Below are 111,554 nucleotides of genomic sequence, written 5' to 3' on the forward strand. Positions count from 1 at the left end.
CATTCATGCGCAGGTATCGATTGGGGTTGTGCCGCCAGGTACTGCACTTTTTCCATAAAGGAAGGCGCTGGAACTTTCGTCGCTGGTGCAATGAATTTGGGTATTTCCTGCTGCTGATTTTTTTCCCGCTGGTCAGTACCAATGACAACTGGTCAAAGACTTGTACAACTATCCAGGCCAACTGCGACGACGAACGAAAAATGATTTCCATCGCACGCTTCTGGGGTGAGCACTGCATCTGCGGAGCGTTCGGCGCCCGCCTCTTGCGCGCTCTGCTCGCGACCTGGGTGTTCATCGTGGTCACCAGCGTCTTGTTTGTGATCTGGCCAATGGAACAGGTTCCGGTGCGCGGGCAATCGATGATGTGGATGTTCGTCTGGCTGATCCCGACCCTGGCGTTCCAGGTGCTGGTGTTCTGGGTCGTGGATGCCAACCTGCTGCTGACACGATTCATACGGCACCTGAGCAATCACCACGCGATCTGGCCCGAAAAGCTGCAGCAGGAACACGGGAAAATCTTTGGCGTTCTCAGACACCCCTGCATCGATGAATGGGTGGACTTGCAACTGATCGCCAAGCGCACCTCAGCGGTCAGCCGCCTGATCTATGCCCCGACGGTGGTCATGTTGATTCTGTTGGCATCGCGCAGCAGCCAGTTCGACAACTGGCCGACGCCCCCCAGCGTGGTCATTTCATTCCTGCTGACCACGCTGATCCTGCTCGCGTCCGCACTGTCGCTCCGTCGGGCGGCCGAAAAGGCTCGTACGCTGGCACTGCAGCGTATCGATGCCTACCTGCTGGAGACCCCCAAAAAGCCGGGCTATTACGAAAAATTCCAGATGATCCGCGACCGCATCGCGACGCTCAATACCGGTTCGTTCTCCCGCTACTCCGAAGACCCGTTGATTCGTGCGTTGTTGCTGTCGCTGACCGGTATTGGCGGCTCCGCCATTGTCGATGCGTTGAACTACGCGAAGTTCTGACATCCCATCAGGGCGTTCCACCGAGCGCATGACGCCAATGGACTTCCCCTTGCTCCAGCGGTTTAATCGCAACGGACTTCAAGCACAACAAGGGACAACCATGCTCGATATTTCCATGCAGGACAGCGCCGCACCCGATGGCGTTTGCTACGGCTGCGGCAGCCGTAACCCTCACGGGCTGCACGTCAAAAGCCGCTGGGATGCCGATGGGGTACACGTGGTCGCCGAGCACCTGCCCGAGGCCAAATATTGTGGCTGGCCGGATCTGGTGTACGGCGGGCTCATTGCGATGTTGGTTGATTGCCACTCGAACTGGACCGCCATGGCTTACCACTATCGGGCCGAAAACCGCGAGCCTGGCTCACTGCCGCGTATCGACTGCGTCACCGGCAGCCTTGGCATCAAGTTCATCAAACCGACACCGATGGGCGTTGCGCTCACCTTGCGCGCCAGGGTCGAGGGTGACGTCGGGCGCAAGAGCCGGGTGATTTGCGAGGTGTACGCCGACGACGTGCTCACGGCAGTGGGCGACTCGGTGTTTGTCCGGGTCGATACCGGGCAACTGGCCGCGGTAGCGCATGGGCGTGAGGTTTAAAGCGCTGGAGCCTCAGGGTCGGCCGACTTACTTCGCCGACCCGTCATGCGGCTTGTAGAACGTAAACAACCCGATACTCGCGGTTTTGATGTACTCCTTGGCCCAGTCAGGTTTCACCGTCTTGTCATGGAAGTACATCGCTCCACCGGTGTGATCAGGCAGTTGCTTGTTCAGCGCCTTGCGCGCGATTTCCTTGGCCACCGCATATTGGCCTTCTTCCTGGACCGAGTCCGATTTCCCGTCGCACCACCAGGAGAACTGGCAGCGCTTGGTTTCGGAGCCTTGCTTGACCACTGCGCACACGGTGTCGGGAAAACCCTCGTGACCGAGGCGGTTCATGACAACGTTGGCCACCGCTTCCATGTCGGCCGAATCCTTGCCTTTGGCTTCCCAGTAAATAGAGCGGGCCATGCAGGTAATGGCATCGTCCAGCGGGGACTTGCCGGCCGGGTCGACCGCCTGGACTTCGGACGGGGTGATGGTCTCGGACTTGGGCACCGGCGCATCACTGCCCTTCTCCGCCGCCTTTTGTTCAAGTACCTGCGCCTTGCCTTCCGCCACCTGCTTTTTTTGTTGTTGCTCATCCGCGACGACGTAACCGGCGAAAAGAGCAGCAGTGAGAAGCACGGCTATCCATTTGCTGGACATGGTGAAAACACTCCGGGAGGTGTCGGATCAGTGTAGTAGCCAAATCATGTCAACTACTGAGCAACAAACTGCAAAAAGCCATTGCCTTGTACCGGGGGAGTTCGCGCATCATGGGCGCAGTCCGTCCAAGGGGGTTTCCATGCACGTCTTATCATCCGCATTGCGCTTTTCGGGGTTGTCGTTGGGTCTGATGCTTGCCGCAACGGCGATGGCGTCCGAAGAAACGCAACTGGCCGATTCGATCAACGCCTTTCGCAGCCTGTCGCAGCGTTGCGGCGGTCAGGTCTCGCCGGAGTTGCCTCCGCTGACCAGCGATCCGCGTCTGGTATTGCCGGCCAGCGGACTGGTCGACTTGCAGCAGGCCATGGTGCGTGCGTCGTATCCGATGTTCAACGTGCAAGCGATATCCCTGAAAGGCCCGCGTGATGCGCAAGCGGCGATGATGGCGGTACAGGAAAGCTTCTGCCAGGTGGTGCTGGACCCGAAATTCATCGACATCGGCGTCAGCCGCCAAGGCACCGACTGGCGCATCGTGCTCGCCCGCCCCCTGTTGACCGCGCGCCTGGGTGATGCCGCCGCCGAAGGCCAGAAGCTGTTGGTCGAGCTCAACGCCGCGCGCAGTACACCCCGTCAGTGCGGCGGCCAGCCATTTACCGCGACCACGCCGCTGGCCTGGAACGCCACCCTCGCGTCCGCCGCCGAAACCAACTCGCGGGCCATGGCCAACAACAACTATTTTGATCACAAGGACCGCGACGGTCGCACGCCGGGAGACCGGGCGGAACTGGCGGGCTATGTCTATCAGCAGATCGGCGAGAACATCGCCGCCGGGCAAGACTCCGTGCGCAAGGTCGTCGACGGTTGGCTGGCCAGCCCCGGTCATTGCGCCAACCTGATGAATCCGCAGTTCCGTGAATTGGGCGCGGCTTACGCGGTGGACCCGAAAAGCGATTCGGGGATTTACTGGACGGCCATGTTCGGTACGCAGTAGCCGAGTCGGTCAGAGCGGTGCTGCACCGCTCTTACAGCGTTTGCTGACTGTTACCGACGGTTTTGGCTTTTTCGATGGCCCAGTCCATCGCGTCCTCCATGTCCAACAGGTGCGGCGACGGATGGTGGTCCTCTTCAATGACCGAACCGTCCGGCCGGTACACACCGATCAACATTTTCAGGGAGCCGTCTTTCAGTATCTCGGCCTTGACCCTGATCGAGCATCCGTTGGAAAGCGTCTCCTTGTGTTCCTCGTGGCGTTCAGTCATCGCTGTCTCCCTCTCATTGTGAATGGATCGGGCCAGTCATTCTTTTTGAGCGTAGTAGAAGTTCATCGTCGGACGGCACCCGGTGGTCACGGCGATGAACCTGCCGAGACAGCGGCGTAATGCCACCTATACTCCTTCCCACCAACCCCGCCCGGGGCCTGCACGATCAACAATAAGAAGCAGAGGTGGAACATGGTTTGGCAACAAGTCTACGACCCCTTCAATAACCCGGTGCTTTCCACGCTCATGGCGGCAGTGCCGGTGGTGGTGATGCTGGCATCCCTGGCGTTTTTCCACATCAAAGCGCACATGGCCGCATTGTTCGCCTTGGCGTCCGCCTTGCTGATCGCAATTTTCGCTTTCGGTATGCCGGCGAACATGGCCGGTTCGGCCGCGCTGTTCGGTGCCGCCAACGGTTTGCTGCCGATTGGCTGGATCGTGCTCAACATCATCTTCCTGCACCGGCTGACCACCGAAAATGGCTCGTTCAAAGTGCTGCAGGACTCCATTGCACGCATCACCGACGATCGACGCCTGCAATTGCTGCTGATTGCCTTCTGTTTCGGTGCCTTCTTCGAAGGCGCGGCCGGTTTCGGTACGCCGGTGGCGGTGACCGGTGCGATCCTGATCGGGCTGGGCTTCTCGCCCCTCGCCGCGTCCGGCCTCGCGTTGATCGCCAACACGGCACCGGTGGCCTTCGGCGCGCTGGGCACGCCCATCATCACCCTGGCCAAAGTGACCGGGCTGGATGAAATGGAGCTGTCGATGATGGTCGGCCGGCAGTTGCCCTTCTTTTCGGTGCTTGTGCCGTTCTGGTTGATTTGGGCCTTCGCCGGTTGGCGCAAGATGCTGGAAATCTGGCCGGCGATCCTCGTGGCGGGGGTCAGCTTCGCGATACCGCAATTTCTCGTGTCCAACTACCACGGCCCGATGCTCGTGGACGTCATCGCCGCGCTGATTTCCATGGCCTGCCTGACGGCTTTTCTCAAAGTGTGGAAACCGGCCTCGGTGCACACTTCGGCCGCACTGACCGGGCGCGTCGACAACTCGAAAATCGATGCCGAGCATGAACAGAAAACCGCACCCAGCGCGACGTTTGCCAGTGATGCCAAGCCTGCCGTGATGCGCGCGTGGATGCCGTGGATCATCCTCACGGTGTTCGTCTTTATCTGGGGCACCCAAGGTTTCAAAAACACCTTTGATACCCGCCCGGCCATCGATCCGCAAACCAGCGCAGCCAAGCTCGACCCGCAAGGCAAACCGATGCGCGAGGCCAACCCGATTTTCGCCCCGATCGTGACGTTCACCACGCTGCACCTGCAAGTCGAGAAAGTGCCGCCCGTGGTGCCGGCACCGAAAACCGAGGAAGCGATCTATAAATTCACCTGGTTCACCGCCACCGGCAGCGGCATCTTGCTGGCGGCAATCCTCGGTGGCCTGCTGATGGGTTACTCCATCCCGCAGCTGATTCACCAGTATCTGCGAACACTGTGGGTGGTGCGTTTTTCGCTGATCACCATTGCGGCGATGCTCGCCCTGGGCTTCCTCACGCGTTACTCCGGACTGGACGCCACCATGGGCCTGGCCTTCGCCGCGACCGGCATTTTCTACCCGATGTTCGGCACCCTCCTGGGCTGGCTCGGCGTGGCGTTGACCGGCTCGGACACAGCGTCCAACGTGCTGTTCGGCGGCTTGCAACGGGTGACCTCCGAACAATTGGGGATCAGCCCGGTGCTGATGGCAGCGGCGAACAGCTCCGGCGGGGTCATGGGCAAAATGGTCGATGCGCAATCGATCGTGGTGGCGTCCACCGCAACGCGCTGGTACGGGCATGAAGGGGAAATTCTGCGTTATGTGTTCTTCCACTCCATCGTGCTGGCGATTCTGGTGGGTGGGTTGGTGACGTTGCAGGCGTATGTGGCGCCGTTCAGTCATATGGTGGTGGGTGGGCATTAGTCGGTAGGCCCTTTTGTTTGCCACGACCCGCAAAGAACGTCCGGGTTGTGGCGACAAAACCCACTGTCGGTCGAAGTTTAAGCTGGGGTGCTAAATCATGACTGACGTTGCATTCAAAGATGCGTTCGACATTTATCAGAAGCAAAGCGACAGCATCCATAAACTGTGGGCCTACTTTCAGGTCATCTCAATTGCTGTCTTGGGTTACACCATTGGAAGCGACAAGGGTAAATGGCCAGCTACCACCTACCTGCTGATTGCAGTCAGCTACTTTATTTTTGCAATGGCCAGTCAATGGGTAATTGTCCTGTCACAAAAAGAGCTTCGCAGATTCGGCGAAGCCGTCAGGCTGGCCTCGGATGAAACGGGCCCGGTCGGCAAAAGGCTTGTCGTTCAAGCAGTGAAACCACGGACTGTTCGAATATTCCATGTCCTGTCCACATTGATCGTCCTGGCTGCAATCGGGGTGACCTGGTACTACACGTGCCCAGAACCCACGCCCTGCAAAGCTCAGGCAACGACTGAAAATAAGTGCCCCTGAGACAATCACTGCTTTACTGATTCAAATCCTGACCAAACGGGAAGCGCCCCTATGGACCGCCTAACCGCCAAAGACTTCGCCCCCGAACTGCTCGAACTCTACGACTACTACGCCCATGGCAAGATCAATCGGCGAGAGTTTCTCGATCGTGCGGCACTGTTCACCCTGGGCGGTTTGACCGCCAGCGCACTGCTCGCTTCCCTGAGCCCCAACTATGCGCTCGCCGAGCAAGTGGAGTTTACCGACCCGGACATCCTCGCCGAGTACATCACCTACCCCTCGCCCAAGGGCCACGGCAATGTGCGCGGCTATCTCGTGCGCCCGACCAAAGTCACCGGCAAGGTGCCGGCGGTGTTGGTCGTGCATGAAAACCGCGGGCTCAATCCTTACATCGAAGACGTCGCCCGACGCGTCGCCAAAGCCGGGTTCATCGCACTCGCCCCGGATGGCCTGAGTTCGGTCGGTGGTTATCCCGGCAACGATGACAAAGGTCGGGAGCTACAAGCGAAGGTCGATCCGGAAAAGCTCATGAATGATTTTTTCGCCGGCATCGAATGGCTGACAAAAAACGACGCGACCACCGGAAAAGTCGGTATTACTGGCTTCTGCTATGGCGGCGGGGTCTCCAACGCCGCGGCCGTGGCGTATCCGGAACTGGCGGCAGCCGTGCCCTTTTATGGTCGCCAGCCCAAGGCGGAAGACGTGCCCCGGATCCATGCACCATTGCTGCTGCATTACGGCGAACTGGACGCGGGCATCAATGAAGGATGGCCGGCGTATGAACAAGCGCTGAAAGCCGCGGGCAAAACCTACGAGGCCTACATTTATCCGGGCTGCAATCATGGTTTCCATAACGACTCGACGCCCCGATACGATGAAGCCGCCGCGAAACTGGCGTGGGACCGTACCGTGGCGTGGTTTCGCAAGTATCTGGTTTAGGCGGTTGGCCAACGACTGCCGAGGCGCAACAAGCGGAGCGCCTGGTCAGGTATCAATTCCTTCGATCATTTAAATCACGAAGCCGAATTTTTTATTTTTCTTCGACGAATTCATGATGGCGTCCTTTCGGATCAGTCGGACGATACCCTCATGAATTTAAATTTTGCCTTTGCCTGCCTCATCGTCGTGTCGTTTGCGATTGCGTTGGGGCATGGCTGAACTCAGGCATCGACCTGAACCACTTCAATGCCCAACCGCTGATAATCCTCGACGCTGCCCGACGCTACGTGTTGCTCGGTAATCAGCGTATGGATGCGATTGCACGGCGCAACCACAAACGGCTCCACCGCCCCGAGTTTGTCCGCCGTAATCACCGCCACCACGTGTGAAGCGCTGGCAAGCATCGCTCGCTTCACGGGCGCCTCATCGAAATGCAGCGAGCTGATGCCGACGTCCGGGTGAATCGCGCAGACACCGGTGAACAACAGATCAGCCTTGATGCCTTCGATCAGCCGCAGGGTTTCATGCCCGCTGGCCGACATCGTCGCGGGGTTGAGCTGCCCACCGGCCAGGATCACCTTGATGCCTTTGTACTCGGCCAGGGTGATGGCGATCATCGGCGATGCGGTAATGGCCGTGATGGAGATGTCCGAGGGCAGCGACCGCGCAATTTGCAGCGTTGTACTGCCCGAATCGAACAGCACAATCTGCCCCTCCTGAACCCGGCGCGCCGCGAGTTGCGCCAACTGCGCTTTCACCTCATCGGTTTCGCTGACCCGAGTGAAAAAATCCTTGCCCGTGTCTTTCGGTCGCGGCAGCGCCCCGCCGTGCACCCGCTGCACCAGGCCGGCGGTGGCAAGCTCGGAGAGATCGCGACGAATGGTGTCTTCGGATACCGCAAAATGCTGACTCAACTCGCAGGCCATGACCTTGCCGTCGCGCTCGAGGATCAGGAGGATTTTTTGCCGGCGCACCGAAGGGAGCTCGGCGATGGAATGCTGATCTTGCATGTTTATGCCTGATTTTGCGGGTTTGTGCGAGGTTAGCCAAACAGGCGGGCAAACACAATCAGGAGGGACCGGTGCGGCCAATGGGCAGGTGACCCCTCGCTTATTGGCAACAGTCACGAAACAGACAACATGGGCTGGATCAAACGACCAGATTTGATCATTGAGTAAATGCGATTAGCGGTCGGGCAATACGCGGCGCAATGACGGTGATGGAACTAACGTTGTAATTCCACGCTGGTCAACCCGGCATTCCCGAAGCGGTGAACTTCCATGGAAAAGATCGCCCGTAAGTTAACTGAACCCTCGGCAGTCCGCATCGCTGGCGCCGGGTTGGCGCTGATTCTCGGCTTGAGCCAACCGATCATTTCGCTGGCAGATGAGGCGTACGCCAAAAATTTGCTAAAGAACATGTCCGACTATATGTCAGCGCAAAAAAACATATCGTTCAACTACGACACCAACTTTGAAGTCGTCACCAAAGAAAAACAGAAACTTGCCCTCGCCGCTTCCGGCACGACGGTAATCAGCCGGCCAGACAAAATACGCAACATCCGCACTGGCGGATTTGCAGATATCGAAATGCTGTATGACGGTAAGACGCTGACTGTGCTGGGCAAAAATGTGAATGCCTATACGCAAGTGCCCATCACCGGCACGCTGGATCATTTGATTGATGAGTTAAGGGTTAAGTACGGCAGGCCAATAGCCGGTGCCGACCTGTTTGGGTCCAACCCCCAGGAAGCGTTGATGGTGGGAGTGACCGACATAAAAGACTTGGGCAGCGGCGTCATCGGTGGCGTCGAATGCGATCACCTGGCCTTCAGAACCAAGGAAGTTGATTGGCAAATCTGGATCGCTCAAGGCGAGCGTCCTTACCCTTGCCGCTATGTCATCACCTCAAAACAAGTCGAGGGTGGTCCGCAGTACAGCATTCAGTTGAGTGACTGGAAAACGGGCACAGAGGTTGCCGCCGACGACTTCACGTTTGATAACTCGACGGATGCCAAGAAAGTCGACTTGAAAGACGTGCCCAACGGCGATGACTTACCGAAAAACTTTGTGCGAGGACATGCCAAATGAACGGCTTGATAAAAACCGGTGGCTTGGTGCTGGTGGGCTTTGTTCTGGTCGCAGCGCTCGAACTCGGCGAAACCCTATCGATCCCGGGCGTACACAGTGTCATTTCCTCGGCCGAAGCCGTCGTAGGACGCCCTCTTACTCCGGTCAGCGTTTCGGGTGTGGCGCGGCGTAGCAATCGGCGTGATTGAAGGGTCAGTGCTTATAACGATTGATTATAAATTGAAAACTTGCCGGACTTTGCGGCCCGGCAAGTAACAAAACAAATATAAAATACCGGTGCAAAATATTTAAATATTCTCATTTTTTTATCAAACTTTGTCACAACCAATTAACACTGACTCATAACTTTTACAACTTTCGTCATACATGAATTTCCTCGCATATTGACGCACTTGCAAAACACGCCTTTTATATATGTCCGAGCCCAACCTTCTCGGCTCACGCAGTTGGCAAAGTGCGCTTCCCCTGAAAGGAAACTTATCATGCTCATTATCGACACCCCCTACAACACCACGACAAAACTCCGTTGCCTGTCGAAAGAAAACGTAAAAACCGTTATCCGTTATTACAACTTCAGCAACTCAAAAACGTTTCCAGACAAGTGCTTGACGCTTATAGAGGCGCAGTCCATTTGCGCGCAAGGCATGAACATCGCCGTGGTGTTTCAACAACGACAGGACAATGCCGCCGATTTCTCGGAAATCAAAGGCTATGAGGCGGGACGCAGAGCCTACCGATACGCCCTCAACGACATCGGGCAACCCGAGGGATCGGGGATCTATTTCTCTGTCGACTTCGATGCCAGCACCAACGAAATCACCAGCGACATCATTCCTTATTTCCAAGGGGTGCAGCGGGCGTTCAACGAGATCTCCGGTGCTCAGCCAGCCTATCGGGTGGGTATCTATGGCTCCGGCGCCACGGCCAATGCGCTGACAAAAAACGGCTTGTGTTCACTGGTATGGCTGGCCATGTCGTCCGGATTTCGCGGGACCAAAGACGCAATAAAAAACGGTGCCTATCACATCGAGCAAAAAGCCCCATCGGCAAAATTGTGCGGCCTGGACCTCGACTACAACCTCATCAATCCCCAGCACGCCAACGATTTCGGGGCTTTCGTTCTACCGGTCGAAACCTCGGTGGTCGCGACATCCCATGCCGCCGCTACCCACGAAGTGATATCGCGCACCAGCCTCAGGCTGCGCGGTGGCCCTGGTACCGAGTACAGCGTGGTGAGCAGCTTGAAGCCCGGCCAGTTGGTTACCGCGAAACCGGTCAATACCGAATGGTCGAGTATTGATCTTCAGGGTGACGGGTTGATTGACGGGTTTGCGGCGTCAGCGTTTTTGAAAGAGTTGAATTGATTACCGGGCTGTTTCAATCGAGCAGGAGGCACCATGAACCGTCATTTCCTACCACTGGACGGCGTAGACAATGATCCCGTCCCCAGCCATGCATACGGTCGCTTTGACCATATCGAACTGGACGCCGGTGGCAATGCCTTGGTCGCCTTCGATCTGGTGAAAGCACACTGGATAAAGAGGATGGGCATCGAAAACGAGTTGTTCTCGCTTGAAGGCAGTCCGGGTCAGGCGCAACTCTGGCGTCTGTTCTATGAGCGTCAACAAAAAGAACGCCTGCCAAACCCTTTTGAGAGCATGAACGTGTATCGACTGGAGATTGAACTGCGTAATGATGAGGAATGGTTTGGAATGGCGGCTCCCGGGGACGGCGAGGGCCTGGATCATAGGCTGGCGGCAATGGAAGAGCATTGGGTAGATTTTCAGATTACAGAAGCCCGGATAGGCGATTCCGGTGAACAGGGTACGAGGGGCCACCTCTATCGCAGGATGTTCAATGAGCCCTCCTCTGTCATTGTGAACGGAGCGTTAGTGACAGCCCCGGTAGCGCGTAGTTTGTCGACAATCTTCTCACTCAGCCACCTGCCGCGGATCGATCAAAATGACTTCGAACAGCTCTTGAGCAGGGAGGTCCTGGCTGAATGGCTCGGGGTCTTCGATGTTGGCCAAGGCAATGCCTGCGCCCTTCTGGAAGAGTCCGTTCAGGGTGTCAGCGCACCGAGGCTTTACTTTGATCTCGGTGCCGGGGTTTACCGTAACCAGCACACGACACCTGCGGATCTGGAGTTTGGTTTCTACAGCAGTCCGCCCGTGGTGTTATCGCACTGGGATTCAGATCACTGGGCCGGCGCTTACATAGCTGACGTGTTCGGTGAATACCCGGCGCTGAAATTAAAATGGATTGCCCCCTTGCAGACGGTGGGGCCTACCCACATTGCCTTCGCCAACGATGTCCGCAAAGCGAGAGGAGAGTTTTTGATCTACAGCCCTCAGGGTTCACAAAGCGTCGGGAAGGCGCAACTAGGTGACGGGCGCATCCTCCGATTCATGCGCGGTTCTGGATATGATCGCAATAACTCAGGGTTAGTCATGACGATTGAAGATCAACATGCCCCGATTGCACGCAGCTGGATTCTCACCGGCGATTGCGATTACAAGCACTTCATGACCGGCCTGGCCCCTAAAGGCACCATTGCACTGATCGCCCCCCATCATGGAGCAACTCTCAGTTCCAACAACGAGATACCCAAACCCAACGGGCCGTATAGGCGCTTGATTTACTCCTTCGGTAAAGGCAACAAACACGGCAGCACGCATGTCACACACCCGACATCCGATGGTGTTTTGGCGCATAGCGCAAAGGACTGGGTCCACGATGCCTGGAAACTTTATGATCCTGGATTCCCTTTGGCCGAGGGCGATGTCCGATCCACTTGCGAACACTATCCGGGTACTCAACGCGGTGGCATTTTGGTCGGCTGGGTAGAACCTCAAGCACAGATCCTTGTAATGCGTACCTTTAAATCCGCGATCACATCAATGAACCAAACTTAAAAGTCAGTTACTCGCCACCTGCGCCACAGTGCCCGCAGTCACCAGCGCTTTAAGCGAAGCATCAAACTGCTTCAGCGCATTCACTTGCAGTTCAGTCTGCCGGTCAATCTGCGCTGCAATCTCCGGGGCCGCTTTGCCATGCACCCAGACCGAAGGCATTTGTTGAGCGCGTGAACCTTCGGCCTTGCCGATGTACTGCAGGTTCGCATCGTAGAACTTGGCCATGAACCGCGCTTCAACCTGATTGTTGCGCTTGGACACCAGGCGGCTGTAGGTGTCCAGCATCACCACCACGTCGGGGCGTGCCTGCACCAGCGCGTCGAGGTTGTCGTAGACCGTCACCGAGCCGAACTCTTTTTGCAGCGAGCCCATCAGCCAGTTGATCGCAAGCTGCGGGTCGGAACTGTTGACGAAGGCGTTGCTGATGCGCGAATCCAGTTGAGGGTTTTTCGCACCGTTCACCGCCACCGCATGGTACTGCTCAAGGTATTGGAGGGTGTTGAGGGTGTTTTCACTGTAGAGCACGCCAACGGTCTGGGCATGTTGCAGATGGGTTGTACTGTCGGCGACCGGCGGCAAATGGCACGACTTGTCAGCCGCGTAAGCCGGCACGGTGGTGGCGACGCTGCCGGTGAATACGGCGATAAAGGCCAGCAAGGTAGACATTTTCATCGCTCAGGTTCCTTCAAAGGCGAGTTCGGTATGCAGCTATCCTCCTCCCTTGGCGAAAAAACAGAACTTGCATTCCTTGATGGTGATTATTGATTAAACGAATGGTTGGGCAACGGGCCTGAATCGGACCTGGCGTGCGAAACCTCTCAATAGGAAAACGCTGCCCGTCGCAAAGCGCGGCTTTCGGTCTACGCTGTTCTGACGTCCCTTTTCTCTATCACTCATGGAGCCCAAACTTGAACTGGACTGCTTCTGCCGCTATCGCCTTGACCCTATTGTTCTCACTCTCAAGCCCCGCCTTCGCTGAAACACCGGCCCTGAATGAAGCACGCGCACTTGTCGCCAAGGCACACATGGGCAGTAACCTCCCGGCCATTGCCATGTCGACGGCGCAGGGAACGGTGTCCTACTCGATGATTGCCGAGAAGCTCGGCAGTGCCGACGCCGACCGTATCGTTTCCGAGGAAATCACCGCATTGCTGCCCGAGTACCAGCCAAAATGGGACGAGAACCTGGCACAGGCCTATGAAAAGTCATTCTCTGAAGAAGAACTGGCTTCGCTCGTCGCGGACGGTCCGACCTCACAATACGTCGAAAAAGTAAAAGCACAGCAAGCCACCGTCGGCAGCGAGATGCGCTCGACTTCAGAACCGATTGTGAGCGAACTGGTGACCGAAGCACTGAAAGAGACCATGGAAAAACGTGTCCAGTAACGGACAGCAAATCTGTCTTTGAAAAGCCGTCTACGCTGCTGCAATCGGTATCCCGCTCAGGCTGGGGGGGTACGCGACATTCCACGCGTACGTTGGGAGACACCGTTATGTTGCGTACCCTGCTGACCACTGCCTTACTGCTTGCGCTGAGCCTCCCGGCGCAGGCTGGGGTGACGCCGTTCCCTGCGGCGTTCCAGACAAAAGACATCAGCGTCGAAGGCGTCAAGATCCATGTGCGCGTCGGCGGCAAGGGGCCTGCCGTGGTGATGCTGCACGGCTTTGGCGACACCGGTGACATGTGGGCGCCACTGGCGGCGAATCTGGCCAAGGACCACACAGTCGTGGTGCCGGACCTTCGAGGCTTGGGGTTGTCGTCGATACCGGAAAGCGGCTACGACAAAAAGACCCAGGCCGGTGACATCCGCGGGGTATTGGCGGCACTGGGGATCGAGCATTCGGTGGTCATCGGCCACGACATCGGCACGATGGTCGCCTTCGCCTACGCCTCGCGTTATCCGCAATTGACTGATCGCCTGGTCGTCATGGACGCGCCGGTACCCGGCATTCCACCCTGGAACGATATCGTGCGTTCGCCGATGCTATGGCACTTCGACTTCGGCGGACCGGACGCCGAACGCCTGGTGGCAGGCCGGGAACGCATCTACCTGGACCGGTTCTGGAACGAGTTCGCAGGCGACCGCAGCAAAGTCGATGAAGCCACCCGCCAACATTACGCCAAGCTCTATGCCCGCCCCGGCGTCATGCACGCGGCCTTCGCTCAGTTCCGCAGCATTCGCCAGGACGCGGCGGACAACGAAGCGTCGATGAAGACGCGGTTGAGCATGCCGGTGCTGGCCATCGGTGGTGAAAAATCCTTCGCAGCCAATGAGGCGATCGTCATGCGCAATGCGGCGGACAACGTGACCGAAGTGGTGATACCGGGGGCCGGTCACTGGTTGATGGAAGAAGCGCCGGCAGCGACTATTCAGGCGATTCGCGATTTCATTGCACAGTGATGCCAATCGACAGGGACGAGTGATTGGCAATGCAGTTCCACGGCGAGGCGGTCAAATGATCGCCACGCTGTTTCATGGCTTGATACAACCCCGTTACGCCAGCTGTTACCTGCCGGTCCGAATCAGTGTTGATGACCACTGCGACTGTAACGCCAAGACACTTCGCCGCCCTGTTCTGCCCGCCTACAGTGAAGCCGTCAATGTGCTAACAGGGCCATTGATTGCCTAACACATCACTCCAAGGAATAGGGAAATCATGAGTAAATCCACTGCGGTAAGTGCCCATCAAAAACAGCTGCATGATGACGTGCAGGCGGCCGTCAAATCGATCATGGCCGCACCAACGGCCTTGAAAACCTCCGACTACAGCAAGGTCCTGACCTCAACCCTGGCGGCCACGCAAAAGTCGGTGAAGATCCAGATCGCGTCCGGCGACCTGACCACGCTGAAACAGTCCGGCTACAAACTGTGCTTTGCCAAGAAAGTCGGCACCGAAGCGTACAACGTGGTCTGGCAGTCCTATGTCGCCTACTTGAGTAACAGCACCTTCAGCTGGACCCCGCAATATCAGCTGTTCGGTTCCAACTCGTTCCAGGCCAACGTGCAAGTGGATGTCTCGACCAACATCGTCAACATCGGCCTGGGTCAACAGTCAGTGCTTGATACTTCCGGCCTGCTTGGCTCGGCGACGACCGGCGGCCCTGACACATCGATTACCCTGATCAATAACTACGGCGCGATCCACCCAGGCATCAGCCAATTGTCCACCGGCATCGATGGCAAGCAGGTCAGCACGCCAATCTACGTGGCGTCCAATCAGATCGTCACCGGCTCCACGGTGTTGACCCCGGTCGAAACCATATTGGTCTGGTTCGAACAGAACGTGCAGACCAGCACCATGTTCAGTACCTCGCGCTCTCAATCCGTCGAAATAGACCTGACCTTCGACAACAGTGCCACCCGCCTCTACTCCGGCGGCAGCTGGACCGTCGTGTAACACGGCATCCGGGGCGACCTTGCGGTTGCCCCGCTTTCTCAAGCGTCACCGTCGCCCCGGGCGAAATACCCGGTCAATGACTGGCAGATAGACTCCGCCAAATCTTCCTGAGTGGCGATGCCGTAAGGTCGATTGCGATCAAACTGCTCTGACCAGCGAATTCGCCCCTGCGCAATATCGATCAGGCGCACCGAAGCCCGGACCCGGGTCGATTCAACCCGCACGCTGCCCTCCAGTGAATAACTGCCGCGCCCGGCCCTCACCAGGTCCGGGGCTTTGACGCTGTTGCGCGCGACCTTCATCAATACGTGGTTGCCACGGCTTTGCGTCTGCTCGAATGACTCGAACAGCTTACAGCTCAACTCTTCGCACAAGCCCCGGGCGAAGTCATCGCCGTCGCGGGTGATGCAGGTGAATGGCTGAATCTGCAAGACCGGATGGCGAGTCGCGATCCCTTTGGGCCTGAGCCGCTGGTAAGCCAGTCGATAACACCCGGCCGGTATGCTCAGGCGTATCGCGTCTTGTTGGCCGGTGGTGGCGTAATGGGTGGTGAGCTTGCGTCGCAACCGCCCCACTTGCACGCGCACCACCGGATCATCGCCCGTACAGTAAATCGCCGGATCACGGCGAAACACCGCCAGGCCGATGGCGTGCTCGGTGAGCGCAATGTTCGGACATTGAAGGTCATGATCGACCAGAAAGCGCAGCAGACTGCCCATTCGCCGGGACTTGGAAAACACCGGGCTGGCCAATAGCTGCGCCAATACCCGCTCCATTTCTTCACGATCAAGTGGTCCGGGGACACCCTCGGCACTTGAATTGCCAACGTGCTTGATCACCATTGCCTGCCTCCGTGCAGGTTATCGACAATCACTCGTCGTACTCCATGGCCACGCGCAACGCCCGCCCTGAAGTGGCTCGGGCGCTGCAATGTCGAAGCTTAGCAGCCGTAGAATATTGTGCTGAGCGCAACGCTCACAGAGGCATTCAGCAGCAACGCGTCGTGCATTGCTTGCCGCCGTAGCGAGCCTCCTGACGCTCGCGAATAAACATCGAATGGCTCATGACCGGCTGATCTTGTAGCAGCTGCCGTAACACCGACTTTGTAGCAGCTGCCGAGCCCGCGAGGCTGCGTTCGGCTGCGCAGCAGTCGTAAACCCTGAGTGCGCGGTGAACCTGACACACCGCATTGTCTGATCTCACGACTGCTGCGCAGCCGAACGCAGCCTCGCGAGCTCGGCAGCTGCTACGGGATCGCGTTATGGCCACTGATCCGCATTTTTCTGCAGACTCTGCCGCTGTACTGGTACCAGCGCTGGTCCGACAATGAGCAACGCACCGCAACAGTTTGTTAATATCCACCCGCTTTTTTCGTCTGATTTATCAGCCGCCACAGATTTCACGTCGCTACACAGGATTTCCCCCATGAGTACGTTGTATACCCGTCGCACTGTCCTGCGCGGCATGAGCCTGCTGAGCCTCGGCCTGTTGGCCGGCTGCGATGACAGCAGCAAGCTGTCGTACAAGTACGGCAAGGACCTCAGCGACAAGATCATGGGCCGTACCTTCAAGCTCAAGGACGCCGACGGCGAAACGAAGATGCTGACCAGCTATCGCGGCATGATGCCGATGGTCTTCTTCGGCTTCACCCAATGCCCGGCGGTGTGCCCGACCACCCTGGCCCGCGCCGCCCAAGCGAAAAAACTGATGGGCCGCGATGGCGAAAAGCTGCAAGTGATCTTCATCACCCTGGACCCCGAGCGCGACACGCCACAGATGCTCGACAAATACGTCAAATCGTTCGACCCGACGTTCGAAGCGCTGCACGGCACGCTGGAAGAAACCGCCGCCACCGCCAAGGAATTCGGCGTGTTCTTCGAAAAAGTCCCGAACGGTGACAGCTACACTCTCTCCCACACCGCGACCAGTTACGTCTTCGACTCCCGGGGCAATCTGCGCCTGGGCCTGTCCGCATCCCTTACCGCCCAAGAGTGCGCAGAAGACCTGCTCACCGTCATGGAGGTCTGCTAATGACTTCAACCCCCTTCAAGCGCATCAAACAACTGGCCCTGGGCCTGTCCCTGATCGGCCTGGCCTTTCAGGTGTCGGCTCAAACCCAGGTCCAGAACGCCTGGGTTCGCGCGACCGTGGCCGACCAACCGTCGACCGGCGCCTTCATGACCCTGCAAGCCGACAGCGACAGCACCCTGCTGAGCGTTCAGTCCCCGGCGGCAAAAACGGTACAGATTCACCAAATGAGCATGGAAGACGATGTGATGAGCATGCGTCAGGTCGACTCCGTGCCGCTGCCGGCCGGCAAGCCCGTGAACTTCGACCCGCATGGCTACCACGTGATGTTGATTGACCTGGTGGCTCAGGTGAAGGAAGGCGACAAAGTGCCGCTGACCCTGACCGTGAAAAACGCCAAGGGCGAGCAGGAAACCGTCGAAGTACAAGCCGAAGCCCGGGCACTCGGCACGATGGATCACAGCAAGATGCATTAAGGCGTTGGGCGTGATGCCCTAACCGTGCAACACCCTCCCTCCAGACCCGCCACCCAGGCGGGTCTAAGCGTTCTGCCTCAGTTATTTATACTCAAATGCCAGCTTAATAATATTTTACCGATACAGGGGTGATCCCTAGTCTTGAGCCCAAGAGATGGCAGGCCATAAGCGACCTGAATCCCACTTCGAAGGGTAGAGAGATGACCACAGAAAAAACAAAAACAGACACGCTGATCGTTGGCGCCGGTCAGGCTGGCGTGGCCATGAGTGAACACCTGAGCAAACTTGGCGTGCCGCACCTGGTGCTGGAGCGCAACCGTATTGCCGAGCGCTGGCGCACCGGGCGTTGGGATTCGCTGGTGGCCAATGGTCCGGCCTGGCACGACCGTTTTCCCGGCCTGGAATTCGACGACCTCAGCCCGGACGGCTTTGCCCCCAAAGAGCGCGTGGCGGACTACTTCGAAGCCTATGCGAAAAAATTCAACGCACCGGTACGCACCGGCGTCGACGTGCTCAAAGTCGAGCGCAATGTCGGCCGTCCGGGCTTCACCATCGAAACCTCCGAAGGCGTGATCGAGGCCAACCGTGTGGTAGCCGCCACCGGGCCGTTCCAGACGCCAGTAATCCCGCCTATCGCGCCTAAAGATCAACCGTTCTTGCAGATCCACTCGGCCGACTATCGCAATCCCGGTCAACTGCCGGAAGGCGCTGTGCTCGTGGTTGGCGCCGGCTCGTCGGGGGTGCAGATCGCCGATGAATTGCAGCGCTCCGGCAAACAGGTTTACCTCTCGGTCGGCGCGCACGACCGCCCGCCTCGCGCCTACCGCAACCGTGATTTCTGCTGGTGGCTGGGTGTGCTGGGCGAATGGGATCAGGCCGCGATGAAACCCGGTCGCGAACACGTGACCATCGCGGTCAGCGGTGCGCAGGGCGGCAAGACGGTCGACTTCCGGGGGCTCGCCCATCGCGGCATGACCCTTGTCGGTCTGACCCAATCGTTCAACGGCAGCGTGGCGACGTTTCAACCGAACCTGGCCGAGAACCTGGCGCGCGGTGATGAAAACTACCTGGCGCTGCTCAATGCCGCCGACGCCTACATCGAAAGCAATGGTCTGGACCTGCCGGAAGAACCTGAAGCGCGCATGACCTTCCCGGATCCGGAATGCGTGAAGAATCCGATTCTTGAACTCGATCTGGCCAAGGCCGGCATCACCTCAATCATCTGGGCCACCGGTTTTGCCATCGATTACAGCTGGCTGAAGGTCAACGCCTTCGACGACAAGGGCAAGCCAGCGCACCAGCGCGGTGTGTCGAGTGAGCCGGGGGTGTATTTCCTCGGGCTGCCATGGCAGTCGCGTCGCGGTTCTTCGTTCATCTGGGGGGTGTGGCACGACGCCAAGTACGTGGCCGATCACATCGCCATCCAGCGTTCGTACCTCGACTACCACGATGCGGCGCAGCGTCAGGCTGAAAGCGTGCCGGTCGCTCACAAAACCACGGTCAGTGCTTGATTTTTTATTCAGGAGTTTCAGATGTCCACGCCAACCCACACCCGAATTCGCATGTTCAACACCAAGGAAACCTACCCGAACCAGAGCCTGGACAACGATTTGTGCCAGGCCGTGCGGGCCGGGAATACCGTTTATGTTCGCGGTCAGGTCGGGACTGACTTCGAAGGCAAACTGGTCGGTCTGGGCGACCCGCGCGCGCAGGCCGAGCAAGCGATGCGCAACGTCAAACAGTTGCTGGAAGAGGCCGGCAGCGATCTCAGCCACATCGTGAAAACCACGACGTACCTGATTGATCCGCGCTATCGCGAGCCGGTTTATCAGGAAGTCGGCAAGTGGCTCAAGGGCGTGTTCCCGATTTCCACCGGGTTGGTGGTGTCGGCGTTGGGGCAGCCGCAGTGGTTGATGGAGATCGATGTGATTGCGGTGATTCCTGAGTAGACCGAGTCGCGGCCTTCGCAGGCAAGCCAGCTCCCACAGGGATCTCCAGTGGTCATAGTTTTGTGTACGACCTCAATCAACTGTGGGAGCGGGCTTGCCCGCGATGGCGTCCGCCCAGACACCTTATTCGCCAGGCTAAACAAGGAGCACAACCATGACCTTCTCCATCGCCGCCCGTTGCCCTGAAACCGGTCAGTTCGGCATTGCGATCAGTTCCTCCAGCATCGCCGTCGGCGCCCGTTGCCCGTGGCTGCTTCCGGGTGTCGGCGCGGTCTCCACGCAAAACATCACCCTGCCCTCGCTCGGCCCGGAAACCCTCGCGCTCATGGAGCAAGGCCTCGCGCCTGCCGAGGCGCTGGACAAAGTCCTGACCCGCAACGGCTACAGCCAATACCGGCAAATCACCGCCATTGACCACCTGGGCCAGACCGCGCATTTCAGCGGTGCACAAACCCTGGGTAACCACAATGCCGTGTCCGGCGAACAATGCGTGGCGGCCGGCAACATGCTGGCGGATCGCTCAGTGATCGAAGCCATGGTCCACGCGTTCGAGCACGGCGAAGGTCAACTGGCCGACCGCTTGCTGGCCGCCATGAAAGCCGCCATCGCGGCTGGCGGCGAGGCCGGGCCGGTGCATTCGGCGGCATTGGTGGTGGTCGGTGAACTGACCTGGCCGATCATCAACCTGCGGGTGGATTGGGCGGACGAAAACCCGATCGGCCAGTTGGAAAAACTCTGGGACGCCTATCGCCCGCAAGTCCAGGACTACATCGACCGCGCCCTCGCCCCTGACAAATCCCCCGGTTACGGCGTCGCCGGAGACGACCGATGAGCCACAGCCGCGATTTGCTGAAAACGCTGGTGGCGTTCGACACCACCAGCCGCGAATCCAACCTGCACCTGATCGAGTTCGTTGGCGACTACCTCGAAAGCTTCGATGTGCAGTGCGAACTGATCTACAACGAGCAGCGCAGCAAGGCCAATCTGTTCGCCACCCTCGGCCCGGCGCATCTGCCGGGCATCGTGCTGTCGGGACACACCGACGTGGTGCCCGTCGACGGTCAGCCGTGGACCGTTGCGCCGTTCGAACTCACCGAGCGCGACGGCAAACTCTACGGTCGCGGCACGGCGGACATGAAAGGCTACATCGCCTGCGTGCTCGCCCTGGTGCCGTCGCTGGTGAAGGCCACGTTGCGCCGGCCGGTGCACATTGCGCTGTCCTACGATGAAGAGGTTGGCTGCCTCGGCGTGCGCTCGCTGCTGACGGAACTGCAACAGCGTCCGGTCAAACCAATGCTGTGCATTATCGGTGAACCGACCGAACTGAAACCGGTGCTCGGGCATAAAGGCAAACTGGCGATGCGCTGCGATGTTCACGGCCAAGCGTGCCATTCCGCCTACGCGCCGCAGGGGGTCAATGCGATTGAATACGCCGCTGAATTGATCGGTGAGCTGGGACGCATCGGTCACCGACTGAAGGCGCCGGAGCTTCACGATGCGCGGTTCGATCCGCCGTTCAGCACCGTGCAAACCGGCGTGATTTCTGGTGGCAAGGCATTGAACATCGTCCCCGCCGATTGCCGCTTCGACTTCGAAATCCGAGCCCTGCCTTCGTTTGATCCCGTTGATGTGGCGCAGGAACTGAAGGCCTATGCCGAGCAACACGTGTTGCCGCGCATGCGGGCCGTGAGTGAGCAGAGTGAGATTCGCTTCAGCGAGTTGTCGGCGTATCCCGGTTTGGTGACGGATGCGCACAGTGAAGCGGCGGAATTGATTGCTTTATTTTCGGGCTCAAGAGCGTTCGGCACCGTGGCATTCGGCACCGAGGGCGGCCTGTTCGACGCTGCCGGAATTCCCACCGTCGTCTGCGGCCCCGGCAGCATGGATCAGGGCCACAAACCCGACGAATTCGTCAGCCTCGAACAGCTCAACGCCTGCGATGCCATGCTGCAACGGATGCTGCTATCGATCAGCTGACAAAGAATCTGAACACACCAAAAATCCCTGTGGGAGCGGGCTTGCCCGCGATGAGGGCCTGACAGCCGATATAGAACTGGCTGACAGACCGCCATCGCGGGCAAGCCCGCTCCCACAGGTTTTTCACTGTCCCGGCGACATACATTTTTTAACGTCTATACCCACAATCTTACTAATTTATCTCTCGCCACCCACCGCACATCATCAACTCCAACAAGAAAAGCGTCGCCCTGTGCGGCGCTCACCGAAGTACGTCCACGTACTCAAAATTGCCTTGGAGTCCGTCATGGTTACCGCTGCAACCACCACCGCCCCGCTCATTGAAAAACACACCATTGGCTACGTGCCGCCCGAAGATCGCCACGGAAAAACCCGCGACCTGTTCACCCTCTGGTTCGGCGGCAACATCGCGCCGTTGCCCATCGTCACCGGCGCCCTCGGCGTGCAAATGTTTCACCTGAACCTGGTGTGGGGCATTGTCGCCATCCTCGTCGGCCACCTGGTCGGCGGCGTGCTGATGGCGCTGCACTCGGCGCAAGGCCCGCAGATGGGCATCCCGCAAATGATCCAGAGCCGCGCCCAGTTCGGCTCCCTCGGCGCACTGCTGGTGGTGCTGATCGCCGGCGTGATGTACATCGGCTTCTTCGCCTCCAACATCGTCCTCGCCGGCAAGTCCCTTCACGGCGTCGTCGACAGCGTTCCGGTGCCGGTAGGCATCGTCATCGGCGCCCTCGGTTCCGGCATCATCGGCATCATTGGCTACCGCTTCATCCACGTGCTCAACCGCATCGGCACCTGGGTGCTCGGCGCCGGCATCGTGCTCGGTTTCGGCTACATCTTCACCCACGTGCAGACTGCCGACTTCCTCACCCGTGGCAGCTTCAACCTGTCCGGCTGGCTCGCCACCGTGTCCCTCGCCGCGCTCTGGCAAATCGCCTTCGCGCCGTACGTCTCCGACTACTCGCGCTACCTGCCGGCCAACGTACCGGTCGCCGCCACGTTCTGGACCACGTACCTGGGCACCGTCCTCGGCTCCAGCCTCTCGTTCATCTTCGGCGCCGTCGCCGTCCTCGCCACGCCCGTCGGGATGGACACCATGGACGCCGTCAAACTCGCCACCGGCTCCGTCGGCCCGCTGATGCTCATGCTGTTCCTGCTCAGCGTCATCAGCCACAACGCCCTCAACCTCTACGGCGCCGTGCTGTCGCTGATCACCCTGGTGCAAACCTTCGCCTACCGCTGGATCCCCACCGCAAAAAGCCGCGCCGTCCTCTCGGTATTGGTCCTCGCCGCCTGCTGCTTCGCCGCCGTCGGCGCCTCCGCCAACTTCATCGGCCACTTCGTCGACATGGTGCTGGTGCTGCTCGTAGTGCTGGTGCCGTGGACCGCAATCAACCTGATCGACTTCTATGCGATTCACAAAGGTCATTACGACATTGATTCGATCTTCAAGGTCGATGGCGGGATTTACGGGCGGTACAACCCGCAGGCGTTGTTGGCGTATGCGATCGGGATTGTGGTGCAGATTCCGTTCATGAATACGCCGCTGTATGTCGGGCCGATTTCGGAGCACATCAATGGCGCTGATTTGTCCTGGTTGGTCGGCCTGCTGATCACCTCGCCGCTCTACTACTGGCTCGCCAACCGCGACACCGCTTACAAACGCCGCCTCGCCACCGGAAAACTGGCCACCTCGATCTAACTAACCCTGCAACTCCATGTGGGAGCGGGCTTGCCCGCGAATGCGGAAGGCCAGGTAAAATTGAATGACCTGACAGACCACCATCGCGAGCAACCCCGCTTATGCCTAACCCACAAAACCCAAAAATTAATGAACCCTGCCCACCATCACTCACCTAACTGAATGACCATCAGGAGGGTGACCCATGCAATTCGAAACAACCTGGATAGTACTTACGGCAGTTCTTCTACTGATCGAGCTATGGGCAATCAACAGAGTCCGCAAAGCCGACGGCAAATCGAGCAACAAACTCTTGTGGATCGTGGTGATCGTGTTCGTGCCGATGATTGGGGTCCTGGCATGGGCAGCGTTCGGCCCGAAAAACACCGAACACAACCCGCATTCGCCGCAGGACCGACAATGACGTCGAACGATCCGCAACATCGATTTTGGTAATTGCACAAAGCCCCAACGATTCGGGGCTTTGTCGTTTCGGGCCATCCGAAAAACATGTAGGAAACCGCCCCCTGTGACGAGGGAGCTTGCTCCCACTGAGCAGCGAAGCCGCCCCATCCCTCACCAAACTTTTAAACAACTCAAAACCCTGTAGCAGCTGGCGAAGCCTGCGTCCGGTTGCGCAGCAGCCGTAAACCCAGCGAGCAAGGTTCACCTGACACTAAACAACCTTTGATTTCACGCCCGCGACCCAACTGCATTCAACCGCAGCCACCCACCGAAATGCCCAGTTTGCGTCCTACAACCCCGTTTGCAGCCACCAAAATCGACGCCTATATTCGACTCGTTGCTGACCGCAGTCAGCGAAAGGGTTTCGCAGCCCTGAAGAAGATGACGCACCGCTAAATGACAACTGTGGCAAACTTTGCCGCCGTTACGTTTTATGGCGGCTGTGTGTGGGAGACCTTCGGGTCTGCCGGCTTTTGTCTCTTCTCCGGTCTGCGAACCCACACATAGCTGCCACCTATTTGTTTCGCAGCAGAAAGGTGGCTACATAATCCTTTGAAGAGCTCATCTTTATGTCTACGAACAATCCGCCCCGCCGCTTCACCCCGATGTCCCAATTCGCCACCGACTACCCTGTCCTGCTCATCGACAACGACGCCCCGCTACGCGAACTCCACAACTGCCTCAGCGAACGCCTCAACGCCGTCCTCAAATACCTAAACCTGATGGCCTGCACCAGCCTCCCCGACTACGCCGAAAACGACATCAACACCGTCACCAACATCGCCCGGATCATGGTCCAGGATGTGAGTGATGTGTTTCGGGTGATTGAGCAGCGTGGATTCGATACGCATAAGGATCAGTGACCGAATTACCACAATAAAAAACCCGCATTACTGCGGGTTTTTCATGATCTGTTTCATACATGGCAGAATCCCCCAATCGCAATCAAAGGTGACAGATCTATTTATTAAGTAAAAATTTCATCATTTCCACTAGAAAAGAGATTTGCTTTTACGCTCTTGCCTTTGCTTTTCTCTAGCTTCCCGTTCCTCCCTTGCAAGCTTTTTCATTTCTTCATAAAACTTAGTTGATGTTAATCTGAGATTCCACATATGACCGATTGCGACTGTTGTAGCAATGACTGTAGTGGCGCCAGCCCAGGCGGTTTTGTTCTGCGCAATTCTGCTTAAAATAGAATAGCAAGGCCACAGGCCGGGAATGCTCACGCCTAACTCTAACAGCAGCGTATACCCAAAAAGGAATGCACCCGCGAAAAGCAACCCGAGAATTGAGAACATACCCAAGTAATACATTATGGATGATGAAACCACCCAAGCATTTCGGACAAAAACAGGAACAGCAAGTATTACACCGAGCAATCTATAACCGATTATCTCAGCAAAATTGTTATACCAACAAGGAAGAAAAGGCCGGAAAATATATGAAACCATCCATATAACAAATATCACTTTTAACACTATAACAATAACGTCCCACCCCATATGCACCTCGCCAACAAACAGCCACAGAGATCAATTCAGCAATGCGACCTTTTTAAGTAGATCGTAGAGCCCATCAGGAACCAACGGCGCCTCATCACTAAAGCCCTCCCACTCCAGCCACTTCGCAGTGAACGTCGCACCATCGGTTTCCTGACCGCCCAAATACGGCAAATCATAAACGCTAACATCCACAAACTTCGCATCGTAAACCTGCACAATTTCGTGCCCTGGCCTGCCGGCGTAGGTAAAGATGTTTTCAAGCGTCCCGAGCAAGCGGACATCAGTAATAGCCAAACCAAGTTCTTCCTGAACTTCGCGGACAATGGCTTGGGCACTGGTTTCGCCAAACTCGATTCCACCGCCGATTGGGCGGAAAAATGGGCGGTTTTTGATGGGGTCGTGGGCTTCGCTGAGCAGGATCTTGCCATTGTGATGGAAGATGCAGAGTGCGAGGGGGCGGATGCGGGGTGTGGTCATGAGGTGAAGTCCATTTCTTTAGATAAACGCTGAAGCAGCTGCTTCCATTCAGCATGGGTGTTGAATGCGGACGCAGCCTTCGGCAGCTGCTACAAGGTTGCGTCCGTTTTGAGGTTAGAAGTTTGCCGGGGTGTTGGCGCTGATGATTTCCGCTTCATCCTGGCCAATATTGCGAAACTTGTGCGGCAGGGTTGTCGGGAAGTAGTAGCCGTCGCCCGCGTTGAGCACGCTGATCTGGCCATCCACGGTCAGTTCAACCGTGCCACGGGTTACGAGCCCACACTCCTCCCCTTCCGAATGCACAATCGGCTCCTCCCCCGAACTCGCGCCAGGCGCGTATTGCTCACGCAGCAAGCGCATTTGCCGACTCGGCACCGAGGCGCCGATCAGCAGCAACCGCAACCCATGGCGCCCAAGATCCGGCTGTTCATTGGCGCGGAACACGTATTGATGCTCACGCGGGGGCTGGTCGAAGGTGAAGAAGTCCGCCAAGGACATGGGGATGCCTTCGAGCAGTTTTTTCAGGGAGCTGACGGAGGGACTGACGCGATTCTGTTCGATCAGGGAGATGGTGGCATTGGTGACGCCGCTACGCCGGGCCAGCTCGCGCTGGGACATTTTGTAGCTTTCGCGTACTAATTTGAGTCTTGAGCCCGTGTCCATGACAGCCTTATGCGTGAATTACTTAAGGGGTAATGGGGGTGGATGGCGGGCGACTTTTGGCCGCGAAAAACACCGCTTCCCTGTCCCGGAAATTTGAAAGGCGGGTATTAAATCACGTTTGTTCGTGTTGCTCAGCAGGTTCGATAAATGGTTAGTTAAAAAGGCTGTTGGGGCCTGGTGCCAGCATGCGACGGGGGTGAGTCAGGGCCTATCGACGGTGGCTGATATGGCCTCTTCGCGAGCAGTGCGTGAATTACTTAAGGGGTAATGGGGGTGGATGGCGGGCGACTTTTGGCCGCGAAAAACACCGCTTCCCTGTCCCGGAAATTTGAAAGGCGGGTATTAAATCACGTTTGTTCGTGTTGCTCAGCAGGTTCGATAAATGGTTAGTTAAAAAGGCTGTTGGGGCCTGGTGCCAGCATGCGACGGGGGTGAGTCAGGGCCTATCGACGGTGGCTGATATGGCCTCTTCGCGAGCAGGCTCGCTCCTGTAGGAGCCAAGCTTGCTCGCGATGGCGGTGTGTCAGTCACATCGATGGAGGCTGATACACCGCCATCGCGAGCAAGCTCGGCTCCTACAGGGATTGCGGCGGATTTAGATGCCGAAACGGTCGCGCAGCGAGTAATACACGGCACCGAGGGCGGTCAATGGGGCCGAGAAGGTGCGGCCGCCGATCATTGGCATGTGTGGCAGCGAAGCGAACGCATCGAAGCGTTCGGCGTCGCCGCGGATCATTTCCGAGATCAGTTTGCCGGCCAGGTGCGAGCAGGTGACGCCGTGGCCGCTGTAACCTTGCATGTAGTAGGCGTTTTTCTCGATGCGGCCGAATTGCGGCATGCGCGACATGGTCAGCAGGAAGTTACCGGTCCAGCGGTAGTCGATCTTCACGTCCTTCAGTTGCGGGAAGGTCTTGAGGATTTTCGGCTTGATCAGCTGTTCGATGTCATCCGGTTCACGCGCGCCGTAGACCACGCCACCGCCGTACAGCAAGCGGTTGTCGGCGGTGAGGCGGTAGTAATCCAGCAGGTAGTTGCAGTCTTCGACGCAGTAGTTGTTTTTGATCAGGCTGCGCGCCTGCTGCTCCGACAACGGTTCGGTGACGACGATTTGCGAGCCGCACGGCATGCTTTTGCTGGTCACGCGGTTGTCGAGGCCTTGCGGCAGGTAGGCGTTACCGGCGATCAGCAGGTACTTGGCCTTCACCACGCCTTTGGCGGTGCGCACGGTGATCGGTTCGCCGTAGGTGATTTCCACCGCCGCCGATTGTTCGTAGATTTTGCCGCCCAGGCCGATGATGGCCGACGCTTCGCCGAGGGCCAGGTTCAGCGGGTGAATGTGGCCGCCCTGCATGTCCAGCAGGCCGCCGACGTAGGCGTCGGACCCGACTTCGCGCTTGATGTCGGCCTTGTCGAGCATTTTCAGGTTCTTGTTGCCGTAGCGCTCCCAGCTCTTCTTCTGCTCGGCCAGGCCATTGAGTTGCTTCTTGTTCATCGCGGCGAAGATGCCGCCCGGACGGTAGTCGCACCGGATGTCGTAGTGTTGTATGCGCTGACGAATGATGTCGGCGCCTTCGAAAATCATGCTGCCAAGGATTTCAGCCGTCTTGTCGCCGTAGCGTTCTTCGATGACATCGACGTCGCGGCTATAAGAGTTGACCAGTTGACCGCCGTTGCGACCGCTGGCGCCGAAACCGACTTTGGCGGCTTCCAGTACGGTGACGCTGTAGCCGGCTTCGGCGAGGAACAGCGCCGAGGACAAACCGGTGTAGCCTGCGCCGATGATGCAGACGTCGCAGTCCACCGCACCTTCCAATACCGGGAAGTCGCCCTTGAAGTTGCGAGTGGCGGCGTAGTAGCTGTTTACATGATTTTGTTTATCAGAGCTTTGTTTCATAAGTTTCTCCGATGACCGCCGGCAGCGTGCCGGCGACCGTCGCTTTTTTTATAGGTGTTAGAGCTTGATCCAGGTCGCTTTGAGTTCGGTGTACTTGTCGAACGCGTGCAGCGATTTGTCCCGACCGTTACCCGACTGCTTGTACCCGCCGAACGGCGCGGTCATGTCGCCGCCGTCGTATTGGTTGACCCAGACGCTGCCGGCACGCAAGCCGCGAGCGAAGGTGTGAGCCTTGCTCAGGTTGCTGGTCCAGACGCCGGCGGCCAGGCCGAAGATGCTGTCGTTGGCGATGCCCAGGGCTTCTTCAGCGGTGTCGAAGGTGATCAGCGACAGCACCGGGCCGAAAATTTCTTCACGGGCGATGGTCATGGCGTTGGTCACGCCGTCGAAAATCGCCGGTTCCACGTACAGGCCGCCGGTGCTTTCGAGGGTGCGGCTGCCACCCGCGATCAGTTGCGCGCCCTGGTCTTTGCCGACCTGGATGTAACGCAAGACGTTGTCCAATTGACGCTGATCGACGACCGCACCGACGGTGGTTTCAGGGTCCAGTGCATGGCCCGGTTTCCAGGCTTGCAAGGCTTCCACCAGCAGCGGAATGAACTGTTCGCGGATCGAACGCTCGACCAGCAAGCGCGAGCCGGCGGTGCAGACTTCGCCCTGGTTGAAGGCAATCGCACCGGCCGCCGCTTGGGCTGCCGCGCGCAGGTCCGGCGCGTCGGCGAACACCACGTTCGGGCTCTTGCCCCCGGCTTCGAGCCACACGCGTTTCATGTTGCTTTGCCCGGCGTAGATCATCAGTTGCTTGGCAATCGCGGTCGAGCCAGTGAAGGCCAGCACGTCGACGTCCATGTGCAACGCCAGTGCCTTGCCGACGGTGTGACCGAAGCCCGGCAGCACGTTGAACACGCCTTTCGGGATGCCGGCGTCCAGTGCCAGTTGCGCAATGCGAATGGCGGTCAGCGGAGACTTTTCCGAAGGCTTGAGGATGAACGAGTTGCCAGCCGCCAGGGCCGGGGCGAACTTCCAGCTGGCCATGATCAACGGGAAATTCCACGGCACGATGGCCGCGACTACACCCGCCGGTTCACGGGTGATGAGGCCCAGTTGATCGTGCGGGGTGGCGGCGACTTCGTCGTAGATCTTGTCGATGGCTTCGGCGCTCCAGCGGATCGCGTTGGCGGTCGCCGGGATGTCGATGTTCATCGAGTCGTTGATCGGCTTGCCCATATCGAGGGTTTCGAGCAGGGCGAGTTCTTCCTGGTTGGCCAGGATCAGGTCGGCGAAGCGGATCAGGATGCGCTTGCGCTCGGCCGGGGCGAGGTTGGCCCAGATGCCGGATTCGAACGTGCGGCGCGCGACGGCGACGGCCGCATTGGCGTCGGCTTCGTCGGTGCTGGCGACGTTGGCCAGGAAGCGACCGTCGACCGGGCTCGTGCATTCAAAGGTATCGCCGCTGAGTGCCGGGGCGTATTGGCCGTCGATGAACGCACGGCTTTCAATGGTTAGGGACTGGAAGCGTTGCTCCCAGTCGCTGCGAGTGTTTGTCATGGTTGTGACTCGACGTAGAGGAATAAGTGATCGTTGGATTGACTGCCAGTCAGTTAAAGATTTGAAATGCAATCCACTGTGGGAGCGGGCTTGCCCGCGATTGCGGTGTGTCAGGCGCCATCAATGTTGACTGTGATGACGCTATCGCGGGCAAGCCCGCTCCCACAGGGGTTGGCGGTGTACACGCGATCGGTGTACACCCGCCTTTTATCCTTGACTGACGGTTTTTAGCCAATCAAACCGTGTGCAAGTACCAGTTGTACTCAAGGTCGGAGATGGAGTTCTCGAACTCGGCCAGCTCGCTTTCCTTGCACGCCACGAACACGTCGATGTACAGCGGGTCGATGTATTTGGCCATGACTTCGCTGTCGTCCAGCTCGCGCAGGGCATCGCGCAGGTTGTTCGGCAGGCTCTGCTCGTTTTGCTCGTAGCTGTTGCCTTCCACCGGTGCGCCCGGTTCGATCTGGTTGGTCAGGCCGTGGTGAATACCCGCCAAAACCGAGGCCATCAACAGGTACGGGTTGGCGTCGGCACCCGCAACACGATGCTCGATGCGTACCGAGTCCGGCGAACCGGTTGGCACACGCACTGCTACGGTACGGTTGTCGATGCCCCAGCTCGGGGAGTTCGGCACGTAGAACTGCGCGCCGAAACGACGGTACGAGTTGACGTTCGGGCAGAGGAACGCCATCTGCGCCGGCAGGGTCTCGAGCACACCGCCGATCGCGTGTCGCAGCGCGGCGTTCTGCTCGGGATCCTCGCTGGCAAAGATGTTGTTGCCTTCTTTGTCGAGAATCGAAATGTGCACGTGCAGACCGTTGCCTGCCTGACCCGGATACGGCTTGGCCATAAACGTGGTGTCCATCTCGTGGTCGTAGGCGATGTTCTTCACCAGACGCTTGAGCAACACCGCGTAGTCGCAGGCTTTGATCGGGTCGTTGACGTGATGCAGGTTCACTTCGAACTGCGCCGGGGCGCTTTCCTTGACGATGGCGTCAGCAGGGATGCCCTGCTCTTTCGCGCCTTCGAGGATGTCTTGCAGGCAGTCGACGTATTCGTCGAGGTCGTCGATCAGGTACACCTGGGTCGACACCGGACGCTTGCCGGACACCGGTGAGCGCGGCGATTGCGGACGGCCGTTCACGTTGTCCTGGTCGATCAGATAGAACTCGAGTTCGAACGCAGCGCAGATGGTCAGGCCCATGTCGTCGAACTTGCGCACGATATTGGCCAACACTTCACGCGGGTCGGCGAAGAACGGCTCGCCTTCCAGTTCATGCATGGTCATCAACAGTTGCGCGGTCGGGCGCTTCTGCCAAGGCTCGATGCTGAGGGTGCCAGGAATGGGGAAACAGATTCGGTCAGAGTCGCCGATGTCCAGACCCAGGCCGGTGCTTTCCACCGTAGAACCATTGATGTCCAGAGCAAACAGGGACGCCGGCAGGTTAATGCCTTTTTCGTAGACCTTATGAAGACTGGTGCGCTCGATGCGCTTGCCGCGCACCACACCGTTCATATCCGCAATCAGAAGGTCGACGTACAAAACCTCAGGATATTTCTTAAGGAATGCGTTTGCTTCGTTGAGTTGAACGGCACGCAGAGGGACCGACATGATGCACCTATTTTTTAGCTGTTAATTATTATGTTCACTACCCTTTCACGAGCCCAGTCAACCCGAACGGCAAAGTGAAGTCAATAGCGAACACTTGGCCTTTCAACCTTTATTTTCGGGCCTTTTTTGGGCACGAGAGTCCTAAATGAGTCTTGCACACCGTGTAAACGCTGAGGTTCGGACGTACGGCGTTTAGAATTTTTTACATGAGAGTTGTTAATTAAAATCAACAAGGCTAAGCTCCGGAAAAGCTCGTTCAAGTGTGAAACTTCGAGGTGATAAAAATGGCATTCAAGCCATTGATCGGCGTTACTGCGTGCGTCAAACAGATTGGCCTGCACCCCTACCACATCAGCGGCGACAAGTACTTGCGTGCTGTCAGCGTCGCGGCTTTGGGGCTGCCTGTGGTCATTCCTTCCTTAGGCGAACTGACTGAAATCGAGGATATGCTCGCGCATCTCGACGGTCTGTTGCTGACCGGCTCGCCCTCGAATGTGGAGCCTTTCCACTATCAAGGCCCGGCCAGCGCTCCCGGCACGGATCACGATCCGGCGCGGGACGCCACAACCCTTCCTTTATTGCGTGCGGCCATTGCGGCTGGCGTGCCGGTGCTCGGCATCTGCCGGGGCTTCCAGGAAATGAACGTGGCGTTTGGTGGCAGCCTGCACCAGAAGGTCCACGAGGTGCCCGGCATGCTCGATCACCGCGAGGCGGACAGCCCGGAGCTGGCGGTGCAATACGCACCGGCGCATGCGGTCACCGTGCAACCGGGTGGCGTGTTCGAGGCGCTGGAGTTGCCGGCCGGGTTCATGGTCAATTCGATTCACAGCCAAGGCATCGACCGACTGGCGCCCGGCCTGCGTGCCGAAGCGATTGCGCCGGACGGTTTGATCGAGGCGATTTCGGTGGAGCACAGCCCGACCTTTGCCGTCGGCGTGCAGTGGCATCCGGAATGGCAGGTGCTGTCGAACCCGCCCTACCTGAGTATTTTCCAGGCGTTCGGCGATGCGTGCCGGCGACGGGCCGCGCTGCGTAAAAACCGCTGACTTAAAACACTGAACATAAATTTACTGCCCCCGCGAGCCAGTCGGGCGTGCCCTTGCGCGCCCGTCCCTCGCGACAGCAACACACTGCGATAACAACAAGTACTACCAGGCAGCCAGGACGGCGGCGCCGAATAAGCCCAGCCGGAACGGGTAACCCTGTAGGAGCCGAGCTTGCTCGCGATGGCGACCGAACATTCAACATTGATGTCGGCTGCCGGGGCCTCATCGCGAGCAAGCTCGGCTCCTACAAGGACCGTACCCGGCTCAGGCTAGCAATCCACTATTAAGTCAGGCCGCGTTGGCCCGACGACTGAAACCTGTTGGGAGTTTCACATGGCAAACGCCTCCAGCATTTACAGGAAGGCTCTTGAAGGTCACCAGGCACCGAAAAAGGTGTTGGTGAAAGTCGACCGCGTCACCAAGAAGTTCGACGAAACCATCGCAGTGGACGATGTTTCGCTGGAGATTCATCAAGGCGAAATCTTCGCCCTGCTCGGCGGCTCCGGCTCGGGCAAATCGACGCTGCTGCGCATGCTCGCCGGTTTCGAACGTCCCACCGAAGGCCGGATCATGCTTGACGGTGTCGACATCACCGACATGCCGCCGTACGAGCGGCCGATCAACATGATGTTCCAGTCCTACGCCTTGTTCCCGCACATGACCGTGGCCCAGAACATCGCCTTCGGCCTCAAGCAGGACCGTTTGCCCGCCAGCGAAATCGACGCCCGCGTTGAAGAAATGCTGCGACTGGTGCACATGACCCAGTACGCCAAACGCAAACCGCATCAACTGTCCGGCGGTCAACGTCAACGTGTGGCACTGGCCCGTTCCCTGGCCAAACGTCCGAAGCTGTTGCTGCTCGACGAACCGATGGGCGCCCTGGATAAAAAACTGCGTTCGCAGATGCAACTGGAGTTGGTCGAGATCATCGAGCGCGTCGGCGTGACGTGCGTGATGGTGACCCACGACCAGGAAGAGGCCATGACCATGGCCGAGCGCATCGCAATCATGCACCTGGGCTGGATTGCGCAAATCGGCAGCCCGGTCGACATCTATGAAGCACCGGTCAGCCGCATGGTCTGCGAGTTCATTGGCAACGTGAACGCCTTCGACGGCACAGTTGTGGAAGACCTTGAAGGTCACGCGATCATTCACAGCCCGGACCTTGAAAACAAGATTTACGTTGGCCACGGCGTCAGCACCTCGGTGCAGGACAAGTCGATCACCTACGCCATCCGCCCGGAAAAAATGCTGGTCAGCACGATCAAGCCGGACACTCGCTACAACTGGTCGCAAGGCAAGGTGCACGACATCGCCTACCTCGGCGGTCACTCGGTGTTTTACGTGGAGCTGCCTGGCGGCAAGATCGTCCAGTCGTTCATGGCCAACGCCGAACGCCGTGGCGCGCGTCCGACCTGGGACGACAAGGTCTATGTGTGGTGGGAAGACGACAGCGGCGTGGTACTGCGCTCATGAAAACACTCAATCAGCGGTTTATGCGGCTGATGCCGAGTGGTCGAAAGCTCGTCATCGGGATTCCATTCTTGTGGCTGTGCCTGTTTTTCCTGTTGCCGTTCTTCCTGGTGATGAAGATCAGCTTCTCGGAAGCGGCGCTGGCCATTCCTCCTTACTCCGAGATCTACACCTACGCCGAACAGAAATTCCAGCTGTTCTTGAACGTTGGCAACTACCTGCTGCTGACCGACGATGAGCTGTACCTCTCGGCCTACCTCGGTTCGTTGAAGGTCGCGTTTTTCAGCACGCTGATGTGCCTGGTCCTCGGTTTCCCGATGGCCTACGCGATCACCAAGGCCAGCAAGGAAGCGCAAAACGTCCTGATGCTGCTGATCATGATGCCGACCTGGACAGCGATCCTGATCCGCGTTTATGCGTGGATGGGCATCCTCAGCAACAACGGTTTGCTCAACGCGTTTCTGATGTGGACCGGCCTGACGTCGCACCCGATCGAGATCCTCAACACCAACACCGCCGTCTACATCGGTGTGGTGTATGCGTATCTGCCGTTCATGATCCTGCCGCTGTACGCCAACCTGGTCAAACACGATCAGAGCTTGCTGGAAGCAGCGTCGGACCTGGGCTCGAGCACCTTCAACAGTTTCTGGAAAATCACCGTGCCGCTGGCCAAGAACGGCATCATCGCCGGTTGCATGCTGGTGTTCATTCCGGTGGTCGGTGAGTTCGTGATTCCGGAACTGCTGGGCGGCCCGGAAACCCTGATGATCGGTCGCGTGCTGTGGCAAGAGTTCTTCAACAACCGCGATTGGCCGGTGGCGTCTGCCCTGGCGGTGGTGATGTTGCTGATCCTGATTGTGCCGATTCTGCTGTTCAACCGTAGCCAGGCCAAAGAGATGGAGAGTCGGGGATGAAACGCTTCGGATTTTCAAAGTTCATGTTGATTTTCGGCCTGTCGTTTATCTACCTGCCGATGCTGATTCTGGTGATCTACTCGTTCAACGCCTCCAAACTGGTGACGGTGTGGGGTGGCTGGTCGTTCAAGTGGTACGCCGGTTTGCTGGACAACACGCAACTGATGGGCTCGGTGGTGCGCTCGCTGGAAATCGCCTGCTACACCGCGATTGCGGCGGTGGCGCTGGGCACGTTGGCGGCGTTTGTGCTGACCCGCGTGACCCGCTTCAAGGGCCGCACGCTGTTCGGCGGCCTGGTAACGGCGCCGCTGGTGATGCCGGAAGTGATCACCGGTCTGTCGCTGTTGCTGCTGTTCGTGGCCATGGCGCAGTTGATCGGCTGGCCGCAGGAACGTGGCCTGGTGACGATCTGGATCGCGCACACCACGTTTTGTGCCGCGTATGTCGCGGTGGTAGTCTCCGCCCGCTTGCGCGAGCTGGACCTGTCCATCGAAGAAGCGGCCATGGACCTCGGTGCCAAGCCATTCAAGGTATTTTTCCTGATCACCATTCCGATGATCGCGCCCTCGTTGGCAGCCGGCGGCATGATGTCGTTTGCCCTGTCGCTGGATGACCTGGTATTGGCGAGCTTCGTCTCCGGGCCGGGTTCGACGACCTTGCCGATGGAAGTGTTCTCGGCGGTACGTCTGGGCGTGAAACCCGAGATCAACGCCGTAGCCAGTTTGATCCTGTTGGCCGTCTCGATCGTGACTTTCATGGTCTGGTACTTCAGCCGCCGCGCCGAAGCCACCCGTAAGCGTGCGATCCAGGAAGCGATGGACCAGACCGCCAGCGAATCCTGGCAACAACCTGAAAAGCAAATGGCTGGAGCAGTGGCCTAAGGGTCTGCTGCACGCACACTTTGTAGCAGCTGGCGAAGCCTGCGTTCGGCTACGAAGTAGTCGTAAAACCTGTGAATTCAATCTTCCTGATAGAACCGCAGTGTCTGAACTCACGACTGCTTCGCAGCCGAACGCAGGCTTCGCCAGCTGCTACAAGGGGTGTGCCATGACTGCAACTGTTTTGCGTATTTGAATAAAAAAGAAATGGAGTTGTACCGATGAAAATGCTTGGCAGGACTCTGCTGACACTGTCCTTATTGGGCGCAATGGCTACCGGCGCCCAGGCCAATGACAAGGTACTGCGCGTCTACAACTGGTCGGACTACATCGCCCCGGACACCGTCAAGAAGTTCGAAGACGAGACTGGCATCCGCGTGACCTACGATGTGTTCGACAGCAATGAAACCCTTGAAGCACGCCTGCTCGCGGGCAAATCCGGCTACGACCTCGTCGTGCCGTCCAACAGTTTTCTGGCCAAGCAGATCAAGGCCGGGGTGTACCAGACGCTCGACAAATCGAAGCTGCCAAACTGGAAAAACCTCAACCCGGTACTGCTGAAAAACGCCGCCGCCAGCGACCCCGACAACAGTCATGCCTTCCCGTACATGTGGGGCTCGATCGGTATCGGCTTTAACCCGGCCAAGGTCAAGGAAGTGCTCGGCGCCAACGCCCCGACCAACTCCTGGGACTTGCTGTTCAAACCGGAAAACGCTGAAAAACTGAAAGCCTGCGGCATCAGCTTCCTCGATTCGCCGACCGAGATGATCCCGGCCGCCCTGCACTACCTGGGTTACCCGGTGAACGATCAGGACAAGGCGCACATCGCGGAGGCCGAAGCGCTGTTCATGAAAATTCGCCCGTCGGTGGCGTACTTCCATTCCTCGAAGTACATCTCGGACCTGGCCAACGGCAACATCTGCGTGGCCGTCGGTTACTCCGGCGACGTGCTGCAGGCCAAGGCCCGCGCCGAGGAAGCTGGCGACAAGGTGAAGATCGACTACAGCATTCCAAAAGAAGGTGCCGGCAGTTTCTACGACATGGTCGCCATGCCGCGTGACGCCGCCAACGTTGAGAACGCCTACCTGTTCATGAACTTCCTGATGCGCCCGGATGTGATTGCCGACATCACCAACAACATCGGCTACAGCAACGCCAACGCGGCCGCCACGCCGTTGGTGGATGAAGCGATCCGCAACGAACCGGGTTCCTATCCGCCGGAAGCGGTGATGGCGACGCTGTATGCCATTCCCGACCAGCCGATTGCCATCCAGCGGATCATGACCCGTGGCTGGACCAAGGTGAAGCTCGGCAAATAATCGCTGAATTTGAGATAGCCATCGCGGGCAAGCCCGGCTCCCACAAGGTTCCGTGCTGGAACACAGATTTGTCTACGACGCCAACCCTGTGGGAGCCGGGCTTGCCCCGGGCTGCATTTCCACGCGGAGCGTGGGAACGATCATCAGCTTTACAGTTTTCCGTTCCCGCAGCGCCTTACCACCGCTGCACGCTATTGAAGCAGAACGGCCTCACCTGGCTTCCTCGGTTTAGGTGAATTCAGGCGCCCTCCTCGGGCGCCTTTTTTTATGCAGGAACGAGCGGCCATTCGGCCAACGCCCGATAACGCCCCTTATGCGATTCAAACAGCACGAATCGATCAGCACGCAGGAAAAATTCAGGCGCAGCGGCAGACTCGGGCACCGGCATCCGATAGTCGCGCATCAACGTCAAATGCGGGCGAAACTCCTTCGGCGCATCCTCAAACCCAAACGGCAACATTGCCTGCTCCAGCGCATAGACCAAGCGCAAAAGCTCAGGCGGCGCCTGCTCGGGTGCGAGCACCAACACCCCGGCCCGGCGCCAGACATCCAGTCGATCAAGCACCAGCCGCAACGGCTCTCCCGGCACGCGCACCTTTGCGGCAGCTGTGCAGATCTCGCCGATCTGCGCCACACCGACCGCGCCCAAAAACAGCAGCGTCAGGTGAAAGTTGTCCGCCGGCACCGGGCGCCCGCTGCGCAGTTGCAGCGCGTTGCGCCACTGGGCGATGGCCCGGCGTTGCTCTGGCGGGCAGCTCAGCGCGAAAAACAGCCGCTTGAACGGTTCACGGAATTCGTCGCTCATGCCTGGCACCTCCTGACATGCACGTTATAGTTGAACCAACCGAAAACAACGGGAGGGGGCCATGCGGGAGATCATCAGCAAAGAGCCATGGTGGGCAATGCCGCCACAACCGGGGCAGGATGAATCCGAGCTGGAATGGGGCTGGCTGGTTCACTATAGCGAAGGTGAGCCGCGTTTCGAGTTCGTCAGGGAGCGGCCGACGGATAACGAGATCCGTAATCGCAAGAGTTGCCGGATCACCCCGAGCGCGGAGTGATCCGACGGTTCGCGTCAGGACTGATAGATGATGTTGAAGCCGCCGAAGATCATGCGCTGACCATCGAACGGCATTGAATTGACGTCCGGTTGCATGCGCGGGTCGGCCATCATTTTCTGCATGCCGGCATTGCGGGTCGACTTGTCTGGCCAGATGATCCAGGAAAACACCACGGTTTCGTCTTCCTTGAGTTTTACCGCCATCGGAAACGAGGTCACTTTGCCGTCCGGCACGTCGTCACCCCAACATTCAACAATGCTCAAGGCGCCGTTCTCCTTGAAAATCGCGCTGGTGATTTCGGCGTGCTTCTTGAATTGCTCGCGGTTGGCGGTCGGTACAGCAATCACACAGCCATCGACATAAGACATGGTCATTCTCCTGCGGGGGGTTGAGGGTCGATCTGCTGGTTAGTCGACTGGCTCGGAGTCCATTCGACAGTGGCCGGATCCTGGCCGACCGGCGGTTCGGCGCTCGCCGCCAAATTGCCCTCGACCTGCCCCGCTATGTACAAAGTCCCCGCCATCACGCCGGTCGTCGGATTTTTCACCAACTGCATCCAGGCCTTATCGAACGTGTTGCCCAGGCTGCTGCGAATCAGCGCTTCGCTGTCAGGACGGTCGGCGGCCTGAATCAGCGCGCGAATCCCGGCCACACCGACGGTAATCAACCCGCCCGCGAGTTTCCCGGCTGCTGCCGCCACGGCGCTGGCCGCACCGCGAGGGGCCATTTCGGCCTCCATGCGCTGACTGGCGCGCTTGGCCACGGGCGCCATGGCGGTGTCGGTCGAGCCCACGCCCTTGTCGCCACCCGCCTTGTGGATCTTGTCGATCAGCGCGGCATAGGCCGGCAAGCTGTCCAGCGGCGCCGTGTGCACGACTTGATAAAGCGAGGCATTGCGCGCCGGCGGCGGCCCGAGGGCAATGGCGGGGATTTTCTGGATTCGGCCGTTGAGTTGGGCCATCGGTATGCCGTGACGCTGGGAGGTTTTCTGCAGTTCTTCCTGAAGAATATCGACGTAGAACGCGGTGGCCAGGCCGAGAATCGCATCGGGATCAATTTCGACCGCGACCGGCGCCAGCACGCGTTGCTGGTATTGCTCCAGCAAATAGCCCGCCAGGCGCTTGGCCGAGGCGTCCTGTTCGCCCTTGGCGCTGATGGTGTACCAGCTGACTTTCATCGACAGCCATTCCTGGGTCCAGTAACTGCTGAACCAGGGAATGAAGTTCTCTTCGGTGAGTTGGTAAACCCGTGTTCGCCAATAATCCATGGCGCCGCGCGCATAGATTCGGGTCTGCTCGGTGGCCGATTGCGACGCCACGACGATTTCGCGATCCACCTGTCGCCATGTGCTCTCGGACACCACCACAACCGGCGCCACCACCGGGGCACGCTCAGGCGTGGCGCATCCCGCCAACACCACCAACACGGCGACGATCAGCGAACGCAGGTTCAAGATCGCGGTTTCCTACAATCGCCCTTGGGCAGAATGCCCGGTACTCAGAGGCCTATTTATTTGAGTATAGGTGCCGGTGTTTGTTCGCTTTGGATCGAAGGCAGATTTGAGGGCCCCATCGCGAGCAAGCTCGGCTCCTACAGGTTCAGCGGTGCTCACAGATTTGTGGGAGCCGGGCTTGCCCGCGATGGGGCCCCAGAGAACACCATCATTGCCGTCGATATTCACCATCGCGACGAATGCCTTCCGCAATAAAACCGTCAGGCGCACGATCACCCCATCACAACGCAAACCCCGCATCGGAGGGGCACATCATGTTGATCCATCTCCTGACCTGCCTGACCCTGACGGCCGTTACGCTGACACTTTTTTCCCGTTTCATCCTGGACATCGGCCAGACCGAGGAGCAAGCATCATGATCCACTCCGTTACTTTGGCAGTGAGCTTCCCGGTGTTCGGCAGCAACTACTACGCACAGGAATCTGTGTCGCGCAAAGCGCTGTCATTAGTGTTCGACAAACACTACGAGGCGTTGCTGATACCGGCAGCAGCCAACCACTTCAGCAACGAAGTGGTCGGCCTCAACGATCAGTTCCGCTTTCTCAATGACGTGCTGGCTGAACATCTGCTGGAGATCGAACTGGCCCAGAGCACATCCCGCTCGTCGCGTCAGTTTACGTTCTAGGAAGACACGGGCCGGCGAACGGCCCTGACTTTGCCGCTGTTGCCACCGCCGCAGAAAAACCGCTCGCCACCATCCGATTCAAGCCCTGACACCCCCACGCCTGACGGCATTTCGATGGCCTCCAGGACTTTGCCGGTGATCGGGTCAATTCGCCGCAATTCACTTTCTTCCTCCTCCCAGGTGCCGTGCCACATTTGGCCGTCCACCCAGGTCACGCCGGTGACGAAACGGTTGGACTCGATGGTGCGCAGGATTTTCCCGGTCTCGGGGTCGATTTGATGGATCTTGCGCGCCCGGTACTGACCGACCCACAGCGTTCCTTCTGCCCAGGTCAATCCCGAGTCGGTACCGCCGCCGGGCGCCGGAATTGTCGCGAGTACCCGGCCGGTGTGCGGATCAATCTTGTAGATGTGCTCGCCACCAATCTGGAACAAATGCTTGCCGTCGAAGGCGGTTCCCGCGTCGGCGGTGACGTCGATCGAACGCAAGTGTTCGCCGCTTACCGGGTCCAGGGCATTGATTTTCCCGCCGGCAGCGAACCACACATGCTTGCCGTCAAACGTGACGCCACCGACGCTGTCAGCGCCGGGAAAAGGTCCGTACTCGCGGATGATTTCAGCTGATGAACGTTTCATGGGTACATCCTCTTCACTGGGTGTGTGGAGTGGATCCTAATCACCCGGCAACAAAGCGGTGAGTAACAAAGTCGTCGCGAATCCCGGCATCGGCGGCGTCATCCAGCGACGCGCCTTGCCGCGACCGAACGCCTGCACTTTGCTGGCGACTGCCAGCGAATCAAGCGCCCGCTGCACGCTACGCTGACTGGTGCCAAGCGCCATCGCCAAGGCCGAACTCGACCACGATTCACCGTCTGCCAGAAAAGCCAGGAGCGCCGCGTGCTGCTCCTCGACCGGTCGCGCCAGCACCACGACGTCGGGCGCCACCAGTGCAAACCCGCGCTTCGTCGCAGTGACGTCGGCCAACGGTCGAAGCGCCGCCCGCAGCCGTCCGATCTCCACGCGCAAGCGCGCACGGTGGGATTCATCACTGAGTTTCAAGCGAAAGGCGTGGGCGATAAGCACTTCGCGGCTGACATCGGCCGGCCAGGCTTCAGCCAACACCCGTGCGAGGGCGAACAACACCGGGCGACTGCCCAGCGAGACGGACATGCCGGCGCCGCGCACCGTGTAGCGACACGCGTCGACCACCAGCGAGGTTGAAGCGAACAGCGTTTCGACTTCATCCAGCATCAGTGGTCGTGTTTCGCCACGGCTGATCAACCGGGCTGCGGGGGCGTTCATGACGTGAGCGGCGCTTTCGACTTCGCCCGTCAGTGCGGGGATAGCGGCTTCGGCGGCAAAGTGTTCAGCCCTTTGCAGCGCAGACCGGGCCTTTTTGATCTCCAGCCGACGCATCGCAATGCCGGCCACCACCAGTTCATGTGCGGCACGCAGGGCCGGCGGCAACGGCGCGGGGTCGAGACGGACGAGTAATTGCTCGACCTGATCGAGGTGCCCGATCAGCAGCAACCGGCGGATTTCCAGATACCGCGCATGTGCCGCATTCACCCAATCCCCATGGGCTTCCAGCGTCGCCCGTGCCGCGTCGAGGGCCTTTACCGGCCAGCTCAAATCGCGCGCCGCCAGCGCAATTTCGGCCTCAGCCACCACGCACCGCGCCCGGGCCATGGGCTCTTTCGCACCAAATGCACGCGCCGCCCGTTTGACCAACGCCTTCGCCCGTTCCAGATCGCCGAGCTGGGCCATGGCGATGCCGCGCAGTGCCAACGCCGGTGCATCATCGCGCAAGGCCACCCGGTTCAAAGCACCGAGCGGATCACCCGCTGCCAGCGCTCGGGCAGCGGCGGTGATTAACGAGTCCATTTGAATGGCGCCACGTTCGACACTCCCATCGTTCGATGTCCGCTGATCAGTCTATCTCACGAACCTCAAACAGCCCGTCACCCCACGAGCGTTATCGCGCGCGCTTGCCTTCTTGCACCCATTCACGCGGGCTGATGCCGGTTTTCCGGCGAAAGGCCCGGGCCAGGGCCGAGGGGCTTTCGTAGCCGACTTCATCGGCGATCAGTGCAATCGACTTACCTTGGCGCAAGCGCTTCTGCGCCAGGCTGATGCGCCAGCTCACCAGATAGTCGACCGGCGTCTGCCCGACCACCAGCCGAAAGTGTTCGGCAAAACTGGCGCGCGACATGTTGGCCACCGCCGATAATTGGGCGACGGTCCAAGGCTTTTCAGGCGCGTCATGCATCAAGTTCATGGCCCGCGCCAGCCGTGCATCCGCGAGGCCGGCCATCATGCCCGGACGCTGATCGCGACTGGACAACAGGTGGCGCAGCAACTGAATCACCAGCAATTCGAACAGTCGATCCATCATCGCTTCACGGCCGCAGGTGTCGCCGAACGCTTCGTTGAACAACCAGTCCAGCGTGCTGGCCATCGTCGGAACGCTGCCCAGTGGCAGTAGCAGATAGTCAGGCAACGCGGTCGCCAGGGCATTACCGGCGCCGCCGTCGAAATCCAGCGAAGCGCACACCAGTTGCGTGCCCGACGCTTCGCTGGCGAACAAGCGATGACGATAAGGTCGCGGGAAAAATATCAGCGTGGGCTCGGTCAGCAAACGGTCCGGTTCATCGGCCAACTTCAGCGTCAATTCGCCCGCCTGCAGCAGGTGGATGTGCCCCGTTGACTGCTCACCATCAAAGACCACGGCGTCGCAAAAACGCCCACTGAAGAAGCTCCCGGCGCTGACGCCGAAGTGGGTGAGCAAGGTGGACAAGCGATCCATGGAACGACTCCCGGGGGAAAGGTTTGGACGATCTGTTGCATATCCTCGACGATTTGCACCCTAAACGCCACCACCGTTGCATAGCATAGACCCCGTACCCAGCGCACACCGCGCTTGAATCGACGGAGCAACACCATGAGCCGCATCACCGCCCTGAGCCTCGAACACGCCACTGAAACCACTCGCCCGCTGCTGGAAGGCGTGCAGAAAAAAATCGGCTTTTTGCCCAATGTCTTCAAAACCCTGGCCCATGCCCCTGCTGTATTGGCGGCCTACCTGCAACAAGGCGTGGCGCTGGGTAAAACATCCCTGAGTGCGACGGAAAAAGAAGCCATTTTCCTGGCCACCTCGCAGGTCAACGGCTGCGATTACTGCCTGGCGGCGCATACCTTGTTTGCCGGTAAAGCCGGACTGTCGGCGCAGGACATCCTCAGCGCCCGGCACGGCCAACTGAATGCCTTCGCCACGCTCGCCCAACAAATCACCGAAAGCCGTGGCCACCTGAGCCTCGAACAAATCGACGCAGCGCGTACCGCCGGCATCAACGACGCCAAGATCATTGAAGTGATTGCCCATGTGGCCTCGCAGACGCTGACCAACTACCTCAACAACCTCGCCCTGACCGATATCGACTTCCCCGCCATCGATGCTTGAACCCGGCGCTTGATTTCAGGAGTACTGACAATGAACAACGTGACGATCTACACCACCGACACCTGCCCCTATTGCCGTAACGCCAAGGCGCTGCTGAGCAGCAAAGGCGTCACCGCGCAGGAGATAAACGTTCAGGCTGATCCCGGCAAATTCCAGGAGATGCTCGACCGCAGCGGTCGTCGCAGCGTGCCGCAGATTTTCATCGGTGACACCCATGTCGGCGGTTTCGATGACCTGGCCAAACTGGATCGTCAGGGCGGTTTACTGTCGATGCTGGCCTGAAATGCACGACGCCCGGCGCGGCCTGAAATACAGGTCGTGCCGGGTATTTTCTTAATTCTTCATAGGTTGTACGATGACCGACGAGTCACCCATTCCCATAACAACAAGGAAACACCTATGAAGAACGTCAAACTGCTGGTCGGTTTTTTATGCCTCTTCAGTGGCTACGTAGCGGCCGCCCCCGCCTCCGGCGAGAAAGAGGTCGCCAGCGCTGTCGACCATCTGACCCAAGCCATGTTGCACAAGAACATCACCGAGCTTAAAGCGCTGACCGCCGAGAACCTGACCTACGGGCATTCCAGCGGCAAGGTTCAGGACAAGACCGACTTCATCGCTGATATCGAAACGGGCAAAAGCGCGTTCAAAACCCTGGAAATGCAAAACCAGACCATCAACGTCTCCGGCGATGTCGCGCTGGTGCGCAATCATTTCTCGGCGCAAGCCCTCAAAGGCACCGAAGTGGTCCCGACCGAAATCGAGAACTTCCAGATCTGGCAAAAGAAAAGCGGCCAATGGCTGCTGGTTGGCCGCCAGGCTTTCCGTATCTAAAACAAAAATCCCGCTCAAGGTCACTTGAGCGGGATTTTTTATTCACGCAGCGTTATCGAATCAAGCTACCGGGATCATCGGGTCCGCGGCTGCCAATGCGGTGACACGGTCAGCTGCCGGCGGGTAGATCCAGACCGTATTGATTTGAGTTTTGAGGTCTTTGGCTTCCTGCTTGACCAGTTTGACCTGACGATCCCAACCCTCGGTGTACACCGCGCCCCAGGCCCCCAGATCCAGGCAGGTGACGTACTTGGGCTGGCTGTACGGCGTCGGGTCCACCCCCAGGATTTGCGCCGCCACGTTATTCCCTGCGTGACGCCCCAGCGAGATCGCGTGCTGGCAGGTCATCAAGGCATGATTACCGATGTCATCACTGGCCGCGTACGCCACATCCCCCGTGGCAAAGATGTCGTCCTGGCCGATGACTTTCAGATGGCTGTCCACGTGCAGACGGCCCATGGCATCACGTTCGGCGGGGATTTGCTCAGTCAGCGAACTGGCTCGCACACCGGTGGTCCAGACCACGGTCTTGGCGTCGATGCGCTGGCCATCGGCCAAGGTCACACCCTTCTCGTCGACTGCAACAACCGACGATTTCAAACGCCACTTCACGCCCAGCTCAGTGCTTGCCTCAGCGATCTTATGGCTGATTTCAGCCCCCATCGAAGCACCGACCTTTTCGCCACGGTCGACGACGATCACCTCGATGTCCGCGTCCTCGCCGAGGATGGCCCGCAGACGCGCCGGCATTTCGGTCGCCGTTTCAATCCCGGTGAAACCGCCACCGGCCACCACGACCGTGTTGCGGCTTTTACTGGCAGGCAGGTTGACCAGGGATTTGAGGTGGTTTTCCAGACGCACGGCTTGTTCGATCTGATCCACATCAAAGGCATGTTCGGCCACACCCGGGGTGTCCGGCAGGGCCAGGCGGCTGCCGGTGGCCAGAACGAGTTTGTCGTAGCTGCACGTCTGCGCAGTGCCCGAAGCATCGGTGTAACCGACACGTTTTTGCTGCACATCGATGGTCTCTGCGGAGCCCTTGATGAACTTCACACCGACGGCATCGAACAGCTCACCAATCGGTGCGGCGAGTTGATGAGCATTCGGTTCGTAGAAGCGCGGACGCACACGCAGCTCGGCCTGAGGCGCCAGTACCGTGACCTCTACGCCGTCATGATCATGAAGGTCGAACAGGCGCGTGGCGCTCAACGCCGTCCACATGCCGCCGAAACCTGCGCCGATTACCAGAATGTGCTGTTTCATCGTTTTAACTCCGGGGAAGACCAAAGACTCTGCTCGTTGTTGAGCTGACAACGGCGACTATAGTGATCCGAGTTAAAACACGCAACGACCTTCCATCGATCGTTACCATCACCTGCCCTGATACCTCGACAACCCGGCCAACAGCTCTCATCCATCGACCGTTCAGGCTAATTAGCGGTGTCGACGGCTCGTTGCTTCCCTATCCGTCGACTGATAACATTGGCGACTCATTCAGTCGGAGATATCAATGTCTCTTTACAGCGCGGGCGTTGAATACGGCATTCATTGCCTGATTTTTCTGGTAGGCGATTACGGCGATAGCCGTGAGGCGAGCGTGCGCGACCTCGCCGAACTGCAAGGCGTGCCGCTGGATTACCTGGCCAAGATCTTCACCAAACTGGCCAAGGCCAAACTGGTCATCGCCACCGAAGGTGTGCGCGGCGGGTTCAAACTGGCGCGCCCGGCGGACGAAATCAGCGTGCTGGACATCGTCAACGCCATCGACGGCCAGAAGCGGATCTTCGATTGCCGCGAGATCCGTGGGCGCTGCGCCCTGTTCGACGGCTCCCCGCCAGAGTGGGCCCTGGACGGTAATTGCGCGGTGCACGCGGTCATGATGACCGCGCAAAAGCGCATGGAAGAAGCGCTCGCCCAGCAAACCATTCTCGATTTGGCCAGAAGGGTCGGGCGCAAAGCGCCTGCCGAATTCGGTGCCCAACTGAACAACTGGATGAATGATCGGCGGGAAAAGAAAACCGCCATCAGTGCACCGGTCGAGGATGAGCAAATCATTCCGACGACCGATATTTCCGACTGACCAATCACCTATGGGCAAACCGGATTAGAGCGCTCTATGATTGAACCCCATGACGACCTCCGCTCCGATCCGCTCACCCTGCCCGCCCGGCGCCTGCACCTGCGGGCGTGACCCGCTGCTGGAAACACCGGGCGCGGACGTGCGCATCCTGTTTCTGACCCGCCAGGAAGAAAAACGCCTGCTCGATCGACTGGAAAACCTGCAGAGCCTGGCCGACCTCGAACGCCTGCAAAACCGCATGTACGAGCAACTGGGCATCCGCGTCGAGATCGTACCCAGCTTCAACGAAGTACGCACCATGCGCGGCATCGGCATCACCCTCGGCGAACAGCCCGGGCTGTGCCGAAAAACCCGCCAGTCAATCCCGGCCGCGATTCGCCGAGGCCTGGAGAATCGCCCGGAAATCGCTTATGACATCCTCAACGCCAACGACCTGTTGCGTGATGCCTGAGGGCAGTAACGATGAATCTCGTGATGGAGTTCCCCGTCACCGACGACATACTGACGTCCTACGCCCTGGCCATCGGTGCTGATCTAACGGCGTACCGCAATCATATTTATCGGATGCTGAACTTCTATGTCGCGATCAGCGGCACTGATTCACTGCCATCGGAGGCGGTGCAGATTGCGGCGGCGTTTCATGACCTGGGCATCTGGACTGACGGGACCATCGACTACCTGGAACCGTCGGTCCAGCAGGCCATGGAGTACCTCGCCAGTCGGCAGTTGACGGACCTTGGCGACGAAGTGACGGCGCTTATCCTGGAGCACCACAAAGTGCGGCCTTACCGCGCCGCCCATGCACTCAGCGTCGAGCCTTTTCGGCGAGCCGATGTGATCGATGTGTCCCTGGGGTTGATGACGTTCGGCCTGCCAAGGGCTTACATCAAAACGGTGAAGGCGACGTTTCCCAATCATGGCTTTCACAGGATGCTGATCAGGCTCACGGCGCGGCAGTTCCTGCGCTCCCCGCTCAAGCCATTGCCGATGTTTCGCTGGTAAAACCGCTCAATGGATCATGGTGTCGGCACCACGGTGTAGTAGACGCCGTTGGCACCATAGGCAGGGCGCACCCAAGAATTCCCGCACTGATAAAACGTGCCAGCTGGGCCGGCGATCAACCCGCAGCCGGAAGGAAGCGTGGCAAAGGTCGACCCCATGGGCAGCGTCTCGGGGGCAGTAGCGACCATTCCAGCGTTATAACCGGCGCTATAGGCATCATTATCGGCATTGTCTTCAACGACGCTGGCGACAGCCGCGCCCGACACCGCTCCTGCAGCGGCCACGGCTGCCGGGGCGTAGCCACAGTTGTAACAACCGCTGCTGCCAATGACTGCCGTTGGCGGATGGTAATAACCGGTTCCATAGGTGGCCGGATGGTATACCGAGGTGCCATAGCCGTCTGCGCGATAACCGGCGGCAGTGCCGCCATTTTCACCCTGGGCGCGCCACGAGCCATCGCTCCCCCAGGCCGTCCCGCCATTCTCGTCTCTGGCGCTCCAGTTACCATCGTTGCCCGATGCCGAGCCTCCTCGAAAACCCGACGCGTTCCAGCTGCCGTCACCGCCCGAAGCCGACCCGCCGCGATTAGTCTCTCCACTCCAGCTGCCATCTCCACCCGAGGCAGAGCCGAACGCGCCGGAGCGGTTCCAGTCTCCCCCGCCCCCCCACGAACGGCCGAAACTTCCGGCATGCGACCAGGCCGCCGCCTGGTTGCAACTCAGTAGCGCAATCAACACCCCGGCAAGCGTCAAGATTGATCGACTCATGGCTCAGTCACCTCATTCGGTTTTTTGCGGTTTTGCCACCGGTTCTTTAACCCCTGCAGGGGCGCGCATGCCCGGTGGCGGGGCAAACTGAATGCGTTGCGCCTTCTCACTGTTCTGTGGCCTGAAGAACTGCTCAGGCATCGCCGATTCGAGCTTCCAGTCGCTGAACGCAACCTGATGCCGCGATTGCGTCGGATCGTCCCGAAACACGGCACGCAGCATGCGCGGCAACTTGTCCTGCGTACCGACCCACGCTTGCACAAACACGGTATCGCTGGCGTAGGCAATGACGTCGGTGGTGGTGTCGCCAACCACCGTGGACTGACCGATGTAAAACGCCAGGCGCAGGTCCTTCGACAAATCCTTGTAGGGGTCGGCGACGATCACATCGGTAAAGGGAAAGTAGATCGCGGCTCGCTGGTACGCGGCCTCCAGCGTCGCATCGATAGTGGGTGGCGCGTCCGCCTGGGCCAGCAGGTTTTCCTTCGGTGCGTAGGCATAGGCCTGTTTACCATCGTAGTAAAACTCGGTCGCCGGGCCGTCACCCGAGGTTAAAACGCGCAGGTGATCTGGCCGTTGCACGGTCACCAACGCGACGGTGTTGTAGGCCAGAGGTGGCCCCGGTCGGCTGGGTTTTTCGTAAGTGGTAATGGCTTTGAAACTCATGCCCGGCGTGCTCGTCAACTTGGCACTCATGGCCTTGAGAACGTCCAGCGCCTTGGGTTCCAGTTGCATGGCTGGCGCCGCCTCAACAGCGGGTTGTGCCGCGTGCAAAGGACCGGCAAACAAGTACACCAGCCAGCCAAAGAAGAACAATCGGGCCTGCGTTGGGAAAGACGGCATCGTTTGCTCTCCACCGAGATCTGTTGGAGCACTAAAGTCTAGCAATGCCCCGGAACCAGACGGAATATTTTCCGATCATCCCGCCATTGCCCATGACCACTGCGTGCAAGCCCGGCCACCTCCACCCGATGAAAATCATCATCAAATAAGAAAAAAAACTGATTGCCTGAGCGACAACGGCACTTTTTCGGCCAATTGCTGCTGAATATTTCGCAGGTCGTACTACGCTCTTGCGGGGGAAAGCCATTTTCACTACCGGTCGGGGGACCTGTTTCGACACCCCATTCCCGCAAGCAGGAGTTCCACATGAACCAGACAAAGCTTTCCAGGCTCTTCGCCGCATCGGTGCTGTTGTCTGCAATGGCTCTACCCGGCATCTCCCAGGCAGCAGACAAATCGGCCCCTAATATCCTGGTGATCATGGGCGACGATATCGGCTGGTCGAATATCGGTGTCTACAACCAGGGCATGATGGCCGGCCGCACCCCCAACCTCGACCAGCTCGCGGCCGAAGGCATGCGCTTCACCGATTATTACGCCGAGGCCAGTTGCACGGCCGGGCGCGCCAATTTCATCACCGGTGAACTGCCGATCCGCACCGGGATGACCACGGTCGGCCAGGCCGGCTCGCCTGTCGGCATTCCTGCTGAAGCGGTCACCATTGCCACCGCACTCAAGGCCATGGGTTACGCCACCGGCCAGTTCGGCAAGAATCACTTGGGCGACTTGAACGAGTTCCTGCCGACGGTGCACGGCTTCGACGAATTCTTTGGCTACCTCTATCACCTCGACGCCATGGAAGACCCGGCGCACCCCAACTATCCGCAAGACCTGCTAGCGACTGTCGGCCCACGCAACATGGTCCACAGTTGGGCCACCACCACCGATGACAGCACCGTGATGCCGCGTTGGGGCAAGGTCGGCAAACAGAAAATCGAAGACGCCGGCACGCTGTATCCAGAGCGGATGAAAACCGTCGACGAGGAGATCCGCGACAAGACCTTTACCTTCATCGACAAGGCCAAGCAGGACAACAAACCCTTCTTCGTCTGGCTCAATCCAACTCGCATGCACATCGTTACCCACCTGTCCGATAAATACGAAGCCATGCGCAACTCGGAAAACGGCTGGTCGGAACAGGAAGCCGGCATGGCGCAACTTGACGACGTCGTTGGCGATGTCATGGCCAAGCTGAAGAAAGACGGGCTGGCCGATAACACCATCGTCATTTTCACTACCGACAATGGCGCTGAGAACTTCACTTGGCCGGATGGCGGCACCACCCCGTTTGCCATGGGCAAAGGCACCATTATGGAAGGCGGCTTCCGGGTACCGGCGATTATTCGCTGGCCGGGCAAAGTACCGGCCAACCAGGTCGCCAACGGCATCATGTCGGGCATGGACTGGTTCCCGACCCTGGTCGCGGCAGCGGGTAACCCGAACATCACCGCCGAACTGCTCAAGGGTAAACAACTGGGCGATACCACCTACAAAGTGCACCTCGACGGTTACGACCAGACGCCGATGATTACCGGAAAGGGTCCGTCGAACCGCCACGAGATCTTCTACTTTGGAGAGAGCACCCTCGGTGCAGTGCGCATCGATGACTACAAGTATCGTTTCATTGACCAGCCAAGTGCCTGGTTGGGAGCTAAGGTTGCGGTGGACGTGCCGTACCTGACCAACCTGCGGCTCGACCCGTTCGAACGCATGGGCTGGGCGGACAATGGGGCCGCGCAAGGTTCGACGCAATACTTTGACTGGTTCAAGTATCAGTTCTGGCGTTTTGTGTTTGTCCAGCAACAGGTCGCCAAACTGGCTGAAACCGCCATCGAGTTCCCGCCGATGCAAAAAGGCGCGAGCTTCAACCTCGACTCGGTCAAGGCCAAGATCGAAGCGGCCCGGGCAGCCATGGCCAAGTAACCAGCAGAATCCAGGGGTGGCTGGCGCCAGCCACCCTTGTTTGAAGGGACATTTCCTGGGGGGAAACCATGCGAACAAGAACAGTTGCTCTACCCACATTCACCCTTCTTGCGCTCTGCTGCCAGCAAGCCTGGGCTGGCGGAATCATGCTCTACGAAATCGGCACCGATAACGCCGGCCTGGCCAACGCCGGTGCCGCTGCGCGCGCTCAAGGCCCCTCGACCATCGCCAGCAATCCGGCGGGTATGAGTTACCTGCCCGGCACGCAAATCACCGCAGGCTTGCAGGTGCTTTATGGCGACTTGAGTTTCGATCGAGACTCCGGCACCAACGTTTCAGGCCGTAACAGTGGCAATGCCCTCGATCCGATTCCCGGCGCCAGCTTCTTTGTCACGCATGAACTCGACGATCACTGGAGCGTCGGTTTCGGCCAGTACGGCGACTTCGGGCTGGCACTCAATTACGACAACGATTGGTCCGGGCGCTACTTCGCACAGAACGTCAGCCTGCTCGGTTTGTCCCTGGTGCCGAGCGTGGCCTACCGCTTCAATGAGCAGTGGTCGGTGGGCGTGGGCATCAAAGCCATGTACGGCATATTGAAGGCAGATACCGCCATTGACCGCTCTCCCTTCGGCTTCACCGACCGCGCAGATGGCCAGTTCAAATACAAGGATGGCACCTGGGGCTATGGCGCCAACGTTGGGGTCATCTACGCACCACAACCCGGTACGCGCATCGGCCTGACCTACACCAGCAAAGTCGATCTGGACTTCGAGGATCGGCTGGATGTGAAAGGCGACGGCCGCCTGCTGGATCGCATCAACAACACCAACACTAAAATCGACACATCAGTGCCGCAGACCGTGACCCTGAGCCTGTACCAGCAACTCGACCGCCAATGGGCCTTGCTGGCCTCGGCCAACTGGCAGGACTGGTCTGAGTTCGGTGAGATCGGGGTGGAGGTCGATACCAGCGCGTTGGGGGCTCAATCGAAAACGGTCGACGCCGGGTTCAAGGACACCTGGCACCTTTCGCTGGGCGCGCAATACCATGCCACCGAACAATGGTTGTGGAACGTCGGTATGGCCTACGACAGCAGCGCAGTCTCGGACAGCAATCGCTCCGTTATCTTGCCGATGAACGAATCTTGGCGCATTGCCACAGGAGCCACCTATGCTCTGAACAAGGACACCGACGTGAATGTCAGCTGGGCCATGATCTGGCTCGACGACATGCCCGACAACCAGACCAAGGCCGTGTCAGGCGATCGAATTTCCGGTCAATTCGACAAAGCCTGGATTCAAGCCCTGACCGGCAACATGACTTGGCGTTTTTGATGCACTGCAATGAACAACACGACTCAAACCATGGAGTAAACACCACTATGAATCTGTCACGAAACTTGCTCATCGGTGCTGCACTGACCGGCGTCTTGCTTGGCGGTTGTACTTCGAAGGTCACGGAAAAGGAACAATATTCCGGTTACCTGTCGAGCTACAACAACCTGCAGGAAGTCGAAACGCCCAGCGGTGGTACGGCAATGCGTTGGGTGAGCCCATCGTGGAACCCGAATGCGTATGACACCGTGGCGTTCAACAAGCTGGAATTCTACCCGGCGCCGAAACCCAACGAGCGGGTGAATCAGCAGACGCTGGCCGATATTCAGAGCTACATGACCAGCAAAGCCAAAGCCACGCTGGGCACCAAATACCGGGTTGTGACCAACTCGGCGTCAGCACCGGCCGGCTCCAGGACCTTGATCTTGCGCGCGGCGATCACCGGGGTCAGCGCCTCGAACGAAGGCATGAAGTGGTATGAAGTGGTGCCGATCGCTGCCGTTGTCGGGGCGACACAGGCAGCCACCGGTCATCGTGACCAGGACACCGAACTGTATATCGAAGCTGAATTCGTCGATGCCAGAACCAACCAGACCGTGGGCAGAGTCGTGCGCAAGGTCTTTGGTACCACCCTGGAAAACGAAAGCCAGAACGTCACTGCCAAGGATTTTAAAGCGGCCATCGACAAGCTGAACTCCGACCTCCTGCAATTCATCAAGTAACAAAGAGCGCCGGCTGGCGCCCTGTTGAAGGGGCGCCGGCATCCTCACTGCCGATTACTTTTTCATCCCCACCCGTCGCCGCATCTCGGCCGTAATCGTCTGCCGGGTTTTCCTCATGCCCGCCCAAGGCCCCTCACCCACCTCGGCCAGTCGCTCATGCACATTGTGCACGTTCCATTGGTTCCCCCCTTTGAGCTCGGCCACTTCCTCGCGAAAGATTGGCACCGACACCGGTAAACCTTCACGAGTACGCACGGCGTAGGCGCAAATGGTGGTGGCACCCAGACCGTTGCGCAGGTAATCGATGAAGATCCGCCCGACCCGATTCTTCGGCCCCGAGACGGCAGAAAAGCGTTCCGGCAACAGCTTCGCCATGTGGCTGACAATCGCATGGCTGAAGTCCTTCACCTCGTCCCAACCCTGCTTGCGGGTCAGCGGCACCACCAGGTGAATACCCTTGCCGCCGCTGGTTTTGAGGAAGGCCTTGAACCCCAGTTCATCGAGCACCGACAGCGTTAGCTGAGTCGCCTCGACCATGCTTTTCCAGGGCAGCGCCGGGTCCGGATCAAGGTCGAGCACGAAACGATCGGGCCGCTCGAGATTATCGGCGGTGGCATTCCAGGTGTGCAGCTCCACGGTACTCATTTGCACGGCGCCAATCAGCGCTTGGGCGTTGTTGATGATCATCACCGGTTGGCCGGTGAGTGCCTTGTCCAGCGTGGTGATGCCTGGAATGGCCAAGTGCTCGGCATTTTTCTGGAAAAACAACTCACCAGCGATCCCCTCCGGTGCACGAACCAGTGCCACGGGCCTGTCCTTGAGCTCGGGCAAAATCCACTGCGCAACGCTGGCGTAATACTCGGCCAACTGAACTTTGGTGGTCCCGGTGGTGGCGTCGATCACCCGGTCGGGGTGGGTGATGCGCACCTCGCCCTTGACCAGGCCAGCCTGCGACGGTGCAGGTTGCGCACCGGCGGTTTTTTTCTCTGGGGTCTTCACCACGTGGGGACGCTCCTCAGTGATGCCTTTGGCGGGTTTGTCTTCGCGCAGGCCATGGAACACCGCATGGCGCACCGAGCCCTCCTTGGTCATTTCAGCAAACGCCACTTCGGCCAGCAGCGTGGGCTTGAGCCAGTGCACACCCTTGGCCTCGAAACCGCTCGGTGGGTTGACCACCGACGGCTTCTTCGTCTGCCAGGGTTTGAGCTGTTCGAAGATGCGCTTGAGCGTCGTCTCGTTGAATCCGGTGCCAACCTTCCCGGCGTAACGCAATTGAGCGCTGTCACGGTCGTGCAACCCGAGCAATAAGGCACCGAATGCATGACGCGACCCTTTCGGATCGGTGTAGCCGACCACCACGAATTCCTGCCGATGTTTGCACTTGAGCTTGATCCAGTCGCTGCTGCGTCGTGACACATAAGGTGAGCCCATGCGCTTGCCGATCAACCCTTCCATCTGCATTTGGCAGGCGCTGTTGAGCAAGGCGTCTGGTGCTTCAGCGAATGAATCCGAGAAGCGCAGCAGCGGGTCATGATTGAGCTTGAGCACGGTCGACAGCGCCACCCTGCGTTCTTCGACCGGCACCTCGCGCAGGTCCACGCCGTTGAGATAAGGCAGGTCGAACAAGTAGTACACGATGTTGGCGCTGGCACCGGCGTCGAAGGCATTTTGCAGCGCCTGAAAGTCCGGTACGCCCTGCTCGTTGGCCACCACCATTTCACCGTCAAGCCAGGCTGATTCGAGGCCCAATGCCGCCAAGGCTTCGGCCTGTCTGGGCAGTTTGTGGGTCCAGTCGTGACCGTTACGGGTGAAGAGCCTGACGTCGCTGTGGTCGATGCGGGCCATGATCCGGTAACCGTCGAACTTGATCTCGTAAAGCCACTGACCGTCCGGAGCCTTCTCCACCAACGTGGCCAGTTCGGGTTTGAGCTGCTCTGGCAGTTTGGCTTTGCGAGCGCCGGTGAGTGGCGCCGATGCCTCTTTAGTCGCCACTTTGCGTGCCGGTTGCTTGACGGGTTTGGGTTTAACCGTCGACTTCGATTGTTTGGCCAGGAGGGTCCGATCACTGAGCACGCTGTCGGGCTCGGCGGTGACCACGTCGTAATCGCTCTCGGGCTTGGCCGAGCTGTCCTGATGCTTGATCAGAAACCATTGCTCCTGATTGCCCGGCATGTGCGTGCGCACCAGGTTCCATAGACCGCCAAGCTTCTCGCCTTGCAGTTCGAACTTGAGCTTGCCCTTGGCGTAGGCCTTGACTGGATCCTCCTGCGGAATCCACACACCGCGGTCCCACACGATCACATCGCCCGCGCCGTAATGCCCTTCGGGAATGCTGCCCTCAAACGTCGCGTAATCGAGCGGATGGTCTTCGACGTGAACCGCCAGACGCTTGACCTTGGGGTCCAGGGACGGGCCTTTAGGCACCGCCCAGCTTTTCAGCGCCCCCTCAAGTTCCAGCCGAAAGTCGTAATGCAGGCGTGAGGCGTCGTGCTTCTGAATGCAGAACTGCAACGCGTGGTCTTTCGCGTTTTTTTTGGCCAGGCGTTTGGTCGCGACGGGCTCTGAGGTCGCCGAAAAATCGCGCAAGCGGTTGTAGTCATCCAGGGTCTTGTTCATGGCATACCTGCTGCCGATGCCGCCGTCATGAAGGCGTCTCTAATCAGCAGAGCAACCGGGCCAGATAAAAATTCCATCGGCATTCAAACCACCCGGACAAACGGGCCTCAGGCGCGGCACCCGACGGCTCGCGGGTGAATATACTCAGCCAGTGCGGATTCATCCTGCGGAGAGCAATCATGCGAACGGTTCACATCATCGAGCAAGCCCAAACGCCGACACCGGTGAATGTCGTCGGCGAGGCGATCACGATTCTCGCCGGCGGCGATCTGAGCAAGCCTTTTGAAATGCACATTCAGGAAGGCGTGCAAGGTGGCGGGCCGCCGCCGCACTTTCATCCGTGGGATGAAGCGTTCTATGTGGTCGACGGCGAGGTCGAAGTGACGGTAGCGGGCACGTCCACCACGGTGTCAGCCGGGGGCTACGTGCATATTCCCGGTGGGGCGATCCATGCTTACAAGAACCTCAGCCCGACCGCGAAAATGATTGGTGTGGTCTCCGATCCAAGGGGCGGGCAGTTCTTTGCGGCGGTGGATCGGCTGCGGGTGCCGGAGGATTTGCCGCGGATCCTTGAGATCGCCGCGGCGCATGGCGTTACGTTTCTGCTGTAGCGTCCGTTACAGCCGCTCAGGCCGCGCCTCCCTTGGCCTGCTGCTCCAGATGCACTTGCAGTTCAGGATCAATCTCCAGCGCCGCTGCCAATTCGTCGAGATAGGTCCGCTCGGCGTCCCCCTGATCGTTCACCAGCATCACGCTCGCCAGGTACATTTCCGCCGCAATCGCCGGGTCCGTTGCCGACACCGCCACATCGGCGGCATCCAGCTGCCGGGCCACCTCTTCATCCAGCCATTGCTGAAGGTCTGGGTCATCGGTGTGCTTGCCGATTTCAGCGCTGATTAGCTGCTTCTCGGCCGCATCAATGCGGCCATCGGCTTTCGCCGCCGCAATCAATGCACGCAACACGGCATGACTGTGGTCTTCTATTTCCGGCCCCGACAATAGATCAGCCGTGCGCGGTGGCTGTCGGGGTGCCGAAGCCTGACTGCGCTGCCAGCTCTGATACGCCTGGAATGCCATCATTCCCAGCGACGCCAAGGCCGCGTAATTGGTGCCGCCACCGGAGCGACTCTGGGTCGAACCACCCGTCGCTGAACCACCGCCGAGCAAACCGCCGAGCAATCCACCCAGGCCGCCACCGCCACTGCTTGAACCGCCCCCTCCGCCCACCAGGCCACCCAGCAAGCCACCGAGTCCGCCCAGCGGATCTTGAGACGACGCGCCACCGCCGCCCTGTTGACCCATCGAGCCCTGGCCGGCCCGCAGCAATTGTTCGAGCAGATCGCTGGTGTTCATGACGCTGTCCTCTTCAAGAGAAGTTGATCCGGTCAGGCAACGATAGTCCTCACCGACAAATGCGCCACGACCATTGGGCTGCTGAAATCAGACGGTGCGCCAGCGTCGACGTTTCCTCGAACGCCCGGCGTTTATCCGGGGTATTTTCTTGCCATGCAGCTAAGATTTACAGACGCTGAACCTTATCCCCGGATTCCCGGTCGATACCTGCAACCGACCCGGTTTGCCGACACCCCCACTTGAAGGGGTGATAACAGGCTTGCTTCATTTTCTGGAGAACGCCCCCGTGATTTCGACCGTACACATTGCCAGGCTCAAAGCTTGGGGCGCCCATGGTTTTACCGCCACCGGCGTGGTGACTGCCTTCCTCGCCACCCTGGCATTGCTGGATAACCAGCCGACCCAGTGCCTGCTATGGCTGGGCGTCGCGCTGATCGTCGACGGGCTGGATGGCGCGCTGGCGCGCAAGGTCAATGTGCAATCGGTGCTGCCCAGTTTCGATGGCTCGATTCTGGACCTGGTGATCGACTACCTGACCTATGTGTTTATCCCGGCGCTGTTCATCTATCGCTACATCCCGCTGCCGGACTACACGCTGCTGCTGAGCGTGTCGCTGATTCTGGTGTCGTCGCTGTTCTGCTTCTGCAACGTCAACATGAAGAGCAAAGACAACTACTTCCAGGGCTTTCCGGCCGCGTGGAATGTGGTTGCGCTGTGCCTGTACATCATCGCGCCGACGCCATGGATCACCTTGCTCACCGTCATTGGCCTGGCCTTGTTGACCGTGACGCGGATGAAGTTCCTGCACCCGTTTCGCGTGCGCAAGTTCATGCCGATCAACATTGCGGTGACGGCCATTTGGCTGCTGTGCAGTTTGTCGCTGGTGATCAACCATCCCGTCATCAATCCGATGGTGATGGGGCTTTGGTTGCTGATGTCGGCGTATTTCCTGGGGATCTGCCTCTGGCGCACGGCGCTGGAGTGGCATGACGGCTCGCGGCACCCGTAACGCCATGGCCATTCATATCGTCCGCCTCGGCTCGCCGCGCTCCCCTGATGAAGGCTTGCGCCTGGGCACCGTGCGCCGTCCACCCCGTGGCGTACCGAAGGCCGAGTTTGCCCGCCGTGATTTTTACGACGTGTGGCAGCCGCTGCTGTCGCCGAGTGCCGAATTGGTGGCTGAAGCCAAAGCGGCCACGGACGACAAGGCCTGGGAGGCCTTCAGACGCAAGTTCAAGGCAGAAATGAACCAACCCGCGCCAAGCCAGTTACTGGACCTGTTGGCCGCCCTCTCCCATCACACTTCGCTGGCTGTGGGTTGTTATTGCGAGGATGAGGCGCACTGTCACCGCTCGGTGTTGCGCGAACTGCTGGCGGCCCGAGGCGCCAGCATCGTGTAACCTCCAAAGCATACAAAATCCCCTGTAGGAGCTGAGCTTGCTCGCGATGGCGGTGTGTCAGACAGCATAAATATCGATCGATACGCCGCCATCGCGAGCAAGCTCGGCTCCTACAGTCAGATCTATGCAGGTTCAGCGCCTGGTGATGACCACCTCAAGGTATTCACTCGGCACCACCAGCGACTTCTCCCCCGCCCGGTTCATCCGGTTCAACAGCTCGGTCAGGTCCTGTTCAAAGGCCTCGGCGCCCTCGGGAGGCAGCACGGCGAAGGCTTTATGGATCGGCCCGTACCAGTTGCGGAAGACGTCGATGAAGTGCGCCGGCGAGCGATAGCGGAAATTGAAGGCACGACGCGTCACCTGGACCAGGAAGTCGTGTTCATCAAAGTGTGAATGCAGCCAGGCCTCGGTGCCCCAGTTGGACGGCGGTTGTGCCCCCAGCGGTGGCGGCAGGTGCTGGCCCAGGGTCTTGAACACCTGGCCGACAAAACCTTCCGGCGTCCAGTTGGCCAGGCCGATCCGGCCACCGGGGCGGCAGACTCGCGCCAGTTCTGCGGCCGCTTTGGGTTGGTCCGGCGTAAACATCACGCCGAACGTCGACAGCACGGCATCGAAGCTCGCGTCCTCGAACGGCAGCGCCTCGGCGTCGGCCACCTGGAAGGTCACTGGCAAACGCTCGGCCCTGGCCCGTTCTTCGCCACGCTCCAGCAACGCGCCGACGTAATCGGTCGAGGTGACAGCGCAGCCTCGGCGTGCGGCGGCGAGTGTTGCATTGCCGTTACCGGCGGCCACGTCCAGCACCCGCTCGTCACAGAGCAGGTCGCAGGCTTCGGCAAGTTGTTCACCGACAATCTGCAAAGTGGTCCCGATAACGGTGTAGTCGCCACTGGCCCAAGAGGCCATCTGACGGTTTTTCAGGGCAGTTAGATCAATCGGTGTACTCATGAAGTCTGCTCCGTACGGATGGCAACCGACCGCGGCCTATTCCGCCGTGGTGGGATCGATGATGCTTGCCACTTGGGAAATACGACTGGCCGGGAAACCACTACGGGTCGCGTGTTCTTTGATGAGTGCTTCGCTGGGTGAGATGTACACGCAGTAGAGCTTGTCACCGGTGACGTAACTCTGAAGCCACTGCACCTCTGGCAATTCGCGCAACACGCTGCAGGACTTTAGCGCGGCGGCTTTCAAATCCCGTTCTGACAGTGTTCCAGCGCCCGGGATATCGCGTTCTATGACGAACTTCGGCATGGCAACCTCTCATTCTTGTTATTGATGACAGGGTCGGTAGTGAACCTGTAGGCAAACTATCGCCCCGGCGCACGCCCGCGTCCTGCCCGATCGTCGGCCAACCTTGTCCGATCGTCCGGAGGTTTGGCGCAGCGCGGTGACAGGCTCACAATCAACACCATTCGTACACGGGGAAACCTCCATGGACGCCCTCTCCCAAACCTTGCGTGTCGTGCGCCTGGTCGGCGCGATTTTTATCAATGCCCGGTTCACCGCGCCCTGGTGCTATCAGTCGCCGAGCGCCGACACGGCGGCACCGTTTCTGGAACCCGGTGCCGAGCGCGTGGTGATTTTCCACCTGATCACCGAAGGCGAGTGTTACGTCGAACTCGGTGATGATCCGCCGCTGCTGCTGTCGGCTGGCGATGTGGTGGTGTTTCCGCAGGGGCATGCCCATCGCATGAGCTCTAAACCCGGACTGCCGCCCGCCACGGGTGCGCGGCTGGACGTCGTGCTGGCGCGGCGTCCACGGCAATTGAGTTATGGCGGGGGCGGCGCGGTCACGCGGTTGGTGTGCGGCTATCTGGCGTGCGATACGCGGTTGGCAGGCATGTTGCTGACGGGCCTGCCGGCGGTGGTCCGGGTCAACGTGCGCGGCTCGAATGCCGGGATCTGGCTGGAGTCTTCAGTGCGTTATGCGCTGGCCGAAGCCCGCTCGCCCAGGCCTGGCGGCGAAGGCGTGCTGGCCAAACTGGCCGAGGTGTTGTTCATCGAAGTGCTGCGCCTGTACATGCAAGAACAGGGCGAAGGGCAAACCGGGTGGCTGGCGGGTGTCGGCGACCGGATTGTCGGCGCCGCGTTGAATGCCCTGCACAAAAAGCCCTGTCACGCCTGGACCGTGGATGAACTGGCGCGCACGGCCGGGACGTCAAGATCGGTATTGGCCGAGCGCTTTCAGCAATTGGTGGGGAGCTCGCCCATGCAGTACCTGACGCAATGGCGGATGTTGCTGGCGGCCAACCTGTTACGCAGCAGTAACAGCTCATTGATACGCATCGCCGAAGAGGTGGGTTACCAGACCGATACGGCGTTCAGCCGGGCCTTTCGCCGCGAGTTCGGTACGCCACCCGCTGCGTGGCGGCGTAATCAGGAGAAAAAATCAATGGCCCACGGCGCGGAGCCTGTGGGCCATTGATTTGGAGGGTTACGCCGCAGGCGCTTTGGCTTCTTCCAGCAGTTGTTGAATCATCTTCTCCTGCGTCTCGTAGCTGCCTTCACCGAAGTGGGTGTAACGCACCTGACCCTTGGCGTCGATCAGGTAATGCGCCGGCCAGTATTGGTTATCGAATGCACGCCAGATCGTGTAGTTGTTGTCGATCGCCACCGGGTAGGTGATGCCGAGTTTTTTCACCTGATCCTTGACGTTGTCGATGATGCGCTCGAAACCGTATTCCGGAGTGTGCACGCCAATCACTACCAGGCCTTCCTTCTCGTATTTCTTTGCCCAGTCCTTCACATACGGCAGCGTGTGCTGGCAGTTGATGCAGTCGAAGGTCCAGAAATCCACCAGTACCACTTTGCCTTTCAGCGATTCGCGGGTCAGGGCCGGTGAGTTGATCCATTCGACGGCGCCGTTCAGTGAGGGCATCGCGCCTTGGGCGTTGTCCATCGGGTCGGCTTTGACTTTGCTGACAAAGTAATCGACGACCTTCGGCACGTTTTCCAGCACACCTTTCTCCAGGCTGCTGACGCCTTCGGACGATGTACCGGCCAGCAGGGTTTTGTCCGCGCCGGTGGAAATCACCGCGGCGGCAGCCAGCACCGCGACACCGGCACCACGACGCAGCCATCCAGTGACCGGGATCGACGCTTTCAAGCGATTGACCAGGCCGCGACCGGCGAAAATCAATACCCCCAGCGACAACGCACTGCCCAGGCCGTATGCCACCAGCAACAGGCTGGTTTGCGCATTGGCGCCTTGCAGCATGGCGCCGGTGAGGATGACCCCGAGGATCGGCCCGGCGCAGGGTGCCCACAGCAGGCCGGTGGCCACACCGATCATGACCGAACTCAACGGGCCGGAGATTTTGCGCGAATCCGGATCCAGACGGTTGCCCAACGCCACAAACGGACGGGCCAGCCAGTCTCCGACCCGGGCAGAGATCAACGACAAGGCAAACAGCCCCATCACGATCAGGGCCACATGGCGACCGGTGTTGTTGGCCTGCACCACCCACTCGCTGCTGACCACGGCCAGGCTGGAAATCAGGGCGAAGGTCAGGACCATGCCGCCGAGGGTCAGCAGAATGGAGGAACGTGTACGTTTGACCCCGGCAAACAGGAACGGTACGACCGGCAGGATGCAAGGACTGAGGACGGTCAATATGCCGCCCAGGAAAGCGATGAGGAACATGAGTTCACCTTTGAAATAAAGAGCGCGGCACACTGAAAATCCCTGTGGGAGCGAGCTTGCTCGCGATGAGGTCAGTACACCCAACATGGATGTCGACTGACACTCAGCCATCGCGAGCAAGCTCGCTCCCACAGTGGGTGGTGGTGGTTGGATAAGTTGTGTCTGGCATCAGGCAGTCTGGCTATGCAGTTGCTGCCCCTGTGGCGTCCGGCTACCGCCGTTCTCTGCCACCATCTGCCCCTGCGGCGTCCGGCTATAACCGTCCTCGGCCAGAAATGCGGTGGAATCCTTGTGCGCCACCGGCGTCAGCTGGAAGCAGGTGGCGCTGCCACAGCTGCTTTGTTCCACAGCGGCGTTGGCATGGGCGGCGGCGCCGGCGACGGTGAAGGCAATGGCGGTCAAATAGCGGCTTACGTTGTTCATGAGGGTCTTCCTGTTTCGAAGGGGGTGGGCAATGGGTGATCGCAGCAATCAGTTGTCCGAGTTGCAGTTGTCAGCCACTTTTCGGTAGTCAAGAACCTGGGTTTTGTTCTGCGAATCCAGGTAGGTCAGTTGCGCATCCACCACCCCGCAGGTAGCGGCCGGGTCTTGTGTCAGCGAGACGACTTTCTTGATGTCCAGATGAGTACCGTAGGTGTAGGTTCTCGGTGTAACGTCAGCTTCGGCACGGGCCGACAAGGTGCAGATGTTCAGGGCGGCAAACAGGCATGCGGCGTAGATGGCTTTCGTGTTCATGGCGATGTCCTCAAGGCTTCAATGGGTAGGTCGTTCGATTGAGCCGAGGCGGTCTGGTGTGCCTCGATGGAACCTATTAGAAGCCTGCGAGGTATCTGGCCTGTGTCGAAAACAGGCGCGTATAAATCGGTACGTATCAAAGCCGCCCTGCGATACACAGCGATACAAACCCCCTGGAAACAGCTGTTTTTGCGTTCATGTGTATCCGCCGCCCTGCCAGATACACTGCAATACAAAGCGCGGAAGGCGAGCGGGCCAAGGCTCGATAGACTGGGCAGCATTCCCCTACTGACAGAGGCAAGGCCCCATGGAACACGTCGATCACATTCTCATCGTCGACGATGACCGCGAGATCCGGGAGCTGGTAGGCAACTACCTGAAGAAGAACGGCCTGCGCACCACTGTGGTCGCCGACGGGCGCCAAATGCGCACCTTCCTTGAAACCACGCCGGTGGACCTGATCGTGCTCGACATCATGATGCCCGGCGACGACGGCCTGATGCTCTGCCGTGAATTGCGCGCCGGCAAACACAAGGCCACGCCGGTGTTGATGCTCACCGCGCGCAACGACGAAACCGACCGCATCATCGGCCTGGAAATGGGCGCCGACGATTACCTGGTCAAACCCTTCGCCGCCCGCGAGTTGCTCGCCCGCATCAACGCCGTGCTGCGCCGCACGCGCATGCTGCCGCCGAACCTGGTGGTGACCGAGAGCGGTCGCCTGCTGGCGTTCGGTCGTTGGCGCCTGGACACCTCGGCCCGGCACCTGCTGGACGAAGACGGCACCATGGTGGCGCTGAGCGGTGCCGAATATCGCCTGCTGCGAGTGTTTCTCGATCACCCGCAGCGGGTGCTCAATCGCGATCAACTGCTGAACCTGACCCAGGGCCGCGACGCCGATCTGTTTGACCGCTCCATCGACTTGCTGGTCAGCCGCTTGCGCCAGCGCTTGCTGGACGATGCCCGCGAACCGGCCTACATCAAAACCGTGCGCAGCGAGGGCTATGTGTTTTCGTTGGCGGTGGAAGTACTCGGGGCGCCCTCATGAACGTCACGATTCGTTGGCCGCGTACCCTCGCCTCACGCCTGTCGTTGATCTTCCTGATTGGCTTGATCCTGGCGCAAGCGCTGTCCTTCGGCGCGCAGTACTACGAGCGTTACGAAACCGCGAAAAACACCATGCTCGGTAACCTGGAGACCGATGTCTCGACGTCCATCGCCATCCTCGACCGCTTGCCCGCCGCGGAACGGGCAAGCTGGTTGCAACAACTGGATCGGCGCAATTACCGCTATTTGCTGGACGAAGGTTCGCCGGGCACGGCCATGAGTGACACGCCGATTGCGGTGACCTCGATCAAGGACGCCATCGGCAAGGACTACCCAATGACCGTGACCGACATTCCCGGCCCGATCAAACACTTCCAGGTTCATCTGAAACTGGCCGATGGCAGCCCGGTTACCATCGACGTGCGCCCATCGATGGTGCCGCTGTCGCCGTGGCTGCCGTTCGTCTTGCTCGGCCAATTGGCGTTGATGATTGCCTGCACCTGGCTGGCCGTCAGAATCGCCATCCGCCCCCTCACGCGCCTCGCGCAAGCCGTGGACACCCTGGACCCGAACGCCCACCCCGTGCACCTGGACGAAAAAGGCCCGACCGAAGTTGCCCACGCCGCGAAGGCGTTCAATGCCATGCAGGCGCGCATCGCCGCGTACCTCAAAGAACGCATGCAACTGCTGGCGGCCATTTCCCACGACCTGCAAACCCCGATCACCCGCATGAAACTGCGCGCCGAATTCATGGACGACTCCAGCGAGAAAGACAAACTGTGGAACGACCTCGGCGAGATGGAGCATCTGGTACGCGAAGGCGTGGCGTATGCCCGCAGCGTCCATGGTGCTACCGAAGAAAGCCGGCGCACCGACCTGGACTCGTTCCTCGACAGCCTGGTGTTCGACTATCAGGACATGGGCAAAGACGTATCGCTGGAAGGCAAAAGTGCCACGGTGATCGACACCCGTCCCCATGCGTTACGTCGAGTGTTGGTGAACCTCACCGACAACGCGCTGAAGTTCGCCGGAGCCGCCGAACTCTGGGTTGAAAGCAAAAACGGCAACCTGTCGGTGAAAGTCATGGATCGCGGGCCGGGCATCTCCGAGGAAGAACTGGCGCACGTGATGGAACCGTTCTACCGCGTCGAAAACTCGCGTAACCGCAGCACCGGCGGGACCGGGCTGGGCCTGGCGATTGCGCAGCAATTGGCGATCGCCATCGGTGGCTCGTTGACGCTGAGCAATCGCGAGGGGGGTGGGTTGTGTGCGGAGCTGAAATTGACGGCTCGACCTGTCAGTCAGTAAAAAAACGCAAGGGCCAGGGAAAGCCTTTATATTGTCGGACGCTGCCGGTCGGCTCGTCCCTGCGGCGCAACTGGCAACGCCTCATCACTAATATGGACATTGGCAAATGGATGACAACAGAAGGCCCATCAAGACGCGCTCGGCGGGTTGGGCGAAACGTATCACCGACCGGCTGGTGAAACGCGACATTTCCCCCAATCAGATTTCCGTCGCCAGCATCGCCTTCGCACTCGCCGGGGCGCTGGCGCTAAATATTGATAACGGCCTCATTGGTTCACTCCTCTGCGCCGTCGGCATTCAACTACGCCTGCTGTGCAATCTGTTCGACGGCATGGTGGCCATCGAAGGTGGCAAGAAGTCCGACATCGGCAGCCTCTACAACGAATTCCCCGACCGTATTGCCGACAGCCTGCTGATCATCGGGCTCGGGTATGCCATCGGGCACGTCGACCTCGGATGGTTCGCGGCGTTGGCCGCGGCGCTGACAGCGTATGTTCGCGTCTTTGGCGGTTCGCTGGGCCTCAAGCAGACGTTCATGGGCCCCATGGCCAAGCAGCATCGAATGGCGGTGATGACCGCCGGGCTGTTGCTCAATGCAGTCGAAACAACGGTGTATGGCACTCACTACGTGCTGTTGATCGCGCTGCTGATCATTGCTGTCGGATCCGCCGCAACCTGCGTCACGCGAACCTTGGCCATTTCGCGTCAGCTAAAGGGGAATCTCCATGTGGATCAGTAATGCGCTGATTTCCGTACTGCGTTTCCTGATCGGTGTTACGGCCCGCTGGGAAAGCCCGCCGGACCTGACCCGCCAGCGTATCTATTTTGCCAATCACACCAGCCACATGGACACGCTGGCAATTATTGCCGCCCTGCCCCCTGAAGCCCGGATCAATGTGAAACCGGTGGCCGCCGCCGACTACTGGGGCAAGAACCGCTTCCTGCGCTACATCTCGCAGAAAGGCTTGAATGCCGTGTTGATTGAGCGCAACCCCACACCCGGCACCAACGTGCTTGAGCCTATTTTCGATGTGGTGCGGTCCGGACATTCGATCATCATCTTTCCGGAAGGCACGCGTTCCAGCCAGGCATTACCGGGAGAGTTCAAATCCGGCCTGTACCGGCTCGCCGAGGCGTTCCCCGAGGTTGATCTGGTGCCCATCTACCTGGAAAACCTGCACCGCTCCATGCCCAAGGGCAAACACGTGCCGTTGCCCATCATCTGCACGATCCGTATCGGCGACCCGATGCAACGGGTTGCCGATGAGGAAAAACAGGTGTTTCTGCAACGGGCGCGTGACGCCATCGTGAGGTTGTCGGCATGACGCTTGAACAAAAATTCTTGTGGTTCTTTGGCGCCATCGCCTGCTTGCTGGCGGTGGCTTCGATCATCGGCCACGTGCTGGCCAAGCGGGCGAAAACCGAGGGCTCGATCTCGACCATCGAAAACCTCAATCAGCGAGTGAATGCCTGGTGGGGGATGGTGATCATATTCTTCGTCTCCTACCTGCTGGGCGGGAATGCGACGGTCATCCTGTTCGGCTTCATCTCACTGTTTGCGCTCAGGGAGTTCATTACCCTGACGCCGACACGCCCCGGCGACCATAACGCACTGTTTTCAGCGTTTTTCATTTTGATCCCGCTGCAATACGTGCTGATCGGTACGCACTGGTATTCGCTGTTCACACTGCTGATTCCGGTGTACGCCTTCCTGCTGCTGCCGGCGATTGCAGTGCTGAGTCAGGACACCGACAGCTTTCTGGAGCGTGCCGCCAAGATCCAGTGGGGGGTGATGATTTGCATCTACTGCATCAGCCACGCGCCGGCCCTGTTGCTGCTGGATCTGGAAGGCTTCAAAGGACAGAACGCATTGCTGCTGTTCTATCTCGTGTTTGTCGTTCAGTTGAGTGACGTGTTGCAGTACGTGTTCGGCAAGCTCTTTGGCAAACACAAGGTCGCGCCGCTGGTGAGTCCATCGAAAACCGTGGAAGGACTGGTGGGTGGCGGCATATCGGCAACGCTGATCGGTGGCTGCATGTTCTGGATGACGCCTTTCAGTTTCTGGCAGTCGCTGCTGATGTCGTTGGTGATTGTGGTGATGGGGTTTCTGGGTGGGCTGGTCATGTCGGCGATCAAACGCAGCCTCAGTGCAAAAGACTGGGGGACCATGATCAAAGGGCATGGCGGCATGCTGGACCGGATGGATTCAATCTGTTTTGCGGCGCCGATCTTCTTTCACCTGACGCGTTATTTCTTCTCCGCGTAACCCGCACCGCCGATGATCGCGATGATCGTTCCCACGCTCCGCGTGGGAATGCAGCCCTGGACGCTCCGCGTCCCTGAAGCGGACGCGGAGCGTCCGGTGAGACTTTCCCACGCAGAGCGTGGGAACGATCATGCCAGTCCCAAAACGCCTTCGCCGTGCATCTGCCGCAACAACGCTGCACCACTGGCCATAAACTCCGCCGACCCGGTTGCTCCGGCCTCCAGCGCCAGCCCTTTCAACTGAGCACGCCCCTCCAGCTCGGGGAATTGCTCGATCCGTTGCAGTAACCGCCACGCCAACGGGCTCAGCTCGGAAAACTTCACGCTCCAGTCCTCGGCCCGGCGCACCAGCAGCAACGTTGGCAGAGCCGGTGGCGTTTCAGGTTGGAAATCCGGCCCCACCAATTGCACCGGCCAGGCATACGCCACCGGCCACGCCAGGGACGAAACCTGCAACGACCGCTCCAGGATCAGCGCCACATCACTCGGCGGCAAGGGCTCGGCATCAGACTGCTGCAATGCCATCTCGACCCACTCGTAATGCGCCAGCTCGACCATGAACGGCGGCCATGCCCCCTCGTTCAATGCTGGCGGTTGAGCGGCAATAAACTCGACAAACTCCTGGGCGATCTCGCCGAATTTCGGCGTACGCGCGCGGTAGTCCCGCAGGAATATCCGTACCAGTGCGCGCCACTGCTCATCACCGAGAATTTTGATCAGCACTGGAAATGTCCCGCTGAGCAACGTCGACAGGTTGGCGAAAATCAGGTCGCGATACACCTGGGCTCGTGCGGCATACATTTCGCCGGGTGGCGCGCAGTGTTCAGGATCGCGCAAGTAGCGACCCAGGGTGGTTTGTTGTTCGAACAGGCTCGGCTTATCCATGGTGAATCCCCTCGGTTTGCAAGCGGCGAATGGTCTGCAACTCCGCGACCAATTCAGAGAATGCCGGGAAGTTGAAATCCCGCTCCAGCAGTGTCGGTTGCGCGCCGAATCGGCCATACGCCTGCGCCAGCAACCACCAGACCGCCGGTTTCACCGAGGCTCCGTGGGTGTCGATTTTCAAAGTGTCGGACTCATCGAAGTGCCCGGCCACGTGCATGGCCACCACCCGGCCTGAATCGATGCCGGCCAGAAACGACTGCGGATCAAATCCGTGATTGATCGAGTTGACGTACACGTTGTTGACGTCCAGCAGCAGGTCGCAATCGGCCTCGCGCAACACCGCGTTGGTGAATGCCACTTCGTCCATGTCCTGCTGTGGCGCGGCGTAGTAGGAAACGTTTTCCACCGCCAGGCGCCGGCCAAGAATGTCCTGAGCCTGGCGAATCCGCGCCGCCACGTGATGCACGGCTTCTTCGGTAAAGGGCAGCGGCAGCAAGTCGTAAAGGTGACCGTCATCGCTGCAGTAGCTCAGGTGTTCGCTGTACAGCGGCACGTTGTATTGATCGAGGAACACCCGCACTTCCTGCAGGAACCCGACATCCAGTGGCGCCGGGCCACCCAATGACAGGGACAAGCCGTGACAAGACAACGGAAATCGCTCGGCCAGGGTGCGAAATGCATGGCCATGGGCACCGCCGATGCCAATCCAGTTTTCCGGCGCGACTTCAAGGAAGTCGAAATCGCCGACGCGGGCGGCTTGAAGGTCTTTCATCAGGCCGCGACGCAGGCCAAGCCCGACGGTGGCCTTGGTTGATGTGGATGAGGTCTGCATGGTGTCGATCTCAATGATTGCCGAAACGGAATCACAGTTAATCGAAGCGCTGTATCGGGGCTGTGTTCGGTTGCGGCAGAAAATCGGATGGGATGTATCAGCGACGGGTCTGTACACACTGGGGTACAGACCCGCTGATGGGCGTTATGCCAGGTCGTATTTTTCACGCACCAAGTGGCCGATGCCGATGCGATCCAGCACGGTCATCGGGCACAGGAAGGTCACGCGCACGGTGCCGGGCAAGCGGCTAATGTCGATCGAGCCGGTGATGGTCGCGCGGTTAAGCACTTCGTCATACGGCAGGCCGGTGACCGAAGCGGCGCGCTTCAGACCGTTTTCGACCGCGACGTTGAGGTTCTCGCCGCTGCCGATGAACGTGATCGGGCCACTGTGTTCGATCTCGTGCTGCCCCCAGCGTTCGCCCAGTTCGCGGACTTTCTGCCGCTGTTCGGCTGTCATCGGGCGCGCCATGGGCGGCAGGTCGTCAAGGTTTTGCAGGAGAATCGGCCCTTCCAGCGTCAGGTGCTTGATCACTTCCACCTGCACTTCGGTTTCCCCGGAGCAATCGGTGGCATGCCCGGCGATCTCGCCGTTGCCCTGCTGGGCATGCATGTCGCCCATGTACACGCCGGCGCCCGGCACTTTCACCGGACAGATCAGCACGCAGCCTTCGCGGATCGAATTGGTGTCCATGTGGCCGTCGGTCTTCGCCGCGTGCAGTTCTTCGCGGGTCATGCCGAAACGGTGTGGCGCGTTGATCAGGTACTGGCCGAAATCGGCGCAGTTGTGCGAGTCCGGCAAGTCACGGGACGGCGTGGTGCCAATATTGCCGAGGAACGGGCGCATGTGCGCGGCGACGCCGGGGATGTCGGCGCGGGCCAGCGACAGGATCGAGTGCTGGGCGGCGAATTCCGGCAGTGCCGACATCTCGGAGGCGTTGCCGGCCAGTCGATTGGCAACGTCCTGATTGACGGTCAGGCTGACCTGATTTTGCGCATCAAACACGATCACGTAACCGTGGCTGAAACGAAACGCGCTGACTTCGGCGCCGCAGTTGTTGCAACGAATCGAGTCTTCACCGATGCCTTCGACGTGGCTGGCCGGGTGATCGGTGCCGCACCTGGAGCAGAATTTGGAGACGAACGGATCGCCGTTGTAGCGCCCCTCGACAAAACTCATGACCCCGGACGACGTCGCCAAAGAAGTCACGCGCATGCTTTTGATCTTGATCGCCACCGCATCGCCGACTTCGGCACCGGCGATGGCCACCGGTTGCGTGACTTCGTGGCCACCTTCGAACGCCGGCGTGATCATCGGCCCCCAGCAGCCCGGCGGGGTGCCGGTGATCAGCGTGCCACCGTCGGCCAACGGCCCGAGCATGGGCTGGCTCGGGCCGATGATGCCTTGGGTGTAATGGTCGACGCGCAGGCGATTGACGGGGTTGGTTTCAGACACAAGCTTAGTCATCAGGGGGTTCCCTTCACGGAGTGAGAATGCCTCGGCAGAACCAGAGTTCGGGCGCTGGATGGCTTGTACAGTTCATCGCAGGTTTGTATCCGGGCTGTGTTCGGCAATGGCCGGCAGTCGCAGAAACTGTATCGGGTGCGGGTTTAGATACAGTGCGATACACACCGCAAATCCCCTGAGGGAACACAAATCCCCTTGTGGGAGCGGGCTTGCTCGCGAAGGCGATATACCAGTCGATATATAGGGTGACTGACACACCGCCTTCGCGAGCAAGCCCGCTCCCACAGTGGCTCTGTGTCGATCAGGGAAACGGGTTTTCGTCGCTCCAGGCCGCAGCCCGCGGTCCACGAACTAAACTTAATTCACCCAGGACGTGCATCGGCGTCCTGTTCATTCTCACGACCACCGCCCAGAGCCGAACGCCTCGAAAAACAAGCCCTCTGGACCGTGATCCTGCCAAAGGAGCACACGTGATGGACGAGGCCAGACTCAATGATTTCATGGGCAAACTGGTAAATGACATGGGCGGCGCGGCGATGCTCGCCAACGTCATCCTCGGCGAGGAGCTCGGCCTGTATCGGGCGATGGCCGACAGCCAGCCCATCAGCCCTGAAACACTCGCCGGGAAAACCGGCTGCAACCCCCGACTGGTGCGCGAATGGCTCAGCGCCCACGCAGCCTCCGGCTACATGGAACACCGCGACGGCCAGTTCCGCCTGCCCGAAGAACAGGCCCTGGCGTTGGCCAACGAAGATTCGCCGGTGTATGTGGCCGGCGGTATCGGCGTGGTCGCCTCGTTTTTCCATGACAAGGACAAACTGGTCAAGGCCATGCGCGGCGATGGCGGCCTGCCTTGGGGCGATCACCACCCGTGCATGTTCAGCGGCACCGAGCGGTTTTTCCGGCCCGGCTACAAGGCGCACCTGATCAGCGAATGGTTGCCGGCCCTTGAGGGCGTGGTGGCGAAACTGGAGGCTGGGGCGAAAGTCGCGGACATCGGCTGTGGCCATGGCGCCTCGACAGTGATCATGGCCCAGGCGTTTCCGGATTCGCGGTTTGTCGGTTTCGACTATCACGCACCCTCCGTCACTGTCGCCACCCAGCGTGCCGAAGAAGGCGGCGTGGCCGGACGCGCCCGGTTCTTCCAGGGTACGGCCAAGAGTTATCCCGGCGACGACTATGACCTGGTCTGCTACTTCGACTGCCTGCACGACATGGGCGACCCGGTGGGCGCGGCCAAACATGCCTATGAATCGTTGAAACCGGACGGCACGGTGTTGCTGGTCGAGCCGTTCGCCAATGACTCCCTCGACGACAACATCACACCCGTGGGACGCCTGTTCTACGCCGCCTCGACCTTTATCTGCACGCCCAATTCGCTGTCCCAGGAAGTCGGCCTCGGGCTCGGCGCCCAGGCCGGTGAAGCGCGCTTGCGCAAGGTCTTCACCGAGGCCGGGTTCAAGACGTTCCGGCGGGCGACGGAAACACCGTTCAACCTGATTCTGGAGGCGCGTAAATAGCCGTCGATCCGCACCCGGACAGACGAGCTGTCCGGGTGCCCGGTCTGCTACGCTGCAAGCACTCATGGCTCTCTCCGGAGTGTTGAACATGCTCGACAGATTCCTGCGCGAACAACTCGAACAGCTTCGCCAAATGATGGCCGAGCAGCCGTTCGTGGTCCTCACTGGCGCCGGCATCAGCACCCCATCGGGCATTCCGGACTACCGCGATAACCAGGGCGTGCGACGCGGCCGGCAACCGATGATGTATCAGGAGTTTCTCTCGGCCCCGCAATCGCGTCGACGCTACTGGGCCCGGGCGATGCTCGGTTGGCCGCGCGTACGCCTGGCGCAGCCAAATGTGGCGCACGAGGCGTTGGCCAGTTTGCAAAGCGCGCAGCACATCAGTGGGCTGATCACGCAGAACGTCGACACCTTGCACGACCAGGCCGGCAGTCACGATGTGATTGAGCTGCATGGCAGCCTGCACCGGGTGCTGTGCCTGGATTGTGGCGAACGTAGCGAACGCGATTCCATTCAACGGTTGATGGAGGCGCAGAACCCCTACCTGGCGGGTGTCGATGCGGTACAAGCGCCGGATGGCGACACCTTGCTGGACGCCGCGTTTGAGGCTCGGTTTCAAGTACCGCACTGCCCGCATTGCGCAGGCGAGCGAATGAAGCCGGATGTGGTGTTTTTTGGCGAGAACGTGGCGCAGGCGACGGCGGCCAAGGCCATGGCGGCGGTTGAAAAGGCAGCGGGGTTGTTAGTCGTTGGGTCGTCGTTGATGGCGTATTCGGCATTTCGGTTGTGTCGGGCGGTGGCGGATCAAGGCAAACCGTTGATTGCGATGAACCTGGGGAAGACTCGGGCAGATGACATTCTGGATCTGAAAATTGCGGGCTCGTGCGAACAGCTCCTGCCCCTGCTGGCTCAACGCCTGACCACTTAATCACTGAAGCCCCGAATCCCCTGTGGGAGCGGGCTTGCTCGCGAAGAGGCCAGTACATTCAGCATTAATGTTGCCTGCAACACCGTCTTCGCGAGCAAGCCCGCTCCCACATTAGATTTGTGTTGGTCATCAGACCCGTGTTCACCGCGCGGGCATGCTTTGGCCGAGTCCTTCTTTGAGGATGTCGAACAACGCCTGCGCCGCCGCCGACAGTTCTACCCCTGGCTTGGTCAGCACGCCAATCGCCCGTTCCACCACCGGATCACGCAAGGTAATGCAGTGTGCGCCCAGCTCTTGCATCTGCCCGGCGCACAACGCCGGTACCGCGCTTACGCCCAGGCCGCTGGCGACCATCCGCCCGACGGTCGCCAACTGATGACTTTCAAACTCCACCGGCAATTTCATGCCCCGCGCCTGCAAATGTTCTTCCAGCATCACCCGCACCGTAGAGGGTCGCTGCAAGGTGATGAACGGCTCCTTGAGCAGCGTTTGCCAGTCGATGGCATCGAGTTCGACCAGCGGCGAGTCCTTGGGCACGATGGCCACGAAGCGGTCCATGTACAACGGCGTGAACGCCAGAGACGAACTCTGCGTCGGCTCAAACGCCACGCCCAGCTCCACTTGGCGGTCGCGGACCATTTCCAGCACCTGCTCGTTGATCACGTCATTGACCGTGACGTTGACCTTGGGATAACGCGCACGGAACGTCTTGAGAATCGGCGGCAGCAGGTTGCCGGCAAACGACGGCATGGCCGCCAGCGTCACGCGGCCACGCTGCAGGGTGAAGCGTTGGCGCAGCTCATCCTCGGCGTTGTCCCAGTCAGCGATCAACCGGCGAGCCAGAGGCACCAGCGCCTCGCCCTCGGCGGTCAGCGCCACGTTGCGCGTGTTGCGGGTGAACAGGCGCCCGCCCAGCCCGTCTTCCAGCGCCTTGATCGTCAGGCTCAACGCCGATTGCGACAGGTGCAAGCGCTCGCACGCCACGGCAAAACTCAGACTCTGGGCCACAGCCAGGAAGGCGCGGATCTGCTTGACTGTCATGACCGGTGGCTCCAACGTATTACGGGCGATTGATTAGTGAGTTTTATCTATCAATCAACCTTAAAAATCAACTTAACAAATGAATGCAGTGACGCGACACTTCATCGCATACGGCTAGCCAGCCGCCCACAAAGAATAAAAGAGGTGCATATGGCAGGTTTCGACAAGCGCGTGAGTTCCTACGAGGAAGCCATGGCCGGTCTTGAAGACGGCATGACCGTGATCGCTGGCGGCTTCGGCCTTTGCGGGATCCCGGAAAACCTGATCAACGAGATCAAGCGCAAAGGCACTCGCGACCTCACGGTGGTTTCCAACAACTGCGGCGTGGACGGTTTCGGCCTCGGCGTGCTGCTGGAAGACCGGCAGATCAGCAAAGTTGTGGCCTCGTACGTGGGCGAGAACAAGATGTTCGAAGAGCAGCTGCTCAGCGGCGCCATCGAAGTGGTCCTGACCCCGCAAGGCACCCTCGCCGAAAAAATGCGCGCTGGCGGCGCCGGCATCCCGGCCTTCTTCACCGCCACTGGCGTCGGCACTCCGGTCGCTGATGGCAAGGAAGTGCGCGAATTCCATGGCCGCCAGTACCTGATGGAAGAATCCATCACCGGCGACTTCGCCATCGTCAAAGGCTGGAAAGCCGACCATTTCGGTAACGTGATCTATCGCCACACCGCCCAGAACTTCAACCCGCTGGCCGCCACCGCCGGCAAGATCACCGTGGTTGAAGTCGAAGAAATCGTTGAACCCGGCGAGCTGGACCCGGCGCAGATCCACACCCCAGGCATCTACGTCGACCGGGTCATTTGCGGCACGTTCGAGAAGCGCATCGAACAGCGCACCGTGCGTAAGTGATCCCCTGCCCCCGGACCGAATGAAGGAATAACAACAATGGCACTTTCCCGCGAACAAATGGCTCAACGCGTCGCCCGCGAAATGCAGGACGGCTTTTACGTGAACCTGGGCATAGGCATCCCGACCCTGGTTGCCAACTACATCCCCGAAGGCATGGAAGTCATGCTGCAGTCGGAAAACGGCCTGCTCGGCATGGGTCCTTTTCCTACTGAAGAAACCATCGATGCCGACATGATCAACGCCGGCAAACAAACCGTGACCGCACGTACCGGCGCTTCGATCTTTTCGTCGGCCGAGTCCTTCGCAATGATCCGCGGTGGCCATGTCGACCTGACCGTGCTGGGCGCCTTTGAAGTAGACGTACAAGGCAACATTGCCTCGTGGATGATCCCGGGCAAGCTGGTCAAGGGCATGGGCGGCGCCATGGACCTGGTCGCCGGCGCAGACAACATCATCGTCATCATGACCCACGCGTCCAAGGATGGTGAGTCCAAACTGCTGGACCATTGCAGCCTGCCGCTGACCGGCGCCGGTTGCATCAAGCGCGTGCTGACTGACCTGGCGTATCTGGAAATCGAAAACGGCGCGTTCATTCTCAAAGAACGTGCGCCGGGCGTCAGCGTCGAGGAGATCGTTGCCAAGACGGCGGGTAAACTGATTGTTCCCGATCACGTCCCGGAAATGCAGTTCGCTGCCCAGTGAGGAATCCTTCCATGCAAGACGTCGTAATTGTTGCCGCCACCCGCACTGCCATCGGCAGCTTCCAGGGTTCCCTGGCTGGCGTATCCGCGGTTGACCTCGGTGCGGCGGTGATCCGTCAGTTGCTGGCGCAAACCGGCCTGAACCCGGCGGAAGTCGATGAAGTGATCATGGGCCAGGTCCTGACCGCCGGTGCCGGGCAAAACCCTGCGCGCCAGTCCGCGATCAAGGCCGGCCTGCCGTTCACCGTACCGGCCATGACCCTGAACAAGGTCTGCGGCTCGGGCCTCAAGGCCTTGCACCTGGCGACCCAGGCGATTCGCTGCGGCGATGCCGAGGTGATCATTGCCGGCGGCCAGGAAAACATGAGCCTGTCCAACTACGTGATGCCGGGCGCTCGCACTGGCTTGCGCATGGGTCACGCGCAAATCGTCGACACCATGATCAGCGACGGCTTGTGGGATGCGTTCAACGATTACCACATGGGCATCACTGCCGAAAACCTGGCTGAAAAGTACAACCTGACCCGCGAGCAGCAGGACGCTTTTGCCGCCGCCTCCCAGCAAAAAGCCACGGCAGCCATTGAAGCCGGGCGTTTTGCCGATGAGATCACGCCGATCCTGATTCCTCAGCGCAAGGGCGACCCACTGTCCTTCGCCACCGACGAGCAGCCACGCGCCGGCACCACCGCTGAGGCGCTGGGCAAACTGAAAGCGGCGTTCAAAAAGGACGGTTCGGTGACGGCTGGCAACGCTTCGTCGCTGAACGACGGTGCTGCCGCCGTGATCCTGATGAGCGCCGACAAAGCCAAGGCCCTTGGCCTGCCGGTGCTGGCGAAAATCGCCGCTTATGCCAACGCTGGCGTAGACCCGGCGATCATGGGCATCGGCCCGGTGTCCGCCACCCGTCGTTGCCTGAGCAAGGCCGGCTGGTCCATCGACCAACTGGACCTGATCGAAGCCAACGAAGCGTTCGCCGCTCAATCGCTGGCAGTGGCCAAGGACCTGGAATGGGACTTGAACAAAGTCAACGTCAACGGCGGCGCCATCGCATTGGGTCATCCGATCGGTGCATCGGGCTGCCGCGTGCTGGTGACCTTGCTGCATGAAATGATCAAGCGTGACGCCAAGAAAGGCCTCGCCACCTTGTGCATCGGCGGTGGTCAGGGCGTGGCCTTGGCAATCGAACGGGCCTAAAGCGTTCAACAGACTGCGCGGGGACCCACGAAGATCCGTCGCAGTCTGGTAACACCCCCGGTGCGATTCACCTCGCACCGGGTTCTACCGCATACCTTGTAGCAGCTGGCACATAACCTTGTGTAGCAGCTGGCGAAGCCTGCGTCCGGCTGCGAAGCAGTCGTAAAGTCAGGCAATGCGGTGCATCAGGAAGACCGAGTGCTCGGGTTTTACGACTGCTTCGCAACCGGACGCAGGCTACGCCAGCTGCTACAGATCGTGCGCTCAGGCGAATTTCACCAGGTTCAGTGCTGGCAACGGCCCGCCTGGAAACTGCACCAGCCGCGCACCGATGCTCAACGCCCCGAGATCGATGCCGAAGAATCCCAACCGATCGATCAGCGCCGCCACCCGGGCTTTGGCCTCGACATCATCCCCCGACATGAACAGCACTCTGCGACCACCCTCCGCGCCTGGGTCGCTTTCAAGCAACCGCGCCTGAAGGTGATTGAACGCCTTCACCACCCGCGCCCCCGGTACCCATTCGGCAAACACTTCGCTGGACATGCGTCCGTGCAAGTCCACAGCCTTGAACGATGGCGCCTCAATCGAGTTGTTGGCATCGATCACGATCCGCCCGCCGAAATCCGACAGCCCCGCCAACGCCGCTGGCAATTTCGACCAGTTCACCGCCACCAGTACGATGGGTTGGGCGGCGGCTTCTTCACGGGTGCCGGCACGCGCCGTCGGCCCCAGCTCTGCCACCAGTGACGCGAGGGTTTGCGGCCCGCGACTGTTGGCGATAACTACTTCAATGCCTTTGCGCGACAGGGCTCTGGCAAATGCTGCGCCGATGGCCCCAGCGCCAATGATTCCGATAGTGCTCATGGTGTATTCCTCTCAAGTGATTAACGGTGGGATGAATACTGCCCTTGCCATTAGCGCGTGATTAGCCGGTAATGCCTTGAATCATCTTCAAGCATTGCTATCAGGCAACCGACATGGAAACCCTTGCCAACCTCGAATGCTTTGCCCGCAGCGCCGAAACCGGCAGTTTTTCGGCAGCCGCGCGATTGCTGGCCCTGACCCCGGCAGCCGTCAGCCGCAACGTGGCGATGCTTGAACGCAACCTCGGTGTGCGGCTGTTCCAACGCTCGACCCGCAAGCTCTCACTGACCGAGGCCGGCGAGCGTTTTCTGGCGAGCATCGGCGGCAATCTTGAGGCGTTGCAGGCGGCAATCAGCGCGGTGAACAGTGATCGGGGTGAGCCCGCCGGGGTGCTTAAAGTCAGCCTCGCACCGACCTTTGGCATCGGTCATATCTTGCCGCTGTTGCCAGCATTCCTTGAGCAATACCCATTGATCCGACCGGAATGGCACTTCGAAAACCGCCCCGTGGATCTGATTGCCGAAGGCTATGACGCGGCCATCGGTGGCGGCTTCGAATTGACGCCCGGTGTGGTGTCGCGGACGTTGGCGTCGGCGCACGTGGTGGCGGTTGCTTCCCCGGCCTATCTGGCCGTGCACCCGGAGCCCGCGCATCCGGCGGACTTGTCCAGGCACAGCGGCATCGTGATGCGCGGCAGCCGCACCGGGCGGATTCGTCATTGGGTGATGCAGGACGGTGCGGGCCGTGAAGCGTCGGCGGATCTGAGTGAAAACATCGTGCTCAATGACCCGGCGGCCATGCGCGAAGCCGCGATACTCGGTCTGGGTGTGACGCTGCTGGTGTTGCCGGACGTGATCGCCAACCTCCAGCGCGGCGAACTGGTGCGCTTGCTGCCCCACTGGCACGCGGACGCGGGGCCGATTTCGCTGTATTACCCGAGCCGAACGCTGATGCCGGCCAAGACCCGAGTGTTTATTGATTTTGTGGTAGGCGCATTCCAGAAATAATCCACGCTGATCATTCCCACGCTCTGCGTGGGAATGCAGCCCGGGACGCTCCGCGTCCCATCCAGAGCCGAACGCGGAGCGTCCGTTGAGGTATTCCCACGCAGAGCGTGGGAACGATCAGCGTCAGGCCAGAAACTGGAAGATCAACCAGCTATTCGCCCCACTGATCACCGCAAACAGCCCCCACACCAACACCCGCGTCGGCCACCGATTCACAAACGGCCCCATCAATTTGTGATCACTGGTCATGCGAATCAGCGGGTACAACGCAAATGGCAATTGCAAACTCAACACCACCTGGCTCAACACCAGCAGCTTGCCGATCGCATCATCCCCCATCAGCCAGACCCCGATGAACGCCGGGATCAACGCCAGCCCACGGGTGATCAAGCGTCGTTGCCAGCACGGAATCCGCAGGTTCAGAAAGCCTTCCATGATCACCTGCCCGGCGATGGTCCCGGTAAAGGTCGAACTCTGCCCCGATGCCAGCAACGCCACGCCGAACAGTACACTGGCCATCGCCCCGCCGACCAACGGGTCCAGCAGGTGATAGGCATCCTGAATGTCCACGACATCGGTATGCCCGGTCTTGTGGAATGCGGCCGCCGCGAGAATCAGGATCGCCGCGTTGACCAGCAACGCCAACGCCAGCGAGCCGATGGTGTCGATGCGCGCCAGTTTCACCGCATCCTGCTTGCTGGCCAGGTCCTTGCCAATCAACCGGGTTTGTACGATGGAGGTGTGCAAATACAGGTTATGCGGCATCACCGTGGCCCCGAGAATACCGATCGCCAAATACAGCGGCGCGGCCTCGCTGATGGCGGACAGTGACGGTGTGAACCCTCGGGCGACTTCCGGCCAGTAGGGTTTGATCAGCAACAGTTCGACAAAAAAACACACGCCGATGGTGCTCACCAGCACCAGCATGATCGCTTCCAGTCGACGGAAGCCACGGTTTTGCAGGGCCAGCACCAGCAGCGTGTCGAACGCGGTCAGTGCGATGCCAAACGTCAGCGAACACCCCAGCAACAGATGGAACGCCAGGGCGCAGCCGAGCACTTCAGCGAGGTCGGTGGCGATGATCGAGATTTCCGCCAACACCCATTGAGTTCGCGCAGTACGGGTGCTGTAGCGCTCACGGGACAACTGCGCCAGGTCGCGCCCGGTGGCAATGCCCAGCCGCGAACACAAACACTGCACCGCCATCCCGGCCAGGCTCGCCAGCAGCACCACAAACAACAGGCTGTAACCAAACCGCGAACCGGCTTCGATGGCGGTCGCCCAATTGCCGGGGTCCATGTAACCGATGGACACCAGCAAGCCTGGGCCGGCAAAGCGCAACACACGTTTAAAGAATGACGCACGAGGATCGACAGGGACGGAGCCCGCCACCTCTGGCGGGCAAAACGGCGCAGTAGCGGTTTTCGGCAAACTGAATTTCACACGATGATCCATCAACAGGTGGTAAGGCGCGGGGTCGCGCGCAGATCATCGCAAACTTTACGGGACAACGCCCAGCAACTGCTGGCGCAACTCGGGATTGCTCGTGTGCGGGTCGAACCAGATCGCGAAAAACGCCCGGGCGAATTGCGGGTCGTTCACTTCACGCAGCAATTGCTGACCGACAAAAAAACGCGCGCCCTGCCCTGGCAGATAGACGCCGGTCAATCGCGTGCCGGGCTGCACATCGATGAACGACTGCTGCATCAGTGCCTGCCACGCCGCCAACTGCTCGGCACTGACCGTATCGCCGCAGACTCGCTTGATTTCCTTGACGGTCGCTTGCACCAACTGCTCGCGGGAGATCGAGCGCTGGTAAATCAGCTCCAGGGCAAACGGCTTATCACTGGAGAACGGTCGCTCCACGCTCCAGAGCCGCGCGCTGTAGACGTCAAAACCGTACTTGCGAAACTCGCCGCTGCCAATGAGCTGCGCACCGGGTAACGCCTCCTGCCAATTAGCCAGCGCCTGGCAACCGAGCAGTGCCAGCAGCCAAAGACCATGGCGCAGTGATGAGCGTTGGCGGTTCATGCTGAGCTCGCCCCCCTCGAGGAATGCCTTGATAAAACGTATGTGTAAAAGCGGGTTTCGTACAATTTTCGGCGCTCTTATTTTTGTATACAAAATCACCCTGTCCGTAGCGCAATCTACTGCATGCAATGTTACCGTTGCCACCTCACCCTGGTCGGAGATGTGCGCGTGTTGATCCTCAAACTGCTGGTGATCCCGGGATTTCTGCTGCTGATTTCACTGGCCGGTAAACGCTGGGGGCCAAGCGTGGCCGGTTGGCTGTCGGGATTGCCGGTGGTGGTCGGGCCCATTCTGCTGTTCCTCGCCCTCGAACAAGGTGAAGCGTTCGCCGCGCAATCGGCCACGGCGGCGTTGTCGGCGATGTTCGCGATGATTGCCTTCTGCGTGACCTATGCCCAAGTCGCCCAGCGGACCGAATGGCCGTTGGCGTTGACGGTTTCACTGTTAGTCTGGACGGGGGTGGCGATGGTTCTGGCGCTGATCCCTGCGTCCCTGCTGTTCTCCGTGTGCGCCGCCGCGACCGCGCTGCTCGCCGCACCGTACCTGTTCCCGACCGTGAAGCCCTTGACCAGCGGCCCGGCACCCAAGTCCGACAAACTGATCCTGCGGATGATTGCCGGCGCCCTGCTCACCTTGATCGTCACCTTCCTGGCCAGCACCGTCGGTGAGCGCTGGAGCGGCCTGCTCGCGGTGTTCCCGGTATTGGGCAGCGTGATGGCGGTGTTTTCCCAGCAAACCCGAGGCCCGGCGTTCACGGCGGCGTTGCTGCGAGCGACGGCCACGGGCATGTATTCGTTCGCGGCGTTTTGCCTGGTGTTGTCGTTGGCGCTGCCGCACATGGGGCTCAACGCTTTTGTGCTGGGCGTTACCGTGTCGGTCGCCATGCTGGCCGTGACCAAACGCTTGCTGGCGCGGCCGGTCGGCGCGACGACGGGCGCTGGACGAACAGCGATCAAGGACTAAGCTGCAACGAGTCATCGGGCAAGGATGTTGCCCGCCCCTATGCGCTGAAGGAACAGACATGACTCAGTCTCGCGTGCGCAATGCCGGACCGGCGACGGCCGTCGGCGTGATTGCGATCTTCCTCTGGTCTTGTCTTGCGCTGCTGACCACCCTGACCGAAGGCATTCCACCCTTTGAACTGCTGACCCTGAGTTTCGGCGTCGCGTTTGCCGCGAGCCTGATCATTCTGGGGCGCCACGGGGTGGCCGGTTTCAATAGCTGGCGCCAACCCTGGGCGGTATGGGCCACTGGCTTCGTCGGGATTTTCGTTTATCACGCGCTGTATTTTTTTGCGCTCAAGGTCGCACCGGCGGCCGAAGCCAGCCTGATCAACTACCTGTGGCCACTGTTGCTGGTGCTGCTGTCGGCGCTCGCCGCCGGAGAAAAGCTGCACAAGCGCCAAGTGCTCGGCGCCTTGCTGGGCCTGGCGGGCACGGCGTTCATCATGCAGCAACGCGCGACGCACACCGCTGGCGCAATGCCCATGGCCGGGTATCTGGCGGCGTTCGGTTGTGCGCTGATCTGGGCTGGATACTCGGTGTTCAACCGCCGCTTCAGTGAAGTCCCGAGCAGCATTATTGGCGGCATCTGTGGCATGTCCGCGGCTGCGGGGCTGGTTTGTCACCTGGCCTTCGAAACCACCGTGAGGCCCGACTCGGCTCAATGGGCCGCCATTATTGTCCTCGGCCTGGGACCGGCAGGCCTGGCGTTTTTTGCCTGGGACCACGCCACCAAACACGGCCACCTGGCGACGCTGGGGGCCCTGTCCTATCTGGCGCCATTGATGTCGACCCTGTTGCTGATCGTCGTTGGCCATGGTTATGCCGGGTCGATCCTGATCATTCCGGCGCTGCTGATTATTGCCGGGGCGGTGATTGCCACGTGGCAAGCCACCGACAAAAGCCCTGCAACACGTTCGATCACTTCGCACGAGTAGAGCAACAACCTCGCACGTCAATCGAACAGGTTTCCCGCAACATCACCCTCAGTTCACCCCCATCACTGACTGAGGCCTACACCATGAAATTTTTTTTCCACCCTTCGCCTAACCCGATGAAAGTGGCCCTGCTGCTCGAAGAGTTGCAAACGCCTTATGAATTGATCGGCGTCGACACCTTCAAAGGCGAACAACACCTGCCAGCCTTTTTGGCGATCAACCCGAACGCCAAGGTGCCCGCACTGGTTGACGGCGACGCCACCGTGTTCGACTCCCAGGCGATCCTGTTGCACCTGGCGCAAAAACATCAACGCTTCCTGCCGACCACCGCGGCCGGCAATGCCGAACTGCTGTCGTGGCTGATGTTTATCGCCACCGGCCTGTCGCCATTCTCGGGGCAAGCCGTGCACTTCCTGCACCACGCACCCGAAGACCTGCCTTATGCCAAGAACCGCTACTTGAAAGAAGTCGAGCGTCACTACCGCGTACTCGACCAGCGTCTGGCCGATCATCAATACCTGGCCGGCGACACTTACAGCATCGCCGACATGGCGCTCTGGGGTTGGGCCAATTACGCACCGTACATCCTTGGCGAGAACGGCCTGGCGGCATACCCGAACGTCAAGCGCCTGTTCGATGAAATCAGTGCCCGCTCGGCCGCGCAGCGAGCCCACGGCCTGAAAGAAAAACTGGTATTGAAGGCTGAGTTCGACGAAGAAACCCGTCGCAACCTGTTCCCGCAGAACCAGGCTTAATCCACCAATTACGGCATTCGAGGGTGATGAAATGAGTGATCACGTCGCGTTTATCGTTTACCTGCCGGCGAAACCCGAACGGTTCACCGAAACCAAAGAGCGGCTGCTGGACGTGGTGCACCAGATGTCCGCCGAGCCAGACTTCGTCAACACCTGGGTCCACCAGTTGCAGGACGAACCGAACACCCTGGTGCTCTACGAAACCTGGAACTGCAGCAAGGAAGACTTCATCGCGCGTCACCTGCGCAAACCGTATCGCCAGGAATACGAAAAACTATTGCCGGACTTGTTGGCCACGGAGCGTCGGATCGAGTTTCTGGAAGTGATCCGCAGCTATCCGTCGCGCCGCGAGGTGTAAACCGACACCGTGCTGGAATGCTTTACAACGTCCATGGGATGATCGCCGTCAAAGCGCGATCATCCCTGGAGTTTTTGCATGTCACTGTTGAGTAAAAAAACCGCTGTCCTGTTGCTGACCGCGGTTGCCAGTCTGGGCGCGTTGCATGCACAGGCGGCCAAGGCCCCTGCCAGCAATAACGAGCCGGCTCAGAAAGTCTCGATGCTGGGCGGCAAGTTCACCTTCACCCTGCCCAAAGGCTTTACCGCCAACACCCTGCCGTCCAGCCCGACCGGCGCGAGCGGCACCATGTACACCAACGAAACCACCAAAACCGTGGTGATCACCGCTGAAAACAACCTGCCGAAAGACGTCAGCGTCACCAACAACGACGGTGCGTTTCTCGACGGTACGGTCGCCGATTTCGACGCATCACAACGCAACGCCCTGCCGGACTTCAACAAGCTCAGCGAAAAAAGCCTGACGCAAAGAGGTACCGGGCTGGGGCTTCGCCAGGTTGACAGCACGGCCACACAGGGCGGCGGCATGACCCTCAACACCACGCTGATGGCCGCGTCCGGCAACCGCATGGCCGTGGTTCAGGTCATTTCCCGTCCGGGCGACATGGCCGCGCATGAGACATTGATCAAACAGATCGTCAGCAAGTAAGCGTCAAGGGTTGAGGCGCTGCAACCAGGCGTTCAAATCCTCGATCTCGGCCGCACTGATGGTGTGGCCGAGCCCTTCGTAGGCATGAAACTCAGGCTTGAGTAACAGGCTCTGCAACAGGTTGTCAGCGTCTGTGCCGTCCTTGAACGGCAGGCGAGTGTCCTCTTTACCATGCCCAATGAAAATCGCCAGTGGCAGGTGTTTTTCCTCTTTTTTGAGTTCGGATTTGAGCACCGGCAGGATCCGCCCACTCAACGCCGCAATCCCGCCGACCGCCTCGGGGTGACGTAACGCCACTTCGTAGGACATGATCGCGCCCTGGCTGAACCCCACCAGGAACACCTTGTCCGGTTCGGTGTGATATTTCTTCGCGGCCTGTGCGATGAAATCCAGCAGCACCTGGCCGCTGCTCTTCAAGTCATCGGTCTTGCCGTTATAGGCCCCTTCGCCCCTCTTGCGAAACCACTGATAGCTGCCCTCTTCCATCGTCATCGGTGCGCGCACCGACAGGTAGGTGTAGGTGGCCGGCAGATCATCCTTGATTCCGAACAAGTCCTGCTCGTTGCTGCCGTAGCCGTGGAGGAAAATCACCAGTGGCTGATGACTGGACTCGGCGTTGGCCTGCTCCAGGTAATTGAGTGGCAGATCGGTTTGCAGCGTGGTTTGTGCATGGACCGTGGCGGATGCCAGCAGCGCCAACAGGGCGAGAAACTTCAACATAAACCTTCCTTCAAAGGCGCAGGGTTCAGGGTGAGCCTAGCACTGTGAGTCTGCCTGGGGATTTTGGGTGTGGCTGATGCCGTCATCGCGAGCAAGCTCGGCTCCCACAGGGATTGTGTGAGCACCGAAGATCCCCTGTGGGAGCCGAGCTTGCTCGCGATGAGGCCCTCAAGCACAACGAAAGACCTCAGTCGTTAATCAGTTTGCCAACCCGAATCGGCTCGCGCCCCGCCACTTTCGCCTGCCACGTCCCCGGCTGGGTATACCGCCCGCGATCAATCGCAAACAACACACCGCTGGTTCCGGCATGCACCGTCGTGACCTTGTCTTGCAGTGGATCAACCACTTCAAACAGGGCATCGCCCTGCTCCACCCACTCACCGGCCTCGCGCAGGAAACTGACCACCCCGTGATGCGGCGCAAACAGGTATTGGGTGCCCTCGAACGGCATGCCTTCACAGCACTCGTCCGGTGCCGACGGCCATTCGCCTTTGATGAAGCCCTGCTCGGCGAGGAAACCCAAGATGGCCTCGCAATTGGCTTGAGCCTGATCGACGCGGGTGTCGCCCATGCTGCCCAGCTCCAGCGTGGTCGCCAGATTGGCGGGTGGAATCGCCGCCTCAGGAAACGCTCGCGCCAGGCGCAACCACGGCGACGAACACGATTCATCGAACGAGCTGCCGCCGGAATCTTCACACAACAATGCCACGCCGGCCTTCAACCGTGCCGCCAGGGATTGCCACTGCGGCCAGTGCTGCGGCAACGCATAAATATGAATCGCCGCATCGAAATCGCAATGCAGATCGAGGGTGATGTCGGCATCGCACGCATGGCGCAACAGCAAGCGATGCATGGCTTCCAGCTGCGAGGCGGGTGCTGGCAAACCGTCGAGCACCTGGCCCATGGCCTGGCGGATCAGCGCGATGTTGGCCTGCGCATCGTTGCCCAACCGGTCGCCGATCAGCTCAGCCACGGGTGCGCTGAGTTCCACGAACGAACGGTTGAAATTCTTGCCGCTGCCCAGTTCAAAGCGCCCCATGTGACTGCCTTGCAGGTGCTGGTCCAAACCAATCGGATTGGCCACCGGCACCAGTTCGATCACGCCCTGCAACTGCCCCTGGGTTTCGAGTTCGGCCAGGCGCTTTTTCAGCTCCCATGCCGTACGCATGCCTGGCAGTTCATCCGCATGCAGGCTGGCCTGGATGTAGACCTTGCGCGTGCCCGCGCCGTAACGAAACACGCTGAGGGTACGTTCGGTGCCCAGGTGGCTCCAGGGCAGTGAATGATCGATGCGTTGCATGGATAAACTCCTGAAATCTGAACGGTGAGATCCCCTGTGGGAGCGAGCTTGCTCGCGATAGCAGTCTGACAGTCAAGTCATTGTTGCCTGACCCTCCGCTATCGCGAGCAAGCTCGCTCCCACAGGCTTCTCTGCTGCTAAAGAGAATGCACAAAAAAAATGGCAACCGCGTCAACGGTTGCCACTTTTTAAACGAGGTGATTACTCGCCGTAAACGTCAAAGTCGAAGTACTTGTCTTGCACTTGCTTGTACTTGCCGTTGGCGCGGATTTCGGTGATGGCTTTGTTGAATTGCTCAGCCAGAGCGGTATCGCCCTTGCGCACCGCAATCCCGGCACCACCGCCGAAGTACTTGGCGTCTTCGTAGGTCGGGCCAACGAATTCGAAGCCTTTGCCGGCGTCGGTTTTCAGGAAACCGTCACTGAGGTTGACCGAGTCGGCCAGCAGCGCGTCAACACGGCCAGAGACCATGTCCAGGTTGGCTTCCTGCTGCGAGCCGTAACGAACCAGTTCGATCCCCGCCGGCACCAGCACTTCAGTGGCGTAACGGTCGTGGGTGCTGGCGCGCAGCACGCCGACCTTCTTGCCTTTGAGCTGGGTCAGTGGATCGGTGATGTTGGAACCTGCCTTCATCACAAAGCGCGCCGGGGTGTGGTAGTACTTGATGGTGAAATCGACGTTCTTTTTACGGTCGTCGGTGATGGTCATGGACGACAGGATCGCGTCGATTTTCTTCACTTTCAGTGCCGGGATCAGGCCGTCGAATTCTTGCTCGACCCACGTACACTTCACTTTCATCTGCTCACACAGCGCGTCACCGATGTCCACGTCGAAACCGGTGAGTTTACCGTCAGGGGTTTTCATCGAGAATGGCGGGTAACCGGCTTCGATACCGATGCGGATCGGCTTGGCATCTTCGGCCACGGCGGTCAGGGACAACATCGACAGTGCCAGGGCACCGAACATCACTAGCTTCTTCATTTATAACTCCTGTGTGCGGAGGCTTTTATTGGCAGCTTAAGATTGGCTTTCGGCCGGTGAAAACCGAAGTGGCCGGCAGTCTAGAGTGGCTTCAAATGGGCAAATTGTGTTTAAGCGACAAATACTTATAGAAAAGTGGCTGCTACAACAGAGCGACTTGATGCGTGCGCCAAGGCAGTGCACAGACTGTAGGACAAGTCCTTTTTTCGGACAAATCTGACAAACAAAACTTACCCGAGAGCCGTGATGCCTACCTTGAATCTGATCCAGCACCACCCCGCCGAAGGCCCTGGTGCCATTGCTGACTGGGCCTCGTCCCGAGGTCTGACGCTGAAGGTGTTTCGTGCCGATCTCGGCCAATTGCCGCCCGTGAGCGCAGCACCGGTGATTGTGTTGGGCGGGCCATATGAATCCAATGCCGGGCCGACATGGCTTGAGACGGAGCGACAGTGGCTGGCGGGCAGTCTGGATAAAGGCGTCGCGGTGTTCGCGATTTGTCTGGGCGCGCAATTGCTGGCGTTGAGCCTGGGCGGAACGGTGCGACGGATGGCGCGCACGGAAACCGGCTGGACGTCGGTGACATTCATCGATGGGAAAAAGCTGAACGTGCTGGAGTGGCACGAAGACGCGATCGGCCTGCCGCCAGAGGCGCAATTGCTGGCCAGCAGCGATCAATGCGAACAGCAGATGTATCGCGTGGGGCCAACGCGGGTGGGACTGCAGTTCCATCCGGAGTGGAATGCCGAATCGGTGGCGATACTGAATGAACACTTTGCCGAGGAATCACCGTTGCCTCGGGGTGAACCGGACAGCGCCGCCTACGCCGCCGTTTATGACTGGCTGCAGGCGACGCTGGATGCGTGGTGGGCGGCTGCGTCCACTCGCTGAACGTCAGGACTGACGGGCTTTTTGTGTTACTTGAACGTCAACATTCGCAACCAATGGCGGCACTGGCCGGACGCTGTACCGTCGTACTCAATTCAAACCCTTCATCCAGCCACCCGGTCACACCGCCTATCATTTCCTTGACCGGGTAACCCAGCGCCGCGAGCTTCACCGCTGCCTTGTTGGCGCCGTTGCAGTGCGGACCGGCGCAATACACCACGAACAAGCTGCTTTTCGGGTAAGCCGCCAACCCTTCAGCGTTCAGCAATCGCCCCGGAATATTGATCGCGCCCGGCACATGCCCCCGCTCGAACGCCAGCGGGCCGCGCACGTCGACCAACACGAAATCCACCTCGCCGGCCTGTTGACTGCCGTGGACGTCGGAACAGTCTGTTTCGAATGTCAGACGGTTGCTGAAATGCATCAGGGCGATGGCCGAAGGGGCTGCGGGAATTTCGCGGACCAGGCTGGTCATGGGCAGTACTCCAAAGTCAGGGTGGGTGTGAGAAGACTTTATCCGCCCGATGCTTGGCGCTACAGTGGCGCACAAGACACTCACCGGGAACTTTCCGCCAAATGCAGCCTAACCCTGGATTGGTCGCGATCCTGGCCTACGACGGCCTCTGTACCTTCGAATTCGGCATCGCCGTGGAGATCTTCGGCCTGGCGCGGCCAGAGTTCGACTTTCCTTGGTATGAACACCGGATCGTCGCCGTGGATCAGGGCCCGATGCGCGCCATGGGCGGTATTCAAGTGCAGGCCGATGGCGGCATGGAGCTGCTCGAAGACGCCCGTACCATCATCATTCCCGGCTGGCGCGACCGTCATTCCCCAGTGCCCGAGCACTTGCTCGACGCCCTGCGAAAGGCCCATGCGCGGGGCGCGCGGTTGCTGTCGATCTGTTCCGGCGTATTTGTGCTGGCGGCGACTGGTTTGCTCGATGGCCACGGTGCCACCACTCATTGGCGCTACACCACCGAACTGGCCGAGCGCTTTGCGCATATCCAGGTCAACCCGGACGTGCTCTACGTCGACTCAGGTCAACTGATCACCTCGGCCGGCAGCGCAGCGGGTATCGATGCGTGCCTGCACCTGGTGGCTCGGGATTTCGGTACACACGTGGCGAACTCGGTGGCGCGACGGCTGGTGATGTCGCCGCAACGCACCGGCGGCCAGGCGCAATTTATTCCGGCACCGGTCAGCCCGACGCCGCGCAGCGATGTGTCACGCGTCATGCAATGGGCGCGCGAGCGCTTGCACGAACCGCTGGAGGTGCGCGAATTGGCCAGCGAGGCCGCCATGAGTGAACGGACGTTCCTGCGTCGGTTCACTGAGGCCACCGGGATGCCGCCCAAAGCGTGGTTGCAGCATGAGCGACTGGCACGAGCGCGGGAATTGCTGGAGAGCACCGACCACAACACCGATCAGATTGCCGAGCGGTGTGGGTATCGATCGGTGGAGAGTTTTCGGGTGGCGTTTCGCGGCGTTGTGGGTGTACCGCCGTCCGTGTATCGGGAGCGGTTCGGGCGTGGGGGCAGTGCGATCATTTAAGGTGTGTTTGAGGACGCCATCGCGGGCAAGCCCGCTCCCACAGGTTTGCGGGCGTACACAGCATCGGTGGCAGACACCTATCACTGTGGGAGCGGCGGTACGACGATTCGACTTGCCCGCGATGAGGCCATCCCGGACACGAGTTAACTCAAGGCTTACGCAACAAATAGGTATCCATAATCCACCCATGGGCCAATCGAGCCGCCTTGCGCACCCGCTCAATTTCATCACCTACATCCTTGAGTTTGCCGCTGATCAGGATTTCATCCGGCGTGCCTAAATAGGCGCCCCAGTAAATCTCGGTCTCCTGATCCGCCACCTGATGGTAGGCATCCTGCGCGTCCAGCATCACCACCACGCTGTCCGCATCACTCACCTGCCCCGCCGCCAGCCGTCGCCCTGTGGTGATTTCAATCGAGCGGCCAATCTCATTGAGCGGCACTTTATGCTGCGCCGCCAAGGCCTGGACGCTGGTAATACCGGGGATGACCTCGAACTCGAACACACAGCGCCCCGAGGCCAGAATCGCCTGCAAAATCCTGATCGTGCTGTCGTACAACGCCGGATCGCCCCACACCAGGAAACCGGCGCACTGATCATCGCTCAGGTGCTCATTGATCAAGCGTTCGAAGGTCAATTGCTTGGCAAGGTTGAGGTCTTCGACACTGTTCGTGTAGTCCACATCACCGCGCTCGCGCTCGGGGCTGTGGGCTTCGACGAAGCGGTAGTCGCGATCGGTGATGTAGCGCTCGCAGATCTCGCGACGCAGGTCGATCAACGAGTCTTTGCTCTGGCCCTTGTCCATCAGGAAAAACACATCGACACGGTTCAGCGCCTTCACAGCCTGCATCGTGACGTAGTCGGGGTTGCCGGCGCCAATGCCGATGACCAGCAGTTTTTTCATCACGACACTCCTTCGGCGTCGGTGCCGAGCAAGCGCAGACGCCAGCGGCCAGTGAAGCGCAATTCGATGGCTGACAACGGCTCAACGTCGATCTGATTGAAGGCCGCGCCCTGCACCACTTCCATCAACGCCGCCCGTATGACGAAGGGGTGGGTGATGGCAACGATATGCCCCGGTGCGCTTTCAAGCGTTTGAAGCCACTGCGCCACGCGCTGGCGCAATTGCACCACCGACTCACCGCCATGCGGCCCCGATGCCGGATCATCGAGCCAGGCCTGGAGCGCCGACGCTTGTGACGTTTGCAAGGCATCGATGTGTACGCCGTGCCACTGTCCGAAGTCGCATTCGCTCAATGCCGCGACGACTTCAACATCATCGCCGAACAAGGCAGCGGTTTGCCGGGTACGCAGCTCCGGGCCGCACAGTAAACGGGGTGTCCCTTTGAACTGGCTGCGGCGCGAGCCCTTCGCCAATTGCCAATCCATTTCCAGCGGCTCGTTCGTAGGAAAATACGCCAATTTCTGTGCGACGGTTCGAGCATGACAGATCAGAGTCAAACGGGTTGCCTGCACGAATTATCCACCTGTCGAAACCATCGAAAACGGCAACGCGCCGCAAAAATCTGCCCAATTGTGCCCCAAGAAGCCCGGTTCAGGGCGTTTCGTTTCACCGGTCACGCACCGCGTGCCGAACGCCAGGGTCGATGAAATTCGGTAATGTCCCACACGGTTATGGGCGATTGCCTACAAGCGCTGTCGACTTCCATGTAGCCCCCTTAGCACGCGGGTTTCGCCCCATTTTGGGGCTCGAAAAAACCGCCGAAAAATTCACTAGACTTGTTGAGTCCGCTACATAAATACTGTTTTAGCAATTTATGAAATGAAACCAACACCCATCCAGCAGGAGCCCGGATGCCCTCTCTCAGAGACCAGATCACCGACGCCGGCATGGAGCTGACGCCGTCGGAACGCAAGGTCATACGTGCCTTGCTGGATCAGTACCCGCGTAACGGCCTCGGCCCGATGTCACGTTTGGCCGAACACGCCGGCGTCAGCGATCCCACCATTGTGCGCCTGGTGAAAAAACTCGGGTTCAACGGTTATGCCGATTTCCAGGATGCCCTGCTCAGCGATATGGACCAGCGTTTGCGTTCCCCCAGTGCCCAGTTGCAACGGCGCTCCCATCTGCACAAAGGCGATGCATGGAGCCACTGTCTGGCGAGCAGCCATCGAGCGTTGGTGGATACCCACGCACTGACTCAGCCCGAAGACATCCGGATCCTCGTGGAATGGCTGCTCGACACTCGCCATCAGGTGCACTGCTTTGGCGGGCGCTTCAGCAATTTCCTCGCCCAGTACTTGCTCAACCACCTGCGCCTGCTACGCCCCGGCTGTTTTGCCCTGGAAGACAACGCGCAACTGCCGGACCGAGTGTTCGATGTGCAGCGCCAGGACGTGGTGCTGGTGTTCGACTACCGGCGCTACCAGTCGCGGACCTTGCGGTTGACCAACGCCGTCAAGAGCCGATACGCACGGGTGGTGTTGTTCACTGACATCTACACTTCACCCCTGCGCGAGATGGCTGACCTGATTATCAGTGCGCCGGTTGAATCGGTGTCGGCCTTCGACACCATGGTTCCGGCGCTGGCCCAGGTCGAGGCGCTGATTGCCTGCCTGACGTTGCGCAGCCCGGACCTGGCCGATCGCCTGGAAGGCATCGACGCCCTGCGCGGCGAATTCGACACCCACCTGCTGGAGGATAAATAAGGATGTTTACGCTCCCCCATTGCTCACCCCGGGACCTGCCATTCATCGCCCACCACACCGCGTTGCTGTGGGCACCGGCGATCATGTACAACACGGTGCTGGCCGACCCGAGCAACGACTGACAAAAAAAAGGGCGGCGTCTGACAACAAATCAGGCGAGCGCTGCTTTCATGCGTGGAAACCGACAGTGATAGTCAGGTTCGGTGCCAATCACCGAACCCTTTGATACAGGAGTGCAGCCATGCTGGTCTTACGCCCAGTCGAGTTAACCGACCTGCCCCAATTGCAGCAACTGGCCCGTGACAGCCTGGTGGGCGTCACGTCTTTGCCCGATGACAGCGAACGCTTGCGCAGCAGAATTCTCGAGTCCTGCGCCTCACTGGACAAAGACGTTGAGAAACATGGCCCGGAGAACTACTTCTTCGTCCTTGAGGACCTGACTGCCCGGCGCTTGGTGGGTTGCTCGGAAGTCCTGGCCACCGCCGGGTTCAACGAGCCGTTCTACAGCCTGCGCAACCGCCACTTCACCAGCGCCTCGCGGGAGTTGAACATCGAGCATGGCGTGCCGGCGCTGTCGTTATGCCACGACCTTAATGGTCACACCCTGCTGCGCGGCTTTCACATCGACGACGACCTGGTGCGCACCGAGTTCTCGGAGTTGCTGTCACGGGCACGGCTGCTGTTTATCGCGGCCCATTCGCAGCGATTTGCGGACGTTGTAATCACCGAAATCGTCGGCTACAGCAGCGACGAGGGGCAATCGCCGTTCTGGGATGCCGTGGGCAAGCACTTTTTCGACCTGCCTTATACCGAGGCCGAACGCCTGTGCGGGCTGGAAAGCCGGACCTTTCTCGCTGAACTGATGCCGCAGTACCCGATTTACGTTCCCATGCTGCCCCAGGCTGCGCAGGACTGCATCGGCCGGATTCACCCCGACGGCCAGGAGGCCTTCGACATTCTTGAACGCGAAGGCTTTGAAACCAACAGCTACATCGACCTGTTCGACGGCGGCCCGACCTTGTATGCACGCACCTCGAACGTACTCACCATCGCCCAAAGCCTGAGGGCAACGGCGCAGGCCGTTTCGTCCATCGATGCACGAGGCAGGTATCTGGTCAGCAATGACGCACTCAAGGGCTATCGCGCGATCGTCGCCGAACTGGATTACCAGGCCGGGCACCCGGTAGGGTTGAGCGCCGACATGTGCAGGGCCCTGAACGTGACCGATGGCAGCCCGATCCGGTTGATCGCCCTGTGAGCATCACTCGGCCCCGTGGCCAACGACAGCGCCCGAACAGGCGCGAAGAAGGAGCTGCATCATGATTGTCCGCCCGGTTCGCGTCACCGACCTGCCCGCCTTGATGGACCTGGTGCAACAGGCCGGCCCCGGGTTCACCACCCTGCCGGCCAACGAGGATCGCTTGGCGCACCGGGTGCGCTGGGCCCAGCGGACATTCGCCGAACAAGTCGAGCGTGCGGATGCCGATTACCTGTTTGTGCTTGAGGATGACGATCAGCAAGTGGTCGGCGTCAGTGCCTTGACCGGAGCCGTGGGCCTGCGTGAACCCTGGTACAACTACCGGGTCGGGTTAACTGTCAGCGCTTCGCCGGACCTGGGCATTCAACGACAGATTCCGACCCTGTTCCTGAACAACGAAATGACTGGCCAATCGGAACTCTGCTCGCTCTTTCTGCGCCACGACCAACGCCATGGCACCCATGGCCGGCTCCTGTCGCTGGCGCGCCTGCTGTTCGTCGCAGAATTCCCCCAGCAGTTCGGCGACAAGCTCATTGCCGAACTGCGTGGCCGCGCCGACGAGCATGGCTGTTCACCGTTCTGGGACAGCCTGGGCCGGCATTTCTTCAAGATGGAATTCAGCCACGCCGACCACCTGTCGGGGTTGGGCAGTAAATCGTTCATCGCCGAATTGATGCCGCGCCAACCGCTCTACACCTGCCTCCTGACGGAGCAGGCCCAAGCCGTGATCGGCAAGGCACACCCGAACACCGAACCGGCCTTGAAGATCCTCAGCGCCGAGGGTTTTTCCCACAAGGGCTACATCGATATTTTCGACGCAGGTCCGGTGATTGAAGCACCGGTGTCGAAAATCCGCACCGTGCGCGACAGCCAGGCCCTGGTGCTGACCATTGGCACGCCCGACGAACAGGCCCCGGTCTGGCTGATCCACAACCGTCGCCTGGAAAACTGCCGCATCACCGCCGCCAAGGCACGCATGGTGGGCAACAGCCTGATTGTCGACCGACTCACTGCCAAACGGCTGCAACTGCAGCCCGGCAACTCCGTGCGTGCGGTGCCATTGCTCAATCAACAGCAGCAGGCTGTAGCGGCGTAAACACTTGATGGCGAGTGCTGCGCACTCGGACGCAGCCTTCGGCAGCTGCTACAGGGGTTAGCGTTACTGTGAGGATTGCAGACAACAACTTTGTAAATTCGTCATCATCTTCTGTTCGTCCGCGTGATAGCCTTTTGTTCCTTCGGCGTTGACACTTTTGCTCAAGCCCTTCCATTCCAATTGCAGTGGTGGAACTCGTATGTCCAGGCTTTCCCATCAAGATTTGCGCCGTAACTTCCGCAAACTGTTCGCTTCCAACACCTGCTATCACACGGCTTCGGTCTTCGACCCGATGTCGGCCCGCATTGCGGCTGACCTGGGTTTTGAAGTGGGGATTCTGGGCGGCTCGGTCGCATCGTTGCAGGTGCTGGGCGCCCCCGACTTTGCGTTGATTACCCTCAGCGAGTTCGCCGAGCAGGCCACCCGCATTGGCCGCGTGGCGCAATTGCCGGTCATCGCCGACGCCGACCATGGCTACGGCAACGCGCTCAACGTGATGCGCACCATCGTCGAACTCGAACGCGCCGGCGTGGCCGCGCTGACCATCGAAGACACCTTGCTGCCGGCACAATTCGGCCGTAAATCCACCGACCTGATCGGCGTCGCGGAAGGCGTCGGCAAGATCCGTGCAGCGCTGGAAGCCCGCGTCGATTCAGAAATGGCGATCATCGCCCGCACCAACGCCGGCATCCTGCCCGTCCAGGAAATCATCAGCCGCACCCAGCAGTACCAAGCCGCCGGAGCGGACGGGATCTGCATGGTCGGTGTGCAGGACTTCGACCAACTGGAAAAAATCGCCGAGCACCTGAGCGTGCCGCTGATGCTGGTCACCTACGGCAACCCGGCGCTGCGCGATGACAAGCGCCTGGCCGAACTGGGCGTGCGAGTGACGATTGACGGACATGGCGCTTACTTTGCGGCGATCAAGGCGACGTACGACAGCTTGCGCGAACAGCGGCAGATCTTTACCCAGGCCTCGGATTTGAACGCTACGGAGCTGACGCACACCTACACGCAGCCTGAGGAATACATCCGCTGGGCGGAAGAGTTTATGCGTGTGAAGGAGTGATGGTTTAGCTGTATTGCTTGGGCTGACGCCATCGCGGGCAAGCCACGCTCCCACATTTAATACGCGTTCCCCTGTGGGAGCGTGCGGTGCGGCGATCCGACTTGCCCGCGAAGGGGCCGGTTGCAACACCGCTAGATTGCAGCCTTGAACCCCTCCTCCCGCTGCAACGCCCGCGCCCGGATCACGTCCAGAATCGCGCATCCTTCACGCATCAGCAGATGCACCGCCCCGGTCACACGCGTCAGATCACAGTCTGAAATGCCTTTGAGGCCAAGGCTGGACAAGGTGTCCGCCAAATCACGAACCACGGTAAAGCGATGCGCCGCGCAGGCTGCGAGGTCGCTGAGTTCTTTGTGGGTATTGACGAAGAGCACCGGATTTTCGGCGTCGTAGGTGTCGATGGGGAGGTAACGCGGCATTACTTGGTCGTGCATTGTTGTAACTCCTGTAATTGGAGCAACCACCGTTTCGCGGCCAAACGAAGGTGGCAGCCGTACGCGGGTTGGCCGACCGGGTACAGGAACCGGCACACCCGAAGGTGTCCCACGCACAGCCGCCATAACACGATGTTTCAGGCGCTAATCGCCTGAACGGTGTCGGGTAGCTGGACGTTCCTGTATCCGACCGACCAAGGTCGTTCGCGGAGTTTTCCGCGAGCCCGAACTATAGGGGTCGATACCGAAACGCGGCAACAGGGTACGTTGTAGGAAACGTCTTGGAAAGTTGTGCGCCACTGAATGAGCCAGCTCAACCCCCACAAAAACCCTGTGGTGAGGGGGTTTAGGGGTTGCTGCTAAAGAGTCACACCGAATCAAACAACGCCCGATGCAGCTTGCCGTCGGCGCAAATCACCCGATTGCGGCCAGTGGTCTTGGCTTCGTACAGCGCCTGATCGGCGTCGTTGAGCCACAACGTGGCATCGGCGTGCGCCGGGTTGAAGGCGGCCAGGCCGATGCTCAGGCTGACTTTCAACGCCGGGCTTTGCTCGTAACCCAGCGTCGCGAAACGATCACGCAAGGCATCCATGGCCGCGGCGGCGCTGTTCAGGGGCAAGTCCGGCAGTAGCACGCAGAACTCGTCACCCCCATAACGCCCGGCCACATCGGTGGCACGCAGGTTCTGCTTGAGCATTTTGCTCAGCTGACGCAACACAATATCCCCGGCGACGTGGCCGTAGGTGTCATTGATGGTCTTGAAATGGTCGATGTCGATCAGCGCAATCGCCCCGCCCTGCTGCTGGCGTTGGCAACGCTGGAATTCAATTTCCAGTTGATCCTTCCAGGCGCCATGGTTCAGCAGGCCGGTCAGGCTGTCGGTGCGGCTCAGGGCCAGCAGTTCGCGCTTTTGCCGGCCCAGGGTGGTGGCCTGGCGAAAGCAGATCCAGCCCAACGCCAAGGGGTACAGGATCAGCAGCGGCATGCAGGCAAACATCTGCAATGGACTGGTTGGCGGGATGAACGCCGGCGTAAACAGCAGCCATCCAATGCCTATCCCGAGAATCTGCGCGACGGTGCCCACCAGCAGAAAACGCAAGCCACCGATGGCGACATTGTTCATCGCCATCATCGACAGCGTTGCAACACTGGGCAGCGGATTGAATTGCATGGCCGCCACCCAGAAACCACCGAGAAAGGCGTCGACCAGGATGTTGCGGTGCTCGGCGTGAAACGGAACCTTGGCCCGCCGCGCCCACTGATAGGCAACGTGCGGCCAGAACACCCCGTTGAACACCATCAAACCCCACACCCACGGCGCCGGGTCGAGGGGATACATCGCCGCGCTCACGCACAACAATCCCAGGGCCAAACCCAGGGTACGCGATGTATAAAGCCTCCTGGCCAATGAAAGTCCTTTTCCTCCCGCTTTTTCCATAAGGGCCTCTGCACCACTGAACGGAACCTGATGACACCGGGGTGACAGGTGCGATTGGAGTCTATCAGGGCAACGTTAAATAGCCATCACCGGCGAGCGGCCTGAATACCGTGGTATTGCCGCGAGGCGAGTCTTCAATGTTTGGCTATACATGAAAGAAGGGTTCAATAAACAACGATAAAAAAGGAGGCCCATGCAGACCTTTCAAGTATTGATCATCGGCAGCGGTTTTGGCGGTCAGTGCGCGGCGATCAATTTGCTCAAGGCCGGCATTGATGATTTTCGCTTGCTGGAACGACGGGATTTTTTCGGCGGCACCTGGTGCCAGAATACCTACCCCGGCGCAGCGGTGGACGTACCTTCGCCGCTGTATTCGCTGTCTTTTGCGCCCTACCGCTGGACGCAAATGTTCGCCGAACAAGCGGAGCTTCACCGCTATACCCAGTACGTGGTGGAACGCTTCGGCCTGCGCGAGCGGGTTGAACTGCAAGCCAATGTCGAACGCATCGAATGGGATGACGCCAACAAACGCTGGGCCGTGCACACCGCCACCAAAGGCACGTATTACGCACAGTTTCTGATTAACGCGACAGGGCCGTTGAGCCAGCCGGTCATTCCTCACTTCGCCGGTCAGGAACGCTTTCAGGGCAAGACCTTCCACACCAACAACTGGAACCATTCCTACGACTACCGGAAAAAACGCGTGGCCGTCGTCGGCAGTGGTGCCAGCGCTGCCCAGGTCATCCCGGCGATTGCCCCGGACGTCGAGCACCTGCATGTGTTCCAGCGCACACCACACTGGGTACTGCCACGGGCCGACCGTGCGTTTGGCCCTTTCCAGCGTTGGCTGCTGGGCCTGAAGCCGGCCTACAAGCTCCTGCGCTGGATGATCTATTGGCAGTTCGAAACCCGGGTGATCGCCTTCAAGTACTCGAAACCGGCGATCCACATGGTCCAGCAACACGCCCTGCGCTTTCTCAAACGGCAGGTGCCAGACCCCGCATTACGCCAAAAGCTGACACCGGACTTCACCATCGGCTGCAAGCGGGTGCTGGTCTCCAGCACCTACTACCCGGCGCTGAGCCGGCCTAATGTGACGTTGCACAGTCGCGAACAAGGCATCGCCGCCATCGACGAAACCGGCATCGTCACTCAGGACGGCCAGCACATCGACCTCGATCTGATCGTCTGGTCCACCGGTTACGACGCCACCGACGGGGTGATTTCCTACCCGGTCACCGGCAAACACGGCACGCAACTCAAGGACGTCTGGGCGCAGTACCCGCGGGCCTACCTGGGCACCAGCCTGCCGGACTTCCCGAACCTGTTTATCGTCACCGGCCCGAACACCGGCATTGGCCACACCTCGGCGCTGTTCATCATCGAATCGCAGATGAATTACATCCTCGACTGTATTCGCACGTTAAAAGCCCAAGGTTTACGCAGCATTGAAGTACGCCCCGAAGCGGAACGTACCTACACTGAAATGATCCATCGCGAAATGGAGCGCACGGTGTGGAAGTCCGGGGGGTGCCATAGCTGGTACCAAAGCAAGAGCGGTCATGTGATCGCCATGTTTCCGGGGTTTAGTTTCAGCTACCACCGATTGACCCGGGCGCTGAAACCTGCCGACCACATCCTGTCCTGATCACGTTAGAGGAAGTCATCCGATGCTTCTTTTGGTTGTCGTTATTGCAGTTATCGTGGCCTGGAGCTGGTTGAGCTACCCGGCCATCGGTTATTGGCTCTATGACTGGAACATGGCGATTGAAGCCAAGCTGTATCGGCTGCACAAGATCGTCGTACCGATCCACGAGATGACCGTCTCGACCTGGCAAGGCGGCCCGTATGAGGCGTCGAGTAGCGTGCTGATGCTGCACGGCTACAGTGCCGACAAAAACCTCTGGCTGCGCTTTGCCCGGCACTTTGTCGGCAATTATCGGGTAATCATTCCGGACATTGCCGGTCATGGCGAAACCGGGTTCAAGGCCGGTGGCGGCTACGACATCCCCTTGCAGGCCAAGCGGATCATCCAGTTGCTCGACGTCTGCGGGGTCGAGAAGGTGCATGTGATTGGCAACTCAATGGGCGGCTACATCGCAGCGTGGCTGGCAGCCACGTACCCGGAGCGGATAGCCTCCGTCGCGCTGATCGATCCGGCCGGGGTCACCGCGCCCGAAGCCAGTGATCTGGAGCGGCACCTGGCCAAGGGGCACAACCCGTTTCTGATTCACTCGCGCGAGGAGTTTCGACGCTTCTACGCCATGACCATGGCCGAACCGCCGTGGGTGCCCGGCGTAGTACTGGACGCCGTGGCCCAGCGCTACGAGCAAAGCCGCGATGAGCTGGAGGAGATTTTCAACGACTTTCGCGCCAGCCCGCCGATGGAGCCGATACTGGCGGACATCAAGTGCCCGGCGCTGTTGTTGTGGGGTCACAAGGACCGTTTGATCGACGTCAGCAGCGTGTCCGTCTGGAGCAAGGGCATCGTCGATCTGCGAGTGCATATCTGGGATCACCTCGGCCACATGCCGATGGTTGAGCAACCGGCGGATACCGCAAGGCTGTACCGGGAGTTCCTGGGATCGCTGCGCACCGAAAGCCGTTCCCACTTATAACCACCACCGAGCCCCGTAGCAGCTGTCGAGCTGCGCGAGGCTGCGTCCGGTGGCGAAGTCGCCGTGAATCAGGCTCTGCGGTTTTTCAGTTAAACCGGGTTTTCAGGGTTTACGACGGCTCCGCCGCCGGAAGCAACCTCGCAGGCTCGGCAGCGGCTACAGGTCCTGTTGTTCAAGCAGTCCTTGGCAGAATGAAGTTCGTAAGATTCTTCGTTTGTCGGCGCCGCTGAAGGCTGCGATCTTTTCGCACATCCTTTACGTCACCGCGCCAGGAATTCTTCATGAGCCAAGCACACTTCGTCAGCCCTGACCTGATCCGTCAACGCTTCTCCAAAGCGATGTCCGACATGTACCGCGAGGAAGTGCCGCTGTACGGCGCGCTGATGGAACTGGTGGAACAGACCAATCAGTACGTGCTGGACAGCGACCCGCAGATCGCCCGCCAGTTGATCAGCACCGGCGAAATCGAGCGCCTGGACCTGGAACGCCACGGTGCAATCCGCGTCGGTACCGCCACCGAACTGACCACCCTCGCCCGTTTGTTTAAGGTCATGGGCATGCAACCGGTGGGCTATTACGACCTGACCCCGGCGGGCGTGCCAGTGCATTCCACCGCATTCCGCGCCGTGCACGAAGCAGCGTTGCAAGTCAGTCCGTTCCGCGTGTTCACCTCGTTGCTGCGTCTTGAACTGATCGAAGACCTGGAACTGCGCGCCTTCGCCCAGTCGGTGCTGGACAAGCGCCAGATCTTTACCCCGGCAGCGCTGACCTTGATCGAGCGCGCTGAAACCGCAGGCGGCCTCACCGAGCAAGAAGCCCAGGACTTCGTCGAGCAGGCGCTGGAAACCTTCCGCTGGCATCACAGCGCGACCGTCACCGCCGAGCAGTACCAAAAACTCAGCGCCCAGCACCGCCTGATCGCCGACGTCGTGGCCTTCAAAGGCCCGCACATCAACCACCTGACGCCACGCACGCTGGACATCGACATCGTCCAGGCGCAAATGCCGGTCCACGGCATCACCCCCAAAGCGGTGATCGAAGGCCCGCCTCGCCGCCAGTGCCCGATTCTGTTGCGCCAGACCAGTTTCAAGGCGCTGGACGAACCGGTTGCCTTTACCGATCAAACCGCCACCCAAGGCAGCCACAGCGCCCGCTTCGGTGAAATCGAACAACGGGGTGCCGCGCTGACGCCAAAAGGCCGGGCGCTGTATGACCGGTTGCTCAACGCGGCACGAGATGAATTGAAAGACTTCCCCAATGAGGCCAATGCCGCACGCTACAACGCGCTAATGACGCAGCACTTTGGCGAATTCCCTGACACCTACGAAGGCATGCGCCAACAGCAACTGGCGTACTTTCGCTACTTTGTGACGGAAAAAGGCCAAGCGGCCGAAGAACTGAAATCGTTGTCGCTGGAGGCGTTGCTCAGCGGCGGTTACCTGCGGGCTGAACCTTTGGTCTATGAGGATTTTCTGCCCGTGAGCGCAGCGGGGATTTTCCAGTCGAACCTCGGGGATGCAGCGCAAACCCACTATGGCGTGCATTCGAATCAGCAAGCATTTGAACAAGCGCTGGGGCGAGCGACGATTGATGAGTTGGGGTTGTATGCCGAAACGCAACGGCGTTCGATTGAGGAATGCTATGCGACGCTGGGCCACGCCATCTGAAACCTGTAGCAGCTGGCGAAGCCTGCGTCCTGCTGCGAAGCAGTCGTAAATCGGCTGGTGCGGTTTTTCAGATAAACCGTGGTTACCGGATTACGACTGCTACGCAGCCGGACGCAGGCTGCGCCAGCTGCTACAGGATCGGGTTTAGCGCAGTTTTGCCAGCAACGCCTCGGCCGCAGCCTCGGACGACGCCGGGTTCTGACCGGTGATCAGCAACCCGTCAGTCAGCACATAGCTTGCCCAATCGTCGCCCTTGGAATAAATCCCGCCCTTCTCCTTGAGCATGTCTTCGACCAGAAACGGCACGACGTTCGTCAGTTGCACCGCCTCTTCCTCCGAGTTGGTGAAGCCCGTGACCCGCTTGCCCTTGACCAGCGGCTGACCGTCCGTGCCTTTGACGTGGCGCAGCACACCCGGTGCATGGCAAACCGCTGCGACCGGTTTATTCGCCTTGTAAAACGCTTCGATCAGCGCAATGGATTGCTTGTCTTCAGCCAAATCCCACAGCGGACCATGGCCGCCCGGATAGAAAACCGCATCGTAATCCTCGGCTCTCACACTGTTGAGCAGCGCGGTAGAGGCCAATGCGGATTTAGCCGCCGCGTCTTTATTGAACCGATCGGTGGCGGCGGTTTGCGCATCCGGCTCATCGCTCTTGGGGTCCAGCGGCGGCTGTCCACCCTTGGGCGAGGCCAGGGTCAACTGAGCACCGGCGTCCTTGAAGGCGAAATACGGTGCGGCGAACTCTTCCAGCCAGAAGCCGGTTTTCTTCCCCGTGTTACCCAATTGATCGTGGGACGTTAAAACCATCAGGATTTTCATGTCGCTCTCACTCCGGTTCAGGGTTGTCAGGATGCTCGATGGCAGTGTTTTTATGGACCCTGCTGCCAGTCGATTCGTTGCACCGGCTATCAGGTGTCGTTGATGGATGGCGCATAGCCCTTATGCGCAAGAAGTTGCGCACTCATCGTTGGAAAAGGCCTTTTTGGGACCCTGATCACCCTGCCGGGCGGGCTCTCCAGCCCAGTGCGCAAGAAGTTGCGCAGTGCTGTGCAAGTTCTTGCGCACATTCCTCAGTGTTCTTCTGTAGAAATCTTTCCGGAACTTGAAAAGCAGTCTCAACACACTGTTTTATATAGCTTTTAACGTTTCTGGCACGGACCTTGATAACAGTCAGGCACCCACCGGGCGATACCGCCTCCCGGGCACCCTTAATTTTTAGCAAGGAGCACACCCATGGCTACACCAGCGTACATGTCCGTCACTGGCGAAAAACAAGGTCTGATCACCGCCGGCGCATTCACCGCCGATTCGGTTGGCAACACCTACCAGGAAGGCCACGAAGACCAGGTCATGGTTCAGGCTTTCAGCCACGACGTGATCATCCCGCGTGACCCGCAGTCCGGCCAACCTACCGGTCAGCGCGTTCACAAGCCTGTCGTGATCACCAAGGTCTACGACAAGTCTTCGCCTCTGCTGCAAGCGGCCCTGACTTCCGGCGAGCGCATGAGCGAAATCGTTATCCAGTGGTACCGCACTTCGGCTCAAGGTACTCAAGAGCACTACTACACCACCAAACTGGAAGACGCGATCATCGTCGCCATCAACAACAAAATGCACAACTGCCAGGACCCGTCGAACTCGCACTTCACGCACCTGGAAGAAGTGCAGTTCACCTACCGCAAAATCACCTGGACCCACGAAGTATCCGGTACTTCGGGTTCCGATGACTGGCGTCTGCCGGTCGCCTAAATCAGGCCGACCGTCTCAAGCATCGGCCAGCTCTGCTGGTCGATGTTGTTTTCGCTCTTCCAGAATTTTCGCGTCGGCTGATGCCTTTTTCGGCCATTGGCGCACGCCGCAGCACTGCACGAGGAACAAGGGATGTTCGCGCCGGCCAATCAGACTCACTTTGCCCTGACCATCGAAGGCCTATCCAGCGATTTGCAGGTGCTGTCCTTGCAAGGTCGGGAGGCGATCAGCCAACCGTTCGTGTTTGAGGTGGAGCTGGTCAGTGAACAGCCGTCCCTGGACCTCGAAAACCTGCTGCACAAACCGGCCTTCTTGCAGCTCTCGCCTGACGGCAGCGGCATCCACGGCCAGATCTACCGCGCCGCCCAGGGTGATTCCGGCAAACGCCTGACCCGCTACGCGGTGACCCTGCGTCCGCAACTGTCCTACCTGGCGCATCGCGTCAACCAACGCATCTTCCAGAACCTCAACGTGCCGAAAATCATCGGCAAGGTCCTCGAAGAGCACGGCATCCAAAGCAATGCCTACGAATTCAAAGTCGGGGCGATTTACCCCGAGCGCATTTACTGCGTTCAGTACGATGAATCGGACCTGCAATTCATCCAGCGCTTGTGCGAGGAAGAAGGGATTCACTACCACTTTCAGCACAGCACTACGGCCCACAAGCTGGTGTTCGGCGATGACCAGACGGTGTTCCCGAAACTGGCGCCCGTGGCCTATCAGCAAGACTCCGGCATAGTCGCCAACGACCCGGTGATCAAGCGCTTCGATCTGCGCCTGGAAACCCGCACCAGCCGCACCACCCGCCGCGACTACGACTTCGAAAAACCGCGCATCACCCTCGAAAGCGAAAACCGTGGCGACGCCCTGCCCGACCTCGAAGACTACGACTACCCCGGCCGTTTCATCGACCGCGAGCGTGGCAAGCACCTGGCCAAACGCGCACTCGAACGTCACCGCAGCGACTTCCAGCTCGCCGAAGGCAAAAGTGATCAGCCGTTGCTGGTCAGCGGCCACTTCCTGGCCCTGACCCAACACCCGAAAGCCAAATGGAACGACCTGTGGCTGCTGACCGAAATCTTCCACGAAGGCAAACAGCCGCAAGTGCTGGAAGAATCGGTGACCAGCCACACCACCAACCTGAAGGATGATTTCCATCAGGGTTACCGCAACCGCTTCCAGGCCACCCCGTGGGACGTACCGAATCGCCCGCCGCTGCAACATCCCAAGCCACGGATCCTCGGCAGCCAAAGCGCCGTGGTCACCGGGCCCAAGGGTGAAGAAATTCATTGCGACGAGTACGGCCGCGTCAAAGTGCAATTCCACTGGGACCGCGAAGGCCAGGCCGACGACAAGACCAGTTGCTGGCTGCGCGTCTCCTCCGCCTGGGCCGGCGCCCACTACGGCGGCATCGCCATCCCGCGGATCGGCATGGAAGTGCTCGTCACCTTCCTCGAAGGCGACCCCGACCAACCGCTGATCAGCGGCTGCCTGTACCACAAGGAAAACGTCGTCCCGTACCCGCTGCCGGCGAACAAGACCCGCAGCACTTTCAAAACCCTGAGTTCACCCGGTGGCGGCGGTTTCAACGAACTGCGTATCGAAGACAAAAAGGGCCAGGAACAAATCTTCCTGCACGCCCAGCGCGACTGGGATGAAAACGTCGAGCACGACCAGAAAATGCGCGTCGGCAACGAACGCCACGACACCGTCGAGCAAAACAGCTACAGCGAATTCAAAGCCGAAGAACACCACACGGTTTACGCCGACCGCAAAGTCGAAGCACGCGCCAATGACCACCTGACCGTCGGCGTGAACCAGCACATCAAGATCGGCACCGGCCAATTCATCGAAGCCGGCCAAGAAATCCACCTGAGCAGCGGCATGAAAGTCGTGCTCGAAGCCGGGAGCGAACTGACGCTCAAGGGTGGCGGCAGCTTCATCAAGATCGACGCCAGCGGCGTGACCCTGAGCGGGCCGGTGATCAACATGAACTCCGGGGGCAGTCCGGGCAGCGGGACCGGGGCTGCGCCGTTGATGCCGGGTGTGTTGAAACAGGCGGATGCGGACAAGGCTGGGGCGGTACTGACACCGGCTCAGGTCAATACGCTGAAGCGTAATGCGCCGTTTTGTGAAGAGTGTGAAAAATGCAAGGCAGGTGTTTGTGCGAGCTGATCTTTTGACTCCTCAGGCGTGGTTGGCTGAACGGCCGCTGCAAACGGGCGAACACCTGTATCTGATCGTCAGTGCCGCCAGTGATGCCGATGCGCTGAAGACGCTTTACCAGAATGACCCCACCACCCAGGCCACCCCGATCTGGGGCGGAACACCCTACGCGAGTTGGCAACAAGTAATGCCTTACCTCACCGAGTTGAAGCCCAACTCGGGTTTTCTGTCGTGGATTGCTGAAACCGACGCGCAGGACTGGGGTTGGCTGGCGGTTTCAACCAGCACGCCGGAGGTGGTCTTTGAACACCTTCGCAGCCTGACCCAAGTGCGCATGCCCGATGGAACCGAGGTGTTTTTCCGGTTCTGGGATGGGCGGCATATCTATCCGATTCTGGAGGGATTGGGTGAGGCGGCGGGTGAAGTGTTACCGGTGTTTGATCGGTATCTGATTAATGGCAAGCGGCTGGAGGTTGGGCCAAGGGTGGTGCCGAAGGCGAAGGATTGGCCTTGGTGGGAAGTGCCCAAGGGGTTGCTTGATGGCCTGACGACGAAAAATCCGTCCACCGTGATCGGCAACATGATGCAGTGGCTGAAGGAGGATCACGCCGAACTGTATTTCTCGGTCCCAGAATCCAACTTGCAGCAAAAAGTTTCGCGCTTCGTAAAACGCACCCCACTCACGGAAGAAAACTACACAGGGCTGCTGAAGGCCTACTTGGAAAATGAGGTGACCGTATGAGCATTTTGATGGGTTCCATTGTTGGGAACCTCACAGCAAAACAACCAGATGCTCAGGTCATCATCAGTGATTTTAAGAAATGTATTGCTGACTACCGCAGCCATGCCGAAGCCTGGTATGGCGGTGCCCTGGATGCGGAACAACAATTTCAGGTCGGCGACGAAGTCGGTACTCAGGACAAAGACAGCAAAGAGCAAGTCGACCTTTACGCAAACTGCCCAGCCAATGGCAAGCTCAAACTGGTGCACAGTTTCGAGTCTGCGCGCTTTGTCCCTATCGGCAATACACCGGTTCGATTGGCGCCTGTGGCCGATGGCAAGCTGTTCGGTAAAAATGAAATAGGTCAGGCGATCACCGCGACGATTGGTCCTAGCGGGATTCTTGAAGTTGCGAATCTCACACCGAACCAACAATACAAAATCACGTTTTTCCCCAACCCCACCCCAGCGCAGATCGACACGCTGTTCTATTCCTATCAGGGCGTTATCGGCGATCTGAGCGGCTGGCTACAAACCCAGTGGACCACCGACTTTTTGCCGTTGTGGCAGGAACATAACAACGCGTCGATGGCTGGCCGTGTTCTGCAAGACCTGGAAGCCGAGTGGAAAGGCTTTTTGAAAGCGATCATGGGTTTGTGGGGCGATATCAAAAGCCTCTACGACCTGGTTGCACATCCTCGGGAGAATTATGAAAAGCTGAAGAAATTCTTCACCGAGGAAGAAATCAAGCGCATTTACGACGCCTCGGAGGAAGCCATTCACACTGCCCTGCTGATCGCCAGCGATGAGCCATTGATGTGGATCTACGTGGCCGCCATCATGGCGTGGGTCAAGATGCTGCCACCGCAGACCTGCACGGAAGTGCTGTCTCAACTGACCACCGAAGTCCTGCTGAACATTCTGGTCGGCGTTGTAATGACCGGTGGTCTCGGCTTGGCAGTACGTGTCGGCACCAAGGCACTTAAAGCCACGCAAAACAGCGGCAAGGTGCTGAAGCTGATCGAAGACTTCACCGGCATGCTGATGAAAATCAGCAAGAAGAACGCACCGGCCCACACTGAAGCCGCGAAGCCTTTATTGCTCAACGGCAATTCAGCAGTCAATCAGGCACGCAAAGCCAGCGTCGAAATTGCCGCCCCCAAGCCCGCAACCACGGCAACAGCGCCGAAGAAAAAGCCAAAGGTTACGGGCGGCAAGGTGGAGACCGACGCGCAGATCCATGCACGCGGAAAGAAAGACAACACCACGCGCATCGAACAAAAAGAGCCTGTCGACAACGCTCCCGACCAATCGAAAACCCCCGCCGACCAGCCTGCACAGTGTGCGAACAAAACCTGCACGGATGGCGAACCCGTGTCGATGGTGACCGGTGAGGAGTTACTGACGCTCACCGATGGCGAACTCGGTGGCCTCTTGCCGCTGGAATGGACGCGTCTTTATCGCAGCAGTGCGGTCGAAATCGACAGTCGTCTCGGTTATGGCTGGAGCCATTCACTGTCCCATCGCCTGAACCTGGACGATGAAGGCGTGCTGTGGACTGACAATGAAAACCGTCAGACCCGCTTCCCGATGCCGACCGAACAACGTCCAGCGATCACCAACAGCCTGGCCGAAGCGGCGATTTTTCTTGGTGACGCCCCAGGTGAACTGATCCTGACTCAGGCCGGCCCGAAAACGCGGTTTTACCATTTCCGTGCCGGGCGTCTGAACACCATCAGTGATGCCTACGAAAACCAGTTGCACATCAGCTATGACCTGGTTGGGCGCATTCAGCGCATCGACAACGGTGCTGGTCGCGCTTTGTTACTGCGTTATGACGACCGCCATATCTCGGCAGTCGACTACCAGCAGCAACGTGCCGAGTACGATGATCGCGGTGGGAGCCAGGATCCATGGCAAACCGTGCAAACCCTGGTCACCTATCACTACAACGAGCGCAATCAACTCGTCAGTGCCACCAACGCTGCCGGCGAGCGCGAGCACTATCGCTACAACGATCAGCACGTCATTCTCGAACGTCAACTGGCGGGTGGCGCCAGCTTCTACTGGGATTGGGAACGCGAAGGCAAATTGGCGCGCTGCGTCCGCCACTGGGCCAGTTATTCGCAACTGGAAGCGTGCTATGTGTGGGACGACAAGGGCACGGTGAGCGTGCTTAACGCCGATGGCAGCGAGCAGGTTTACGTGCATGACGAAAATGCGCGACTTATCAGCGAGACCGCCCCCGACGGAGCGCAAACGCAAAGAGCCTATGACGGCGAAGGTCGCCTGATCGCTGAAAAAGACGCGCTGGGCGCCGTCACCGAATACCAATACAACGACGGCGGACGTTTGATTGCGGTTGTCCCTCCGGAAGATGAACCGACTCGCTACAACTACTACGATGGCCAACTCATCGATGTGCAACGCGGCAGAGCTCGCTGGAAGTACGAGCGCAACCGTCAGGGCGATATCACCCAGCAAACCGACCCCCATGGAAACGAAACCGACTACAGCTACGACCGTCAGGGTCGCCTGTTGGAAATCCGTCATCCCGATGGCAGCCGCCATCAACTGGGCTGGAACAACCTCGGCCAACTGCTGGAAGAACGCCTGCCCGACGGCGGTCAGCGCAAATACCGTTACGACGCCTTGGGTCGACAGATTACTCGTCAGGAAGAAACCGGTGCGATCACCCACTACCAGTGGGATGCTGTCGGCCGCCTGACGCAAGTCACCCTGCCCGGTGGCGCCACCCGTGCGTTCACCTACAACCCTTATGGTCGTATCACCGCCGAACGCGATGAGCTAGGCCGCGTGACTCGCTACGAGTACGCCGATGGTCTGCACCTGGTCAGCCGCCGGATCAATCCGGACGGTAGCCAATTGCGTTATCGCTACGACAATTCACGCCTGCTGCTGACCGAGATCGAAAACGAGCGTGGCGAACACTACCACCTCGACTACCACGCCAACGGCTTGATCCAGCAGGAAACCGGTTTCGACGGGCGCCGCACCGCTTATGAATACGACCTCAACGGCCAACTGCTGAAGAAAACCGAATTCGGCGAGGATGGCAGTGAACTTGTCACTGAATATCAGCGCGACGCTGCTGGCCGCTTACTGGTCAAAACCCTGGCCGATGGCGAGGAGATCCATTACAGCTATGACGCCCTTGGCCGTCTGGTCAACGTCGACGACGGCAACTGGCCACTGGCGTATGAATACGATCTACAAGATCGCCTGATCACCGAACACCAAGGCTGGGGCACCCTGCGCTACGAGTACGACAGCGTTGGACAACTCAGCCACTGCCGCCTCCCGGACGGCAGCAAGCTCGATTACCAACATCAGCGCGGCGGCCAACTAAGCAGCATCGACCTCAACGGCTCGCGCCTGACCACCCATCAGTTCAACGCCGGCCTCGAGCAAAAACGCCAACAAGGCCTGCTACTCAGTGAGTATCAGTACGACGAACAAGGCCGTCTGCAAGCACACAGCGTCAGCCAAGAAGATAGAAACCTGTTCCACCGTCGCTACGCCTACGACGCCAACGGCAACCTCGCTGGCATCGACGACAGTCGCAAAGGCAATCGCAGCTACCACTACGACCCGCTCGACCGCCTGATCAACGTCCGTGGCAGCACCCCGGAAAGCTTCGCCCATGACCCGGCCGGCAACTTGCTGGGTCAAGGCGACCAACCCACCGCAAACCTGGCCAACGTCAAAGGCAACCGCCTGCTCATGCAAGGCGACCGCCATTACGACTACGACGCCTACGGCAACCTGACTCGCGAACGTCGCGGCACCGGACAGAAACTCGTCACCGAATACCGTTACGACTGCCAGCACCGCTTGATCGGCGCCAGCCTGCCGGGCGGTAGCGTCGCGAGCTACAAGTACGACGCCTTCGGTCGTCGCATCGAAAAAACCGTCGACGACAGCACCACCGAATTCCTCTGGCAAGGCGAGCGCCTCGTTGCCGAAAGCGCTGACAACCGCTATCGCACGTACATCTACGAACCGGGCAGCTTCCGCCCGCTGGCGATGCTCGACGGCGAAGGTCCGCTGAAAGCGACGCCGTTTTACTATCAACTCGATCATCTGGGTACGCCGCAGGAGCTCATTGATTACAGCGGTGAGATCATGTGGTCAGCCAAGTACCGCGCCTACGGCAACCTCGCTGCACTGGATGTCGCCGAAATCGACAACCCGTTGCGCTTTCAGGGTCAGTATTTCGATGCGGAGACAGGCTTACATTACAACCGGCATCGCTACTACAATCCGGGGACCGGGCGGTATCTGACGCCGGATCCGATCAAGCTTGCGGGTGGGTTGAACAACTACCAGTACGTGCCTAACCCTACGGGGTGGGTGGATCCGTTGGGGTTGGTCTGCGAAAAAGCAAACGGATCAGGTCCCAAGAAACCTTCGCAAAAAACAGAGCC

The 111,554-nt window shown here is 59.5% G+C and carries 115 protein-coding genes (2 of these 115 cut by a window edge); 71 read left to right on the forward strand and 44 right to left on the reverse strand.

The window, feature by feature from the left end:
- Positions 1-983, forward strand: the end of a protein-coding gene (locus tag BMS17_RS02110) for a hypothetical protein (protein WP_077430313.1). 2,512 nt of this gene lie to the left of the window's left edge; the window shows 983 of its 3,495 coding nt (coding positions 2,513-3,495); its start codon lies beyond the left edge, outside the window; it ends in the stop codon at positions 981-983.
- A 100-nt stretch (positions 984-1,083) separates the two neighbouring features.
- Positions 1,084-1,578, forward strand: coding sequence for a PaaI family thioesterase (locus BMS17_RS02115; protein ID WP_046027667.1), 495 nt, complete (start codon positions 1,084-1,086; stop codon positions 1,576-1,578).
- Between the two features lie 27 nt (positions 1,579-1,605).
- Here the strand turns inward: BMS17_RS02115 and BMS17_RS02120 are convergent, their stop codons facing one another.
- Complete coding sequence (locus BMS17_RS02120) at positions 1,606-2,226, reverse strand: cell wall hydrolase (protein ID WP_046027668.1); 621 nt, start codon at positions 2,224-2,226, stop codon at positions 1,606-1,608.
- Between the two features lie 139 nt (positions 2,227-2,365).
- Between BMS17_RS02120 and BMS17_RS02125 the strand changes: the two genes are divergently transcribed.
- A complete protein-coding gene (locus BMS17_RS02125; RefSeq protein ID WP_046027670.1) occupies positions 2,366-3,217 on the forward strand; it encodes a CAP domain-containing protein in 852 nt (283 codons plus the stop codon).
- A gap of 31 nt (positions 3,218-3,248) precedes the next feature.
- On the opposite strand, the gene BMS17_RS02130 is transcribed toward BMS17_RS02125, so the two are convergent.
- Complete coding sequence (locus tag BMS17_RS02130) at positions 3,249-3,485, reverse strand: hypothetical protein (RefSeq protein WP_046027671.1); 237 nt, start codon at positions 3,483-3,485, stop codon at positions 3,249-3,251.
- Positions 3,486-3,677: 192 nt separating this feature from the next.
- On the opposite strand from BMS17_RS02130, the gene BMS17_RS02135 reads away from it, so the two are divergent.
- From BMS17_RS02135 to yghX, 3 genes are all read left to right on the forward strand, one after another.
- Positions 3,678-5,441, forward strand: coding sequence for an L-lactate permease (locus BMS17_RS02135; protein WP_046027672.1), 1,764 nt, complete (start codon positions 3,678-3,680; stop codon positions 5,439-5,441).
- Positions 5,442-5,538: 97 nt separating this feature from the next.
- Positions 5,539-5,982, forward strand: coding sequence for a hypothetical protein (locus BMS17_RS02140; RefSeq protein WP_046027673.1), 444 nt, complete (start codon positions 5,539-5,541; stop codon positions 5,980-5,982).
- A 51-nt stretch (positions 5,983-6,033) separates the two neighbouring features.
- The gene (gene yghX / locus BMS17_RS02145) at positions 6,034-6,921 is read left to right on the forward strand and encodes a YghX family hydrolase (protein ID WP_077430314.1); all 888 of its coding nucleotides are present in this window, start codon (positions 6,034-6,036) and stop codon (positions 6,919-6,921) included.
- Positions 6,922-7,142: 221 nt separating this feature from the next.
- Here the strand turns inward: yghX and BMS17_RS02150 are convergent, their stop codons facing one another.
- On the reverse strand, positions 7,143-7,931 hold the full coding sequence (locus BMS17_RS02150) for a DeoR/GlpR family DNA-binding transcription regulator (RefSeq protein WP_046027676.1): 789 nt from the start codon (positions 7,929-7,931) through the stop codon (positions 7,143-7,145).
- A gap of 270 nt (positions 7,932-8,201) precedes the next feature.
- Between BMS17_RS02150 and BMS17_RS02155 the strand changes: the two genes are divergently transcribed.
- The 4 genes from BMS17_RS02155 to BMS17_RS02170 all read left to right on the forward strand — a co-directional run bounded on the left by BMS17_RS02155 (position 8,202) and on the right by BMS17_RS02170 (position 11,926).
- The gene (locus BMS17_RS02155) at positions 8,202-9,011 is read left to right on the forward strand and encodes a DUF2092 domain-containing protein (RefSeq protein ID WP_077430315.1); all 810 of its coding nucleotides are present in this window, start codon (positions 8,202-8,204) and stop codon (positions 9,009-9,011) included.
- Positions 9,008-9,199 (forward strand): hypothetical protein, encoded by a 192-nt coding sequence (locus tag BMS17_RS02160; protein WP_077430316.1) that lies wholly within the window; start codon positions 9,008-9,010, stop codon positions 9,197-9,199. The genes BMS17_RS02155 and BMS17_RS02160 overlap by 4 nt, the downstream gene beginning before the upstream one ends.
- 294 nt (positions 9,200-9,493) lie before the next feature.
- Positions 9,494-10,375, forward strand: coding sequence for a DUF1906 domain-containing protein (locus BMS17_RS02165; protein WP_052961858.1), 882 nt, complete (start codon positions 9,494-9,496; stop codon positions 10,373-10,375).
- Between the two features lie 33 nt (positions 10,376-10,408).
- The gene (locus tag BMS17_RS02170; RefSeq protein ID WP_077430317.1) at positions 10,409-11,926 is read left to right on the forward strand and encodes a hypothetical protein; all 1,518 of its coding nucleotides are present in this window, start codon (positions 10,409-10,411) and stop codon (positions 11,924-11,926) included.
- 3 nt (positions 11,927-11,929) lie between these two features.
- Here the strand turns inward: BMS17_RS02170 and BMS17_RS02175 are convergent, their stop codons facing one another.
- Positions 11,930-12,598 (reverse strand): ATPase, encoded by a 669-nt coding sequence (locus BMS17_RS02175; protein WP_077430318.1) that lies wholly within the window; start codon positions 12,596-12,598, stop codon positions 11,930-11,932.
- Between the two features lie 236 nt (positions 12,599-12,834).
- On the opposite strand from BMS17_RS02175, the gene BMS17_RS02180 reads away from it, so the two are divergent.
- The 3 genes from BMS17_RS02180 (at position 12,835) to BMS17_RS02190 (ending at position 15,324) form a co-directional block, all read left to right on the forward strand.
- Positions 12,835-13,311, forward strand: a complete 477-nt coding sequence (locus tag BMS17_RS02180; RefSeq protein WP_046027680.1) for a hypothetical protein — start codon at positions 12,835-12,837, stop codon at positions 13,309-13,311.
- 107 nt (positions 13,312-13,418) lie between these two features.
- Positions 13,419-14,327, forward strand: a complete 909-nt coding sequence (locus BMS17_RS02185) for an alpha/beta fold hydrolase (protein ID WP_046027681.1) — start codon at positions 13,419-13,421, stop codon at positions 14,325-14,327.
- A gap of 256 nt (positions 14,328-14,583) precedes the next feature.
- A complete protein-coding gene (locus tag BMS17_RS02190) occupies positions 14,584-15,324 on the forward strand; it encodes a hypothetical protein (RefSeq protein WP_046027683.1) in 741 nt (246 codons plus the stop codon).
- A 38-nt stretch (positions 15,325-15,362) separates the two neighbouring features.
- Here BMS17_RS02190 and BMS17_RS02195 read toward each other — a convergent pair whose 3' ends face one another.
- Both BMS17_RS02195 and BMS17_RS30885 read right to left on the reverse strand, forming a co-directional pair.
- Positions 15,363-16,166: a hypothetical protein gene (locus BMS17_RS02195; RefSeq protein WP_077430319.1), complete on the reverse strand. Its 804-nt coding sequence runs from the start codon at positions 16,164-16,166 to the stop codon at positions 15,363-15,365.
- Positions 16,167-16,311: 145 nt separating this feature from the next.
- Complete coding sequence (locus tag BMS17_RS30885; protein WP_371916694.1) at positions 16,312-16,686, reverse strand: CstA-like transporter-associated (seleno)protein; 375 nt, start codon at positions 16,684-16,686, stop codon at positions 16,312-16,314.
- 63 nt (positions 16,687-16,749) lie between these two features.
- Between BMS17_RS30885 and BMS17_RS02205 the strand changes: the two genes are divergently transcribed.
- The 9 genes from BMS17_RS02205 to BMS17_RS02245 all read left to right on the forward strand — a co-directional run bounded on the left by BMS17_RS02205 (position 16,750) and on the right by BMS17_RS02245 (position 24,763).
- Entirely contained in the window at positions 16,750-17,355 is a 606-nt protein-coding gene (locus BMS17_RS02205) for an SCO family protein (protein ID WP_046027686.1), read from the forward strand.
- A complete protein-coding gene (locus BMS17_RS02210; protein WP_077430321.1) occupies positions 17,355-17,828 on the forward strand; it encodes a copper chaperone PCu(A)C in 474 nt (157 codons plus the stop codon). Before BMS17_RS02205 ends, BMS17_RS02210 begins: the two co-directional genes overlap by 1 nt.
- A 164-nt stretch (positions 17,829-17,992) precedes the next feature.
- The gene (locus BMS17_RS02215) at positions 17,993-19,339 is read left to right on the forward strand and encodes a flavin-containing monooxygenase (RefSeq protein ID WP_371916718.1); all 1,347 of its coding nucleotides are present in this window, start codon (positions 17,993-17,995) and stop codon (positions 19,337-19,339) included.
- Positions 19,340-19,360: 21 nt separating this feature from the next.
- Entirely contained in the window at positions 19,361-19,777 is a 417-nt protein-coding gene (locus tag BMS17_RS02220; RefSeq protein WP_059405554.1) for a RidA family protein, read from the forward strand.
- 154 nt (positions 19,778-19,931) lie between these two features.
- Positions 19,932-20,609: a DUF1028 domain-containing protein gene (locus BMS17_RS02225; RefSeq protein ID WP_077430323.1), complete on the forward strand. Its 678-nt coding sequence runs from the start codon at positions 19,932-19,934 to the stop codon at positions 20,607-20,609.
- Positions 20,606-21,754, forward strand: a complete 1,149-nt coding sequence (gene argE, locus BMS17_RS02230) for an acetylornithine deacetylase (RefSeq protein WP_077430324.1) — start codon at positions 20,606-20,608, stop codon at positions 21,752-21,754. The genes BMS17_RS02225 and argE overlap by 4 nt, the downstream gene beginning before the upstream one ends.
- 286 nt (positions 21,755-22,040) lie before the next feature.
- Complete coding sequence (locus BMS17_RS02235) at positions 22,041-23,456, forward strand: cytosine permease (RefSeq protein ID WP_046027692.1); 1,416 nt, start codon at positions 22,041-22,043, stop codon at positions 23,454-23,456.
- A 184-nt stretch (positions 23,457-23,640) separates the two neighbouring features.
- Complete coding sequence (locus BMS17_RS02240) at positions 23,641-23,859, forward strand: PLD nuclease N-terminal domain-containing protein (protein WP_046027693.1); 219 nt, start codon at positions 23,641-23,643, stop codon at positions 23,857-23,859.
- 610 nt (positions 23,860-24,469) lie between these two features.
- Positions 24,470-24,763, forward strand: a complete 294-nt coding sequence (locus BMS17_RS02245) for a hypothetical protein (protein WP_046027694.1) — start codon at positions 24,470-24,472, stop codon at positions 24,761-24,763.
- 129 nt (positions 24,764-24,892) lie between these two features.
- On the opposite strand, the gene BMS17_RS02250 is transcribed toward BMS17_RS02245, so the two are convergent.
- The 6 genes from BMS17_RS02250 to BMS17_RS02275 form a co-directional block, all read right to left on the reverse strand.
- A complete protein-coding gene (locus BMS17_RS02250) occupies positions 24,893-25,402 on the reverse strand; it encodes a hypothetical protein (protein ID WP_077430325.1) in 510 nt (169 codons plus the stop codon).
- Positions 25,403-25,432: 30 nt separating this feature from the next.
- On the reverse strand, positions 25,433-25,879 hold the full coding sequence (locus BMS17_RS02255) for an NUDIX hydrolase (RefSeq protein ID WP_077430326.1): 447 nt from the start codon (positions 25,877-25,879) through the stop codon (positions 25,433-25,435).
- A gap of 114 nt (positions 25,880-25,993) precedes the next feature.
- Positions 25,994-26,542 carry a cupin domain-containing protein gene (locus BMS17_RS02260; RefSeq protein ID WP_046027697.1) on the reverse strand — a complete coding sequence of 183 codons (549 nt, stop codon included), beginning with the start codon at positions 26,540-26,542 and terminating at the stop codon, positions 25,994-25,996.
- A 595-nt stretch (positions 26,543-27,137) separates the two neighbouring features.
- Positions 27,138-28,436 carry an FAD-binding oxidoreductase gene (locus BMS17_RS02265; protein ID WP_077430327.1) on the reverse strand — a complete coding sequence of 433 codons (1,299 nt, stop codon included), beginning with the start codon at positions 28,434-28,436 and terminating at the stop codon, positions 27,138-27,140.
- 57 nt (positions 28,437-28,493) lie between these two features.
- The gene (locus BMS17_RS02270; RefSeq protein WP_046027702.1) at positions 28,494-29,984 is read right to left on the reverse strand and encodes an aldehyde dehydrogenase; all 1,491 of its coding nucleotides are present in this window, start codon (positions 29,982-29,984) and stop codon (positions 28,494-28,496) included.
- 235 nt (positions 29,985-30,219) lie between these two features.
- Positions 30,220-31,596 (reverse strand): glutamine synthetase family protein, encoded by a 1,377-nt coding sequence (locus tag BMS17_RS02275; RefSeq protein ID WP_046027704.1) that lies wholly within the window; start codon positions 31,594-31,596, stop codon positions 30,220-30,222.
- A gap of 284 nt (positions 31,597-31,880) precedes the next feature.
- Here BMS17_RS02275 and BMS17_RS02280 point away from each other — a divergent pair, with 284 nt between their 5' ends.
- The 5 genes from BMS17_RS02280 (at position 31,881) to BMS17_RS02300 (ending at position 37,226) form a co-directional block, all read left to right on the forward strand.
- On the forward strand, positions 31,881-32,642 hold the full coding sequence (locus BMS17_RS02280) for a gamma-glutamyl-gamma-aminobutyrate hydrolase family protein (RefSeq protein WP_046027705.1): 762 nt from the start codon (positions 31,881-31,883) through the stop codon (positions 32,640-32,642).
- Between the two features lie 333 nt (positions 32,643-32,975).
- The gene (gene potA, locus BMS17_RS02285) at positions 32,976-34,118 is read left to right on the forward strand and encodes a polyamine ABC transporter ATP-binding protein (RefSeq protein WP_046027706.1); all 1,143 of its coding nucleotides are present in this window, start codon (positions 32,976-32,978) and stop codon (positions 34,116-34,118) included.
- A gap of 29 nt (positions 34,119-34,147) precedes the next feature.
- Positions 34,148-35,029 carry an ABC transporter permease subunit gene (locus tag BMS17_RS02290; protein WP_175649006.1) on the forward strand — a complete coding sequence of 294 codons (882 nt, stop codon included), beginning with the start codon at positions 34,148-34,150 and terminating at the stop codon, positions 35,027-35,029.
- Positions 35,026-35,910 carry an ABC transporter permease subunit gene (locus BMS17_RS02295; RefSeq protein ID WP_046027709.1) on the forward strand — a complete coding sequence of 295 codons (885 nt, stop codon included), beginning with the start codon at positions 35,026-35,028 and terminating at the stop codon, positions 35,908-35,910. The genes BMS17_RS02290 and BMS17_RS02295 overlap by 4 nt, the downstream gene beginning before the upstream one ends.
- Positions 35,911-36,128: 218 nt before the next feature.
- Positions 36,129-37,226 (forward strand): polyamine ABC transporter substrate-binding protein, encoded by a 1,098-nt coding sequence (locus BMS17_RS02300; RefSeq protein ID WP_046027711.1) that lies wholly within the window; start codon positions 36,129-36,131, stop codon positions 37,224-37,226.
- Positions 37,227-37,491: 265 nt separating this feature from the next.
- On the opposite strand, the gene thpR is transcribed toward BMS17_RS02300, so the two are convergent.
- Positions 37,492-38,031, reverse strand: a complete 540-nt coding sequence (gene thpR / locus BMS17_RS02305) for an RNA 2',3'-cyclic phosphodiesterase (protein WP_046027715.1) — start codon at positions 38,029-38,031, stop codon at positions 37,492-37,494.
- A gap of 61 nt (positions 38,032-38,092) precedes the next feature.
- On the opposite strand from thpR, the gene BMS17_RS02310 reads away from it, so the two are divergent.
- The gene (locus BMS17_RS02310; protein WP_046027717.1) at positions 38,093-38,287 is read left to right on the forward strand and encodes a hypothetical protein; all 195 of its coding nucleotides are present in this window, start codon (positions 38,093-38,095) and stop codon (positions 38,285-38,287) included.
- 14 nt (positions 38,288-38,301) lie between these two features.
- On the opposite strand, the gene BMS17_RS02315 is transcribed toward BMS17_RS02310, so the two are convergent.
- Together BMS17_RS02315 and BMS17_RS02320 are read right to left on the reverse strand one after the other, a co-directional pair.
- On the reverse strand, positions 38,302-38,655 hold the full coding sequence (locus BMS17_RS02315; RefSeq protein WP_046027719.1) for a DUF1428 domain-containing protein: 354 nt from the start codon (positions 38,653-38,655) through the stop codon (positions 38,302-38,304).
- Positions 38,656-38,657: 2 nt separating this feature from the next.
- Complete coding sequence (locus BMS17_RS02320; RefSeq protein WP_046027721.1) at positions 38,658-39,740, reverse strand: hypothetical protein; 1,083 nt, start codon at positions 39,738-39,740, stop codon at positions 38,658-38,660.
- A gap of 415 nt (positions 39,741-40,155) precedes the next feature.
- On the opposite strand from BMS17_RS02320, the gene BMS17_RS02330 reads away from it, so the two are divergent.
- Positions 40,156-40,425, forward strand: coding sequence for a hypothetical protein (locus BMS17_RS02330; protein ID WP_046027728.1), 270 nt, complete (start codon positions 40,156-40,158; stop codon positions 40,423-40,425).
- On the opposite strand, the gene BMS17_RS02335 is transcribed toward BMS17_RS02330, so the two are convergent.
- The 3 genes from BMS17_RS02335 to BMS17_RS02345 all read right to left on the reverse strand — a co-directional run bounded on the left by BMS17_RS02335 (position 40,422) and on the right by BMS17_RS02345 (position 43,230).
- Positions 40,422-41,060, reverse strand: a complete 639-nt coding sequence (locus BMS17_RS02335) for a DUF5074 domain-containing protein (RefSeq protein ID WP_046027730.1) — start codon at positions 41,058-41,060, stop codon at positions 40,422-40,424. The two genes, BMS17_RS02330 and BMS17_RS02335, sit on opposite strands and share 4 nt — an antisense overlap.
- A gap of 36 nt (positions 41,061-41,096) precedes the next feature.
- On the reverse strand, positions 41,097-42,308 hold the full coding sequence (locus BMS17_RS02340; RefSeq protein ID WP_046027732.1) for a hypothetical protein: 1,212 nt from the start codon (positions 42,306-42,308) through the stop codon (positions 41,097-41,099).
- A gap of 91 nt (positions 42,309-42,399) precedes the next feature.
- The gene (locus BMS17_RS02345) at positions 42,400-43,230 is read right to left on the reverse strand and encodes an AraC family transcriptional regulator (RefSeq protein WP_046027733.1); all 831 of its coding nucleotides are present in this window, start codon (positions 43,228-43,230) and stop codon (positions 42,400-42,402) included.
- 135 nt (positions 43,231-43,365) lie between these two features.
- Between BMS17_RS02345 and BMS17_RS02350 the strand changes: the two genes are divergently transcribed.
- The 3 genes from BMS17_RS02350 (at position 43,366) to BMS17_RS02360 (ending at position 44,715) form a co-directional block, all read left to right on the forward strand.
- On the forward strand, positions 43,366-43,884 hold the full coding sequence (locus BMS17_RS02350; protein WP_077430328.1) for a carboxymuconolactone decarboxylase family protein: 519 nt from the start codon (positions 43,366-43,368) through the stop codon (positions 43,882-43,884).
- Positions 43,885-43,914: 30 nt separating this feature from the next.
- Positions 43,915-44,166, forward strand: a complete 252-nt coding sequence (grxC, locus tag BMS17_RS02355) for a glutaredoxin 3 (protein WP_046027735.1) — start codon at positions 43,915-43,917, stop codon at positions 44,164-44,166.
- A gap of 117 nt (positions 44,167-44,283) precedes the next feature.
- On the forward strand, positions 44,284-44,715 hold the full coding sequence (locus BMS17_RS02360) for a nuclear transport factor 2 family protein (protein ID WP_077430329.1): 432 nt from the start codon (positions 44,284-44,286) through the stop codon (positions 44,713-44,715).
- A 60-nt stretch (positions 44,716-44,775) separates the two neighbouring features.
- On the opposite strand, the gene BMS17_RS02365 is transcribed toward BMS17_RS02360, so the two are convergent.
- Complete coding sequence (locus BMS17_RS02365; protein ID WP_077430330.1) at positions 44,776-45,978, reverse strand: NAD(P)/FAD-dependent oxidoreductase; 1,203 nt, start codon at positions 45,976-45,978, stop codon at positions 44,776-44,778.
- A gap of 247 nt (positions 45,979-46,225) precedes the next feature.
- On the opposite strand from BMS17_RS02365, the gene BMS17_RS02370 reads away from it, so the two are divergent.
- The 3 genes from BMS17_RS02370 to BMS17_RS02380 are packed head-to-tail and all read left to right on the forward strand — an operon-like array spanning position 46,226 to position 47,797.
- Complete coding sequence (locus BMS17_RS02370; RefSeq protein WP_077430331.1) at positions 46,226-46,795, forward strand: Rrf2 family transcriptional regulator; 570 nt, start codon at positions 46,226-46,228, stop codon at positions 46,793-46,795.
- Positions 46,796-46,844: 49 nt separating this feature from the next.
- Positions 46,845-47,246: a hypothetical protein gene (locus tag BMS17_RS02375; RefSeq protein ID WP_046027739.1), complete on the forward strand. Its 402-nt coding sequence runs from the start codon at positions 46,845-46,847 to the stop codon at positions 47,244-47,246.
- A gap of 11 nt (positions 47,247-47,257) precedes the next feature.
- On the forward strand, positions 47,258-47,797 hold the full coding sequence (locus BMS17_RS02380; RefSeq protein ID WP_046027741.1) for a hypothetical protein: 540 nt from the start codon (positions 47,258-47,260) through the stop codon (positions 47,795-47,797).
- A 14-nt stretch (positions 47,798-47,811) separates the two neighbouring features.
- On the opposite strand, the gene BMS17_RS02385 is transcribed toward BMS17_RS02380, so the two are convergent.
- Positions 47,812-48,564, reverse strand: coding sequence for a hypothetical protein (locus tag BMS17_RS02385; protein ID WP_077430332.1), 753 nt, complete (start codon positions 48,562-48,564; stop codon positions 47,812-47,814).
- A 12-nt stretch (positions 48,565-48,576) separates the two neighbouring features.
- Positions 48,577-49,407, reverse strand: coding sequence for a DUF2092 domain-containing protein (locus BMS17_RS02390; RefSeq protein ID WP_077430333.1), 831 nt, complete (start codon positions 49,405-49,407; stop codon positions 48,577-48,579).
- Positions 49,408-49,713: 306 nt separating this feature from the next.
- Between BMS17_RS02390 and BMS17_RS02395 the strand changes: the two genes are divergently transcribed.
- From BMS17_RS02395 to BMS17_RS02405, 3 genes are all read left to right on the forward strand, one after another.
- The gene (locus BMS17_RS02395; RefSeq protein WP_077430334.1) at positions 49,714-51,330 is read left to right on the forward strand and encodes an arylsulfatase; all 1,617 of its coding nucleotides are present in this window, start codon (positions 49,714-49,716) and stop codon (positions 51,328-51,330) included.
- Between the two features lie 68 nt (positions 51,331-51,398).
- Positions 51,399-52,667 (forward strand): OmpP1/FadL family transporter, encoded by a 1,269-nt coding sequence (locus BMS17_RS02400; protein ID WP_077430335.1) that lies wholly within the window; start codon positions 51,399-51,401, stop codon positions 52,665-52,667.
- Positions 52,668-52,714: 47 nt separating this feature from the next.
- Positions 52,715-53,389, forward strand: coding sequence for a DUF3313 domain-containing protein (locus tag BMS17_RS02405; RefSeq protein ID WP_046027745.1), 675 nt, complete (start codon positions 52,715-52,717; stop codon positions 53,387-53,389).
- Positions 53,390-53,443: 54 nt separating this feature from the next.
- Here BMS17_RS02405 and ligD read toward each other — a convergent pair whose 3' ends face one another.
- Positions 53,444-56,005, reverse strand: a complete 2,562-nt coding sequence (ligD, locus tag BMS17_RS02410) for a DNA ligase D (RefSeq protein WP_077430336.1) — start codon at positions 56,003-56,005, stop codon at positions 53,444-53,446.
- A 179-nt stretch (positions 56,006-56,184) separates the two neighbouring features.
- On the opposite strand from ligD, the gene BMS17_RS02415 reads away from it, so the two are divergent.
- Positions 56,185-56,616, forward strand: coding sequence for a cupin domain-containing protein (locus BMS17_RS02415; protein WP_077430337.1), 432 nt, complete (start codon positions 56,185-56,187; stop codon positions 56,614-56,616).
- A 16-nt stretch (positions 56,617-56,632) separates the two neighbouring features.
- Here BMS17_RS02415 and BMS17_RS02420 read toward each other — a convergent pair whose 3' ends face one another.
- On the reverse strand, positions 56,633-57,358 hold the full coding sequence (locus BMS17_RS02420) for a tellurite resistance TerB family protein (RefSeq protein ID WP_077430338.1): 726 nt from the start codon (positions 57,356-57,358) through the stop codon (positions 56,633-56,635).
- Positions 57,359-57,644: 286 nt separating this feature from the next.
- Between BMS17_RS02420 and pcsA the strand changes: the two genes are divergently transcribed.
- Both pcsA and BMS17_RS02430 read left to right on the forward strand, forming a co-directional pair.
- Positions 57,645-58,367 carry a phosphatidylcholine synthase gene (gene pcsA, locus BMS17_RS02425; RefSeq protein WP_077430339.1) on the forward strand — a complete coding sequence of 241 codons (723 nt, stop codon included), beginning with the start codon at positions 57,645-57,647 and terminating at the stop codon, positions 58,365-58,367.
- Positions 58,368-58,371: 4 nt separating this feature from the next.
- Complete coding sequence (locus BMS17_RS02430; RefSeq protein ID WP_046027892.1) at positions 58,372-58,758, forward strand: DUF488 domain-containing protein; 387 nt, start codon at positions 58,372-58,374, stop codon at positions 58,756-58,758.
- 132 nt (positions 58,759-58,890) lie between these two features.
- Here the strand turns inward: BMS17_RS02430 and BMS17_RS02435 are convergent, their stop codons facing one another.
- Both BMS17_RS02435 and BMS17_RS02440 read right to left on the reverse strand, forming a co-directional pair.
- Positions 58,891-59,703, reverse strand: coding sequence for a class I SAM-dependent methyltransferase (locus BMS17_RS02435; protein ID WP_046027750.1), 813 nt, complete (start codon positions 59,701-59,703; stop codon positions 58,891-58,893).
- 36 nt (positions 59,704-59,739) lie between these two features.
- Positions 59,740-60,009: a DUF4242 domain-containing protein gene (locus BMS17_RS02440; protein ID WP_046027751.1), complete on the reverse strand. Its 270-nt coding sequence runs from the start codon at positions 60,007-60,009 to the stop codon at positions 59,740-59,742.
- Between the two features lie 181 nt (positions 60,010-60,190).
- Between BMS17_RS02440 and BMS17_RS02445 the strand changes: the two genes are divergently transcribed.
- The gene (locus BMS17_RS02445; RefSeq protein ID WP_046027752.1) at positions 60,191-61,183 is read left to right on the forward strand and encodes an AraC family transcriptional regulator; all 993 of its coding nucleotides are present in this window, start codon (positions 60,191-60,193) and stop codon (positions 61,181-61,183) included.
- A 9-nt stretch (positions 61,184-61,192) separates the two neighbouring features.
- Here the strand turns inward: BMS17_RS02445 and BMS17_RS02450 are convergent, their stop codons facing one another.
- The 3 genes from BMS17_RS02450 to BMS17_RS02460 form a co-directional block, all read right to left on the reverse strand.
- Complete coding sequence (locus tag BMS17_RS02450; RefSeq protein ID WP_046027753.1) at positions 61,193-62,401, reverse strand: cytochrome c biogenesis protein DipZ; 1,209 nt, start codon at positions 62,399-62,401, stop codon at positions 61,193-61,195.
- A gap of 168 nt (positions 62,402-62,569) precedes the next feature.
- The gene (locus BMS17_RS02455) at positions 62,570-62,824 is read right to left on the reverse strand and encodes a hypothetical protein (RefSeq protein WP_046027754.1); all 255 of its coding nucleotides are present in this window, start codon (positions 62,822-62,824) and stop codon (positions 62,570-62,572) included.
- 48 nt (positions 62,825-62,872) lie between these two features.
- Positions 62,873-63,136 (reverse strand): DUF2790 domain-containing protein, encoded by a 264-nt coding sequence (locus tag BMS17_RS02460; protein WP_077430340.1) that lies wholly within the window; start codon positions 63,134-63,136, stop codon positions 62,873-62,875.
- Positions 63,137-63,443: 307 nt separating this feature from the next.
- Here BMS17_RS02460 and BMS17_RS02465 point away from each other — a divergent pair, with 307 nt between their 5' ends.
- The 5 genes from BMS17_RS02465 (at position 63,444) to BMS17_RS02485 (ending at position 67,757) form a co-directional block, all read left to right on the forward strand.
- The gene (locus tag BMS17_RS02465; RefSeq protein ID WP_046027756.1) at positions 63,444-64,184 is read left to right on the forward strand and encodes a response regulator; all 741 of its coding nucleotides are present in this window, start codon (positions 63,444-63,446) and stop codon (positions 64,182-64,184) included.
- Positions 64,181-65,491 carry an ATP-binding protein gene (locus tag BMS17_RS02470; RefSeq protein WP_077430341.1) on the forward strand — a complete coding sequence of 437 codons (1,311 nt, stop codon included), beginning with the start codon at positions 64,181-64,183 and terminating at the stop codon, positions 65,489-65,491. Before BMS17_RS02465 ends, BMS17_RS02470 begins: the two co-directional genes overlap by 4 nt.
- A gap of 106 nt (positions 65,492-65,597) precedes the next feature.
- Positions 65,598-66,230: a CDP-alcohol phosphatidyltransferase family protein gene (locus BMS17_RS02475; RefSeq protein ID WP_077430342.1), complete on the forward strand. Its 633-nt coding sequence runs from the start codon at positions 65,598-65,600 to the stop codon at positions 66,228-66,230.
- Positions 66,217-66,816: a 1-acyl-sn-glycerol-3-phosphate acyltransferase gene (locus BMS17_RS02480; RefSeq protein WP_046027759.1), complete on the forward strand. Its 600-nt coding sequence runs from the start codon at positions 66,217-66,219 to the stop codon at positions 66,814-66,816. The genes BMS17_RS02475 and BMS17_RS02480 overlap by 14 nt, the downstream gene beginning before the upstream one ends.
- Complete coding sequence (locus BMS17_RS02485; RefSeq protein ID WP_077430343.1) at positions 66,813-67,757, forward strand: phosphatidate cytidylyltransferase; 945 nt, start codon at positions 66,813-66,815, stop codon at positions 67,755-67,757. Before BMS17_RS02480 ends, BMS17_RS02485 begins: the two co-directional genes overlap by 4 nt.
- 128 nt (positions 67,758-67,885) lie before the next feature.
- On the opposite strand, the gene BMS17_RS02495 is transcribed toward BMS17_RS02485, so the two are convergent.
- From BMS17_RS02495 to BMS17_RS02505, 3 genes are all read right to left on the reverse strand, one after another.
- The gene (locus BMS17_RS02495; RefSeq protein WP_077430345.1) at positions 67,886-68,641 is read right to left on the reverse strand and encodes a DUF2063 domain-containing protein; all 756 of its coding nucleotides are present in this window, start codon (positions 68,639-68,641) and stop codon (positions 67,886-67,888) included.
- Complete coding sequence (locus tag BMS17_RS02500; RefSeq protein WP_077430346.1) at positions 68,634-69,473, reverse strand: DUF692 domain-containing protein; 840 nt, start codon at positions 69,471-69,473, stop codon at positions 68,634-68,636. Before BMS17_RS02500 ends, BMS17_RS02495 begins: the two co-directional genes overlap by 8 nt.
- Before the next feature lie 144 nt (positions 69,474-69,617).
- Positions 69,618-70,940 carry an acetamidase/formamidase family protein gene (locus BMS17_RS02505; RefSeq protein ID WP_046027764.1) on the reverse strand — a complete coding sequence of 441 codons (1,323 nt, stop codon included), beginning with the start codon at positions 70,938-70,940 and terminating at the stop codon, positions 69,618-69,620.
- 473 nt (positions 70,941-71,413) lie between these two features.
- Here BMS17_RS02505 and BMS17_RS02510 point away from each other — a divergent pair, with 473 nt between their 5' ends.
- Entirely contained in the window at positions 71,414-72,460 is a 1,047-nt protein-coding gene (locus tag BMS17_RS02510) for a class I SAM-dependent methyltransferase (RefSeq protein ID WP_077430347.1), read from the forward strand.
- An 88-nt stretch (positions 72,461-72,548) separates the two neighbouring features.
- Positions 72,549-73,391 (forward strand): NAD-dependent protein deacetylase, encoded by an 843-nt coding sequence (locus BMS17_RS02515; RefSeq protein ID WP_077430348.1) that lies wholly within the window; start codon positions 72,549-72,551, stop codon positions 73,389-73,391.
- 141 nt (positions 73,392-73,532) lie between these two features.
- On the opposite strand, the gene BMS17_RS02520 is transcribed toward BMS17_RS02515, so the two are convergent.
- Entirely contained in the window at positions 73,533-74,432 is a 900-nt protein-coding gene (locus BMS17_RS02520; RefSeq protein WP_077430349.1) for a LysR family transcriptional regulator, read from the reverse strand.
- 150 nt (positions 74,433-74,582) lie between these two features.
- Between BMS17_RS02520 and BMS17_RS02525 the strand changes: the two genes are divergently transcribed.
- From BMS17_RS02525 to BMS17_RS02535, 3 genes are read left to right on the forward strand one after another with little or no spacing between them, the layout of a single operon-like run.
- The gene (locus BMS17_RS02525; protein ID WP_046027771.1) at positions 74,583-75,281 is read left to right on the forward strand and encodes a CoA transferase subunit A; all 699 of its coding nucleotides are present in this window, start codon (positions 74,583-74,585) and stop codon (positions 75,279-75,281) included.
- A 36-nt stretch (positions 75,282-75,317) separates the two neighbouring features.
- Positions 75,318-75,983, forward strand: coding sequence for a CoA transferase subunit B (locus BMS17_RS02530; RefSeq protein WP_046027772.1), 666 nt, complete (start codon positions 75,318-75,320; stop codon positions 75,981-75,983).
- A gap of 11 nt (positions 75,984-75,994) precedes the next feature.
- Positions 75,995-77,176, forward strand: a complete 1,182-nt coding sequence (locus BMS17_RS02535) for an acetyl-CoA C-acetyltransferase (protein ID WP_046027774.1) — start codon at positions 75,995-75,997, stop codon at positions 77,174-77,176.
- 264 nt (positions 77,177-77,440) lie between these two features.
- Here BMS17_RS02535 and BMS17_RS02540 read toward each other — a convergent pair whose 3' ends face one another.
- On the reverse strand, positions 77,441-78,043 hold the full coding sequence (locus BMS17_RS02540; protein ID WP_077430350.1) for an NADPH-dependent F420 reductase: 603 nt from the start codon (positions 78,041-78,043) through the stop codon (positions 77,441-77,443).
- Positions 78,044-78,156: 113 nt separating this feature from the next.
- Here BMS17_RS02540 and BMS17_RS02545 point away from each other — a divergent pair, with 113 nt between their 5' ends.
- Complete coding sequence (locus tag BMS17_RS02545) at positions 78,157-79,050, forward strand: LysR family transcriptional regulator (RefSeq protein WP_046027777.1); 894 nt, start codon at positions 78,157-78,159, stop codon at positions 79,048-79,050.
- Between the two features lie 123 nt (positions 79,051-79,173).
- Here BMS17_RS02545 and BMS17_RS02550 read toward each other — a convergent pair whose 3' ends face one another.
- A complete protein-coding gene (locus BMS17_RS02550; protein ID WP_046027778.1) occupies positions 79,174-80,493 on the reverse strand; it encodes an Nramp family divalent metal transporter in 1,320 nt (439 codons plus the stop codon).
- 57 nt (positions 80,494-80,550) lie between these two features.
- Positions 80,551-81,081, reverse strand: a complete 531-nt coding sequence (locus BMS17_RS02555; protein ID WP_046027780.1) for a chalcone isomerase family protein — start codon at positions 81,079-81,081, stop codon at positions 80,551-80,553.
- A gap of 168 nt (positions 81,082-81,249) precedes the next feature.
- Here BMS17_RS02555 and BMS17_RS02560 point away from each other — a divergent pair, with 168 nt between their 5' ends.
- The 5 genes from BMS17_RS02560 (at position 81,250) to BMS17_RS02580 (ending at position 84,781) form a co-directional block, all read left to right on the forward strand.
- Entirely contained in the window at positions 81,250-82,044 is a 795-nt protein-coding gene (locus BMS17_RS02560) for a hypothetical protein (protein WP_077430351.1), read from the forward strand.
- A 58-nt stretch (positions 82,045-82,102) separates the two neighbouring features.
- Complete coding sequence (locus BMS17_RS02565; protein WP_077430352.1) at positions 82,103-83,020, forward strand: DMT family transporter; 918 nt, start codon at positions 82,103-82,105, stop codon at positions 83,018-83,020.
- Between the two features lie 83 nt (positions 83,021-83,103).
- Positions 83,104-83,775, forward strand: a complete 672-nt coding sequence (locus BMS17_RS02570) for a glutathione S-transferase family protein (protein WP_046027785.1) — start codon at positions 83,104-83,106, stop codon at positions 83,773-83,775.
- A 31-nt stretch (positions 83,776-83,806) separates the two neighbouring features.
- Entirely contained in the window at positions 83,807-84,133 is a 327-nt protein-coding gene (locus BMS17_RS02575; protein WP_046027786.1) for a putative quinol monooxygenase, read from the forward strand.
- 78 nt (positions 84,134-84,211) lie between these two features.
- Positions 84,212-84,781 carry a hypothetical protein gene (locus tag BMS17_RS02580; RefSeq protein ID WP_077430353.1) on the forward strand — a complete coding sequence of 190 codons (570 nt, stop codon included), beginning with the start codon at positions 84,212-84,214 and terminating at the stop codon, positions 84,779-84,781.
- A 3-nt stretch (positions 84,782-84,784) separates the two neighbouring features.
- On the opposite strand, the gene BMS17_RS02585 is transcribed toward BMS17_RS02580, so the two are convergent.
- The 3 genes from BMS17_RS02585 to BMS17_RS02595 form a co-directional block, all read right to left on the reverse strand.
- Positions 84,785-85,501 (reverse strand): alpha/beta hydrolase, encoded by a 717-nt coding sequence (locus BMS17_RS02585; RefSeq protein ID WP_077430354.1) that lies wholly within the window; start codon positions 85,499-85,501, stop codon positions 84,785-84,787.
- Positions 85,502-85,688: 187 nt separating this feature from the next.
- A complete protein-coding gene (locus tag BMS17_RS02590) occupies positions 85,689-86,801 on the reverse strand; it encodes a M14 family metallopeptidase (protein ID WP_077430355.1) in 1,113 nt (370 codons plus the stop codon).
- Between the two features lie 201 nt (positions 86,802-87,002).
- Positions 87,003-87,782, reverse strand: coding sequence for an ABC transporter substrate-binding protein (locus BMS17_RS02595; protein WP_077430356.1), 780 nt, complete (start codon positions 87,780-87,782; stop codon positions 87,003-87,005).
- Positions 87,783-88,028: 246 nt separating this feature from the next.
- Here BMS17_RS02595 and BMS17_RS02600 point away from each other — a divergent pair, with 246 nt between their 5' ends.
- Positions 88,029-88,670, forward strand: coding sequence for a type 1 glutamine amidotransferase (locus BMS17_RS02600; RefSeq protein ID WP_046027791.1), 642 nt, complete (start codon positions 88,029-88,031; stop codon positions 88,668-88,670).
- 37 nt (positions 88,671-88,707) lie between these two features.
- On the opposite strand, the gene BMS17_RS02605 is transcribed toward BMS17_RS02600, so the two are convergent.
- Positions 88,708-89,142 (reverse strand): rhodanese-like domain-containing protein, encoded by a 435-nt coding sequence (locus BMS17_RS02605; RefSeq protein WP_046027792.1) that lies wholly within the window; start codon positions 89,140-89,142, stop codon positions 88,708-88,710.
- 101 nt (positions 89,143-89,243) lie between these two features.
- Here BMS17_RS02605 and ftrA point away from each other — a divergent pair, with 101 nt between their 5' ends.
- Positions 89,244-90,218: a transcriptional regulator FtrA gene (gene ftrA / locus BMS17_RS02610; protein WP_077430357.1), complete on the forward strand. Its 975-nt coding sequence runs from the start codon at positions 89,244-89,246 to the stop codon at positions 90,216-90,218.
- 148 nt (positions 90,219-90,366) lie between these two features.
- Here the strand turns inward: ftrA and cobF are convergent, their stop codons facing one another.
- Together cobF and BMS17_RS02620 are read right to left on the reverse strand one after the other, a co-directional pair.
- Positions 90,367-91,122, reverse strand: coding sequence for a precorrin-6A synthase (deacetylating) (cobF, locus tag BMS17_RS02615; protein WP_046027794.1), 756 nt, complete (start codon positions 91,120-91,122; stop codon positions 90,367-90,369).
- Complete coding sequence (locus tag BMS17_RS02620) at positions 91,122-91,694, reverse strand: histidine phosphatase family protein (protein ID WP_077430358.1); 573 nt, start codon at positions 91,692-91,694, stop codon at positions 91,122-91,124. The genes cobF and BMS17_RS02620 overlap by 1 nt, the downstream gene beginning before the upstream one ends.
- 339 nt (positions 91,695-92,033) lie before the next feature.
- Here BMS17_RS02620 and BMS17_RS02625 point away from each other — a divergent pair, with 339 nt between their 5' ends.
- The 4 genes from BMS17_RS02625 (at position 92,034) to BMS17_RS02640 (ending at position 96,311) form a co-directional block, all read left to right on the forward strand.
- A complete protein-coding gene (locus tag BMS17_RS02625; RefSeq protein ID WP_046027796.1) occupies positions 92,034-92,888 on the forward strand; it encodes a MurR/RpiR family transcriptional regulator in 855 nt (284 codons plus the stop codon).
- Between the two features lie 241 nt (positions 92,889-93,129).
- Positions 93,130-94,146 carry an arginine N-succinyltransferase gene (locus BMS17_RS02630; RefSeq protein ID WP_046027798.1) on the forward strand — a complete coding sequence of 339 codons (1,017 nt, stop codon included), beginning with the start codon at positions 93,130-93,132 and terminating at the stop codon, positions 94,144-94,146.
- 61 nt (positions 94,147-94,207) lie between these two features.
- Entirely contained in the window at positions 94,208-95,242 is a 1,035-nt protein-coding gene (gene astA, locus BMS17_RS02635; protein WP_077430359.1) for an arginine N-succinyltransferase, read from the forward strand.
- A 199-nt stretch (positions 95,243-95,441) separates the two neighbouring features.
- The gene (locus BMS17_RS02640) at positions 95,442-96,311 is read left to right on the forward strand and encodes an oxaloacetate decarboxylase (RefSeq protein ID WP_077430360.1); all 870 of its coding nucleotides are present in this window, start codon (positions 95,442-95,444) and stop codon (positions 96,309-96,311) included.
- A 131-nt stretch (positions 96,312-96,442) separates the two neighbouring features.
- Here the strand turns inward: BMS17_RS02640 and BMS17_RS02645 are convergent, their stop codons facing one another.
- Positions 96,443-96,745 (reverse strand): hypothetical protein, encoded by a 303-nt coding sequence (locus BMS17_RS02645; protein ID WP_046027802.1) that lies wholly within the window; start codon positions 96,743-96,745, stop codon positions 96,443-96,445.
- A 367-nt stretch (positions 96,746-97,112) separates the two neighbouring features.
- Positions 97,113-98,183 (reverse strand): diguanylate cyclase, encoded by a 1,071-nt coding sequence (locus BMS17_RS02650; protein WP_046027803.1) that lies wholly within the window; start codon positions 98,181-98,183, stop codon positions 97,113-97,115.
- A 193-nt stretch (positions 98,184-98,376) separates the two neighbouring features.
- Here BMS17_RS02650 and BMS17_RS02655 point away from each other — a divergent pair, with 193 nt between their 5' ends.
- The 3 genes from BMS17_RS02655 (at position 98,377) to BMS17_RS02665 (ending at position 102,468) form a co-directional block, all read left to right on the forward strand.
- Positions 98,377-99,831, forward strand: a complete 1,455-nt coding sequence (locus BMS17_RS02655; RefSeq protein ID WP_046027805.1) for an NAD(P)/FAD-dependent oxidoreductase — start codon at positions 98,377-98,379, stop codon at positions 99,829-99,831.
- Between the two features lie 22 nt (positions 99,832-99,853).
- Positions 99,854-100,801, forward strand: a complete 948-nt coding sequence (locus BMS17_RS02660) for an alpha/beta fold hydrolase (RefSeq protein ID WP_077430361.1) — start codon at positions 99,854-99,856, stop codon at positions 100,799-100,801.
- Positions 100,802-101,082: 281 nt separating this feature from the next.
- Positions 101,083-102,468, forward strand: a complete 1,386-nt coding sequence (locus tag BMS17_RS02665) for a VOC family protein (protein WP_046027809.1) — start codon at positions 101,083-101,085, stop codon at positions 102,466-102,468.
- Between the two features lie 144 nt (positions 102,469-102,612).
- Here BMS17_RS02665 and BMS17_RS02670 read toward each other — a convergent pair whose 3' ends face one another.
- Positions 102,613-103,290, reverse strand: a complete 678-nt coding sequence (locus BMS17_RS02670; RefSeq protein WP_046027811.1) for a type 1 glutamine amidotransferase domain-containing protein — start codon at positions 103,288-103,290, stop codon at positions 102,613-102,615.
- Between the two features lie 414 nt (positions 103,291-103,704).
- Between BMS17_RS02670 and BMS17_RS02675 the strand changes: the two genes are divergently transcribed.
- From BMS17_RS02675 to BMS17_RS02690, 4 genes are all read left to right on the forward strand, one after another.
- A complete protein-coding gene (locus tag BMS17_RS02675) occupies positions 103,705-104,220 on the forward strand; it encodes an Hcp family type VI secretion system effector (RefSeq protein ID WP_007948242.1) in 516 nt (171 codons plus the stop codon).
- 132 nt (positions 104,221-104,352) lie between these two features.
- The gene (gene tssI, locus BMS17_RS02680) at positions 104,353-106,395 is read left to right on the forward strand and encodes a type VI secretion system tip protein TssI/VgrG (RefSeq protein WP_077430362.1); all 2,043 of its coding nucleotides are present in this window, start codon (positions 104,353-104,355) and stop codon (positions 106,393-106,395) included.
- Positions 106,340-107,128 carry a DUF4123 domain-containing protein gene (locus BMS17_RS02685; protein ID WP_371916695.1) on the forward strand — a complete coding sequence of 263 codons (789 nt, stop codon included), beginning with the start codon at positions 106,340-106,342 and terminating at the stop codon, positions 107,126-107,128. Before tssI ends, BMS17_RS02685 begins: the two co-directional genes overlap by 56 nt.
- Positions 107,125-111,554: the 5' portion of an RHS repeat-associated core domain-containing protein gene (locus BMS17_RS02690; RefSeq protein WP_077430364.1), read on the forward strand. The gene runs 301 nt beyond the window's last position; only the first 4,430 of its 4,731 coding nucleotides appear in the window; its start codon is at positions 107,125-107,127; its stop codon lies beyond the right edge, outside the window. The genes BMS17_RS02685 and BMS17_RS02690 overlap by 4 nt, the downstream gene beginning before the upstream one ends.

Source organism: Pseudomonas sp. C9 (genome assembly GCF_002000165.1).
GTDB lineage: Bacteria > Pseudomonadota > Gammaproteobacteria > Pseudomonadales > Pseudomonadaceae > Aquipseudomonas.

What these genes read in the sequence shown, in the direction of transcription:
- BMS17_RS02115 (WP_046027667.1), top strand. Translation starts at nt 1,084, where the DNA reads ATGCTCGATATTTCCATGCAGGACAGCGCCGCACCCGATGGCGTTTGC.
- BMS17_RS02120 (WP_046027668.1), bottom strand. Translation starts at nt 2,226, where the DNA reads ATGTCCAGCAAATGGATAGCCGTGCTTCTCACTGCTGCTCTTTTCGCC.
- BMS17_RS02125 (WP_046027670.1), top strand. Translation starts at nt 2,366, where the DNA reads ATGCACGTCTTATCATCCGCATTGCGCTTTTCGGGGTTGTCGTTGGGT.
- BMS17_RS02130 (WP_046027671.1), bottom strand. Translation starts at nt 3,485, where the DNA reads ATGACTGAACGCCACGAGGAACACAAGGAGACGCTTTCCAACGGATGC.
- BMS17_RS02135 (WP_046027672.1), top strand. Translation starts at nt 3,678, where the DNA reads ATGGTTTGGCAACAAGTCTACGACCCCTTCAATAACCCGGTGCTTTCC.
- BMS17_RS02140 (WP_046027673.1), top strand. Translation starts at nt 5,539, where the DNA reads ATGACTGACGTTGCATTCAAAGATGCGTTCGACATTTATCAGAAGCAA.
- yghX (WP_077430314.1), top strand. Translation starts at nt 6,034, where the DNA reads ATGGACCGCCTAACCGCCAAAGACTTCGCCCCCGAACTGCTCGAACTC.
- BMS17_RS02150 (WP_046027676.1), bottom strand. Translation starts at nt 7,931, where the DNA reads ATGCAAGATCAGCATTCCATCGCCGAGCTCCCTTCGGTGCGCCGGCAA.
- BMS17_RS02155 (WP_077430315.1), top strand. Translation starts at nt 8,202, where the DNA reads ATGGAAAAGATCGCCCGTAAGTTAACTGAACCCTCGGCAGTCCGCATC.
- BMS17_RS02160 (WP_077430316.1), top strand. Translation starts at nt 9,008, where the DNA reads ATGAACGGCTTGATAAAAACCGGTGGCTTGGTGCTGGTGGGCTTTGTT.
- BMS17_RS02165 (WP_052961858.1), top strand. Translation starts at nt 9,494, where the DNA reads ATGCTCATTATCGACACCCCCTACAACACCACGACAAAACTCCGTTGC.
- BMS17_RS02170 (WP_077430317.1), top strand. Translation starts at nt 10,409, where the DNA reads ATGAACCGTCATTTCCTACCACTGGACGGCGTAGACAATGATCCCGTC.
- BMS17_RS02175 (WP_077430318.1), bottom strand. Translation starts at nt 12,598, where the DNA reads ATGAAAATGTCTACCTTGCTGGCCTTTATCGCCGTATTCACCGGCAGC.
- BMS17_RS02185 (WP_046027681.1), top strand. Translation starts at nt 13,419, where the DNA reads ATGTTGCGTACCCTGCTGACCACTGCCTTACTGCTTGCGCTGAGCCTC.
- BMS17_RS02190 (WP_046027683.1), top strand. Translation starts at nt 14,584, where the DNA reads ATGAGTAAATCCACTGCGGTAAGTGCCCATCAAAAACAGCTGCATGAT.
- BMS17_RS02195 (WP_077430319.1), bottom strand. Translation starts at nt 16,166, where the DNA reads ATGGTGATCAAGCACGTTGGCAATTCAAGTGCCGAGGGTGTCCCCGGA.
- BMS17_RS02205 (WP_046027686.1), top strand. Translation starts at nt 16,750, where the DNA reads ATGAGTACGTTGTATACCCGTCGCACTGTCCTGCGCGGCATGAGCCTG.
- BMS17_RS02210 (WP_077430321.1), top strand. Translation starts at nt 17,355, where the DNA reads ATGACTTCAACCCCCTTCAAGCGCATCAAACAACTGGCCCTGGGCCTG.
- BMS17_RS02220 (WP_059405554.1), top strand. Translation starts at nt 19,361, where the DNA reads ATGTCCACGCCAACCCACACCCGAATTCGCATGTTCAACACCAAGGAA.
- BMS17_RS02225 (WP_077430323.1), top strand. Translation starts at nt 19,932, where the DNA reads ATGACCTTCTCCATCGCCGCCCGTTGCCCTGAAACCGGTCAGTTCGGC.
- argE (WP_077430324.1), top strand. Translation starts at nt 20,606, where the DNA reads ATGAGCCACAGCCGCGATTTGCTGAAAACGCTGGTGGCGTTCGACACC.
- BMS17_RS02235 (WP_046027692.1), top strand. Translation starts at nt 22,041, where the DNA reads ATGGTTACCGCTGCAACCACCACCGCCCCGCTCATTGAAAAACACACC.
- BMS17_RS02240 (WP_046027693.1), top strand. Translation starts at nt 23,641, where the DNA reads ATGCAATTCGAAACAACCTGGATAGTACTTACGGCAGTTCTTCTACTG.
- BMS17_RS02245 (WP_046027694.1), top strand. Translation starts at nt 24,470, where the DNA reads ATGTCTACGAACAATCCGCCCCGCCGCTTCACCCCGATGTCCCAATTC.
- BMS17_RS02250 (WP_077430325.1), bottom strand. Translation starts at nt 25,402, where the DNA reads ATGGGGTGGGACGTTATTGTTATAGTGTTAAAAGTGATATTTGTTATA.
- BMS17_RS02255 (WP_077430326.1), bottom strand. Translation starts at nt 25,879, where the DNA reads ATGACCACACCCCGCATCCGCCCCCTCGCACTCTGCATCTTCCATCAC.
- BMS17_RS02260 (WP_046027697.1), bottom strand. Translation starts at nt 26,542, where the DNA reads ATGGACACGGGCTCAAGACTCAAATTAGTACGCGAAAGCTACAAAATG.
- BMS17_RS02265 (WP_077430327.1), bottom strand. Translation starts at nt 28,436, where the DNA reads ATGAAACAAAGCTCTGATAAACAAAATCATGTAAACAGCTACTACGCC.
- BMS17_RS02270 (WP_046027702.1), bottom strand. Translation starts at nt 29,984, where the DNA reads ATGACAAACACTCGCAGCGACTGGGAGCAACGCTTCCAGTCCCTAACC.
- BMS17_RS02275 (WP_046027704.1), bottom strand. Translation starts at nt 31,596, where the DNA reads ATGTCGGTCCCTCTGCGTGCCGTTCAACTCAACGAAGCAAACGCATTC.
- BMS17_RS02280 (WP_046027705.1), top strand. Translation starts at nt 31,881, where the DNA reads ATGGCATTCAAGCCATTGATCGGCGTTACTGCGTGCGTCAAACAGATT.
- potA (WP_046027706.1), top strand. Translation starts at nt 32,976, where the DNA reads ATGGCAAACGCCTCCAGCATTTACAGGAAGGCTCTTGAAGGTCACCAG.
- BMS17_RS02290 (WP_175649006.1), top strand. Translation starts at nt 34,148, where the DNA reads ATGCCGAGTGGTCGAAAGCTCGTCATCGGGATTCCATTCTTGTGGCTG.
- BMS17_RS02295 (WP_046027709.1), top strand. Translation starts at nt 35,026, where the DNA reads ATGAAACGCTTCGGATTTTCAAAGTTCATGTTGATTTTCGGCCTGTCG.
- BMS17_RS02300 (WP_046027711.1), top strand. Translation starts at nt 36,129, where the DNA reads ATGAAAATGCTTGGCAGGACTCTGCTGACACTGTCCTTATTGGGCGCA.
- thpR (WP_046027715.1), bottom strand. Translation starts at nt 38,031, where the DNA reads ATGAGCGACGAATTCCGTGAACCGTTCAAGCGGCTGTTTTTCGCGCTG.
- BMS17_RS02310 (WP_046027717.1), top strand. Translation starts at nt 38,093, where the DNA reads ATGCGGGAGATCATCAGCAAAGAGCCATGGTGGGCAATGCCGCCACAA.
- BMS17_RS02315 (WP_046027719.1), bottom strand. Translation starts at nt 38,655, where the DNA reads ATGTCTTATGTCGATGGCTGTGTGATTGCTGTACCGACCGCCAACCGC.
- BMS17_RS02330 (WP_046027728.1), top strand. Translation starts at nt 40,156, where the DNA reads ATGATCCACTCCGTTACTTTGGCAGTGAGCTTCCCGGTGTTCGGCAGC.
- BMS17_RS02335 (WP_046027730.1), bottom strand. Translation starts at nt 41,060, where the DNA reads ATGAAACGTTCATCAGCTGAAATCATCCGCGAGTACGGACCTTTTCCC.
- BMS17_RS02340 (WP_046027732.1), bottom strand. Translation starts at nt 42,308, where the DNA reads ATGGACTCGTTAATCACCGCCGCTGCCCGAGCGCTGGCAGCGGGTGAT.
- BMS17_RS02345 (WP_046027733.1), bottom strand. Translation starts at nt 43,230, where the DNA reads ATGGATCGCTTGTCCACCTTGCTCACCCACTTCGGCGTCAGCGCCGGG.
- BMS17_RS02350 (WP_077430328.1), top strand. Translation starts at nt 43,366, where the DNA reads ATGAGCCGCATCACCGCCCTGAGCCTCGAACACGCCACTGAAACCACT.
- grxC (WP_046027735.1), top strand. Translation starts at nt 43,915, where the DNA reads ATGAACAACGTGACGATCTACACCACCGACACCTGCCCCTATTGCCGT.
- BMS17_RS02360 (WP_077430329.1), top strand. Translation starts at nt 44,284, where the DNA reads ATGAAGAACGTCAAACTGCTGGTCGGTTTTTTATGCCTCTTCAGTGGC.
- BMS17_RS02365 (WP_077430330.1), bottom strand. Translation starts at nt 45,978, where the DNA reads ATGAAACAGCACATTCTGGTAATCGGCGCAGGTTTCGGCGGCATGTGG.
- BMS17_RS02370 (WP_077430331.1), top strand. Translation starts at nt 46,226, where the DNA reads ATGTCTCTTTACAGCGCGGGCGTTGAATACGGCATTCATTGCCTGATT.
- BMS17_RS02375 (WP_046027739.1), top strand. Translation starts at nt 46,845, where the DNA reads ATGACGACCTCCGCTCCGATCCGCTCACCCTGCCCGCCCGGCGCCTGC.
- BMS17_RS02380 (WP_046027741.1), top strand. Translation starts at nt 47,258, where the DNA reads ATGAATCTCGTGATGGAGTTCCCCGTCACCGACGACATACTGACGTCC.
- BMS17_RS02385 (WP_077430332.1), bottom strand. Translation starts at nt 48,564, where the DNA reads ATGAGTCGATCAATCTTGACGCTTGCCGGGGTGTTGATTGCGCTACTG.
- BMS17_RS02390 (WP_077430333.1), bottom strand. Translation starts at nt 49,407, where the DNA reads ATGCCGTCTTTCCCAACGCAGGCCCGATTGTTCTTCTTTGGCTGGCTG.
- BMS17_RS02395 (WP_077430334.1), top strand. Translation starts at nt 49,714, where the DNA reads ATGAACCAGACAAAGCTTTCCAGGCTCTTCGCCGCATCGGTGCTGTTG.
- BMS17_RS02400 (WP_077430335.1), top strand. Translation starts at nt 51,399, where the DNA reads ATGCGAACAAGAACAGTTGCTCTACCCACATTCACCCTTCTTGCGCTC.
- BMS17_RS02405 (WP_046027745.1), top strand. Translation starts at nt 52,715, where the DNA reads ATGAATCTGTCACGAAACTTGCTCATCGGTGCTGCACTGACCGGCGTC.
- ligD (WP_077430336.1), bottom strand. Translation starts at nt 56,005, where the DNA reads ATGAACAAGACCCTGGATGACTACAACCGCTTGCGCGATTTTTCGGCG.
- BMS17_RS02415 (WP_077430337.1), top strand. Translation starts at nt 56,185, where the DNA reads ATGCGAACGGTTCACATCATCGAGCAAGCCCAAACGCCGACACCGGTG.
- BMS17_RS02420 (WP_077430338.1), bottom strand. Translation starts at nt 57,358, where the DNA reads ATGAACACCAGCGATCTGCTCGAACAATTGCTGCGGGCCGGCCAGGGC.
- BMS17_RS02430 (WP_046027892.1), top strand. Translation starts at nt 58,372, where the DNA reads ATGGCCATTCATATCGTCCGCCTCGGCTCGCCGCGCTCCCCTGATGAA.
- BMS17_RS02435 (WP_046027750.1), bottom strand. Translation starts at nt 59,703, where the DNA reads ATGAGTACACCGATTGATCTAACTGCCCTGAAAAACCGTCAGATGGCC.
- BMS17_RS02440 (WP_046027751.1), bottom strand. Translation starts at nt 60,009, where the DNA reads ATGCCGAAGTTCGTCATAGAACGCGATATCCCGGGCGCTGGAACACTG.
- BMS17_RS02445 (WP_046027752.1), top strand. Translation starts at nt 60,191, where the DNA reads ATGGACGCCCTCTCCCAAACCTTGCGTGTCGTGCGCCTGGTCGGCGCG.
- BMS17_RS02450 (WP_046027753.1), bottom strand. Translation starts at nt 62,401, where the DNA reads ATGTTCCTCATCGCTTTCCTGGGCGGCATATTGACCGTCCTCAGTCCT.
- BMS17_RS02455 (WP_046027754.1), bottom strand. Translation starts at nt 62,824, where the DNA reads ATGAACAACGTAAGCCGCTATTTGACCGCCATTGCCTTCACCGTCGCC.
- BMS17_RS02460 (WP_077430340.1), bottom strand. Translation starts at nt 63,136, where the DNA reads ATGAACACGAAAGCCATCTACGCCGCATGCCTGTTTGCCGCCCTGAAC.
- BMS17_RS02465 (WP_046027756.1), top strand. Translation starts at nt 63,444, where the DNA reads ATGGAACACGTCGATCACATTCTCATCGTCGACGATGACCGCGAGATC.
- BMS17_RS02470 (WP_077430341.1), top strand. Translation starts at nt 64,181, where the DNA reads ATGAACGTCACGATTCGTTGGCCGCGTACCCTCGCCTCACGCCTGTCG.
- BMS17_RS02475 (WP_077430342.1), top strand. Translation starts at nt 65,598, where the DNA reads ATGGATGACAACAGAAGGCCCATCAAGACGCGCTCGGCGGGTTGGGCG.
- BMS17_RS02480 (WP_046027759.1), top strand. Translation starts at nt 66,217, where the DNA reads ATGTGGATCAGTAATGCGCTGATTTCCGTACTGCGTTTCCTGATCGGT.
- BMS17_RS02485 (WP_077430343.1), top strand. Translation starts at nt 66,813, where the DNA reads ATGACGCTTGAACAAAAATTCTTGTGGTTCTTTGGCGCCATCGCCTGC.
- BMS17_RS02495 (WP_077430345.1), bottom strand. Translation starts at nt 68,641, where the DNA reads ATGGATAAGCCGAGCCTGTTCGAACAACAAACCACCCTGGGTCGCTAC.
- BMS17_RS02500 (WP_077430346.1), bottom strand. Translation starts at nt 69,473, where the DNA reads ATGCAGACCTCATCCACATCAACCAAGGCCACCGTCGGGCTTGGCCTG.
- BMS17_RS02505 (WP_046027764.1), bottom strand. Translation starts at nt 70,940, where the DNA reads ATGACTAAGCTTGTGTCTGAAACCAACCCCGTCAATCGCCTGCGCGTC.
- BMS17_RS02510 (WP_077430347.1), top strand. Translation starts at nt 71,414, where the DNA reads ATGGACGAGGCCAGACTCAATGATTTCATGGGCAAACTGGTAAATGAC.
- BMS17_RS02515 (WP_077430348.1), top strand. Translation starts at nt 72,549, where the DNA reads ATGCTCGACAGATTCCTGCGCGAACAACTCGAACAGCTTCGCCAAATG.
- BMS17_RS02520 (WP_077430349.1), bottom strand. Translation starts at nt 74,432, where the DNA reads ATGACAGTCAAGCAGATCCGCGCCTTCCTGGCTGTGGCCCAGAGTCTG.
- BMS17_RS02525 (WP_046027771.1), top strand. Translation starts at nt 74,583, where the DNA reads ATGGCAGGTTTCGACAAGCGCGTGAGTTCCTACGAGGAAGCCATGGCC.
- BMS17_RS02530 (WP_046027772.1), top strand. Translation starts at nt 75,318, where the DNA reads ATGGCACTTTCCCGCGAACAAATGGCTCAACGCGTCGCCCGCGAAATG.
- BMS17_RS02535 (WP_046027774.1), top strand. Translation starts at nt 75,995, where the DNA reads ATGCAAGACGTCGTAATTGTTGCCGCCACCCGCACTGCCATCGGCAGC.
- BMS17_RS02540 (WP_077430350.1), bottom strand. Translation starts at nt 78,043, where the DNA reads ATGAGCACTATCGGAATCATTGGCGCTGGGGCCATCGGCGCAGCATTT.
- BMS17_RS02545 (WP_046027777.1), top strand. Translation starts at nt 78,157, where the DNA reads ATGGAAACCCTTGCCAACCTCGAATGCTTTGCCCGCAGCGCCGAAACC.
- BMS17_RS02555 (WP_046027780.1), bottom strand. Translation starts at nt 81,081, where the DNA reads ATGAACCGCCAACGCTCATCACTGCGCCATGGTCTTTGGCTGCTGGCA.
- BMS17_RS02565 (WP_077430352.1), top strand. Translation starts at nt 82,103, where the DNA reads ATGACTCAGTCTCGCGTGCGCAATGCCGGACCGGCGACGGCCGTCGGC.
- BMS17_RS02570 (WP_046027785.1), top strand. Translation starts at nt 83,104, where the DNA reads ATGAAATTTTTTTTCCACCCTTCGCCTAACCCGATGAAAGTGGCCCTG.
- BMS17_RS02575 (WP_046027786.1), top strand. Translation starts at nt 83,807, where the DNA reads ATGAGTGATCACGTCGCGTTTATCGTTTACCTGCCGGCGAAACCCGAA.
- BMS17_RS02580 (WP_077430353.1), top strand. Translation starts at nt 84,212, where the DNA reads ATGTCACTGTTGAGTAAAAAAACCGCTGTCCTGTTGCTGACCGCGGTT.
- BMS17_RS02585 (WP_077430354.1), bottom strand. Translation starts at nt 85,501, where the DNA reads ATGTTGAAGTTTCTCGCCCTGTTGGCGCTGCTGGCATCCGCCACGGTC.
- BMS17_RS02590 (WP_077430355.1), bottom strand. Translation starts at nt 86,801, where the DNA reads ATGCAACGCATCGATCATTCACTGCCCTGGAGCCACCTGGGCACCGAA.
- BMS17_RS02595 (WP_077430356.1), bottom strand. Translation starts at nt 87,782, where the DNA reads ATGAAGAAGCTAGTGATGTTCGGTGCCCTGGCACTGTCGATGTTGTCC.
- BMS17_RS02600 (WP_046027791.1), top strand. Translation starts at nt 88,029, where the DNA reads ATGCCTACCTTGAATCTGATCCAGCACCACCCCGCCGAAGGCCCTGGT.
- BMS17_RS02605 (WP_046027792.1), bottom strand. Translation starts at nt 89,142, where the DNA reads ATGACCAGCCTGGTCCGCGAAATTCCCGCAGCCCCTTCGGCCATCGCC.
- ftrA (WP_077430357.1), top strand. Translation starts at nt 89,244, where the DNA reads ATGCAGCCTAACCCTGGATTGGTCGCGATCCTGGCCTACGACGGCCTC.
- cobF (WP_046027794.1), bottom strand. Translation starts at nt 91,122, where the DNA reads ATGAAAAAACTGCTGGTCATCGGCATTGGCGCCGGCAACCCCGACTAC.
- BMS17_RS02625 (WP_046027796.1), top strand. Translation starts at nt 92,034, where the DNA reads ATGCCCTCTCTCAGAGACCAGATCACCGACGCCGGCATGGAGCTGACG.
- BMS17_RS02630 (WP_046027798.1), top strand. Translation starts at nt 93,130, where the DNA reads ATGCTGGTCTTACGCCCAGTCGAGTTAACCGACCTGCCCCAATTGCAG.
- astA (WP_077430359.1), top strand. Translation starts at nt 94,208, where the DNA reads ATGATTGTCCGCCCGGTTCGCGTCACCGACCTGCCCGCCTTGATGGAC.
- BMS17_RS02640 (WP_077430360.1), top strand. Translation starts at nt 95,442, where the DNA reads ATGTCCAGGCTTTCCCATCAAGATTTGCGCCGTAACTTCCGCAAACTG.
- BMS17_RS02645 (WP_046027802.1), bottom strand. Translation starts at nt 96,745, where the DNA reads ATGCACGACCAAGTAATGCCGCGTTACCTCCCCATCGACACCTACGAC.
- BMS17_RS02650 (WP_046027803.1), bottom strand. Translation starts at nt 98,183, where the DNA reads ATGGAAAAAGCGGGAGGAAAAGGACTTTCATTGGCCAGGAGGCTTTAT.
- BMS17_RS02655 (WP_046027805.1), top strand. Translation starts at nt 98,377, where the DNA reads ATGCAGACCTTTCAAGTATTGATCATCGGCAGCGGTTTTGGCGGTCAG.
- BMS17_RS02660 (WP_077430361.1), top strand. Translation starts at nt 99,854, where the DNA reads ATGCTTCTTTTGGTTGTCGTTATTGCAGTTATCGTGGCCTGGAGCTGG.
- BMS17_RS02665 (WP_046027809.1), top strand. Translation starts at nt 101,083, where the DNA reads ATGAGCCAAGCACACTTCGTCAGCCCTGACCTGATCCGTCAACGCTTC.
- BMS17_RS02670 (WP_046027811.1), bottom strand. Translation starts at nt 103,290, where the DNA reads ATGAAAATCCTGATGGTTTTAACGTCCCACGATCAATTGGGTAACACG.
- BMS17_RS02675 (WP_007948242.1), top strand. Translation starts at nt 103,705, where the DNA reads ATGGCTACACCAGCGTACATGTCCGTCACTGGCGAAAAACAAGGTCTG.
- tssI (WP_077430362.1), top strand. Translation starts at nt 104,353, where the DNA reads ATGTTCGCGCCGGCCAATCAGACTCACTTTGCCCTGACCATCGAAGGC.
- BMS17_RS02685 (WP_371916695.1), top strand. Translation starts at nt 106,340, where the DNA reads ATGCGCCGTTTTGTGAAGAGTGTGAAAAATGCAAGGCAGGTGTTTGTG.